This window comes from Nocardioides sp. NBC_00368 (assembly GCF_036090055.1).
Classification (GTDB): domain Bacteria; phylum Actinomycetota; class Actinomycetes; order Propionibacteriales; family Nocardioidaceae; genus Nocardioides.
In genome coordinates this window covers 5,447,801-5,562,151 of the sequence record NZ_CP107970.1, presented here as the reverse complement: position 1 = coordinate 5,562,151, position 114,351 = coordinate 5,447,801, and the positions used below count along the sequence as shown (strand labels likewise).

The 114,351-nt window shown below is 69.1% G+C and carries 109 protein-coding genes (2 of these 109 only partly in view); 28 read left to right on the top strand and 81 right to left on the bottom strand.

What is annotated here, in order from left to right:
* The 5 genes from OG984_RS26620 to OG984_RS26600 form a co-directional block, all read right to left on the bottom strand.
* Positions 1 to 842: the beginning of a UPF0182 family membrane protein gene (locus tag OG984_RS26620; protein ID WP_328529103.1), read on the bottom strand. Its footprint begins 2,056 nt before the window's first position; 842 of the gene's 2,898 nt are visible here — the first part of the coding sequence; its start codon is at positions 840 to 842; its stop codon lies beyond the left edge, outside the window.
* Positions 839 to 1,447 (bottom strand): PPA1309 family protein, encoded by a 609-nt coding sequence (locus tag OG984_RS26615; RefSeq protein ID WP_328529102.1) that lies wholly within the window; start codon positions 1,445 to 1,447, stop codon positions 839 to 841. Before OG984_RS26615 ends, OG984_RS26620 begins: the two co-directional genes overlap by 4 nt.
* Complete coding sequence (locus tag OG984_RS26610; RefSeq protein ID WP_328529101.1) at positions 1,444 to 2,490, bottom strand: YlbL family protein; 1,047 nt, start codon at positions 2,488 to 2,490, stop codon at positions 1,444 to 1,446. Before OG984_RS26610 ends, OG984_RS26615 begins: the two co-directional genes overlap by 4 nt.
* Before the next feature lie 33 nt (positions 2,491 to 2,523).
* Positions 2,524 to 2,760 carry a hypothetical protein gene (locus OG984_RS26605; RefSeq protein WP_160027430.1) on the bottom strand — a complete coding sequence of 79 codons (237 nt, stop codon included), beginning with the start codon at positions 2,758 to 2,760 and terminating at the stop codon, positions 2,524 to 2,526.
* Positions 2,761 to 3,265: 505 nt separating this feature from the next.
* Positions 3,266 to 3,703 carry a molybdenum cofactor biosynthesis protein MoaE gene (locus OG984_RS26600; protein WP_165113993.1) on the bottom strand — a complete coding sequence of 146 codons (438 nt, stop codon included), beginning with the start codon at positions 3,701 to 3,703 and terminating at the stop codon, positions 3,266 to 3,268.
* Positions 3,704 to 3,759: 56 nt separating this feature from the next.
* Here OG984_RS26600 and OG984_RS26595 point away from each other — a divergent pair, with 56 nt between their 5' ends.
* Both OG984_RS26595 and OG984_RS26590 read left to right on the top strand, forming a co-directional pair.
* The gene (locus OG984_RS26595; protein WP_328529100.1) at positions 3,760 to 5,109 is read left to right on the top strand and encodes a zinc-dependent metalloprotease; all 1,350 of its coding nucleotides are present in this window, start codon (positions 3,760 to 3,762) and stop codon (positions 5,107 to 5,109) included.
* Complete coding sequence (locus OG984_RS26590) at positions 5,106 to 5,645, top strand: NUDIX hydrolase (protein ID WP_328529099.1); 540 nt, start codon at positions 5,106 to 5,108, stop codon at positions 5,643 to 5,645. Before OG984_RS26595 ends, OG984_RS26590 begins: the two co-directional genes overlap by 4 nt.
* Here the strand turns inward: OG984_RS26590 and OG984_RS26585 are convergent.
* Both OG984_RS26585 and OG984_RS26580 read right to left on the bottom strand, forming a co-directional pair.
* Positions 5,642 to 6,193, bottom strand: a complete 552-nt coding sequence (locus OG984_RS26585; protein ID WP_328529098.1) for a M48 metallopeptidase family protein — start codon at positions 6,191 to 6,193, stop codon at positions 5,642 to 5,644. The genes OG984_RS26590 and OG984_RS26585 overlap by 4 nt on opposite strands.
* 11 nt (positions 6,194 to 6,204) lie before the next feature.
* Positions 6,205 to 7,230 (bottom strand): PHP domain-containing protein, encoded by a 1,026-nt coding sequence (locus OG984_RS26580; RefSeq protein WP_328529097.1) that lies wholly within the window; start codon positions 7,228 to 7,230, stop codon positions 6,205 to 6,207.
* A 556-nt stretch (positions 7,231 to 7,786) separates the two neighbouring features.
* Between OG984_RS26580 and OG984_RS26575 the strand changes: the two genes are divergently transcribed.
* The 3 genes from OG984_RS26575 to argS all read left to right on the top strand — a co-directional run bounded on the left by OG984_RS26575 (position 7,787) and on the right by argS (position 10,914).
* Positions 7,787 to 7,945, top strand: a complete 159-nt coding sequence (locus OG984_RS26575) for a DUF5679 domain-containing protein (protein WP_091051197.1) — start codon at positions 7,787 to 7,789, stop codon at positions 7,943 to 7,945.
* A 339-nt stretch (positions 7,946 to 8,284) separates the two neighbouring features.
* A complete protein-coding gene (locus OG984_RS26570) occupies positions 8,285 to 9,058 on the top strand; it encodes a hypothetical protein (RefSeq protein ID WP_328529096.1) in 774 nt (257 codons plus the stop codon).
* Between the two features lie 146 nt (positions 9,059 to 9,204).
* Complete coding sequence (gene argS / locus OG984_RS26565) at positions 9,205 to 10,914, top strand: arginine--tRNA ligase (protein ID WP_328532394.1); 1,710 nt, start codon at positions 9,205 to 9,207, stop codon at positions 10,912 to 10,914.
* A gap of 170 nt (positions 10,915 to 11,084) precedes the next feature.
* Here argS and OG984_RS26560 read toward each other — a convergent pair whose 3' ends face one another.
* From OG984_RS26560 to OG984_RS26550, 3 genes are all read right to left on the bottom strand, one after another.
* Positions 11,085 to 11,249 (bottom strand): hypothetical protein, encoded by a 165-nt coding sequence (locus tag OG984_RS26560; protein ID WP_179659503.1) that lies wholly within the window; start codon positions 11,247 to 11,249, stop codon positions 11,085 to 11,087.
* Positions 11,250 to 11,328: 79 nt separating this feature from the next.
* Positions 11,329 to 11,811 carry a carboxymuconolactone decarboxylase family protein gene (locus OG984_RS26555; protein WP_328529095.1) on the bottom strand — a complete coding sequence of 161 codons (483 nt, stop codon included), beginning with the start codon at positions 11,809 to 11,811 and terminating at the stop codon, positions 11,329 to 11,331.
* A complete protein-coding gene (locus tag OG984_RS26550; RefSeq protein WP_328529094.1) occupies positions 11,808 to 12,908 on the bottom strand; it encodes an NAD(P)H-dependent amine dehydrogenase family protein in 1,101 nt (366 codons plus the stop codon). The genes OG984_RS26555 and OG984_RS26550 overlap by 4 nt, the downstream gene beginning before the upstream one ends.
* Before the next feature lie 102 nt (positions 12,909 to 13,010).
* On the opposite strand from OG984_RS26550, the gene OG984_RS26545 reads away from it, so the two are divergent.
* The gene (locus OG984_RS26545; protein WP_328529093.1) at positions 13,011 to 14,657 is read left to right on the top strand and encodes a GMC oxidoreductase; all 1,647 of its coding nucleotides are present in this window, start codon (positions 13,011 to 13,013) and stop codon (positions 14,655 to 14,657) included.
* Positions 14,658 to 14,775: 118 nt separating this feature from the next.
* On the opposite strand, the gene OG984_RS26540 is transcribed toward OG984_RS26545, so the two are convergent.
* From OG984_RS26540 to OG984_RS26525, 4 genes are all read right to left on the bottom strand, one after another.
* Positions 14,776 to 14,940, bottom strand: coding sequence for a hypothetical protein (locus OG984_RS26540; protein ID WP_229788002.1), 165 nt, complete (start codon positions 14,938 to 14,940; stop codon positions 14,776 to 14,778).
* A 165-nt stretch (positions 14,941 to 15,105) separates the two neighbouring features.
* Positions 15,106 to 15,405, bottom strand: coding sequence for a WhiB family transcriptional regulator (locus OG984_RS26535; protein ID WP_008364199.1), 300 nt, complete (start codon positions 15,403 to 15,405; stop codon positions 15,106 to 15,108).
* Positions 15,406 to 15,509: 104 nt separating this feature from the next.
* Positions 15,510 to 15,725: a hypothetical protein gene (locus tag OG984_RS26530; protein ID WP_328529092.1), complete on the bottom strand. Its 216-nt coding sequence runs from the start codon at positions 15,723 to 15,725 to the stop codon at positions 15,510 to 15,512.
* Positions 15,726 to 15,863: 138 nt separating this feature from the next.
* Positions 15,864 to 17,915 carry an ATP-dependent DNA helicase UvrD2 gene (locus OG984_RS26525; RefSeq protein WP_328529091.1) on the bottom strand — a complete coding sequence of 684 codons (2,052 nt, stop codon included), beginning with the start codon at positions 17,913 to 17,915 and terminating at the stop codon, positions 15,864 to 15,866.
* Between the two features lie 90 nt (positions 17,916 to 18,005).
* On the opposite strand from OG984_RS26525, the gene OG984_RS26520 reads away from it, so the two are divergent.
* Entirely contained in the window at positions 18,006 to 18,251 is a 246-nt protein-coding gene (locus OG984_RS26520; RefSeq protein WP_045551315.1) for a mycoredoxin, read from the top strand.
* Between the two features lie 6 nt (positions 18,252 to 18,257).
* On the opposite strand, the gene nudC is transcribed toward OG984_RS26520, so the two are convergent.
* Positions 18,258 to 19,169 carry an NAD(+) diphosphatase gene (gene nudC / locus OG984_RS26515; RefSeq protein ID WP_328529090.1) on the bottom strand — a complete coding sequence of 304 codons (912 nt, stop codon included), beginning with the start codon at positions 19,167 to 19,169 and terminating at the stop codon, positions 18,258 to 18,260.
* Between the two features lie 37 nt (positions 19,170 to 19,206).
* Between nudC and OG984_RS26510 the strand changes: the two genes are divergently transcribed.
* Complete coding sequence (locus tag OG984_RS26510) at positions 19,207 to 21,024, top strand: hypothetical protein (RefSeq protein ID WP_328529089.1); 1,818 nt, start codon at positions 19,207 to 19,209, stop codon at positions 21,022 to 21,024.
* Positions 21,025 to 21,696: 672 nt separating this feature from the next.
* On the opposite strand, the gene OG984_RS26505 is transcribed toward OG984_RS26510, so the two are convergent.
* From OG984_RS26505 to moeZ, 11 genes are all read right to left on the bottom strand, one after another.
* Complete coding sequence (locus OG984_RS26505) at positions 21,697 to 24,921, bottom strand: ATP-dependent DNA helicase (RefSeq protein ID WP_328529088.1); 3,225 nt, start codon at positions 24,919 to 24,921, stop codon at positions 21,697 to 21,699.
* Entirely contained in the window at positions 24,918 to 28,136 is a 3,219-nt protein-coding gene (locus OG984_RS26500; RefSeq protein WP_328529087.1) for an ATP-dependent helicase, read from the bottom strand. The genes OG984_RS26505 and OG984_RS26500 overlap by 4 nt, the downstream gene beginning before the upstream one ends.
* Positions 28,137 to 28,288: 152 nt before the next feature.
* Positions 28,289 to 28,594 (bottom strand): DUF1905 domain-containing protein, encoded by a 306-nt coding sequence (locus OG984_RS26495; RefSeq protein ID WP_328529086.1) that lies wholly within the window; start codon positions 28,592 to 28,594, stop codon positions 28,289 to 28,291.
* 5 nt (positions 28,595 to 28,599) lie between these two features.
* Positions 28,600 to 29,034, bottom strand: coding sequence for a cupin domain-containing protein (locus OG984_RS26490; protein WP_328529085.1), 435 nt, complete (start codon positions 29,032 to 29,034; stop codon positions 28,600 to 28,602).
* Positions 29,015 to 29,713, bottom strand: a complete 699-nt coding sequence (locus OG984_RS26485) for a hypothetical protein (RefSeq protein ID WP_328529084.1) — start codon at positions 29,711 to 29,713, stop codon at positions 29,015 to 29,017. Before OG984_RS26485 ends, OG984_RS26490 begins: the two co-directional genes overlap by 20 nt.
* An 89-nt stretch (positions 29,714 to 29,802) precedes the next feature.
* Entirely contained in the window at positions 29,803 to 30,468 is a 666-nt protein-coding gene (locus tag OG984_RS26480) for a lysophospholipid acyltransferase family protein (protein ID WP_328532393.1), read from the bottom strand.
* 40 nt (positions 30,469 to 30,508) lie between these two features.
* Positions 30,509 to 30,829: an MGMT family protein gene (locus OG984_RS26475; protein WP_328529083.1), complete on the bottom strand. Its 321-nt coding sequence runs from the start codon at positions 30,827 to 30,829 to the stop codon at positions 30,509 to 30,511.
* Positions 30,830 to 30,863: 34 nt separating this feature from the next.
* Entirely contained in the window at positions 30,864 to 31,733 is an 870-nt protein-coding gene (locus OG984_RS26470) for a hypothetical protein (RefSeq protein WP_328529082.1), read from the bottom strand.
* 112 nt (positions 31,734 to 31,845) lie between these two features.
* The gene (locus OG984_RS26465) at positions 31,846 to 32,478 is read right to left on the bottom strand and encodes a class F sortase (protein ID WP_328529081.1); all 633 of its coding nucleotides are present in this window, start codon (positions 32,476 to 32,478) and stop codon (positions 31,846 to 31,848) included.
* Positions 32,475 to 32,765 (bottom strand): hypothetical protein, encoded by a 291-nt coding sequence (locus tag OG984_RS26460; protein WP_328529080.1) that lies wholly within the window; start codon positions 32,763 to 32,765, stop codon positions 32,475 to 32,477. Before OG984_RS26460 ends, OG984_RS26465 begins: the two co-directional genes overlap by 4 nt.
* A gap of 161 nt (positions 32,766 to 32,926) precedes the next feature.
* Positions 32,927 to 34,141: an adenylyltransferase/sulfurtransferase MoeZ gene (gene moeZ / locus OG984_RS26455; RefSeq protein ID WP_328529079.1), complete on the bottom strand. Its 1,215-nt coding sequence runs from the start codon at positions 34,139 to 34,141 to the stop codon at positions 32,927 to 32,929.
* 127 nt (positions 34,142 to 34,268) lie between these two features.
* Between moeZ and OG984_RS26450 the strand changes: the two genes are divergently transcribed.
* The 3 genes from OG984_RS26450 (at position 34,269) to OG984_RS26440 (ending at position 35,742) form a co-directional block, all read left to right on the top strand.
* A complete protein-coding gene (locus OG984_RS26450) occupies positions 34,269 to 34,901 on the top strand; it encodes a TetR/AcrR family transcriptional regulator (RefSeq protein WP_328529078.1) in 633 nt (210 codons plus the stop codon).
* A gap of 162 nt (positions 34,902 to 35,063) precedes the next feature.
* Entirely contained in the window at positions 35,064 to 35,285 is a 222-nt protein-coding gene (locus OG984_RS26445) for a DUF3107 domain-containing protein (RefSeq protein WP_008364177.1), read from the top strand.
* Between the two features lie 139 nt (positions 35,286 to 35,424).
* Positions 35,425 to 35,742: a hypothetical protein gene (locus OG984_RS26440; RefSeq protein ID WP_328529077.1), complete on the top strand. Its 318-nt coding sequence runs from the start codon at positions 35,425 to 35,427 to the stop codon at positions 35,740 to 35,742.
* A 102-nt stretch (positions 35,743 to 35,844) separates the two neighbouring features.
* Here OG984_RS26440 and OG984_RS26435 read toward each other — a convergent pair whose 3' ends face one another.
* Positions 35,845 to 36,906: a C39 family peptidase gene (locus tag OG984_RS26435; RefSeq protein WP_328529076.1), complete on the bottom strand. Its 1,062-nt coding sequence runs from the start codon at positions 36,904 to 36,906 to the stop codon at positions 35,845 to 35,847.
* A 6-nt stretch (positions 36,907 to 36,912) separates the two neighbouring features.
* Positions 36,913 to 37,614, bottom strand: a complete 702-nt coding sequence (locus OG984_RS26430) for a ferritin-like fold-containing protein (RefSeq protein WP_328529075.1) — start codon at positions 37,612 to 37,614, stop codon at positions 36,913 to 36,915.
* 84 nt (positions 37,615 to 37,698) lie between these two features.
* Here OG984_RS26430 and OG984_RS26425 point away from each other — a divergent pair, with 84 nt between their 5' ends.
* Positions 37,699 to 39,261: a DEAD/DEAH box helicase gene (locus OG984_RS26425; RefSeq protein WP_328529074.1), complete on the top strand. Its 1,563-nt coding sequence runs from the start codon at positions 37,699 to 37,701 to the stop codon at positions 39,259 to 39,261.
* Positions 39,262 to 39,271: 10 nt separating this feature from the next.
* Here the strand turns inward: OG984_RS26425 and OG984_RS26420 are convergent, their stop codons facing one another.
* On the bottom strand, positions 39,272 to 39,922 hold the full coding sequence (locus OG984_RS26420) for a L,D-transpeptidase (RefSeq protein ID WP_328529073.1): 651 nt from the start codon (positions 39,920 to 39,922) through the stop codon (positions 39,272 to 39,274).
* A 192-nt stretch (positions 39,923 to 40,114) separates the two neighbouring features.
* Here OG984_RS26420 and OG984_RS26415 point away from each other — a divergent pair, with 192 nt between their 5' ends.
* Positions 40,115 to 40,879: an SDR family NAD(P)-dependent oxidoreductase gene (locus OG984_RS26415; RefSeq protein WP_328529072.1), complete on the top strand. Its 765-nt coding sequence runs from the start codon at positions 40,115 to 40,117 to the stop codon at positions 40,877 to 40,879.
* A 68-nt stretch (positions 40,880 to 40,947) separates the two neighbouring features.
* On the opposite strand, the gene OG984_RS26410 is transcribed toward OG984_RS26415, so the two are convergent.
* The 12 genes from OG984_RS26410 to OG984_RS26355 all read right to left on the bottom strand — a co-directional run bounded on the left by OG984_RS26410 (position 40,948) and on the right by OG984_RS26355 (position 52,054).
* Complete coding sequence (locus tag OG984_RS26410) at positions 40,948 to 41,850, bottom strand: hypothetical protein (RefSeq protein WP_328529071.1); 903 nt, start codon at positions 41,848 to 41,850, stop codon at positions 40,948 to 40,950.
* A gap of 263 nt (positions 41,851 to 42,113) precedes the next feature.
* Positions 42,114 to 42,713 (bottom strand): MarC family protein, encoded by a 600-nt coding sequence (locus tag OG984_RS26405; RefSeq protein ID WP_328529070.1) that lies wholly within the window; start codon positions 42,711 to 42,713, stop codon positions 42,114 to 42,116.
* Positions 42,710 to 43,585 carry a PHP domain-containing protein gene (locus tag OG984_RS26400; RefSeq protein WP_328529069.1) on the bottom strand — a complete coding sequence of 292 codons (876 nt, stop codon included), beginning with the start codon at positions 43,583 to 43,585 and terminating at the stop codon, positions 42,710 to 42,712. Before OG984_RS26400 ends, OG984_RS26405 begins: the two co-directional genes overlap by 4 nt.
* 9 nt (positions 43,586 to 43,594) lie before the next feature.
* A complete protein-coding gene (locus OG984_RS26395) occupies positions 43,595 to 44,248 on the bottom strand; it encodes a DUF6758 family protein (protein WP_328529068.1) in 654 nt (217 codons plus the stop codon).
* A gap of 87 nt (positions 44,249 to 44,335) precedes the next feature.
* On the bottom strand, positions 44,336 to 44,890 hold the full coding sequence (locus tag OG984_RS26390) for a histidine phosphatase family protein (protein WP_328529067.1): 555 nt from the start codon (positions 44,888 to 44,890) through the stop codon (positions 44,336 to 44,338).
* Between the two features lie 130 nt (positions 44,891 to 45,020).
* A complete protein-coding gene (locus OG984_RS26385; RefSeq protein ID WP_328529066.1) occupies positions 45,021 to 45,812 on the bottom strand; it encodes an SDR family oxidoreductase in 792 nt (263 codons plus the stop codon).
* Positions 45,813 to 45,822: 10 nt separating this feature from the next.
* Complete coding sequence (locus OG984_RS26380) at positions 45,823 to 46,857, bottom strand: MaoC family dehydratase (protein ID WP_328529065.1); 1,035 nt, start codon at positions 46,855 to 46,857, stop codon at positions 45,823 to 45,825.
* 57 nt (positions 46,858 to 46,914) lie between these two features.
* A complete protein-coding gene (locus OG984_RS26375; protein WP_328529064.1) occupies positions 46,915 to 47,844 on the bottom strand; it encodes a glycosyltransferase family 2 protein in 930 nt (309 codons plus the stop codon).
* 25 nt (positions 47,845 to 47,869) lie between these two features.
* Complete coding sequence (locus OG984_RS26370) at positions 47,870 to 48,988, bottom strand: hypothetical protein (protein WP_328529063.1); 1,119 nt, start codon at positions 48,986 to 48,988, stop codon at positions 47,870 to 47,872.
* Between the two features lie 89 nt (positions 48,989 to 49,077).
* Entirely contained in the window at positions 49,078 to 49,248 is a 171-nt protein-coding gene (locus OG984_RS26365; protein ID WP_008364156.1) for a DUF5302 domain-containing protein, read from the bottom strand.
* A 118-nt stretch (positions 49,249 to 49,366) separates the two neighbouring features.
* Positions 49,367 to 50,560, bottom strand: coding sequence for an acyl-CoA dehydrogenase family protein (locus OG984_RS26360; protein WP_328529062.1), 1,194 nt, complete (start codon positions 50,558 to 50,560; stop codon positions 49,367 to 49,369).
* 135 nt (positions 50,561 to 50,695) lie between these two features.
* Positions 50,696 to 52,054: an endonuclease/exonuclease/phosphatase family protein gene (locus OG984_RS26355; RefSeq protein WP_328529061.1), complete on the bottom strand. Its 1,359-nt coding sequence runs from the start codon at positions 52,052 to 52,054 to the stop codon at positions 50,696 to 50,698.
* Positions 52,055 to 52,282: 228 nt separating this feature from the next.
* On the opposite strand from OG984_RS26355, the gene OG984_RS26350 reads away from it, so the two are divergent.
* From OG984_RS26350 to OG984_RS26330, 5 genes are all read left to right on the top strand, one after another.
* A complete protein-coding gene (locus tag OG984_RS26350) occupies positions 52,283 to 53,611 on the top strand; it encodes a magnesium transporter MgtE N-terminal domain-containing protein (protein WP_328529060.1) in 1,329 nt (442 codons plus the stop codon).
* Entirely contained in the window at positions 53,604 to 54,152 is a 549-nt protein-coding gene (locus OG984_RS26345) for a DUF1003 domain-containing protein (RefSeq protein ID WP_328529059.1), read from the top strand. The genes OG984_RS26350 and OG984_RS26345 overlap by 8 nt, the downstream gene beginning before the upstream one ends.
* An 11-nt stretch (positions 54,153 to 54,163) precedes the next feature.
* Complete coding sequence (locus tag OG984_RS26340) at positions 54,164 to 55,309, top strand: Mrp/NBP35 family ATP-binding protein (protein ID WP_328529058.1); 1,146 nt, start codon at positions 54,164 to 54,166, stop codon at positions 55,307 to 55,309.
* A gap of 17 nt (positions 55,310 to 55,326) precedes the next feature.
* Complete coding sequence (locus OG984_RS26335) at positions 55,327 to 55,656, top strand: sec-independent translocase (protein ID WP_008364136.1); 330 nt, start codon at positions 55,327 to 55,329, stop codon at positions 55,654 to 55,656.
* Between the two features lie 210 nt (positions 55,657 to 55,866).
* Positions 55,867 to 56,343 carry an Rv3235 family protein gene (locus OG984_RS26330; RefSeq protein WP_328529057.1) on the top strand — a complete coding sequence of 159 codons (477 nt, stop codon included), beginning with the start codon at positions 55,867 to 55,869 and terminating at the stop codon, positions 56,341 to 56,343.
* Between the two features lie 82 nt (positions 56,344 to 56,425).
* Here OG984_RS26330 and secA read toward each other — a convergent pair whose 3' ends face one another.
* The 19 genes from secA to OG984_RS26235 form a co-directional block, all read right to left on the bottom strand.
* The gene (secA, locus tag OG984_RS26325) at positions 56,426 to 59,323 is read right to left on the bottom strand and encodes a preprotein translocase subunit SecA (protein WP_328529056.1); all 2,898 of its coding nucleotides are present in this window, start codon (positions 59,321 to 59,323) and stop codon (positions 56,426 to 56,428) included.
* Positions 59,324 to 59,389: 66 nt separating this feature from the next.
* Entirely contained in the window at positions 59,390 to 60,601 is a 1,212-nt protein-coding gene (locus OG984_RS26320) for a winged helix-turn-helix domain-containing protein (protein WP_328529055.1), read from the bottom strand.
* A gap of 67 nt (positions 60,602 to 60,668) precedes the next feature.
* Positions 60,669 to 61,139, bottom strand: a complete 471-nt coding sequence (locus OG984_RS26315; RefSeq protein ID WP_328529054.1) for a hemerythrin domain-containing protein — start codon at positions 61,137 to 61,139, stop codon at positions 60,669 to 60,671.
* 107 nt (positions 61,140 to 61,246) lie between these two features.
* Entirely contained in the window at positions 61,247 to 61,927 is a 681-nt protein-coding gene (locus tag OG984_RS26310) for a response regulator (protein ID WP_045547972.1), read from the bottom strand.
* 101 nt (positions 61,928 to 62,028) lie between these two features.
* The gene (gene hpf / locus OG984_RS26305; RefSeq protein ID WP_008364127.1) at positions 62,029 to 62,670 is read right to left on the bottom strand and encodes a ribosome hibernation-promoting factor, HPF/YfiA family; all 642 of its coding nucleotides are present in this window, start codon (positions 62,668 to 62,670) and stop codon (positions 62,029 to 62,031) included.
* A 391-nt stretch (positions 62,671 to 63,061) separates the two neighbouring features.
* Positions 63,062 to 63,778, bottom strand: a complete 717-nt coding sequence (locus OG984_RS26300) for a ComF family protein (protein WP_328529053.1) — start codon at positions 63,776 to 63,778, stop codon at positions 63,062 to 63,064.
* A gap of 72 nt (positions 63,779 to 63,850) precedes the next feature.
* Positions 63,851 to 65,569 (bottom strand): LpqB family beta-propeller domain-containing protein, encoded by a 1,719-nt coding sequence (locus OG984_RS26295; RefSeq protein WP_328529052.1) that lies wholly within the window; start codon positions 65,567 to 65,569, stop codon positions 63,851 to 63,853.
* Positions 65,566 to 67,182, bottom strand: a complete 1,617-nt coding sequence (gene mtrB, locus OG984_RS26290; protein ID WP_328529051.1) for an MtrAB system histidine kinase MtrB — start codon at positions 67,180 to 67,182, stop codon at positions 65,566 to 65,568. Before mtrB ends, OG984_RS26295 begins: the two co-directional genes overlap by 4 nt.
* Complete coding sequence (gene mtrA / locus OG984_RS26285) at positions 67,179 to 67,886, bottom strand: MtrAB system response regulator MtrA (RefSeq protein WP_328529050.1); 708 nt, start codon at positions 67,884 to 67,886, stop codon at positions 67,179 to 67,181. Before mtrA ends, mtrB begins: the two co-directional genes overlap by 4 nt.
* Positions 67,887 to 68,056: 170 nt before the next feature.
* Positions 68,057 to 69,496 carry an adenosylhomocysteinase gene (gene ahcY / locus OG984_RS26280; protein WP_328529049.1) on the bottom strand — a complete coding sequence of 480 codons (1,440 nt, stop codon included), beginning with the start codon at positions 69,494 to 69,496 and terminating at the stop codon, positions 68,057 to 68,059.
* A 9-nt stretch (positions 69,497 to 69,505) separates the two neighbouring features.
* Positions 69,506 to 70,810 carry an MFS transporter gene (locus OG984_RS26275; protein ID WP_328529048.1) on the bottom strand — a complete coding sequence of 435 codons (1,305 nt, stop codon included), beginning with the start codon at positions 70,808 to 70,810 and terminating at the stop codon, positions 69,506 to 69,508.
* Between the two features lie 90 nt (positions 70,811 to 70,900).
* Entirely contained in the window at positions 70,901 to 71,860 is a 960-nt protein-coding gene (locus tag OG984_RS26270) for a DUF808 domain-containing protein (RefSeq protein ID WP_328529047.1), read from the bottom strand.
* A gap of 107 nt (positions 71,861 to 71,967) precedes the next feature.
* Complete coding sequence (locus OG984_RS26265; RefSeq protein ID WP_328529046.1) at positions 71,968 to 72,786, bottom strand: substrate-binding periplasmic protein; 819 nt, start codon at positions 72,784 to 72,786, stop codon at positions 71,968 to 71,970.
* 120 nt (positions 72,787 to 72,906) lie between these two features.
* A complete protein-coding gene (locus OG984_RS26260; protein ID WP_328529045.1) occupies positions 72,907 to 73,719 on the bottom strand; it encodes a substrate-binding periplasmic protein in 813 nt (270 codons plus the stop codon).
* A 254-nt stretch (positions 73,720 to 73,973) separates the two neighbouring features.
* A complete protein-coding gene (locus tag OG984_RS26255; protein WP_328529044.1) occupies positions 73,974 to 74,786 on the bottom strand; it encodes a substrate-binding periplasmic protein in 813 nt (270 codons plus the stop codon).
* A 177-nt stretch (positions 74,787 to 74,963) separates the two neighbouring features.
* Positions 74,964 to 75,995, bottom strand: coding sequence for an SIS domain-containing protein (locus OG984_RS26250; protein ID WP_328529043.1), 1,032 nt, complete (start codon positions 75,993 to 75,995; stop codon positions 74,964 to 74,966).
* 7 nt (positions 75,996 to 76,002) lie between these two features.
* Positions 76,003 to 76,191: a Trm112 family protein gene (locus OG984_RS26245; RefSeq protein ID WP_141795265.1), complete on the bottom strand. Its 189-nt coding sequence runs from the start codon at positions 76,189 to 76,191 to the stop codon at positions 76,003 to 76,005.
* Positions 76,191 to 77,576: a phosphomannomutase/phosphoglucomutase gene (locus OG984_RS26240; RefSeq protein ID WP_328529042.1), complete on the bottom strand. Its 1,386-nt coding sequence runs from the start codon at positions 77,574 to 77,576 to the stop codon at positions 76,191 to 76,193. Before OG984_RS26240 ends, OG984_RS26245 begins: the two co-directional genes overlap by 1 nt.
* Positions 77,577 to 77,595: 19 nt before the next feature.
* Positions 77,596 to 78,048, bottom strand: a complete 453-nt coding sequence (locus OG984_RS26235) for a DUF3499 domain-containing protein (protein ID WP_442940928.1) — start codon at positions 78,046 to 78,048, stop codon at positions 77,596 to 77,598.
* Here OG984_RS26235 and OG984_RS26230 point away from each other — a divergent pair.
* Entirely contained in the window at positions 78,047 to 78,463 is a 417-nt protein-coding gene (locus OG984_RS26230) for a metallopeptidase family protein (protein ID WP_328529040.1), read from the top strand. The genes OG984_RS26235 and OG984_RS26230 overlap by 2 nt on opposite strands.
* Before the next feature lie 617 nt (positions 78,464 to 79,080).
* Here OG984_RS26230 and OG984_RS26225 read toward each other — a convergent pair.
* The 3 genes from OG984_RS26225 to OG984_RS26215 form a co-directional block, all read right to left on the bottom strand.
* A complete protein-coding gene (locus OG984_RS26225; RefSeq protein WP_328529039.1) occupies positions 79,081 to 80,937 on the bottom strand; it encodes a DUF5719 family protein in 1,857 nt (618 codons plus the stop codon).
* Positions 80,934 to 83,840 (bottom strand): glycosyltransferase family 2 protein, encoded by a 2,907-nt coding sequence (locus tag OG984_RS26220; RefSeq protein ID WP_328529038.1) that lies wholly within the window; start codon positions 83,838 to 83,840, stop codon positions 80,934 to 80,936. The genes OG984_RS26225 and OG984_RS26220 overlap by 4 nt, the downstream gene beginning before the upstream one ends.
* A gap of 216 nt (positions 83,841 to 84,056) precedes the next feature.
* Positions 84,057 to 84,311, bottom strand: a complete 255-nt coding sequence (locus OG984_RS26215; protein WP_008361238.1) for a WhiB family transcriptional regulator — start codon at positions 84,309 to 84,311, stop codon at positions 84,057 to 84,059.
* Positions 84,312 to 84,687: 376 nt separating this feature from the next.
* Between OG984_RS26215 and cofD the strand changes: the two genes are divergently transcribed.
* Genes cofD through OG984_RS26200 form a run of 3 tightly spaced genes read left to right on the top strand, consistent with a single transcriptional unit; the run spans position 84,688 to position 87,499 of the window.
* Positions 84,688 to 85,701, top strand: coding sequence for a 2-phospho-L-lactate transferase (gene cofD / locus OG984_RS26210; RefSeq protein WP_328529037.1), 1,014 nt, complete (start codon positions 84,688 to 84,690; stop codon positions 85,699 to 85,701).
* Positions 85,698 to 86,675 carry a coenzyme F420-0:L-glutamate ligase gene (locus OG984_RS26205; RefSeq protein ID WP_328529036.1) on the top strand — a complete coding sequence of 326 codons (978 nt, stop codon included), beginning with the start codon at positions 85,698 to 85,700 and terminating at the stop codon, positions 86,673 to 86,675. Before cofD ends, OG984_RS26205 begins: the two co-directional genes overlap by 4 nt.
* 41 nt (positions 86,676 to 86,716) lie before the next feature.
* A complete protein-coding gene (locus OG984_RS26200; RefSeq protein ID WP_328529035.1) occupies positions 86,717 to 87,499 on the top strand; it encodes a DUF3105 domain-containing protein in 783 nt (260 codons plus the stop codon).
* Between the two features lie 119 nt (positions 87,500 to 87,618).
* On the opposite strand, the gene OG984_RS26195 is transcribed toward OG984_RS26200, so the two are convergent.
* On the bottom strand, positions 87,619 to 88,695 hold the full coding sequence (locus tag OG984_RS26195) for a mannose-1-phosphate guanylyltransferase (protein WP_328529034.1): 1,077 nt from the start codon (positions 88,693 to 88,695) through the stop codon (positions 87,619 to 87,621).
* 23 nt (positions 88,696 to 88,718) lie between these two features.
* Between OG984_RS26195 and OG984_RS26190 the strand changes: the two genes are divergently transcribed.
* Complete coding sequence (locus OG984_RS26190) at positions 88,719 to 89,423, top strand: TIGR03089 family protein (protein WP_328529033.1); 705 nt, start codon at positions 88,719 to 88,721, stop codon at positions 89,421 to 89,423.
* A 500-nt stretch (positions 89,424 to 89,923) separates the two neighbouring features.
* Here the strand turns inward: OG984_RS26190 and OG984_RS26185 are convergent, their stop codons facing one another.
* The 8 genes from OG984_RS26185 to OG984_RS26150 form a co-directional block, all read right to left on the bottom strand.
* Positions 89,924 to 92,059: an N-acetylmuramoyl-L-alanine amidase gene (locus OG984_RS26185; RefSeq protein WP_328529032.1), complete on the bottom strand. Its 2,136-nt coding sequence runs from the start codon at positions 92,057 to 92,059 to the stop codon at positions 89,924 to 89,926.
* Positions 92,060 to 92,277: 218 nt separating this feature from the next.
* A complete protein-coding gene (locus tag OG984_RS26180; protein WP_328529031.1) occupies positions 92,278 to 93,075 on the bottom strand; it encodes an ABC transporter ATP-binding protein in 798 nt (265 codons plus the stop codon).
* The gene (locus OG984_RS26175; protein WP_328529030.1) at positions 93,072 to 93,971 is read right to left on the bottom strand and encodes an ABC transporter permease; all 900 of its coding nucleotides are present in this window, start codon (positions 93,969 to 93,971) and stop codon (positions 93,072 to 93,074) included. The genes OG984_RS26180 and OG984_RS26175 overlap by 4 nt, the downstream gene beginning before the upstream one ends.
* On the bottom strand, positions 93,955 to 95,970 hold the full coding sequence (locus OG984_RS26170) for a glycosyltransferase (protein WP_328529029.1): 2,016 nt from the start codon (positions 95,968 to 95,970) through the stop codon (positions 93,955 to 93,957). Before OG984_RS26170 ends, OG984_RS26175 begins: the two co-directional genes overlap by 17 nt.
* Positions 95,967 to 97,160: a UDP-galactopyranose mutase gene (gene glf, locus OG984_RS26165; RefSeq protein ID WP_328529028.1), complete on the bottom strand. Its 1,194-nt coding sequence runs from the start codon at positions 97,158 to 97,160 to the stop codon at positions 95,967 to 95,969. Before glf ends, OG984_RS26170 begins: the two co-directional genes overlap by 4 nt.
* A gap of 37 nt (positions 97,161 to 97,197) precedes the next feature.
* A complete protein-coding gene (locus OG984_RS26160; protein WP_328529027.1) occupies positions 97,198 to 98,103 on the bottom strand; it encodes a glycosyltransferase in 906 nt (301 codons plus the stop codon).
* Positions 98,100 to 99,035, bottom strand: a complete 936-nt coding sequence (locus OG984_RS26155) for a glycosyltransferase family 2 protein (protein WP_328529026.1) — start codon at positions 99,033 to 99,035, stop codon at positions 98,100 to 98,102. Before OG984_RS26155 ends, OG984_RS26160 begins: the two co-directional genes overlap by 4 nt.
* Positions 99,036 to 99,127: 92 nt before the next feature.
* On the bottom strand, positions 99,128 to 100,630 hold the full coding sequence (locus OG984_RS26150; protein WP_328529025.1) for an LCP family glycopolymer transferase: 1,503 nt from the start codon (positions 100,628 to 100,630) through the stop codon (positions 99,128 to 99,130).
* Between the two features lie 111 nt (positions 100,631 to 100,741).
* Here OG984_RS26150 and OG984_RS26145 point away from each other — a divergent pair, with 111 nt between their 5' ends.
* The 3 genes from OG984_RS26145 (at position 100,742) to OG984_RS26135 (ending at position 103,678) form a co-directional block, all read left to right on the top strand.
* Entirely contained in the window at positions 100,742 to 102,079 is a 1,338-nt protein-coding gene (locus OG984_RS26145) for an LCP family protein (protein WP_328529024.1), read from the top strand.
* Between the two features lie 97 nt (positions 102,080 to 102,176).
* Positions 102,177 to 102,902: an ABC transporter ATP-binding protein gene (locus OG984_RS26140; protein WP_328529023.1), complete on the top strand. Its 726-nt coding sequence runs from the start codon at positions 102,177 to 102,179 to the stop codon at positions 102,900 to 102,902.
* On the top strand, positions 102,902 to 103,678 hold the full coding sequence (locus tag OG984_RS26135) for an ABC transporter permease subunit (RefSeq protein ID WP_328529022.1): 777 nt from the start codon (positions 102,902 to 102,904) through the stop codon (positions 103,676 to 103,678). Before OG984_RS26140 ends, OG984_RS26135 begins: the two co-directional genes overlap by 1 nt.
* Here OG984_RS26135 and OG984_RS26130 read toward each other — a convergent pair.
* Both OG984_RS26130 and OG984_RS26125 read right to left on the bottom strand, forming a co-directional pair.
* The gene (locus OG984_RS26130) at positions 103,648 to 104,394 is read right to left on the bottom strand and encodes a response regulator transcription factor (RefSeq protein WP_328529021.1); all 747 of its coding nucleotides are present in this window, start codon (positions 104,392 to 104,394) and stop codon (positions 103,648 to 103,650) included. The genes OG984_RS26135 and OG984_RS26130 overlap by 31 nt on opposite strands.
* Entirely contained in the window at positions 104,391 to 105,515 is a 1,125-nt protein-coding gene (locus OG984_RS26125; protein ID WP_328529020.1) for a sensor histidine kinase, read from the bottom strand. Before OG984_RS26125 ends, OG984_RS26130 begins: the two co-directional genes overlap by 4 nt.
* A 139-nt stretch (positions 105,516 to 105,654) precedes the next feature.
* On the opposite strand from OG984_RS26125, the gene OG984_RS26120 reads away from it, so the two are divergent.
* The gene (locus OG984_RS26120; protein WP_328529019.1) at positions 105,655 to 106,554 is read left to right on the top strand and encodes a crotonase/enoyl-CoA hydratase family protein; all 900 of its coding nucleotides are present in this window, start codon (positions 105,655 to 105,657) and stop codon (positions 106,552 to 106,554) included.
* A 139-nt stretch (positions 106,555 to 106,693) separates the two neighbouring features.
* On the opposite strand, the gene OG984_RS26115 is transcribed toward OG984_RS26120, so the two are convergent.
* Both OG984_RS26115 and OG984_RS26110 read right to left on the bottom strand, forming a co-directional pair.
* Positions 106,694 to 107,191, bottom strand: a complete 498-nt coding sequence (locus OG984_RS26115) for a gluconokinase (protein WP_328529018.1) — start codon at positions 107,189 to 107,191, stop codon at positions 106,694 to 106,696.
* Entirely contained in the window at positions 107,191 to 107,931 is a 741-nt protein-coding gene (locus tag OG984_RS26110; RefSeq protein WP_328529017.1) for a dienelactone hydrolase family protein, read from the bottom strand. Before OG984_RS26110 ends, OG984_RS26115 begins: the two co-directional genes overlap by 1 nt.
* Before the next feature lie 30 nt (positions 107,932 to 107,961).
* Here OG984_RS26110 and OG984_RS26105 point away from each other — a divergent pair, with 30 nt between their 5' ends.
* A complete protein-coding gene (locus OG984_RS26105) occupies positions 107,962 to 108,447 on the top strand; it encodes an SRPBCC family protein (protein ID WP_328529016.1) in 486 nt (161 codons plus the stop codon).
* Between the two features lie 609 nt (positions 108,448 to 109,056).
* On the opposite strand, the gene OG984_RS26100 is transcribed toward OG984_RS26105, so the two are convergent.
* From OG984_RS26100 to OG984_RS26080, 5 genes are all read right to left on the bottom strand, one after another.
* Positions 109,057 to 109,857 (bottom strand): 3'(2'),5'-bisphosphate nucleotidase CysQ, encoded by an 801-nt coding sequence (locus OG984_RS26100; protein WP_328529015.1) that lies wholly within the window; start codon positions 109,855 to 109,857, stop codon positions 109,057 to 109,059.
* A gap of 10 nt (positions 109,858 to 109,867) precedes the next feature.
* Entirely contained in the window at positions 109,868 to 111,940 is a 2,073-nt protein-coding gene (locus OG984_RS26095) for a protein kinase domain-containing protein (protein ID WP_328529014.1), read from the bottom strand.
* Positions 111,941 to 112,022: 82 nt separating this feature from the next.
* Positions 112,023 to 113,369, bottom strand: coding sequence for an exopolysaccharide biosynthesis polyprenyl glycosylphosphotransferase (locus tag OG984_RS26090; RefSeq protein ID WP_328529013.1), 1,347 nt, complete (start codon positions 113,367 to 113,369; stop codon positions 112,023 to 112,025).
* 139 nt (positions 113,370 to 113,508) lie between these two features.
* Positions 113,509 to 114,201 (bottom strand): response regulator, encoded by a 693-nt coding sequence (locus OG984_RS26085; RefSeq protein WP_008361195.1) that lies wholly within the window; start codon positions 114,199 to 114,201, stop codon positions 113,509 to 113,511.
* A protein-coding gene (locus OG984_RS26080; protein ID WP_328529012.1) for a sensor histidine kinase crosses the window boundary here: on the bottom strand, positions 114,182 to 114,351 show its 3' portion. Its footprint extends 823 nt past the window's final position; the window shows 170 of its 993 coding nt (coding positions 824-993); the start codon falls outside the window, past its right edge; it ends in the stop codon at positions 114,182 to 114,184. The genes OG984_RS26085 and OG984_RS26080 overlap by 20 nt, the downstream gene beginning before the upstream one ends.

Sequence of the window (114,351 nt, the reverse complement as noted above, 5' to 3'; positions counted from 1 at the left end):
ATGTTCAGCAGGAACAGAATCCCGCAGATCACGGCGATCGCGAGCAGGATCTGGTTGGCCGGGAGCACCGCGTGCTCGTCGGTGTAGGTCATCCCGTCCAGTCGCGGGCCGGAGCCGTTGACGAGGTCGTAGCGGTCGACCCAGTAGTCGAGCCCCTTGACCAGCAGGATCAGCCCGAGCATGGCGCTGAGCTGGACCTGTGCCGAGCGGGTGAACCGGTCACGCTGCGCGGTCAGCCGGATCCCGCCGTAGACGTAGTGCACGATCATCGCGCCGATGGTGCCGAGGATCAGCCCGGTCAGCGCGAAGTTGACCAGGTAGTGCCACCACGGCAGGTCGAAGACGTAGAAGCCGATGTCCTTCTTGAAGAACTCGTCGACCTTGTCGAAGTCGCGCCCGTGGCGCCACATCAGGTACGTACGCCAGTGGCCCGCGCCGGAGAAGCCGGCGAAGATCCCCGACACCCCCGCGATGCCGACCAGCAGCCACGTACGGATCGGAGCGATCGCGTCGCGGTAGCGGTCCAGGCCGCCGATGTCGTCGGCCGGGTGGAAGTAGGGACGGGTGCGGTAGGCGAGCGCGGCCGGCAGCCCGATCATGATCGCCATCAGCACGCCGAAGATCACGAACAGCGCCGTGCGCGTCCAGAAGACTGTGCCGAAGACGCTGCTGAAGTCGATCGCGTCGTACCACAGCGCGTCGGTGTAGACCGCCGCGAAGGCGCTGATGCCGAAGAAGAGCACGATGACCGAGACGGCCGCGATCGCCAGCCATCGGTTGCGGCCGGTGCTCTGGTTGCGGGCCGGCGCCTGCGCCGGGTCGTCGTCGTCAAAGAGACTCATTCGTCGCCCTCGCTGTCTGGGTTCTCCTCAAGAGTGACACGCAGCAGCTCGAGGAGCTCGGGGACCAGGTCGACGCCGCCGATGACCGACTGGTCGTCGTCGTGCGCCTTCAACCGCAGAGCACAGTACGTGGCACCAGCACGTGTCGCGCCGGCCACGATGCGTACCTCCTGCCGGTCGGGGTGCGCCTTGGCGAACTCCGCGGCCGCCTCGGCGTCCTCGGGGATCTTGCCGTCGGCGTCGGGCGGCAGCACCAGACGCTCGACGACCGCGGCGCAGCCGGTGACGCCTGCGGGCCAGGCCGTCGTCTGGAGGACCTCCTCCAGCTGGGTCGTCACGGGCACCTGGTCCTGCTCGATCGGGGTCAGCGACCCCTCCTGGTCCGGGTTGTCCAGGCCCATCATCGTGGCGAGCGCCGGCTCGGCCTTGACCAGCGCGGCCGTGTCGACCAGCGCGAACAACCTCGCCGGACCGTCCCAGCCCTCGCTCGCGACGTGGGCCTCGATCTCGAGGACGGCCGCGGCCAGAGCGGGATCGGTCTCCAGGTCGAGGCCGCGGCTGAGCTCGGGGGTGGGCCCGGGCGTGGGCTCAGGGGTGTCGTTCACTTCGTGCTCCCACAGGTCGGCAGCTTGGCATTCGGGTCCTCGGTCCAGGTCTCGATCGCCTTGATGGCGTCGTCGAGGTTCTCCACACGGGTCAGGCGCATGTCACCGTTCTCGGCGCCCTCGACGTCTTGGCAGTTGCCGGCGGGCACCAGGAAGAGCTCGGCCCCGTCCGAGGCCGCACCCGGGATCTTCTGCTGGATCCCGCCGATCGGGCCGACGTTGCCGGAGCCGTCGATGGTGCCGGTGCCGGCGATCTTCTTCTCGCCGGTCAGCGGGCCCTTGGTCAGGGTGTCGTAGACCGAGAGCGCCATCATCAGCCCGGCGCTCGGTCCGCCGATGGCCGGGTCGAGCGTGATCTTGACGTCGTAGGGGAAGTCGTAGGTCGCTCCCAGCGAGACGCCGATGAAGGCCTTGCCCTCCTTCTCACCGGTCTTGATCGACTCGGTCAGCGTCTTGCCCTTGCGCTCGACGGTCAGCTCGATCGTGTCGCCGGGCTCGACCTTCTGCACCTCGGTGACGACCTCTTCGGGGGTGTCGACGGCCGTGTCGCCGACCTTGGTGACCACGTCCTCGGCCTTCAGCTTGCCCGCGGCGGGAGCGTCCTCGCTGACCTCGGCGACCGAGACCTCGTCGACGTCCTCACCGAGCTTGGTCAGCGCCGCCGCGATCGCCGCGTCCTGAGCGCTGGCCATCTGCACCTGCCCGGCCTCACGGTCGTCCTCGACGGTGCCCTGATCGGGGTAGGCGACCTCGCGCGGGTAGACCGCCTCGGTATCGCTCATCCATGCGCCCAGCAGGGTCCACAGGCCGAGCCGCGCCTCGCGGGTGGTCTCGGAGACCGTGGTCATCCGCAGCTGCCCCTCGTCGCGGTAGCTCTCGTGGCCCTCGACCTGGACGATGTCCTTGCCGTCGAACTCGCCCAGGACGTTCACCGTCGGCCCGGGGCTGTAGATCGTGTAAGGCAGCGGAACGACCCAGGCGATCACGATCAGGGCAACCACGAGCGGCAGGGCGACAAGACCGGCCAGGGTGCGCTGTGTCATAGCGTCACCTTCTCATTCAAGACCAAGTGCACCCTAAGAGGCGTCGCGGTTGACACGGACCGCGACTCCGGTCGACCTGTCGGGCGGCGGTTGAGGCGCTGCGTACCTTCTCGAGCGCTCGCGCGTCTTCTCCTTCTCGAGCGCGATCCCGAGGCGGCGTACGACCTCTTCGCGGTCCTGCTCGCGCCCCTCACGTCCGAGGAACGCGACCCAGGCCATCGCCAGCACGGTGATGACCGCGGACGGCACGAGCCACAGCAGGATGTCCACGTACGCAGCCTATTTGGTCACCCCAACGCCGCGCATCATGGCGCGCCGACCCCGAGCCGCCTCAGCCGCCCGAGCACACCACGAATCACGAAGCAATCGCCGACAACCCAGCGCCGGAGCGCTCCTCGTCTGGACGCAGCGGAGCGAGGGAGCGAAGCGACTGAGCGCAGCGGAGGAAGACGAGGATCAAGCGCAGGCGCTGCGCGAATTGCGAAGCAATCGCCACAAGTACAGCGCCGGAGCGCTCCTCGTCTGGACGCAGCGCAGTGAGGAGCGCAGCGACGAACGAAGCGGAGGAAGACGAGGATCAAGCGCAGGCGCTCGCGATTGCGAAGCAATCGCCATAAGTACAGCGCTGCGCGAATTGCGAAGCAATCGCCACAAGTACAGCGCCGGAGCGCTCCTCGTCTGGACGCAGCGGAGCGAGGGAGCGAAGCGACTGAGCGCAGCGGAGGAAGACGAGGATCAAGCGCAGGCGCTCGCGAATTGCGAAGCAATCGCAAAATTACGGCGCGCCGACCCACTCGTCCGTGCCGTCGGTGAAGACCTGGTGCTTCCAGATGGGCACCTCGGCCTTGAGGGTGTCGATGAGGTCGCGGGAGGCGGCGAAGGCCTCGCCGCGGTGGCCGGAGGCGGTGGCGACGATGACCGCGATGTCGCCGATGTCGAGGTGGCCGGTGCGGTGGACGGCGGCGACGCCCGCGACGCCGTGGTCGGCGGCGACCTTCTCGGCGACCTCGGTCAGGCGCGCGAGGGCGGTGGGATGGGCCTGGTAGTCGAGGCCGGTCACGCCCTTGCCCCCGTCGTGGTCACGTACGCGGCCGACGAAGAGAGTCACCCCGCCGGATGCGTCGTCGTCGAGCGCGTCCATCACCTCGGTGACATCGAGAGGGGTCTCCCGGATGTCCAGAAGCTTGACAGCGCCTTTCTTCGGTTCAGCCATGGGACCAGCGTAGTGCTTGCTGACAGCGGGCTTCCGTAACCGCGTAGGCTGGACACATGAGTCAGACCCCAGGTGGCCCCGACGAGCCGGAGGAGCCGGAGAACCCCTTCAAGGGCACGCCCTTTGAAGCGTTCTTCGGTGGTTTCCCCATCGGCGGCGTCGGCGGCGGCCCCGGCGGCATGCCTGACCTGAGCCAGATCTTCGGTCAGATCCAGTCGCTGCTACAGCCCTATGACGGCCCGCTGAACTGGGACGTCGCGATGGACCTCGCCCGAAAGGTCGCCGCGTCCACGCCCGACCCGACGCCTTCTCAGAAGCAGAAGGACGCGGTCGCCGACGCGATCCAGCTGGCCGACCACTGGTTGGAGGAAACCACCTCGTTCCCGTCCGGCGTGAAGTCCGCCACCGCTTGGTCCAAGGCCGAGTGGCTGGTCAACACGCTGGACGCGTGGAAGCCGCTGATCGAGCCGGTCGCCGCCTCGACGGCGGCCGCGATGAGCGGTCAGCTGCCCGAGGAGATGAAGGCGCAGATGGGCCCGATGATCGGGTTCGTCGGCAAGGCGATGGGCGCGTTGTACGCGAACCAGGCCGGCACCGGCCTCGGCCACCTCGCCGGCGAGGTCATCTCGGTCTCCGACATCGGCATCCCGCTGGCCGAGACCGGCCAAGCGGCGCTGCTCCCGGTCAACGTCGCGCCCTTCGCCGAAGGACTGGGGGTCAGCACCGACGACGTGCTGCTCTTCCTGGCCCTGCGCGAGGCGGCCCACCAGCGGCTCTTCGCCGGCGTGCCGTGGCTGCGTGACCACGTCGTCACCGCCGTCACCGACTACGCGCAGGGCGTCGAGCTCAACATGGAGGCCATGCAGCAGCGGATCGAGGAGCAGATGCGCGGCCTCGACCTCTCCGCGATGCAGGACCCCTCGCAGCTGCAGAACATGTTCGAGGAAGGCATGTTCGAGGTGCCCGACTCGCCGGTGCAGAAGGCCGCGCTGGAGCGGCTCGAGATCGTGCTGGCGCTCGTGGAGGGCTGGGTCGACGAGGTCGTCGCCCTGGCCACCGCCGAGCGGATGCCGGTCGCGGCGCAGTTGCAGGAGGCCGTACGCCGCCGCCGCGCTGCCGGCGGTCCGGCCGAGCAGACCTTCGCGACCCTGGTCGGCCTCGAGCTTCGTCCGCGACGCCTGCGGGACGCGGCCGCGCTGTGGGGATCGCTGCGCACCCGGCAGGGCATCGAGGCCCGCGACGGCGTCTGGATGTCGCCGGCGCTGCTGCCCACCTCGGCAGATCTCGACGACCCGCTCGGCTTCCGCGAGGGCGCCGAGGCCCCCGACGTCGAGTCGATCGACTTCGACGAGGAGCTCAAGAAGCTGCTCGGCGGGACCGACTCCGACAGCCCGGGCGAGGAGTGAGCCTGAACGCTGACGCGCTCGCGACCCTGCGGGCGTGGGGTGCTCCGTCGGCTCTGCAGGAGACCTTGCGGCAGCGGTACGTCGCCCACCTCGAGGCCGAGCCCACCGGGGTCTTCAAGTCGTGCGTCCCCGACCACCTGACCGCCTCGTGCGTGGTGCTCTCCGACGACGGCTCCTCGGTGCTGCTGACCCATCACCGCAAGGCGCGGCGCTGGTTCCAGTTCGGTGGACATCTCGAGCAGGACGACCCGACCCTGTGGGCGGCCGCGGCCCGCGAGCTGCGTGAGGAGTCGGGCGTGTCGGACCTGGTGCCGTTGCCCGGGCTGGTGCAGCTCTCCGAGCACCCGGTGCCCTTCTGCGCTCCGTCCGGCGACGTCCACCACCTCGACGTGCGCTTCATGGCCGTCGCCCCCTCCGGTGCGGTTCCGGAGGTGAGCGAGGAGTCCCTCGACGTACGTTGGTGGCCGGTCGACGGTGTCCCCGATCCCGAGGACGACCTGATCGAGCTCATCAAGCTCGCGCAGGCGCGGCTCTAGTCGACCTGGTCGTCCGCGTCGACGTCGTCCTCCTCGCCCGGAGGGGCGGGGAGCTTGGCGGCGGCAGACCAGCCGGCCAGATAGCCCTTGGCGCGCTCGGCCTGGGGGTAGCGATCGACCCAGGCCCAGAAGGCCTCGTTGTGCTTGGCCTCGAAGAGGTGGGCCAGCTCGTGGACGAGCACGTAGTCGACGACCCAGCCCGGCATGCCCCGCAGCCGGTCGCTCAGCCGGATCGAGCGGTCACCGGGAGTGCAGGAACCCCAGCGACTGTTCTGGTTGTCGACCCAGCGGACCGAGTCCGGCTTGGCCAGACCGCCGAAGTACTGGTCGCTCAGGGCGGCCGATCGTCGCATCAGGTCATCGTCGCTGGGTTTGCGGCGCCGTTCGGCCTTCTCCAGCCGAGCGACCATCTGCTCGACCCATTCGGCCTCCTCGCGCTGCGACATCGCGGCCGGGATCATCACGATGATCCGGTCGCCGTCACGGTAGGCAGAGACCGTACGCCGACGCCGCTTGCTGCGCCGTACCTCGATCTCCGGGCCGTCCATAGGTCAAAAAACTACCTGTTCGCCCAGGCCAGCAGGCGGTCCCGCGGCCAGGTGTTGATGATCCGTTCCTCTTCGATACCCGCCGCCTCGGCCCGTTCGCATCCCAGAACGAGGAAGTCGAGCTGCCCCGGAGCATGCGCGTCCGAGTCGATCGAGAAGAGGCAACCGACGTCGCGAGCGAGCTCGAGAAGCTTGGTCGGAGGGTCTCTCCGCTCGGGCCTGGAGTTGATCTCGACCGCGACGCCGTGCTCCGCGCACGCCTCGAACACCTTGCGCGCGTCGAACTGGCTTCCGGGCCGGGTGCCGCGATTGCCGGTGACCAGCCGGCCCGTGCAGTGGCCGAGCACGTTCATCCGCGTCGTGGAGACCGCGGTGACCATCCGTCTGGTCATCAGCTCCTTGTCCATCTTCAGCTTGGAGTGGACGCTGGCGACACGGAGCTCGAGCTTGGCGAGCATCTCGTCGGTCTGGTCGAGGCTGCCGTCGTCGAGGATATCGACCTCGATCCCCTTCAGCAGGGTGAACCCGTGTCCGGCGAGGTGGTCGTTGACCGCGTCGACGACACCGAGCTGGCGTTCCAGGCGGGCGGCACTGAGCCCGTTGGCGACCGTCAGACGCGGACTGTGGTCGGTGAGCACCAGGTATTCGTGACCCAGCTCGATCGCGGTGAAGGCCATCTCCTCGATCGGGGAGCCGCCGTCGGACCAGTCGGAGTGGCTGTGCAGATCGCCACGGAGCCTGCTCCGCAGCCCCTCCCCCGCCGCGCCCTCGGTCAGCGGACCGCCGTGGACCCGCTCGGTGTCCGCCAGCCGCTGCGGCACCTCGCCACGCGCGGCCTCGGAGATGACCTTGGCCGTGCTCGCTCCGACCCCGCTCAGCTCCGTCAGGGTGCCCTCGGTCGCACGGCGGCGTACCTCCTCCTCGGGGAGCGGAAGGATCGCGGCCGCCGCGGTGCGGAAGGCCTTCACCTTGTAGCTGTCCTCACGGCCGCGCTCGAGCAGGAACGCGATCCGTCGCAGGGCTGCGACGGGCGACAACGCCTCGCCTACCAAATCTTCCTCCAACTATTTTTCTCCTCCACAGCCGGTGGAGAATGATTTTCGCAGGTCACAGTCTGTATTCAACCGATCATTCTCCATCCGTTCACCCTGGTTACCCACAGGAACGGGCATGTCTTCCACCGGCTGTCCCCAAGCAAAGCGGGGTTGTCCACATCTTGTCCACAAGGCTCGCGGAGTCGGACGTTGACGGGCTCCCACATCCTCTTTAAGTTCGATGTCAGTGGGACCCCCGGCGCCGCCGGACGGCCTTCGCAAGGGGAAGGCGAAGGACGATCCAGGCACCGGGGGTCCCTCCAGTTTTCGGGTCGCCTCCCCGACGTCGCGGGAGCCTTCGACAGACCTTCGATGCGTCCTCGAAACCCCAGAATCCCCCGGTATGACGCCAACACGCCGACACTCGCTCGACAGCCCGTGTTGCCGCAGAAAGCGCCGCGTGTCGTAGGGTCGAGTCGGCTCGTCATGACGAGCTTCCGACGGGCTTCCCTGACAACCCCGTCGCGACGACCAGTTACACATAGGCAAGGAGGCCGTCATGGCGGAGACCTGGAGCGGCGAGTTCTACTGCGTGAAGTGCAAGGAGAAGCGCGAGGCGACCGGTGAGATCCGGGTGAACGACAAGGGCACCAAGATGGCCAAGGCCGTCTGCCCCGTCTGCAGCACCAACCTCAACCGCATCCTCGGTAAGGCCTGAGCCCGAGCCTGCGACCCCGCGACGAAGGAGCGGGGTCGCAACGCGAGGGGATCGAGCGAGCGCAGCGGGTGAGCCTGCGAACCCGCGAAGCGGGTCGAGATCCACGCTTCCCGGAGCGCTAGCCCAGCGCAGCTCGAGACCTACCAGTGCACGACTCGCGGCGGCGCCCCCGGCAAGTCCGGCGGCGCCGCTGCCACGTTTTGCCGAGGCGTCGGCCCCGTCGGCCGAAGCGTCACGCTGGTGCCGACTCGACCGACGCGAGCGACGTCTCGGCACGTTATCCACAGGGGCTGTGGATTGTTGATGCAGGGAATCTCGGGCGGTGTGAGACTCCCTGGCATGAGCACGCGCTACCGGATTCGGCCGGGGTATGTGGCCGTACGACGTGATGAGACCCGACTTCAGATCGGCATCGACCCGCCGCGGCGGGCGATCGTGCAGGACAGCGTGGAGGTACGCCGCCTGCTGACCGACCTCGCCGCCGGCCGAGCGACCGAGCCCGATCATCTGCCCGGGCGGCATGCGATGCAGCAGCTCGCCAACGCCGGACTGCTGATCGACGCCGAGCGCAGCGAGCCGCCACCACGGGTCGGCTTCGACGGACCGCCGGCGATGGTCTCGGCGGCACGGGCGCTGATCGGGGCGCCCGGGGCGACCTCCGGCGCCCCGGATCTCGTGATCCTCCTCTCGGAGGGACCGCTGCACCGCGAGCGAACCGACGAGATGGTGCGCGAGGGCCGGGCACACCTCGTCGTCGAGAGCGGCCCCGACACCTGGACCGTGGGCCCGTTGGTCGTTCCCGGCGTCACCGCCTGCCTGCGTTGCGTCGACGCGACTCTCGCCGAGGAGGACGACCGACGGGCGGTGGTCGTGAGCCAGCTCGTCGGCAACGAGGTGCCGAGCGATGCGCTGCTGCGGTCGCTGGCGCTCTCCTGGGCCGTACGCGACGCCCGCACCTACCTCGCCGGGCGCACCCCGGCATCGTGGTCGACCTCGGTGATCCTCACCCGCGACGACGAGCCCACCGTCCGAGCATGGCTGCGACATCCCTACTGCGGCTGCGCGTGGGACCTGATCGCCTCGGCGAGGGCGGAGACGGGCGAACCGGCTTGATTTTCGACTCGCAGCTCCGGCACCCTTGCGGACATGGTCACGAAGAGCGCGCTGCGACGACGAGGCATGGGTCTCTGACCCCGCCCTCGCGTCAGCCTGCCCTCTTCACCTCCTAGGACCCTCTCGTGCACGAGCACACCCTTGCCCTGTCCGCACACCTTCAGAACGCCGTCGTCACCTGCTTCGGCGACGCTTACGCCGGCATCGATCCCGAGCTGCGCCCGGCCACCCGGCCCGAGTTCGGGCACCTCCAGTCCAACCTCCCGCTGCGGCTGGCCGGTCCGCTCGGCCTGGCCCCGCGGGAGATCGGCGCCCGCCTCCTCGATGCCGTCCACCTCGGCGATCTCGCCACCGCCGAGCTGGCCGGCGCCGGGTTCCTCAACCTCACCTGGTCCCCCGCCGTCCTCGGCGAGGCCGTCGGCGACCTGCTGACCGACCCCCACCTGGGCGTCCCCACACCGGCGGCACCGCAACGGGTCGTCGTCGACTACTCCTCCCCCAACGTCGCCAAGCAGATGCACGTCGGCCACCTGCGTTCCACGGTCATCGGCGACGCCCTGGCCAGGGTGCTGGCCTACGCCGGCCACGAGGTGGTGCGGCAGAACCACCTCGGCGACTGGGGCACCCAGTTCGGGATGCTGGTCGAGGAGCTGCTCGGTGAGGATCTCCATGACCCCGCGGCCGTCGCCGACCTGGAGATGAGCGAGCTGCTCGCCCTCTACCAGCGGGCCAAGGCGCGTTTCGACGACGACCCGGGCTTCGCCGGCTCCGCCCGGCGCCGGGTGGTCGCGCTGCAGTCCGGCGACCCGACCACGCTCGCGCTCTGGCAGGCGCTCGTCGACGCCTCGATGGCCGAGTTCGACGCCACCTACAGCCGGCTCGGCGTACTGCTGACCAGGGACGACTTCGACGGCGAGAGCCGCTACAACCCGCAGCTTCCCGGCGTCGTCGACGACCTTCGGGCATCGGGTCTGCTGACCGAGTCGGCCGGTGCCCTCGTCGTCTACCCCGACGGCTTCACCGGTCGCGACGGCGCACCGCTGCCGTTGATCGTGCGGAAGGCCGACGGCGGGTTCGGGTACGCCGCCACCGACCTCGCCACGATCCGGCATCGGGTCGACGATCTGGCGGTCGACCGGGTCGTCTACGTGGTCGACCACCGGCAGAGCCACCACTTCGACATGGTCTTCGCCGTCGCTCGCGCCGCCGGCTGGCTGCCCGACTCGGTGGAGGTCCAGCACATCAGCTTCGGCACCGTGCTCGGTCCCGACGGCCGCCCCTTCAAGACCCGTTCGGGCGAGACGGTCACGCTCACCTCGCTCCTCGACGACGCCGAGGAGGCCGTCGCCGCGCGCTACGACAATCCCGAGGTCGTACGCGCCGTGGCCAACGCCGCCGTGAAGTACGCCGACCTCTCCAACCACCTGGCCCGGGACTATGTCTTCGACGTCGCCCGGATGTCGGCCACCACCGGCGAGACCGGCCCGTATCTGCAGTACGCCCACGCCCGGGTGTGCAGCATCCTCACGCGGGCACCGCAGCAGACGTACCCTTCGACGAGCTCAGGACATCGCGCCGTCGGCAGCCTGTCCCACGCGGCCGAGCAGCGGCTCGCGCTGGAGTTGGCCGGTTTCGCAGCCGTGGTCGCCAAGGTCGCGGACACCTTGGAGCCGCATCACCTCACGGCGTACCTCTACGGTCTGGCGACCGCGCTGACCACCTTCTACGAGAACTGTCCCGTGCTCAAGGCGGACGGTGAGGTCAGGCAGACCCGGCTCGCGTTGTGCGAGGTGACCCGGCGAGTGCTGTCAGAGGGACTCGGGCTCCTCGGCATCGAGGCGCCACAACGGATGTGAGGAGGTCACGCGCGCCGGCGACGGCGTCGCGAGCGCCGATCCAGTGCGTGCCCGGCAAGGCGGAGGAGGGAGGCGGCCCGGTGTTGGCCGTCGACCGACGACAACGCCGCCGGGTGCGTGCTGGGGTGGCGCGCAGCAGGCGTCGTCCGCGCGCGTGACCTCCTGGTGTCTCAGGCCCACCAGTCGGAGTCGAGCTTGGCTTCCATGGAGCGCACGTGACGTCGCGAGCAGGCCTCGCAGAACGACTTCGCACGCCCACGCTCAACCGCGGTGGTCCATGCGAGGAGGCGGTTGGGGTCGGCCTCGTAGCATCCGCAGAAATCGCAGGTCTTCATGCCTCAACGATAGGTCGAAATCCTGCGGTTCAGAGGGCGCAACACCGAAATTCTGCATCACCTGATTGTCAGGGCCGTGTTACCTCCGGACAGGCAGCATGCAGGCGGTGTCGAGACCCAGGACGTGGTTGAGCCGGCCGAAGGCCAGCCAGGACCCGAGGCACATGCTCAGCTCGACGATCTCGGCATCGGTGTAGTGGGCCGACATCCGGTCCCAGAAGGCCTGGTCGATCCCGTGGTGGTCGCTCGCGTAGCGCTCCGCGTACTCCGCGGCAAGCCGCGTGCGGTCGTCGAACGCGTCCGTCGTACGCCATTCCTCCACCGCCTCGGCGAACGACTCCTCGACCTTCTGGCCGTCACGTTCGGTGCGCCAGTCGAGGCAGAACACGCAGCCGTTGATCTGCGCGATCCGCAGCCGGGCGGCCTCGAACTCGCGGAGCCCGAGCGTGGTGTGCTCGTAGACCGCGAGCGAGAGACCGGCCGCGGCCGGGCCGATCCCGGGCACCATCTGGCCCCAGACGTACGCGATCGGGTCCTGCCCTTCGGGGACGTCGATGATCATGCGTTCACACCTTCCTGGACGGCCTTGGCCGCACCGAGCCTGCCGGTCGCCGGGCGCAGCGGAACATCCAGCGCGTCGTAGAGTCCAGGGCCTGCGTCGATGAGCCATTCGATCGCGCCGACCAGCCGTCCGACCGCGGTCGCGTTTCCGCCCGCTGCTCGGTTGCCGCCCTTGTCGGTCGCCTCGACCGTCACCTCGATCCGCGGGTCGCCCTCGATGATCACCCGGTGGGCGCCGTCGCCGTCGGGCGGCGTCGGCCAGTGCGGGGCACACGAGGGATGGATGCGGGTGACGTGCTCGACGACGATGAGCGGCTCGCCGCCGACGATCCCCTGGACCTCGAAGCGCACCGCACCTTGGGTGCCCTTCTCGAACTCCCCCATCGACGCGGTCGTCACGGTCTCGTCAAGTGGCAGCCGCTCGACCGTCTCCCGGATCTCGTCGAGCTCGACCTCGAGCCCGCGGGCGATCAGCCTGACCTGGCCGCCCCACACCATGGTCGGCACGGTCTCGGCGAGCATCGGGGCGTCGTAGTCCATCGGCTGGCCCATTCCGACGAGATAGCGGACGGAGTCGGGCTGGTCGTAGGTGGAGTAGTCGAAGATCTCCTGGCACCGGACAACGTCGACGGTGCTGCCCAGACCGCTGACCAGCAGCGGCAGCACGTCGTTCGCCCAGCCCGGGTCGACCCCCGAGACCAGGAGTGACCCGCCGCCCTCGGCGATCGCGGCCAGCACCGGCTCACGCATCTCCGCCGGAGCGTTGCGCTGGTCGTACAGCGCGTAGAGCGCGGGCGTGACGACCACGGCGCCGGACCGGAGCGCTCGCACGATGTCAGCGAGGGCCTCGTCCGGACGGATGTCGCCGGACGCGGCGTACACGATGGCCTCCGGGCGCGTCGCGAGCACCGCGTCGATGTCGTCGGTGGCGGCGACGCCGAGGTCACGGCCGACCTCTCCGAGATCACCCGCGTCGCGACCGACCTTCGCCGGGTCGTGGACGAGCACATCGGTGAGCTCGAGTCGTGGATGTGCGTCGACGGCCCGGATGGCGAGTCGACCGATGTTTCCCGTGCCCCATACGCATGCGGTGACCATGCGACCTCCCTGTCGCTCTGCGTGAATGTTGCGAAACCCCTGACACCCCCACCGGCATACTAGAACATGTTCTAGCAATCAGTGATGAAAAGGGAGGTCATCTTGAGCAACACACCACGACACGACCGGTCGCGCGGGCTCTCGCGCCGGGGATTCGTGCTCGGCGCGGGCTCGCTGGCTGGGGTCGGGATGCTGGGAGGAGCATTCGGAACCAGCCCGACGTGGGCGTCAGCAGCCGCATCGTCGATCGGCAACGGCGCGCAGGTGCCGGTGCTGGTCATCGGCACCGGCTACGGCGGCTCGGTCGCGGCCCTGCGTCTGGCCCAGGCCGGCATCAACGTCCACATGGTCGAGATGGGCCAGGACTGGGCCACGGTCGCGCCCGGCCCGGACGGCAAGATCCATCCGAAGGTGAGCGCTCCGGACTATCGGTCCTTCTGGATGCGGACCCGGACCAAACAGCCGCTCAGCAACTTCCTGGGGTTCCCCATCGACAAGGACGTCCCGAAGTACGCCGGCATCCTGGACGCCGAGGACTTCGCCGGCATCTCCGTCTACCAGGGACGAGGAGTCGGTGGCGGCTCGCTCGTCAACGGAGGCATGGCCGTCACCCCGAAGCGGGAGAACTTCGGAACCATCCTGCCCTCGGTGGATGCCGCGGAGATGTACTCGACCTACTACCCGCGCGCCAATGCCGCCCTCGGCGTCGGATCGGTCGACCCCGACTGGTTCGAACGGACCTCGTACTACCAGTACTCCCGCGTGGGCCGGAAGCACGCTCAGCGCTCGGGTTTCGCGTGGACGTTCGTCCCGGACGTCTACGACTGGAACTACATGGTGGCCGAGGACAACGGCAGCGTCCCGAAGTCGGCCCTGGCCCAGGAGGTCATCTACGGCAACAACCACGGCAAGAGGACGCTGCCGAAGACCTACCTCGCTCAGGCAGCCGCCACCGGGAAGGTCACGATCTCCTCGCTGCACCGAGCCACGTCGGTCCGGCCCGCCGCGTCCGGTGGGTACGACGTCGTCCTGGAACAGATCAACACCACCGGCGACGTGGTGGCGACGAAGACGGTCAACGCGGGCAAGGTGTTCTTCGCGGCCGGCAGCGTCGGCACGAGCAAGCTGCTGGTGAAGCTGAAGGCGACCGGCGCGCTGCCCGCGCTGAACGGCGAGATCGGCCAGGGCTGGGGCGACAACGGCAACGTGATGGTCGGACGCGCCAACCACATGTGGGACCCGACCGGTGACGTGCAGTCGACGATCCCGTGCTCCGGCATCGACAACTGGGACGCCGGCGGCGCCTTCGCCGAGGTCGCGCCGTTGCCCACCGGTATCGAGACGTTCGCATCCTTCTATCTCGCGATCACCAAGACCCAGCGTCGGGCGGCGTTCAGCTACAACCCGACCAGCGGCAAGGTCGACCTGTCCTGGCAGACCGCGTGGAAGCAGGACTCGATCACGATGGCGAAGACGATCTTCGACAAGATCAACAAGACCGAAGGGACGATCTACCGCACGGATCTGTTCGGCACGAACAAGATCTGGGGCGACCACCTGACCTACCACCCGCTGGGCGGTGCGGTCCTGAACAAGGCGACGGACAACTACGGCCGGCTGCACGGCTATGACGGTCTCTACGTCATCGACGGCGCGCTCATCCCCGGCAACACGAGCGTCAACCCGTTCGTCACGATCACCGCCCTCGCGGAGCGGAACATCGAGAGGATCATCGCCACCGACCTCTGACCGGCCGGAGGTAGGTGCCGGAAAAGGTAGGACCGGCCGGTCCGAGGGTTTCTCGGACCGGCCGGTCATCTTCCACACCCGCGATCAGAGGGGTGGGGTCTGGTGTCCCATGGGGGACTTACAGCGCGCGGGCAAGAGCCAGCTTCGCCTGGACGGCGGCTCGCTCGGCCTTGCGGCCCAGGCGAGCGGCCTTGACGAGGGCGTGGCCTCGCCGCAGTTCACGCGCCTCTCCCAGGCGCGCGGACATTTGCGCGCGCGCCAGGTCTTCGTAAAGCAAGTTCATCTGAGTGCTCCGTACTCGGTTGGTGTTCATGTCTGTTGTTGTCCCTCTTCGAAAGCCGACCTGGTGGTCAGCGGGCTCCTGCGCCCATGGTCATCACGATCGTGTTCATAGCTGTTGCCTTTCGTCGTTGAAACGGCGGTCTGTGCTTCGATGTTGTTCGGTCGATCAGGCGGCGTCCTTGCGGGGCCGGCCACGGGGCCGCTTGCGGGGGATCACCTTCCCCTGCAGGAGCAGCTGGCCGCCCCAGACGCCCCAGGGCTCACGCCGGTCGAGGGCGCCGGCGAGGCAGAGCGGCTGCACGGGGCAGGTCGCGCAGAGCGCCTTGGCGAACTCGACGTCGGCAGGAGACTCGGCGAACCACAGCTCGGGGTTGTTGGCCCGGCAGGGCAGCAGGTCCTCGTCGTAGCGGTTGGCACGGTCGTGGAGAACGCCGAGCTTGACCTCGGGCTCGAGAATGCTGGTCATATGTACACCTCCTTTGTGACTGATCGCGGGTTTTGAGAAACAGAAAGGCCGCGGATCCCGGGTTTCGGGTTCCGCGGCCTGGAGGCTGCTGTGACTACGTGGTTCTACGTAGTCGGACAGCTCCAGGCTCGAATCCCGTGGGACTTGACCTTGATGGCATCCGCCTGCGGGGACACGAGTCCCTCGACGCGCATGCCGTAACCGGCGCCCGCAAAGGCACCGGCAGCCGGGGTGGCCCAGGTCGGGCTGGACAGCTCGGGGTGGCCGCACGCGGACATGGCGATGCCATTGATCGGCGTCTTGATCTGGTTGATCTTCACTGGGGCCACCTCCTTCGGGGCTGTCGGGCGCGCTTCAGCAGCACGCGGCTTTACTTGATGGAAGAACACTAACCGGCGGGGCAGGTAGGCCGCAAACGATTAAACCCGTTGATTTCGAGGAATTTCCGTGAAGGACTTTTACGCCTCGGCCGAGATCACCTGAAGGACTTCCGAGCCGTACGCCTCCACCTTGCCGCGGCCGATGCCGGCGATGCGCTGCAGATCCTGGAGGGTGCCCGGCTTCTGCTCGGCGATCTGCTCCAGGGTCGCGTCGGTGAAGACCACGAAGGCGGGCTTGCGGATGGCCTCGGCGGTGTCCTTGCGCCACTGCTTCAGCCGGCCGTAGAGCTCCTCGTCGTAGGGCGCGTCACAGCCCTCGTGTCGGCCCAGCCGCTTCTCGGCCGCCGAACCGAGCGGCCCTCCGCAGGCCTTGCACATCCGGGCCTTGCCGGAGCCGGGGCGCCGTGCCGGCGTCGTGGAACGCGCCGGGCGCAGCGGGTCGAGGAAGCGCGAGGGTCGGCGCCGGGCGGCCTGGCCCGGTTGGCGTGCCAGCGCCCACGACAGGGTCAGGTCGACCCGCGCCCGGGTGAGGCCGACGTAGAGCAGACGTCGCTCCTCCTCGATCTCGGCCGGGGTCGGCTCCTCACCTCGGAGGATGAACGGCATCGTGCCGTCCTGGAGCCCGACCAGGAAGACCGAGTCCCACTCGAGTCCCTTGGCGGCATGGAAGGTCGCCAAGGTCACTCCCGACGGCACCGGGGCATGCTGCTCGGCCGCGCGGCGGTCGAGCTCGGCGACGAGGCCGGCCAGGTCGCCGCCGGCGGCGGCAAAGGCACGCGCCTGGTCGATCAGTGCCTGCCACGACTCCCAGCGGTCGCGGGTCTGGCCGCGGCCGTCCGGCGGCTCCGAGGTCCAGCCCATCCCGGCCAGGATCCCGTGGACCGACTCCAGCAGCTCGTCGCCGATCACGGCTCCCTGGCCACCTCGCGCCGCGCCCCGGATCCGGGTCACCGCCTCGCGGACCTCGGGCCGGTCGAAGAACCTGGCGGCGCCGCGTACGACATAGGGGATCCGGCGTGCGGTCAGGGCGTCCTCGTAAGCCTCCGACTGGGCGTTGATCCGGAACAGGATCGCCATCTCGTTGTAGGGCTTGCCGGACTGGTGCAGGCGCAGGATCTCGGCGGCGACGCCCTCGGCCTCGGCGACCTCGTCGGGCTGCTCGACGTGCTCGACGGCCGGCCCGGCGTCGCGCTGCGCCTGCAGCTGGACACCCGCGCTGGGCGTGCCTTCCAGGATCTTGTTGGCCGCCCGCACCACCTGGGGCGAGGAGCGGTAGTTGCGGACCAGCTCGACCGAGGTGGCGCCGGGGTGCTTCTTCGGAAAGTCACGGAGGTAGGCCGCGTCGGCGCCGGCGAAGGTGTAGATCGTCTGGGCCGGGTCGCCGACGACGCAGATCTCGTTGCGTCCGCCCAGCCACAGGTCCAGCAGGGCCGACTGCAGCGGCGAGACGTCCTGGAACTCGTCGACGGTGAACCACTTGTATTGCCGCCTGACCTGCGCCGCGACCCGCTCGTCGTGCTCCAGGAGCCCGGCGGTCAGCAGCAGCACGTCCTCCATGTCCATGCGTGCCTGGGTGCGCTTGACGTCCTCGTAGGCCGCGTAGATGTGTCCCACCATCGACGGAGTCAGCCCGCCGACCTCCCGGCCCCGCGCCTCGGCCGACTTCGGGTAGTCGTCGGGGTGGACGTTGGAGACCTTCGACCACTCGATCTCCGAGGCGAGGTCGCGCGCCTGGGCCTGGTCGACGTTGATCCGCTGGCGCTGCGCGGCCGCGCGGATGAGCGGGATCTTCGACTCGGTCAGGTTGGGCAGCTCGGTGCCGTAGACCTTCGGCCAGAAGAACCGCAGCTGGCGAAGGGCGGCGGAGTGGAAGGTGCGCGCCTGGACCGCACCGGCGCCCATGGCGCGCAGCCGCTGCCGCATCTCCCCCGCGGCCCGGGTGGTGAAGGTGACCGCGAGGACCTCCTGCGGCGCGTAGACCCCGCTGGCGACGCCGTAGGCGATCCGGTGGGTGATCGCCCGGGTCTTGCCCGTCCCCGCACCCGCCAGCACCCGGACCGGGCCGCGCAGAGCCTCCGCCACCCGGCGTTGCTCGGGATCGAGGGCGGCGAGGAGGGACTCGGGGGTCATGGGCGGGAAGAACTCCTCGGGGTGGGAACGTTGTGCCTTGCGAGTCAACAGTATTGGCTCGTACCGACAGTTCTGATGAGGAGAGTCCCGATGAGTAGCTTCACCATGTACACCACGCCCTGGTGTGGATACTGCCAGCGACTCAAGGGACAGCTCGGCCGCGAGGACATCACCTTCGACGAGGTCGACATCGAGCAGGTGCCCGAGGCCGCGCAGATCGTCGAGCAGGTCAACGGCGGCAACCAGACCGTCCCCACCCTCGTCTACTCCGACGGCACCGCGATGACAAACCCGTCGATCGCCCAGGTCAAGGCGAAGCTCGCCGAGTTGGTCTGACGCCCGTCACCACGACCCGGGCAGCTCGCCGCCGTACCAGGCCTCGACCAGCGATCGGCTGATCGAGATTCCGCTGGGCAGCTTGATCTCGCCGCTCTCCGCGACCGCGGCGAGCTCGGCACGGGTGAACCAGCGCGCCTCGCGGATCTCGTCCTCGTCGACGGTGATCTCGGTCGACGCCGCACGCCCGAAGAAGCCGAGCATCAGGCTGGCCGGCAGCGGCCACGGCTGATTGCCGAAGTAGTCGACCTGCCCGACTCGTACGCCGACCTCCTCGGCGACCTCGCGACGGACCGCGTCCTCGAGCGACTCCCCCGGCTCGACGAAGCCGGCGAGGGTGGAGAAGTTGGGTGCGGGCCAGCGGGTGTGGTTGCCGAGCAGGCAACGCTCCTCGTCGCTCCCCGGCTCCCCCGCCGTCACCAGCATGATCACCGCCGGGTCGGTACGCGGGAAGCTCACGTGTCCCTCTGCGCAGGCCAGCTCGTGCCCGGCCGCGCGTGGCTCGAGGGCGCCGCCGCAGCGGGAGCAGAACCGGGTCGCCCGGTGCCACTCGGCCAGTCCGATCGCGTGCATCAGGAAGCTCGCCTCGGTGGTGTCGGCGAGCAGTGCGGGGAAGAGCCCGCGCAGGTCACGCCAGGTCTCGCCGGCCTCCTCGCGGCCGGTGAGCACCGCGAACCTGGCCCCGTCGGCGGTGTCGCCGAGGAGCAGCCGGATCCCCTCCGGCGAATCCGCCGGCGTACGCCATCTCACCCCGGTCCTGCCTGACGGCTCGACCCTGTTGCCGGCGACCACGAGGACCCTCGTGGTCTCGTCAGACCAAGCCTTGTCGACCCAGCCGTCGTCGGCGCGCAGGTGGCCGGAGCGGTCGTGGGGATCCTGAATGATTCGTAGATGGATGGGCAGCTTCGGGGAGTCCACCCGTCAGAGCCTATGAGGTGGGTATAAGTTCCGCGGCGTGGATCGGTTCTGGCGTATCGCCGCTGTCGTCTCCGTCGTGGTCGCTCTGGCGATCAACGTCTACATCGCCTGGGGTTCCAACCTCTCGTTCATGTACGACGAGATCGGCACCGTCATCCATGGGCGGACCGTTCTGGGCCTCGACTCACCCCAGCTCAACACCCCCGGCTACTACCCCGGCTGGGGTGTGCTGCTGGCACCGTTGTGGCTGGTCACGTCCAACGTCTTCGTCTTCTACCAGATGGCGATCGTCGTCGGTCTGGTGATCAGCATGCTCACGATCTGGCCATTGGCGCGGGTCGCGGTGCGGCTCAGCGGAGTCACTCCGGCGCAGGGTGTTGTCGCCGGTGCCGTCGTGGTGGCCCTGCCGCCACGTGCCATCCAGGCCGACTACATCCTCTCCGAGCGACTGATCACACTGCTCGTCGTCGTGGCGACGCTGGTCGCGTTCCGGGTCTGGGAGAAGCCGACCTACCGCGGCGTACTCCTGCTCAGCCTGGTCACCGCGCTGGCCCTCTTCTCCCACGCCCGGATGCAGGTCTTCGTCGCCGCGGTCGCGCTCTGGCTGATCTGCCTCCTCGTGCACGGCCTCCTCGTACGCAAGCGGCAGGTCGCCCTCGTCGCCCTCCTCGGACTGGTCGCCACCGGTGGACTCGCCGTGGTCGCCAACAAGGCCGCGCTCTGGTTCCACGCGCAGCTGGTGCCATGGAAGTTCATCCAGGCGCAGGGCTTCTTCGAGAAGGTCACGCAGGCCAACCCTCGGTACTGGGTCGACACCTTCGCCGGTGAGGCCTGGACGCAGATGATCGGCAGCTTCGGTGTCGTGGTCGTCGGCCTGGTCGTGGTGACCGCGATGTTCTGGAAGGAGCTCCGCTCTCGGCAGGTGGGGCCGGCCGGGTTCGTGCTGATCGCTGCCGGCTCGATGTACGTCCTGAGCTGCCTGAACTGGGGCAACGAGTACTCGCTGTTCACCATGGAGTGGCGGCGCTTCGACTACTGGATCTACGGGCGCTACATCGACCCCGTCTTCGCGGTCCTGGTGCTGGCCGGGGTGTGCGCGGCGATCCAGGCCGTACGCTCCCGCGCGGTCTTCGTCTGGACATGGGTGATCGTCGCCGGGATCTCGCTGGTGACCATCCTCGTCGTCGCCCCCGACGCACCCACCTGGGCCTACACCACCCCCGCGCACATCCCGGGCGCGATCCCGTGGTGGTGGGCGCTTCCCGACGGGCAGTTCCCGCAACCCGGGCCGATCCCGTCCTTCACCAACGACAACCGCTTCTGGCTGATCGCGACCCTCTGCTCGCTGGTGCCGTTGGCGATCTGGACGCTCCTCGCGGCCCTGTCCCGGCGCAGCCCGCGGCTCTCCGACCGGGTGCGCTCGGTGGTCGTCACCGCGCTCGTCCTGGTCGTGGGCACCGCCGGCTCTGCCGTCGCCGACGTGGCCTCCGACAAGTTCCACGACCGCTTCGACCACGCCACCCCGGTCGTCGACGACCTTCGCTCGATCCTCGCCGAGCACCCCGACGCGGTCGTCGCCTACGACGACAACTGCCCCCGCCGCCGCTCCGCGATGAACTCCGAGCGCAACTGGCTGATGTGGTGGATGCTTCCCGCCATCGTCGAGCGCGAGTGGGAGTGGGGCGATGACATCGTCTTCTCGTGCCCTGAGGGTGAGCCCGCCTTCGTCACCGGCGCGGTGATGCTGCGTGAGCGGCCGTTCCCGCTTGCGACCGTCTGGATCCTTCCTGGGGATCTGCTCGACTCGTTGCGGGAGTCTGGGGAGCTTCCTGAGGTTGCTCGGACGGTGAAGTAGCTTCTCGCTGATCGCGTCGTCTTCGAGTTTGCGTCGTGGTCTGGCGTTGGTATGGGGCTGAATTTTGGGGCTGGTCTGGGCCGCCGACCCTGTCCTCGAGTATTTCTCGACCTGCCACGGAGTCAAGGACGGCCTACGGCCGCCGGCTACGCCGGCCGCTTGCGCGGTCCTTGACACCGGACCATGTCGAGAAAGACTTGGCTGGCTATCAGGGACGGCGGCCCCAGTGTGGCCGGGAGACGGTCGCTCCTCGGGAGGTAGACGCTCCACGGTGAACGAAAATTCATTCACCCCTGCGGAACAAGAGGCGCTCTCCTGGGTGAACGAAAAATTCTTCACCCCGTCCTAGCGAACGAATTTTCGTTCACCCCAGCTAGCCACCGACCCACGGGCGGTCTACGCGTGAACGAAAATTCGTTCACCCCAGAACCCAAGCCCCTACCCAACCCACATCACCGCGCCACACCCCTGCCGCCGGCCCGATAGCCAGCCAAAATTCTCAGCGACGGCCGGTGTCAAGGACCGCGAAGCGGCCGGCGAAGCCGGCGGCCGCAGGCCGTCCTTGACTCCGGACGCCGCTGAGAACACCCTCCCGTAACGGGTCGGCGGCAAACACCCACCACAAGTACACACCATCCAAAGCGCGCCGAAAGCCGCTGCCAAATGAAGGCGCTAGCGACCCCCACCCAAGAGACTCTCCAACTCCTCCCTCCCAGGAAGCGAAGAAGGCTCGACCAACCTCCCCGACCGCACGTAGTAGAAAGCCGCCCGCACCCGGGACAACGGCACGCCCATGAGCTCAGCCCACCCGAGCCGGTAGAGAGCCAGTTGGAGCGGGTCGGCGTTCTGCGCCTGGTTGGTCTTCCAGTCGACGATCAGGAAGCTCCCGTCGGGCTCCTGGTAGACCGCGTCGATCCGGCCGCGTACGACCTGACCGGCCAGGACGATCGCGAAGGCGGCCTCGACCCGGAACGGTGGCCGGTCGGCGAACGGGCCCTGCTCGAAGCCGGCGATCACCTCTTCGAGCCCGGACTCGTCCTCGATGCCGTGGTCGGCGCGGCCGGGCAGGTCGTCGGGGTCGAAGAGATCCTGCTGACCGAAGCGGGCCTCGACCCAGGCGTGGAACCGGGTGCCGAAGCGGGCCTGCGAGGACGGCTTGCGCGGCATCGGGCGGACCAGGTCGGCGGCGAAGCCGAGCGGGTCGTCGCGGAGCTTCGACATGGCGGTGGCAGACAGCGAGGAGGGCAGCGGTACGACCACCTCCGGGGCACGCTCGCGCTCCGCCTCGGTGAGCAGCCGCTCGATCTCCTCGTCCCACTGGTTCACCGTCTCGAGCAGGGTGAGGTCGTCGAGGTCGTCGGGTCCCGGACCCACCTCCCGGACGAGCCTGGCCGCCTCCAGGCGGCGCTCCACCTCAGGGGTGTGGTGGTTGATCGGCCAGGGCAGGTCGACCTCCTGGGCGGCGTACGGGCTCTCCTCCTCGCCCTTGACCACGACGTCGGCCCAGCGGTCGGGCTTGGCACCCCACTGCAGCAGCGCCTCGCGGGTTTTCTCCACGTAGACCGACGGCCCGCGGCCCTCCTTCAGCGAAGGTGACCAGCGCCAGCACGAGACGAACTGGATGTGGCGGGCGCGGGTCCAGGCGACGTACGCCAGCCGGAGCTCCTCGACCCGTTCGTGCTCCTTGCGCTCGGCGAGGAGCTCGTCGATCGAGTCGGCGTCGTGGCCATGGAGCTGCGGCAGGTCGTCGCGGTCGCCGCGGAGCGCGGCGGGCATGACCGAGGGGACGGTCAGCCACGAGGAGCGCGTCTGGCCGGTGGGGAACTTCTTGTGGGTGACGCCCACCAGGAAGACGACGTCCCACTCCAGCCCCTTGGCACGGTGAACGGTCAGCAGCTTGACCGAGTCGGCCTCGGACGGGGTGGCGACGTCGAGGCCCTGTCCGTATTCGTCCTCCGCCTCCAGGTAGGCCAGCAGCGCGGCGAGGGTGACCTGGCCGTCGAGCCCCTCGAAATCGGCGACCGCCTGCACGAAGAGATCGAGGTTGTCGCGGCGGGCAGACGCCGCCGGGGAGACCGAGGCGGCCAGCTCGACGTCGATGCCGGTGACGTCGATGATCCGCCGGACCAGGTCGAGGAGCGGCTCGTTGACCGCTCGCCGGAGCCCGCGGAGCTCGTCGGCGAGGAGCTTGAACCGCTCCCGTGCCTGCGGGGAGTAGTCGTAGTCGGCGGCGTCGCCCGGGTCCTCCAGCGCGTCGTTGAGCGAGGGGATCTCGGTGGGGTCGGTGCCCTCGACCGCCGCCTCCAGCTGCCGCTCGATGTCGGCGAACTCCTCCGCACCGCCGACGACCCCGGCCAGGTCACGTGACCTGCGGCCGAGAATGGCCAGGTCCCGCGGCCCGATCGCCCAGCGCGGACCGGCGAGCAGGGTGAGCAGCGCGGCGTTGGCGGTGACGTCGTGGAGCAGCTCCATGGTGGCGACGACCTCGGCCACCTCGGGCAGCCGGAGCAGCCCCTTCAGACCGACGATCTCGACCGGGATCTCGCGAGCGGTGAGCGCGTCGAAGACCGCTGCGGCCTGCGAGTTGTCCCTGGTCAGGACGCCGATCTCCTTCCACTCCCCGACCGCCTCATGAGCCTCGATCACCTTGTCCGCGAGCCAGACCAGCTCGTCGTCGTACGTCTCGTGGACATGCACCCGCACCTCGCCGTCGCGCGCCCCCTCGGCGGCGACCAGGCGCTCCTTCTCGCGGCCCTCGTAGAGCTGGGCGGCCAGATGGTTGGCGGTGTCGAGGATGCGCGCGTCGGAGCGGCGGTTGACGGTCAGGGAGTAGGACGGACGACGCCCGTCCCGGGTCGGGAAGTCGCGGCCGAACTCGAGGATGTTGCTCACCGAGGCACCGCGCCAGCCGTAGATCGCCTGGTTGGGGTCGCCGACGGCGGTCACCGGGTGTCCGTCGCCGAAGAGTCGGGCGAGCATCTGGGCCTGGGCCACCGAGGTGTCCTGGTATTCGTCGAGGAGCACGACCTTGAACTTCCCGCGCTCGATCTCGCCGACCTCGGGCGTCTCCACGGCCAGCCGCGCGGCCAGGGCGATCTGGTCGGAGAAGTCCATCAGCCCGAGCCGGTCCTTGAGGCGCCGGTAGCCGTCGACCAGGTCGAGCAGCTCATAGCGCTTGTCGATCGCGTCGATCGCCTTCTCGACCTTGCTCAGCTTGGTCTTGACCCGCTTGCCGTCGGCGAGCTGGGCGTTGAGATCTGCCACCTCGAGCGCGAACAGCGACCGCTCGTTGCGGTCGTAGGCGCGCAGGGTGGCGGGGTCGACGAGATGCTCGGAGAGCTCGGAGTCGAGCGCGAGCAGCTGCTGCACGGCCAGCTTCGGGTAGTCGGTCAGCTTCTCCACCGGGTGGGTGTGCCGGGCCACCGCCCGCGCGGCGAGCTGGTAGCGGGTCGCGTCGGCGATCAGCCGGGTGTCGGGCTCGTGCCCGATCCGCAGGCCGTGCTCGGAGAGCAGGCCGGAGGCGTAGGAGTGGTAGGTCGCGACCGTCGGCTCGGTCGGCTCCTCCTCCGCGTCCTCGCCGGGCCGCGGCGGGCCCTCGCGACGCTCCGGCCACAGGCCGGCCTTCTGCAGCGACTCCCGGATCCTGGTGGCCAGCTCGGCGGTCGCCTTCGTGGTGAAGGTCAGACCGAGCACCTCCCCGGGAAGCACCCGGCCGGTGGCGACCAGCCACACGACGCGGGCGGCCATGACCGCGGTCTTGCCGGACCCGGCACCGGCGATCACCACCGCCGGCTCCAGCGGAGCGGTGATCGCGCGGAACTGCTCCTCGCTGTAGAGCCAGTCGTGACCCATCAGCTTGGCGAGCTCCTCGGGGGTCTCGACCTTCATCGGGTTCATGACAGCACCGATCCCGAGGTCTGCGCCGGGCAGAGCGCGACGAACTGACACCGGTCGCACTGCTTGCCGGGCCTGGCCACGAACTCCTCGGCGCGCACCGTCGCCACCGCCTTCTCCAGCTGATTGATGATCTCGGGCGGCTCCGGTGCCTGCACCTGCACCTTCGGCAGCTCGCTCCCCGAACCCGCGGCGTGACGCAGCTGGATCAGCTCCGCTCCGCCGGAGGTCGCGCCCTGCGCCAGCGACGCGGCCGCTCCGTGCTCCACCGCCAGCTGGTAGAGGCCGAGCTGGCCGTGTTCCTTCACCTCTTGCGCGGTCGGTGGATACTTCCCGGTCTTCAGGTCGACGACGACGATCCGGCCGCTCTCGTCGAGCTCCAGCCGGTCGGCATAGCCGTTGAGCCGCACCGTCTCCCCGCTGGGGAGCGAGACCTTCGCGGTCAGCTGCTCCTCGAACCCGATCACGGTCCGCGCGCCGGGGCGGCGGTGCCAGGTCAGGAACCGTGCCAGCACCTCCCGGACCGCCTCCCGCTCGCGTGCGGCAGACCAGGGCGTACGGAACTCCAGGCGGCCCCACACCTCGTCCACGAACGGCATCAGGTCCTCGACGGTGGCTGCGTCCAGATCGCCACGGGCGAGCTGCTCGGCGATGGCGTGCACCACCTTGCCGAACCCCTGGCTCGAGGAGTCCGTGACCGCGCCACCGGCCTCGCGGGCGAGGAACCACTGCGCGGGACAGGTCAGGATCGCCTCCAGCGCCGATGCGCTCAGCGTGATCGGACGGTCCTCGGGACGGACCGGAGCCGAGGCGTACGTCGGTGCCCGCAGCCCCCACCAGGTCGCCGGATCCGCGGCGAGCGCGATCCGCTTGCCGCGCACCTCGACGGCGGCCAGCTTCTGCAGCCTCCTCGCGGCGGCCTCGCGCAACGCCAGGGGTTGAGCCGGATCGGCGGCGGTGCGGCGCAGCTCGGCGATCAGACCGGCGAGCGAGAGCGGGCGCGTCGGGCGGCCGACCCGGTGACGGATCTGGTCCTCGCGCAGGCCGAGCTCGTTGATGAACCGCGAGGGCTGGTCGCCGTCCTCGTCGGGCGACTTCACCGCGGTCACGACCAGCCGGGACCGGGCCCGGGTGGCGGCGACGTAGAAGAGCCGACGCTCCTCGGCGAGCATGGCCGATCGGGTCAGCGGCGGCAGCAGCCCGCCGTGGTGTCCGTCCGGCAGGGCGGGCGCGATCCGGTCGGGGCCGAGAAGCGAGTCGCGCCGGCGCAGGTCGGGCCAGGCGCCCTCCTGCACGTGGGCGACGACGACGAGGCCCCATTCGAGGCCTTTGGAGCGGTGGGCGGTGAGCAGCCGCACCGACGAGCCACGCACACCCTTGTCGGCCAGGGTGTCGGCCGGGATCTCCTGCGCGCGGAGCGTGGCCAGGAAGGTCTCGACCGAGGTGAACTCCTGGCGGCCCTCGACCTTGGCGGCGGTGTCGAAGAGCGCGACGACGGCGTCCAGGTCACGGTGAGCCAGCCGCGCGGCGGGACCACCCGACTCGACCTGCGCCCGCAGCCGCTGCCCCCACTCGGCACCGTCCCACAGCGTCCACAGCACCTGCTCGGCCCCGGCGCCGTCCTTCAGCGCCGCCCGGGCCTCGGCGAGAAGAGCCGCGAGCCTGCGTACGCGCCCCAGCACCCGCTCCTCACCCTCGCCGTCCTCGTCCGAGACGAGCAGCGACGGATCGAGCACGGCGCGGCGTACGAGATCATGCGCGGCGACTTCCGGGAAGCGAGCCCGCAGCGTGCGGATGAGCGCGCGGACGTCGGTGGCGTCGAGCCCGCCGAGCGGGCCGGTGAGCAGCTCCTCGCAGCGCTCGGGGCGCACGTAACGCTCGTCGAGCTCCGACTCGACGTCGGCGTCGACGACGACCCCGAGCGCATCGAGAAGGACGGCGGCGGCCGGCTCACGCACCAGCGGGGTCTCGTCGGAGGCGACCTCGACCGGGACGCCGGCGGCGGTCAGCGACCGGCGCAGCTGCGGGATCGAGCTGCGGCCCGAGCGCACCAGGACCGCCATGTCCGACCAGTCGATGCCGTCCTCGAGATGGGCCCGGCGGAGCAGGTCGGCGATGTGCTCGGTCTCGGCGCGGTCGGTGTCGAAGGTGAGCACCTCGGCGCGGCCCGGGTCGGACGCCAGCGGATGCGGGTTGCGGAAGGTGTCGTAGGCCGAGGCCGGGATCGAGCCGCGCACCGAGATGCCCGCCGCGATCGACCGCGACGCCCGCAGCAGCCGAGAACCGAACCGGCGGGTGGTGCCCAGGGCCACCACCGGCGCGTGCCGGCGCTCCCGGGTCAGGAACTGCGACGGGAAGTCGAGGATCCCGTTGACGTCCGCACCCCGGAACCCGTAGATCGACTGGTCCGGGTCGCCGACGACGATCAGGTCGCGGCCGTCGCCCGCCAGTGCCTGCAGCAAGGCGACCTGGCTCGGGTCGGTGTCCTGGTATTCGTCCACGAAGACGCACGCGAACTCGGCCCGCAGCTCGGCCGCGTGCCGCTCGGCCTCGATCACTCCGCGCATGATCAGGTCGGGGTAGTCGATGGCCGACTGGGCGCCGAGCACGTCCAGATACTGCTCCAGGAACCAGCCGGCGGCGACGAACTCCTCGATCCCCTCCTCGCGCCCGAGCGCGACCAGCTGGTCGGGATCGAGCCCGCGCTCGCGTGCCCGGGCGATCACGGTCTGCACCTCGCGCGCGAACCCGCGGGTGCCGACCGCCATCCGGAACCGCTCCGGCCACCGCACCGACTCCGGGCTGTCGGCCAGCAGCTCCTGCAGCACCACGTCGGCCTCAGGCGCGGAGAGCAGGGTCAGCGGGGCCGCGTAGAGCTCGGCCGGCGCGTACCTCCGCACCAGCCCGTAGGCGAAGGAATGGAACGTCGAGGAGACCGCTCCGGACAGCGTCCGCCCCAGCCGCGCCGTCACCCGGTCACGCAGCTGTTCGGCGGCCTTGCGGGAGAAGGTCAGCGCCAGCAGCTGGTCGGGACGTACGCCGCGGTTCTCGATCCGGTCGACCACCGCCTCCACCAGCGTGGTGGTCTTGCCCGTCCCAGGCCCGGCCAGCACCAGCAGCGGCCCGCCGGGATGCTCCACGACCGACCGCTGGTGCTCGTCGAGCACCGGCACGGCGGCGGCACTCGGAGGCGGGGCAAGGCGGTACGCGACACTCACAGGACTACCCAAGCAGACACCACCGACAGTGTTGACTGCGATTGCTTCGCAATTCGCGCAGCGCCTCCGCTTGATCCTCGTCTTCCTCCGCTCCGTTCGTCGCTGCGCTCCTCACTGCGCTGCGTCCAGACGAGGAGCGCTCCAGCGCTGGATCAGATCCCTGCTTCTCCGACGTCGTGCCCCAGGCGCATCCGCACGGCGACGACATCATCGAGGTCGATCCCTTCCGCCTTCCGCACGACGACCTTCAGGGGCAGCAGATAGGTGCCGTCCTTGGGGAAGAGCGCGGTGGTGAAGGTGGTCGCGCCGATGGTGGCCGTGACGGCGACCTGGCCCCAGTACTCGAGACCGCGGGCGTCCTCCTTGACGTCCGCCGCGTCCTCGACGGGCATGGGGACGTAGTAGAACGGCGCGGGCCCGCGCCACTCGATCACGGCTCCTTCGAAGGCGTACTCCATCGGTCCTACTCCGCGACGAGCTCGAAGTCGTCGAAGTCGAACCCGGGCGAGACCACGCAGGAGACGAGCGCATCCTCGTCCGAGGGCACCGTACGCTGCCACACCCCCGCCGGCACGACCGCCTGCGGCACCTGGCCGGCGGCGACGTCCACCCCGACGAGCACGGTCTCGCCGTCGACGGGCGCCGCGCCGGCGCCGCCGTACTGCAGGGCCACCACGCCGGTGTGTGCCAGCCAGATCTCGTCGGAGGTGACGCGGTGCCACGCGGACGACTCCCCGGCGAGGAGGCGGAAGTAGATCAGGGTCGCGGTCGGGCGCACGCGTCCGTCGGACAGGGTCACGGTCTCGGCAGCGGCCCAGGTCTGCCGGAACGCCCCGCCCTCGGGGTGCGGCGTCAGCTCGAGCTCGGAGGTGATGGGATCAGCGGTCACCCGGTTCATTGTGCCGGGTGTCGTCGACCGGCTCCTCGGGGAAGCGCGGATCGCCGAGCAGATACTGCCCGAACAGCCCCGGTGCCCTGTGCGGCGGCGGCTTCGGTCCACCGATCGAACGGCCCTCGACCTTGTCCCAGATCGCGTCGACGGGACGCGCCAGCCGGCGGACGACCTTTCCGGGCAGACCGGTGTGCGGGAGGTAGGGATGCGGGCGCGAGGGCGCCTTCTGCTCGGCTGCCGTGATGCGCTCGGCGACGAGCAGGAGCACGTCGTCGGAGGCCTCCTCGGCGAGGTGCGAGACCAGTTCCTCCTCCTTCTCCTCCTGGGCGTCGAGCGCCTCCTCGACCTCGCCCCACAGCGTCGGCCACCCGTGGGTGGTCTCCCAGGTGGAGCCGTACTCGTGCGCCTTCACGTGGAAGAGCAGCACCTCCAGGTGCTTCGCCGCGGGGAGGTAGTCATGGACCAGCCGTGCCCCGCCCTCGCAATGGGCCGAGACCGCCGGCAGCAGCGCCTCGCCCACCGCGTGCAGGTGTCGAGACGTACCGGCGTTGAACTGGTCGATCGGTGCGCAGCCCCTTCGGGTCTGCTCCGGCCTGGCGATGATGCTGCGAGCGTGGGCCAGGCGCCCAGCGAGCTCGTCGTGCTTGTGTCGCAGCTCGTCCTGCAACACGGTCGTGGTGGCCATCTGCCTCACCTCGGCTGCTAGGGGTCCACCCTCCAGAGTGCGCCCCTTCTCGCCGCGGCGCAACAGGCAAGGAACAGCAGATCAGCCGATCAGACGTCGGCCGGCCGCTCGTTGTAGGCCCCGGCCACCTCCTGGCCGCTCAGCGCGGCGATCGCCTCCATCACCTCGTCGGTGATGACCCGGCGGGCCTTGCCCAGGGGTACGCCGTCGAAGCGGCCGGCCACCTGGATCGGCTGTCCGAACTCGACCGTGACCTTCGCCAGCCGAGGCAGGCTCGAACCCACCGGCTGGAGCTGCGCGGTCCCGCGCAGTCCGACCGGCACCACGGGAACGCCGGCGGTCAGCGCCAGGTGCGCCACCCCCGTACGCCCCCGATACAGCCGCCCGTCGCGCGAGCGGGTGCCCTCCGGGTAGATCCCGAACGCCTCGCCCTTGCCGAGGACCTCCAGCGCCACCTCCAGCGAGCCGAGCGCGGCCTGCGGGTCGTCACGGTCCACCGGCAGCATCCCCATGCCCTCGAACCAGGCCCGCTGGGCGGCGCCCTTGATCCCGGTGCCGGTGAAGTAGTCGGACTTGGCCAGGAAGTGCACCGGCCGGGGAGAGACCGACGGGATCACGATGGAGTCGGCGAAGCTGAGGTGGTTGCTGGCCAGGATCACCCCGCCGGTTCGGGGGACGTTCTCACCCCCGGTCACCGTGGGGCGCCAGACCGCGCGAAGGAGGGGTGGCACGACGGCGTGGAGGACGCGATACATCACGCCGCCATCCTAGGTTCGCGCAGGCGCGAGCGCCCGCTCAGCCCGGACTCTGAGGCGGAAGCCACAGCGCCTCGCGCAGGTCCACCGCGCCCGACGTACGTCGCGGGGTGCTCTCCTCGAGATAGGCCTGCCGAGCCTCCTCACCGTGGGAGGCGGGGAGCGAGCCATCGGCCCGCACCACCCGCCACCACGGCATTCCCGCGCCTTCGCGCGCCATCACCGAGCCGACCTGTCGCGGACCGCCCCCGAACTCGTCGAAGAGCGCGTCCGCGATCGCGCCGTACGTGGTCACCTTCCCGCGCGGGATCTGCTCGACAAGACGCAGAACGGCCTCCACGTAAGCCTCCCGGTCCGTCATGACCGGGAGACTAGCGCGGCGTCCGAGGCCCTGCTCAGAGGATGGGGCTGAACGGCTCGGTGCCGTTGACCAGACGCAGACCGGAGATGCCCGAGTTCGCCTGGGCGAACTCCAGCTCGAGGTCCATGTCACCGATGTTGTTGGAGCCCGCGAGCGGAGCCAGGCCCAGCGTCGACAGCGTTCCGACCGCCTGACCGTCGGCGTTCAGGAAGCCCGAGCCGGAGTCACCGGGGATGCCGGGGGTGAGGTTGTAGAGCGGGTGCGACCAGCGGGTGCCGTTGACGTTGTCACCGAGCGAGAGGCCGACCTTCGGCGAGAGCAGGTCGACATCGGCGCGCAGCGAGGAGTTGCCGTAGGAGTAGACCTTGTCGCCGGCCACGGTGCCGTCGGTGTCGATGCCGGTCGGACCGCCCCAGATCGGGACGCTCGGGTTGACCTTGCCGGCATCGGCGGCGTCCACCTTGACCAGGGCGAAGTCGTTGTAGGCGCAGGCGTCCTCGTCCTTGGTGCCCTGCTTCTGCATCGTCAGCCAGGAGGAGTACGCCAGCTTCCCCTTGCCCAGGACGGTGCCCTCGCTCAGCAGCGAGCCGCCCTCGTTGAAGGTCACCGTGGTGCCCAGCGGGAGCGACTTGGCGGCGCAGCCGTTGGTGTCGGTGGCCTCGCCGAGACCGGCGCAGTGAGCGGCGTAGCCGACGTAGACGTTGGACGCGGAGTCGGTGAAGACGAAGTTGGCGGTGCACTGGGCGCCATCGGTGTACATCATCACGCCCGGGGTGATCGTGGCCGAGTCGGCCGGAGCCCAGGCGTGGGCCGGGCTCGGGATCAGGGCCGGGGCGAGCGCGGCGGTCAGAGTGCCGGCGGCGATTGCTGCGGCGCGGCGTACGGAGCTACGGGTGCGGAGCATGTGGGGGCCTCTGTTCGTAGGTGATGTGACTCACAGAACAACGAGGTGTGGTGGCCTGAGGTTACGACACGTTTACACCACCCGGGGTTTCCGGGGCGTCCGAACCGCCGGCTCACCCTTCCGGAACCGCGACCACCACGGTGTTGCCCTGGAACGAGGTGCCGTCCCAGTCGTCGCAGGTCACCACGACCAATCTCGCCTCGCCATCGGGGTCGAAGAGCTTCGAGCTGCGCTTGGCGACCTGCTCCTTGGAGAGGTCGCGCACCGACCGGACGGTGTAGCTGAACTCGTCGTTCTTGGTCCGCACGACGATCTCGTCGCCCTCGTTCACCTCGCCCAGCCGGTCGAGGATGCCGCCACCGTTGTGCAGGGTGTGGCCGACGATCAGCACGGAGCCCTCGTCCGCCCCCGGCTTGGCGCCGCCCTTCCACCAGCCCATGAGCGAGGCGTCGGCGGGCGGCGTGAGCGTGCCGCCGTCCATCGCCAGCGGCACCACGTCGGCATGCACGTTGAGCGAAGGGATCGAGACGCCGCGTACCTTGCCCTTCTTCTTCGGCACCTCGGCGAGCGCCTCGGCCGGGATCGAGGACGTCGTCGCCGGTGGCGTCGCGTTGCTCTTCTGCGCCTCGTCGATCTTGGTGTAGTAGTCGTACGCGGCGTAGCCGAGCACGCCGACCGCGACCACGAGGACGACGACGAAGATCTCGCCGATGAAGGTCCTCAGGCTGGGTTGACCGTTGCTCACTCGGCCGAGGGTGCCACAGCCTCAGCTCGTTTGCGACGTACGGCCATTCCGGCCCCCGCCCCCATCAACAGCGCACCGACCCCGGCGAAGACATAGGACGGCGGTACGCCGCGGGTCGGGTCCGCGACGTTCGACTCCAGCCTCTCCGGGTCGATCGCAGAGCCGACCGCCGCGCCGGAGGCCGGCTCCGGGGTCTGGTCGCTCGCGTGGGCAGGGGCACCGAGAAACAGTCCGCCGGCCAGGGTGGCACCGGCGAGCGTCGCGCTGAGACGAGCGCGTGTGGACAACGTCGAATCCTCCGAGGTTCGGGCATTGATGCAACTCCGCCCCCCGCAGCTGCGATCGCAAAACTATCGGTTTCGCCACGCTCAAAGAAAGCCAGCGGCGACCCCAGAGGGGCCACCGCTGGCCAACAGTTCAGTAAGCGACTTCGTTGATGAGTGACTGGTCAGTAGGACGGCTGCGACGGGTCGATCTGGTTGACCCACGCCACCACGCCACCGCCGACGTGGACGGCGTCCGCGTAGCCGGCACCCTTGGCGATCGCGAGCACCTCGGCGCTGCGTACGCCGCTCTTGCAGTGGAACACGAGCGGCTTGGCACCGTCACCGGTGAGCTCGGCGACCTGCGGGATCGCGTTGCCGTTGAGGAACTCGCCCTTGGGGATCAGGACCGCGCCCGGGATCTTGTTGATCTCGTACTCGTTCGGCTCACGCACGTCGACGAGCACGAAGTCGCGGCTGCCCTCCTCACGCTCCTTGATCATCTCGGAGAGCTGGGTGACCGAGATGGTCGAGCCGGCCGCGGCGTCGGCCGCCTCGGTCGAGAGCGCACCGCAGAAGGCGTCGTAGTCGATCAGGTCGGTGACCGTCGGGTTCTCACCGCACAGCGCGCAGTTGGGGTCCTTGCGGACCTTCAGCTTGCGGTACTCCATCTCGAGTGCGTCGTAGATCATCAGCTTGCCGACGAGCGGCTCACCGATGCCGGTCAGCATCTTGATGGCCTCGTTGACCTGGATCGAACCGATCGAGGCGCAGAGCACACCCAGCACGCCACCCTCGGCGCAGGAGGGGACCATGCCCGGGGGCGGGGGCTCCGGGTAGAGGCAGCGGTAGCAGGGCGCGTCGTCGGTCAGCGTCGGCGCGAACACCGAAGCCTGGCCGTCGAAGCGGTAGATCGAGCCCCAGACGTAGGGAATGCCCAGGAAGTAGGCCGCGTCGTTGACCATGTAGCGGGTCGCGAAGTTGTCGGTGCCGTCGACGATCAGGTCGTAGCCGGTGAAGATCTCGCGGACGTTGTCGTTGTCGAGCCGCACGTCGTGCAGCACGATGTCGACGTACGGGTTGACCTCGCGGATCGCCGCCGCGGCCGAGTCGGCCTTCGGCTGACCCACGGTCGACTGCTTGTGGATGATCTGGCGCTGCAGGTTGGACTCGTCGACCTCGTCGAACTCGACGATGCCGAGGGTGCCGACGCCGGCCGCGGCCAGGTAGAGCAGGGCGGGCGAGCCGAGACCGCCGGCGCCGATGACCAGCACCTTGGCGTTCTTCAGGCGCTTCTGCCCGTCCATGCCGACGTCGGGGATGATGAGGTGGCGGCTGTAACGGCGCACCTCGTCGATCGTCAGCTCGTCAGCGGGCTCCACGAGCGGGGCTAGGGACACAACGGCTCCTCAGTTAGGACGTACGTATGCCTGCTTGAACACCGCAGGCACTTCTCCATGTTCCCTCATCCGCGGCCGAGGCAACGACGCGTCCCGCGATCCGAGTACCAGCGGGTAGGCTGCTGGGGTGACCACGCACCAATCCGAGCTCGACCCCACTCGACCGCGAGGGGCGCGACTGCCCCGGACGGAACGACGAGCCCAGCTTCTCGATTCCGCTCTCGAGGTCTTCGTCGCCTACGGCTTCCACGCTGCTGCGATGGACGACATCGCGGAGAGAGCCGGAGTCTCGAAGCCCGTTCTCTACCAGCACTTCCCCGGCAAGCTCGACCTCTACCTGGCGCTGCTGGAGAAGTCCGCGAACGAGATCATCGATCGCTGCCGGGAGGCCCTGGCGTCGACCGACGAGAACAAGGAGCGCGTGGCCCGCACCGTCGAGGTCTTCTACGACTACGTGGCCTCCGAGTCCGGTGCCTTCCGGCTCGTCTTCGAGTCCGACCTGACCAACGACCCCGCCGTACGCGAGCAGGTCGACCGGGTCACCAACGAGTGCGCCGAGGTGATCGCGGAGGTCATCGCGGAGGACACCGGCTTCGCCCCGACCGCCTCGCACCTGCTCGCGGTGGGCCTCGTCGGCCAGATCCAGGTCAGCGCCCGCTACTGGCTCCACAACAACGGCGAGCTCTCCCAGGCCGACGCTGCGCGCCTCGTCGCCGGCCTCGCCTGGCGCGGCATCGGCGGGTACCCGAAGACGGATTAGTTGGCGATTGCTTCGCAGTTCGCGGAGCGCTGAAGCGCTCATCGGGTGCGAGTGAGTGCGGGCGGGAGATTCCTTGTTCCGCTGAGAGCGCAACGACGGGGCCCTTCAGGCGTGCTGTGAGAGGATTCCTGAGCATCGTTCAATTCATCGCAAGGAGGACCCGTGGAGGTCAAGATCGGCGTCCAGCAGGCCGCCCGTGAGCTCGTCGTAGAGACCGAGGAGTCCAGCGAGTCGGTGGAGAAGCTCATCGCCGACGCCCTCGGCGGCGGCGCTGTGCTCGCTTTGACCGACAGCAAGGGCCGCAAGGTCATCGTCCCGACCGAGAAGCTCGCCTACGTCGAGATCGGCCCGGCCAAGGTCGGCAAGGTCGGTTTCGCCGGCTGAATCACTCCGGGATGACCCTGATTCCGGCGGAGAACTTCCTGGTTTGGGCCATGTTGCCCGTGCAAAGCCGTCCCAACAGGTGCACTATCGAGGGATCGGCGCTGTTCAGCGCCCTCTCACAACCTGAAAGGGACATGACATGGACGTCATCGGGTTTATCCTCGTCACCCTCATTGGTGGCGTGATCGTCGGTCTGCTCGGCAAGTGGCTGGCGCCGGGAGACAAGGACAACATCCCGTTCTGGCTCACGATCGTCTGCGGCATCGGCGGCATGCTGATCGGCAGCTTCATCTACTGGTTCATCTTCGGCCAGAACAACCCGCCGTTCGACGGTCACGAGGCCACCTGGGACAACGCGACCAACGGCGTTGACTGGTGGCGTCACATCTGGCAGGTCGTAACCGCCGCCGTACTGGTGGTCATCGCCTCCGGAGTCACCGGAAAGTCCAAGGCCTGAGCCTCGCCCAGGTCACCTGAAGCGGTCCCGCCCCCATGGGGTGGGGCCGCTTCTGCTTGTGCGCGCCGGCCTTCCGCGGCGGCAACACGTCGTGTTACACGATCACCAGTTGGGCTGAGCCGGCGGTTCTGGCGCGGCGACGCCGGCGGGCCGGATGACGTAGACGATCCGCCCGGAGCGGGCCCAGGCGCGGTCGAGCTCACCGAGGTCGTACGTCGTCCGCACCGCTTCATCGCTGGCGATCCTGTGGGAGGCAGGGTCGTGGACGACGGGATCGCCGTCGTCCCCGAAACCGGTCAGCACGAGCAGATGGCCGTTGGTGACGTACCCGGCGCCGGTCAGCTCGCCCTCCTGGTGCGAGACGGCCAGCACCAGCGGGATCCCGGCCTCGACGAACCGGGCGGCCTCGGCGAAGGAACGGAGCCTGGTGACGTACGCGACCAGGCCGCGCGCGCCCGCATAGGCGGTGTTGAAGGCCCAGTTGCCGGCGCCGCCGAAGGACTCGTCGTAGACCTCCCGCACGGTGAACGGCACCTGCGGGTCGGGGGTCTCGTAGTCGACCCAGGCGGTCTCGGCGGGCGTGGGACCGGCGCCCCAGAAGTCGGCGATCATCGCCGTCGACGCAGCGCTGCACCAGGACTGGCCGCCACCGTCCCAGCGCGGGTAGCGGTCGCGGTGGAGCTGCTGCGAGTAGGCCGGTACGCCACCCACGAGCGCCCCGCGAGCCACCGCACCCGGCGCCGGCCGCGAGCCCCTGGCATCCGCCGAGACCATCGCCCCGAGCAGGCTGGCCCGCGGCAGGCTCCCGGCGGGACCGTGCAGGCTCAGCCGCAACGAGAACGCGGTGAAGCGGCGCCCCTCCCGGCCCAGGACGGTGTCGTCGGCCGCGACCGCGACCGGGTCCTCCTGACCCGCGACCGAGGTGGACGTGAACGCGGTGTCCGAGGACCAGCGGGCCAGCACCAGCCAGCCGCTGCGCTCCCCCGACTCGGCGACCACCCGAGCGGCGACCTCCACCCAGCTCCCGGGTGGCGTCACCACGTTCCAGGAGGCGACCAGCTCGTCGAACGAGAACCCGGGGCTGACCTCGGGAGACACCCAGACACCGGCTTCGGGCGCGATCTGCGCCTCCGACCAGCCGGTCCAGAGGATCTCAGGGCTCAAGGAACCTCAGTGCTCGAGCCCGAGCTTGCCCATGCGCTCGACGTGGCGCTGGGTCAGGCGGGTGAGCATCTCACCGATGGTGCCGAGGTCGAGGCCCGGAAGGTGACCGCCGGTGATCAGCTCGCTGAGCCCCTCACGGGTGGCCGCGACCTGCTGCGCCTGGATGATCGCCTCGCCCATCAGGCGACGGCCCCACAGCGCCAGCCGGCCACCGATGAGGTGGTCGGCCTCGATGCCGGCCCTCACCCGGTCCACCACGAAGTCGGCCCGGCCGGCGTCCTCGAGGGTGGTGACCACCAGCTTGTGGGTCTCCTCGTCCAGATAGCCGGCGACCTCACGGTAGAAGTCGTTGGCGAGCCCGTCACCGACGTAGGCCTTGACCAGCGACTCCCACCAGTCGGCGGGCTTGGTGTGGCGGTGGAACTCGTCGAATCCCTCGCGCAGCGGCTCCATGGCGACGTACGGGTCGACCCCGAGCTCCTCGAGCCGGTCCAGGACCGGCTGGATCTTGGCGTGCTGGGCGGCAGCCATCGCGAGCAGGGCCGTCTTGTCCTCCAGAGACGGAGCCATCTTCGCGTCGTCGGTCAGCCGCTCGACCGCCGACACCTCGCCGTATGCGACCGCACCCAACAGGTCGATGACAGCAGCCTTGTAAACAGGATCACCGAAGGGATTCTGAGGACCCGTGAACTCTGACGATGCAACCACGGGAGAACCCTACCGATAGAATGCCTTTTGACCGACCCAGCACCGCAGATATCCAACTCGATATCGCAGTGGCCTGGTTCCCGTATGTGCGCGGCGTGGCACTCGCTTGGCAAGCTCGAGACACCCGTGAGTCGCTCGCCGCATTCGATGAGACAAGCGAGTAGCGACGAAATCATGACAACGTTCAAGGACCTCGGGGTTCATCCCGAGATCTGCGCTCCGCTCGAGCGCAAAGGCATCACCACCCCGTTCGCCATCCAGGAGATGACGCTCTCGGTCGCCCTTCAGGGCACCGACCTGATCGGGCAGGCCCGCACGGGCTCCGGCAAGACGCTGGCCTTCGGCATCCCGGTCGTCCAGCGCAGCGTGTCCCCCAAGGACCGCGACTACATCGACCTTCCGCAGGGCAAGCCGCAGGCGCTGATCGTGGCGCCGACCCGCGAGCTCGCCATGCAGGTCTCGGCCGAGATCTCGATGATCTCCGAGGACCGCGGCCTCCGCGTGCTGACCGTCTACGGCGGCGCCGGCTACGAGCCCCAGATCGAGGCCCTGGAGAAGGGCGTCGACATCGTCGTCGGCACCCCGGGGCGTCTGATCGACCTGGCCAACCGGAAGGTCCTCGACCTCTCCCACGTGCACGCCCTCGTCCTCGACGAGGCCGACGAGATGCTCGACCTCGGGTTCCTGCCCGACGTGGAGAAGCTGGTCACGCTCACCCCGGAGACCCGCCAGACGCTGCTCTTCTCGGCCACCATGCCGGGTGCGATCGTGGCGCTGGCGCGCTCCTATATGCGCCACCCGATGAACATCCGGGCCGAGTCCGCCAGCGAGCGGGAGACGGTGCCTGCCACCGCGCAGTTCGTCTACCAGGCCCACGACCTCGACAAGCCCGAGATGATCGGCCGTCTGCTGCAGTGCGAGGACCACGACAAGGTCGTCGTCTTCGCCCGCACCAAGCGGCAGGCCCAGCGCGTCGCCGACGACCTCGCCGAGCGCGGCTTCCCGGCCTCTCCCCTGCACGGTGACATGCAGCAGGCCGCCCGCGAGCGGGTGATGCAGAAGTTCCGTGACGGCAAGGTCGAGGTCCTGGTGGCCACCGACGTCGCCGCGCGCGGCATCGACGTCACCGGCGTCTCCCACGTGGTCAACTACACGACCCCCGACGACGAGAAGACCTACGTCCACCGCATCGGCCGCACCGGCCGCGCCGGGGCCTCCGGTGTCGCGGTCACGTTCGTCGACTGGGCCGACCTCCACAAGTGGAAGATGATCAACAAGGCGCTCGACCTTCCCTTCGACGAGCCCCAGGAGACCTACTCCTCCTCGGAGCACTTCCTCCACGACATGGGCATCCCGAAGGGCACCAAGGGCCGGATCAAGAAGGCCGCGCCCGAGAAGCCGAAGGACAAGGACGCCGGCGCGGACGGCGAGAAGCGCGAGCGCGCTCCCCGCAACCGCAACCGCCAGCGCACCCGCTCCCGCGGTGGCCAGGTCGTCGAGAAGACCGCCGCTCCGGCCGCCGAGGCCACCGGCTCCGCGAAGCCCGCCGAGGGCGAGGCCGGCGCCGAGGGCTCCGCTCCCCGTCGCCGTCGTCGCCGCCGCTCTTCGGGCTCGGGCGGCAGCTCCGCGCCGAAGGCCGACGCCTGAGCCGTCGCGCCTACGGCGTCACGATCACCTTGGTGCCGAGCCGCGCGAAGCGCCACATCGCCTTCGCGTCCGGCTCGGCCTGGCGGATGCACCCGTGCGACAGGGGTGTGCCGAGCTGGGCGCGGGTCTGCACGCGCTTGCCCTTGTCCACCGGGATGTTGTGGAAGCCGATCGCGGCCCTGGGGCCTTTGGCGAAGCGTACGAACCACTGCATCGTGCCCGAGTCGTCGATCCCCCTCGCGTGCTTGGAGCGGGAGAAGACCTTGTAGGCGCCGGGCTCGAGGTTGTCGTAGACACTGCCCGATACCGGATAGGTACGCCGCACCTTGCCCGCCGCGGACACGATCCAGACCCGCTGGCGGCTGATCGAGAAGACCGCCCGGCGGCCCCGGCCGGAGTCGGCCGGAAGCACCTTCTCCTGGGCTGCCATCCGCGCGTCGACGTCGCGGTTGATCCCGTTCTCACGCTCCGCCTCCTGTGGCCAGACCGGAGTGTAGGCCTCGTCGTCCACGCCCATCTTCATGCCGTCGTCGGCCACACTGGTCCGCCCGTCGGCCTCAGCCTCGGGCTCGGCGACGATCTCGATACCGCCGTACAGGCCGGCCGAGGTCAGCAGGGACGCCGCGAAGAGCATCTTGATGCGCCGGAGGGGCCGGGACATCATCCGATGTCGCCCACCGCCGCTCACTGCTCCATCACGCGCCCGAGTCCGCATGCCAAGTCCACGTCGAACATCATCCAAACACGTACGACCGCAAGTCAACTGTCACACGACAGGCAGAAACCGCGATTCCTCCGTGAACCGGCCGCCCGACCCCGTCTTCCCGGCCCCCTGTGGTGGCAGGATTGCCCCATGTCGAACCCCACCGCCCTGATCACCGGCGCGACCGCCGGCATCGGACTCGCCTTCGCCCAGCAGCTCGCCGCGCGGGGCCACCACCTCGTGCTCGTCGCCCGTGACGAGGAGCGTCTCAACGGCGTGGCCAAGGACCTCGCCGAAGCCCACGGCGTCGACGTCGAGGTGCTCCGCGCCGACCTGACCGACAGCGCCGACCTGGCCACGGTCGAGGCCCGGCTGGCCGACCTCGACCATCCCGTCGACCTCCTGGTCAACAACGCCGGTCACGGCCTCAAGCACCGGTTCCTCGACAACAGCGCCGACGAGGAGACCGCGATGGCCGAGGTGCTCGTCATCGCCCCGCTGCGCCTGTCCCACGCCGCGCTCGGTGCCCAGGTGGTCCGCGGCCACGGCGGCATCATCAACGTCGGCTCCGTCGCCTCCTACCTCCCCCGCGGCACCTACTCCGCCGCCAAGGCGTGGATCAACTCGTTCACCGAGTGGGCCCACAACGAGTACGCCGGCAAGGGCATCAAGGTGATGGCCCTGCTGCCCGGGTTCACCAAGACCGAGTTCCACGAGCGTCTCGGCTCCGGCTACGACTCCGCCCCGGCATGGATGTGGCTCGACGTGGACGACCTGGTCCGCGAGGCCCTCGACGACTACGAGGACGACAAGACCTTCTCGATCCCGAGCAAGCGCTACAAGGCGCTGGCCACCCTCGCACGGGCGGTTCCCTCGGGCGTACTCCAGAAGTTCCAGTCGCTCGGCCGGAAGTAGCCGGCTCGCAGGTAGTCCGAGACGTTCGAGCCCATTACCGGCCGGTAGATGGGCCGGATCGTCTCGGCCTACCCGGCGTGCTGCCGCAGATAGCGCTCGCGCTGCCAGTCCGCCAGTGAGCGGCGCAGCTCGACGGTGTGCGTGGGCGTCCACCAGCGTGGCGGAACGATCGTCCACTGTCGATCGGCCGCTGGTGTGCGACGGGCTCGTGCCCGGGCCTCGTGGGCCCTTCGTATGAAATCGGCGGGATCCCGGCGGTCGGCGGCCACCATGGTGACGTATTCGAGGCCGACCCGTCGGAACGCGCCCTCGCGCCGCAGGTCCTTGGCGCGCTGCTTGCCCGCCAGATGCAGCGCACCGTCATACTCCGCAACCACCCCTCGCTCCAGATCGAGAACGTCCGGAGTGCCGATGTGCCGGCCGTCGAGGTCGAAGACCGGGCGGTTGCTGACCACGCCGGCGATCCCCATCCGAACCCTGAAGGTGAGCCGCAGGTCGGTCTCCGGCGGCGACCACACGTTCTCGTCGGCCAGCGCGATCGCATAGCGAAGATGGTCGATACCCGTCCAGCCGCTGAGCGTCTCGGCGTAGGCCGTCATCTCCGCCAGTGAGATCAGGTCGCTCGCGGCGGCGAGGTCGAGCCAGCGTACGGCAGCCAGAGGCGTCGCGGCCCGCCGAACCTCGAATGCCACCGAGCGACACGGATCCGTGAGAACCATCCCATCCACGACCTGACGCGTTCTCGGCACGAGGCGCTCCTTGCTCACCTCGATCCCGGCTTGCGCCCGTGCCTGCGAGCCCGGGGTGAGGATGGTCACCGGCAGCTCGGCCCCGTCCGCATCACACCCATCCATCCACTGCACGTTCTGCCACGCCAGAGCTCCCCAGCCCGTCACCGCTCCGTCTGCTGGCACCACCGCCGAGGCCTCGAGCACCCGCTGCTGCGGCGATGTCGGGACGTGCGCAGGCACGTAGAGCCCCCGCGACGAACGCCGCCAAGCGCGCCCCCGCGCCTGCTTGGGTGTCGGCCCACGCACACCCGACGGATCTGTCCGCACCGGACGCACCAGCCCAGGCCGCCCGAGAACCTCGGGCGGCCTGAAGTGAGAGGCACGAGAAGCCACGCCTCCATGATGGCGTCGACCACCGACATGTCCGCGGCCCGCAGGTAGTCCGAGACGTTCGAGCCCATTACCGGCTGGTAGACGGACCGGATCGTCTCGGACTACCCGTCTCAGGCGTTCGCGATGAACGTCGTGACCGCGTCGGCGACCATCTGGACGGCGATCGCGGAGAGGAGCAGACCGGCGATCCTGGTGATGAGCAGGACGCCGGACTCCTTGAGGACCTTCAGGATCGGGATGGAGAAGATCATCGCGACCAGGAGGGCGATGTGGACGACGACGAGACCGAGACCGAGCCCGACGGCGCTCCCGACGGAGTCGACCTCCTGGGTGAAGACCATGGTGGCGACGATCGCGCCCGGCCCGGCCAGGAGCGGGGTGCCGAGCGGCACCATGGCCACGTTGGCTCCGGCGGCGGCGACGGGGTCGTCGAAGTTGTCGGTGAGCAGCTCGAGGGCGACCAGCAGCAGGAGCAGGCCGCCGGCGCACTGCAGCGCCTCGAGGGAGATGTGCAGGAAGTGCAGGATCGCCTGCCCGAAGAGCGCGAAGATCGTGATCACCAGGAACGAGACCGCGACCGCGAGGAGCGCCGCGCGGCGCTGCTTGCCCGGTGACTGTCCCGCGGTCAGTGACAGGAAGATCGGGATCGTCCCGACCGGGTCCATGATCACGAAGAGCGTCACGAACGTGGAGACGAAGATCTCGGTCACCGCACGACCTCAGGGGTGGTGCGTCCGGAGGCTGCCGAGGCTGCGGCGGCCCGCTCCAGGAGCCGCTCGTACTCGGCCGGTGCAGTGGTGTTCACTCCCAGATGGTGACCCACCTTCCCGGTGCCGTGGTAATCGCTGGATCCGGTCACCACGAGGTCGAGGTTGCGGGCGATCACGCGCAGCTTCTCGCGGGTCTCCGGGCTGTGATCCTGGTGGTCGACCTCGAGCCCGGACAGGCCCGCGTCGACCAGTGCGGACAGGGCCGCCTCGTCGGGCTGCTCGCGTCCGGACCGACCCCACGGGTGGGCGATCACGGTGACCCCGCCGGCGGCGGCGACGATGCGGATCATCGGTTCGAGCGGGGCCGCATAGCGATTGACGTACGCAGGTTTGCCGGCCCCGAGATAGCGGTTGAAGGCCTCGTCGCGGCTGAGCACGTAGCCCTTGGCGACGAGCGCGTCGGCGAGGTGCGGGCGCCCCGAGGCGGCGGCATCGCCGGAGACCGCCGCGACGTCCTCGAGGGACACCTCGATACCGAGGCGGGCCAGTCGGTCCAGCATCAGCGGCAGCCGCCCGTCGCGCCCCGCGAGCACGCGGGCGAGCTCCTCGACCAGCGGCGGGTAGGTCCGGTCGGGGAGATAGGCCAGCAGGTGGACACCGTGCCCGGCGTGGTTGGCGCTGATCTCCATGCCACGTACGAGCTCGATCCCGGCCTCGGCGGCCGCAGCGGCCGCCTCGTCCCAGCTGGCGGCGGTGTCGTGGTCGGTGATCGCGACGACATCGAGCCCCGCGGCCTTCGCCGCCTGGATCAGCTCGGTGGGCGAATCGGTCCCGTCACTCACCCGCGAGTGAGTATGGAGGTCGATGCGCACCTGCACATCCTAGGGGGAGTTCCACCAAGATCCACCGGGCCCACCGAAGGGCAGCTCGACCATCTGTACGCCGAGGTCGCCGACCTGGCGCAGGTGCCAGCCGTCCTGAAGCGTCAGCATCGCGGTGGCCGGCCGGAAGACCAGCCACAGCCAGCGGCCGGCGGCCTCGCCGACCATCACGGACCGCTCCCACTCCTCGGCGCCGTTGGTCCACTGGGTGATCGGCCACAGCGGCACCAGCTGCCCGCCGACGCGGACCCGCGTCGTGGGCGGCCCGGTGCAGGCGTCGATACCGGGATCCGGTCCCACGGTGCGCGCACACCGCGCGCCCAGCCCGACACCGGCCTCCTCGGTGACCACGGTCATCTCCACCTGGCCGTCGTCGGGGGTCACGCCGGTCACCGTGACCAGCGTCGCCGCCCCCTTGCCCTCGTCACCGACCACGGCGAGGTCCGCGATCGACCAGCCGGACTCGATCGGCCAGGGCACGTAGGTGGGTACGTCGCCGGCCAGCGCGAGGACCTGCACCAGATCCTCGTAGGAGGCCACGTCCGTACGCCACAGCGGCGTCACCACGCCGTGCTCGGGGCAGGACCGGGTGCCGCCGGCGCCGATGCTCGCCACCGGCGTCGCGCAGCGTGGACAGCCAACCGCAAGTGCCACCCCACAACGGTGACCCGTGCCTTCCGTCTGGTCAAGCGTCAGGGTCGAGCGTCGGGCGCTCGCCTTCTGGCGAACCCGTGGGTCCGACTAGGTGTTCCACAGCTTGACGACGGGTTGTCCGTGGTGAGCGTCCAGCATCGACACGGTCGCGGTGTCGAGCCGGAAGAGTCGCCCCTCGTGGACGGGGAACCCCAGCCACACCGCCGCGAGCGCGCACAGCGCGTGCCCGTGGGAGAAGACCAGGGTGTCGCCGTCGCGCTCGCGGGCGGCCGTCACGACCCGGCCCAGCCGCTCCTGGACGGAGGCTGCGGCCTCTCCCCCGGGCGTCGTCCCGGTCCACAGGCTCCAGCCGGGGTCGGTCCGGTGGATCTCGTCGGTGGTGATGCCCTCGTAGTCGCCGTAGTCCCACTCGACCAGGTCGTCGGTGACCTCGGCGTCGGGGTAGCCCGCGAGCTCAGCCGTACGCAGCGCCCGCTGTCGTGGGGAGGTCAGCACCGCGGCGTACTTCTGGTCCTGGAGCCGTGAGGCGAGCAGCTTGGCGGCCTCCTCCCCCTCGGGCAGGAGGGGAAGGTCGGTGCGGGAGGTGTGCCGGCCGTTGAGGGACCACTCGGTGGTGCCGTGCCTGACGAGGTAGAGGGCCATGGCAGCATTATTGGCGATTGCTTCGCAATTCGCGCATCGCCTCCGCTTGACCCTCGTCTTCCTTCCCGACGCTCGGTCGCTTCGCTCCCTCGCTCTGGTCAGTCCAGACGAGGGGCGCTCCGGCGATGGGTCAGGCTCGGGTGATGAGCCGGTTGACCTCGCGGACGAACACGTTGGGGGCGAGGTCGGCGGCGGTCGAGAGCGCCCTGGCCGGGAGGCCGACGGTGGTGTGCACCTTGGGCAGCCGGAACAGGCCCTTGCGCGGCTGGGCCATCTCCCAGACTTGGTCGGCGACGTCCTCGACGGTGAGCCGGATGCCCAGGGTCTCGTGGGAGGAGGCGACGTTGCCCTCGAGCAGCGCGGTCCTCACCCACAGCGGCCAGACCGCCTGGACCCGGATGCCCTCCTTGCGCCACTCGAGCTCCAGCGCCTCGGTGAGCCCCCGCACGGCGTACTTCGACGCGCTGTAGGAGGCGATCTCCGGCTGGCCGTAGATCGCGCTCGCGCTGCACACGTTGATGACGCCCGAGCCGGGAGTGGCCCGGAGGTAGGGGTAGGCCGTGTGGCAGCCGTTGATCACGCCGTTGACGTTGATCTCGATGGTCTGGTGGTGCTGGGCCAGGTCGACGTCGGCCAGGCGACCGGCGCGCAGGATGCCGGCGTTGTTGACCAGCAGGTCGAGACGTCCGCCGGCGGCGGTGGCGAACTCCTCGAGCGCCGCCTTCCAGGACGCCGGGTCGGTGACGTCGAGCGCGCCGCCGATGGCGTTGTCGGACCCGAGGATCGCGGCGACGTCGCGGGCCAGGTCGACGTCGATGTCGTAGACGCCGACGAACCAGCCCTCGGTCGCGAACTTCTCCACGATCGCCTTGCCGATCCCCTGGGCGGAGCCGGAGACGAAGAGTGCTTTCTTAGCTGCCATGACGTGCTCCTTACACAGGAATGAGCGCCCAGTAGTCGAGGTCGAGCAGCACGCCGGGGGCGTACTTCCCGTCCTCGCCGCGCAGGGTCATCGACTCGTCGCGCCCCTTGGTGGCGACCAGCCGAAGCCGCAGCGCGCCGACGCCCGGGGCGTCGGTCTCCACGCGGTCGAGCACCTCCGACCAGGCGTAGACGGTGTCGCCCGCGAAGGCCGGGGAGGTGTGCGCGCCGGCGTTGATCGCGGCGATGAGCTGGGCGTTGGCGAGGCCGTTGAACGACAGCGCCCGGGCCAGCGAGATGATGTGGCCGCCGTAGACGAGGTTGCGACCGTCGGGCCGGGCCTCGACGTTGAAGTGCACCTTCGCGGTGTTCTGCCACAGCCGCGTCGCCTGCTGGTGCTCGGAGGCGGTCAGCGTGACCCCGTCGACGTGGTCGATCTTCTCCCCGGCCTCGTAGTCGCCGAGCCGATGGGGCTCACCGGCCGCGGTGAAGTCGTAGGAGGAGAAGTCGAGACCCTTCGGCACGATCAGGTTCTTCGCGTCGACCGCCGCGGCCAGCTCCGGGATCACGGTCTCCGGCGCCTCGACGGACTGGTCGCGCTTGTGCACCATCACCCAGCGTGCCCAGTCGATGGCGACCTCACCGCGCTGGTTGGTGGCGGTGGAGCGCACGTAGACCACGCCGGACTTGCCGTTGGAGTTCTGCTTGAGGCCGATGACCTCGGACTTCGTCGAGAGCGTGTCGCCCGGCACCACCGGCTGGTGGAAGCGGCACTCGGCGTAGCCGAGGTTGGCGACCGCGTTGAGCGAGACGTCCGGGACGGTCTTGCCGAAGGCGATGTGGAAGCCGATCAGCTCCTCCACCGGGTGCACGCCCAGGCCGACGGAGGCCGCGAAGGCAGCGCTCGACGGCACCGCGAAGCGGGTCGGGTAGAGCGACCCGTACGCAGCCCGGTCGCCCTCGGTCACCGTGCGCGGCGTCGCGTGCTCGATGACCTGGCCGACCTGGAAGTCCTCGAAGAAGTTGCCGGGGTTCGTCTTGCTCATCTGCGGCCTCTCGTCGGTGAGTCTGGCGAAGCGTTGATTACCGGAGGGTAACCTAGCTCAGACGATCCCGTGGAGGCGTTCCGGGATGCGTAGCAGCGGCTGGTTGCGGAGGTTGTCGATGTGACCCGGGCCGACGGCACGGTGCACCCCGTCCTCCTCGCGGACGAGCCTGGCCGGCAGCACCGAGGTGGGGTCGAACTCCTCGACGTCGGCTCCGACCGACGCGGTCGCCGCGGTCAGCAGATCGGCCAGGTCGTCGCCGGAGCGTCCCCACGAGCTGCCCTTGCCGCGGCCCACCGACTTGGCGAGCTCGTTGCGACGGTCAGCCTGTCGCCGGAGCAGATCCACGTCGGCGAACTTCATGTGGACCATGAACAGGCCCGGGTCGGGCACGAACGGCGCCTTGATCCCGTGCGAGGCGGACGTCCAGGCAGCCGGCACCCGCTTGACCGAGGGCTTGCACATCAACGGCGCGAACTGGGCGTACGCCCGCTGGCCGAGGATCGGCTTGCCGCTGATCAGCGGTCCCTCGACCGCGGTGTGGTGGACGACGTTGAGGGCGAACGGGGCGATCACCCGCTCGGGCCGCCTGGAGAGGTAGTCCGAGAGGTCGGCATACCTGGCCGGGTCGGGGACCAGGAACTCGTCGACGTCGGTGAAGATGACCACGTCGTAGACACCCAGGAGGCCCTGGGCCACCCCGCTGGCCAGGCCCATCCGGCCGGCCTCGAAGTTGCCCTTCCGGAAGCCGGGCAGGTGCTGGACGGTGCACGCCAGGTCGTCGGTGGAGCCGTCGGTCGAGCCGTCGTCGAAGACGATCAGATTCTCGTGGCCCGCCGCACGGCCGTAGTGGTCGACCCAGCGGGCGAGCATCTCGCCCTCGTCGCGGGCGATCGTGAGCACCGCGATCCGCGGCGCCGCGACCGTGGTGTCGCCCGCCTCCTCGGCGAGCCTGCGCCGACGGCGCAGGCTCCAGCTGCTTGACAAAGAATTCCCCCGATGTGTTGAGGCCCTACGTACGGACCAGCTCCTCTCGCCGGACGGACCACTCGACGAGGTCGGCCAGGGCGGAGACGGCGCGCGCCGGAGCCTTGCGGCCCTCCCCCGGGTCGATGGCCTCACCAGGAATGGTCGGGTCGGCGAGCTTCTTGTCGAGATCCGTACGCAGCGCCGCGTACGAAGCCACGGCGGCGTCTCGGACCTGCGTGTCGGTGACCTTGCGCGGGTCGATCCCGCGTACGTCCACGGGGGCCAGGTCGTCGAGATCCCCGTGGATGGTGGCGTCCAGACCGCGGAGCTCCGCGGCCAGGTCGCGGGTGAACGCCTGCGTCCAGCGCGGCGGCTCGAGCCCGATGCGCGGGTCGTCGACCGTGAGCGCCGGCATCAGGCGCTTGCCGAGGACGTGCTTGCGCAGGCCCATCGCAGCCGGGTAGGCCAGGCCGCGCCGGTCCAGCTCGGCGTTGAGGCACCGCAGGACCTCGACGGTCGCGGCACCGAGGGAGGTGTTCTTCGGTGGCGGGCTCTTCATTCCCGCGGGGTCGAAGCCCATCGCCGCCCCGAAACGCTCCAGCAGCAGCGTCGCCGGGCTGCCCGGAGGCGGCACGGTGACCAGGTGAAGCGGGCCCGCCTGGCCCCAGCGCCGGGCGATGGCGACCATGTCCTGCTCGGACCAGAACCGTTTGCCGGGCTTGGAGTGGCGGCGCTCGGAGGAGCCCGGCCGGCTCCTGTTGACCGCGGTGAGGAACTCTGCCCAGGTCCAGTCCATGCCGTTCTGGATGAGCTCCTGCCACATCGACGGGATCTGCCGGTTGATGTCGCGCAGGGAGAGGACCAGCTCGGGCGTCACGCCCTTGAAGCTCGTCGCCACCCGCTCGACCGTCTCCGGGGTCGCCGGGGCGAGCAGCTCGACCGAGATCAGTGCGGTGCCGTCCCACGCGTCGACCTCGGCGACCAGGTGGTCCCAGGCACCGGCGACCGAGTCGCCCTCCGGGTGGGTGCGGCGGCCCTTCACGTCGAGGACGGCCTCGATCTGGTTGCGCCAGCGCGCACCGGGGACCAAGAAGCCGCGCTCGGCCAGGAGCGCCTTGTTCTTGTACAGGGCACCCTGCAGATACGTCGTCCCAGACTTCATCGCCCCGACATGGAGCACTACCCGGCGCGCCAACTTCTCGTTACCTCTCGACCAGCCCGACCTGACACCCCCGAGGGGGCATCGTAGCGTCAGGACCCGCCGCCACCCGCCTTGCGGCGGTGCATCTTCGGCGCACCGCCGACAACCTCGGACCCGTGCGCCTTCTCCTTGGCCCCGGCGCTCTCGGCATGTGCGTGGTCCTGGTTGTTCTTCTTCTCCAGCGCCTCGCGCATCTTGGCCTTGAGATCGTCGTTGGTCATCGCTCGCCCTCCATCGGCGTTGCCGAGTCGTTGCTCGGGTAAAGACCAACCTACGACAACGACCCCACCGAGACCATGGGTTTCGGCAGGGTCGTCGCGGCGACGTCGAGCTCGCGGGTCAGGACTTGTAGTCCTTGAGGAGGCTGCGGCCGATGATCATCTTCTGGATGTCGCTGGTGCCCTCACCGATGAGCATGAACTTGACCTCGCGCATGAGCCGCTCGATCTCGTACTCCTTGGAGTAGCCGTAGCCGCCGTGGATGCGGAAGGAGTCCTCGACGACCTCGTTGGCGTACTCGGAGGCGACCATCTTGGCCATCCCGGCCTCGACGTCCATGCGCTTGCCGGTGTCCTTCAACCGGGCGGCGCGGACCATCATGTTGTGGGAGACCTCGACCTTGGTGCCCATCTCCGCGAGGCGGAACAGGATGGCCTGGTGCTCGGCGATCTTCTTGCCGAAGGTCTGGCGCTGCTGGGAGTAGGCGATGCCGAGCTCGAAGCCACGGATCGCCAGGCCACAGGCGCGGGCGGCGACGTTGACGCGGCCGACCTCGACGCCGTCCATCATCTGGAAGAAGCCCTTGCCGGGCACCCCACCGAGGATCTGGTCGGCCGAGATCTTGTGACCCTCGAAGATCATCTCGGTCGTGTCGATGCCCTTGTAGCCCATCTTGTCGATCTTGCCGGGCACCGTGACGCCCTGGGCGGTCTCGCCGAAGCCCGGGGTCTTCTCCACCAGGAAGGTGGTCATGTTCTTGTAGACGCTCTCGGCGCCCTCGTCGGTCTTGGTCAGCACCGCGACCAGGGTGGAGGAGCCACCGTTGGTCAGCCACATCTTCTGGCCGGTGATCTCGTAGGACCCGTCGGCCTGCTTGGTCGCCTTGGTCGACACCGCGGACACGTCGGAGCCGAGGCCGGGCTCGGACATCGAGAACGCGCCGCGTACCTCGCCGGTCGCCATGCGCGGCAGGTACTTCTGCTTCTGCTCCTCGGTGCCGTGCTGCATCAGCATGTAGGCCACGATGAAGTGCGTGTTGATCACACCCGAGACCGACATCCAGCCGCGCGCGATCTCCTCGACACACAGCGCGTACGTCAGCAGCGACTCGCCCAGACCGCCGTACTCCTCCGGGATCATCAGACCGAAGATGCCCAGCTCCTTGAGCCCCTCCACGATCTCGGTCGGATACTCATCGGCGTGCTCCAGCTCCTGGGCCACCGGGATGACCTTCTCGTCCACGAACTGACGAACGGTCTTCAGGATCTCTTCCTGAATGTCGGTGAGACCCTCGGTCTCGGCAAGGCGACCCATGCTCTACTCCTAATCTCGGTGGTCGGGGACGCGTCGTTCAGACCCGTCGGGACCACGCTGACGTCACTGCGGCAGGTTACCAATCGGTAACCACCAGCGACAGGTGACACCCGCCACACCGCGATCCTACGATGCTCAGACCCGCCGTCCGACTGACGAGAAGAACGGCTTGAAGAGCTTGTCGTACGACGCCTTGCTGACGCTCACGTAGCCCGTCCTCTTCCCGGCTCCGGCCAGGGCGGACATCTGGGTGCTGGAGCTGAAGGCGAACGCCGGGGTGACACCCGTCCGGCTGATCAGCAGCACGGTCGCACGCAGGCCCGCACGGTCGTAGCCGCGCGGGCGCGGGACGGCCCAGCTGCCCTCGTCCACGTCCTTGCCGAGGACGCGCTGCAGCGAACGCATCTCGTCGGTCGTGGTCCGCTCCGCGGTGACGACCTGGACCCGCACCCCGCGGGACTTGGCCCGCTTCAGCGCCCGGACCACCCTGCCGTTGGTAAGGGCACGGGTGGCCAGGTGGACGACCTGGCCCCGCCGGGCACTGTTGACCGACTTCAGCACCGTACGCAGCACGCTCTGCTCCTCGGCGACACTCAGTCCGGGGTCGGTGACCACGACGCCCGGCCCGAAGCCGACCCGGGCGGACCCCTCCGTCGAGGTGACCGGAAGCGGCGAGAAGTCGACCCGGACCGCGTTGTGGTCCGACTCGAGACCGAATGCCCGCTGGTTGCCGGTGGCGAACCGCGCGATCCCACGGGCCAGCACGTAGTCGATGGTCGATGTCCGGCGGTGCGTGACCGGCGCCTGCTCGGTGACGTCGTAGGTCGGGACCAGGTGCTGCTCGGCGAAGATGTCGCGCGGGTAGCGCGAGCCGTCGTACTGCACGTTCAGATCGCCACCGACGACCACCGGGCCGCGTCGGGCGAGGGCCTTGACGAGCACGTTCAGCGCACGGGCAGAAGGACGGACCAGATCGCCGTAGTACTTCGACTTGGGCGCGAAGTGCACCGCGACCACCGACACGTTGCGGCCGGTCGCCCGGTTCTCGAGGGTGACCCAGTTGGCGTACCTGATCCCCCAGTGCAGCCGCTGGTCGGCAGGCTTGCCGCGCTTGTTGCTGATCTGGTGGATGCCCTTCGAGGCCGCAGACCACTTGTCGTTGTCCCAGGCGACCGCCGTCGCCGACCTGTAGGAGTCGCCGCCCTTGCGCCACACGCGGTAGCGCCCCGGCTCGAGATCCGCGGTCCGGCGGCCGTTCACCTCGTTGTAGGTGATGAAGTCGGGAGCGGTGCCGACGACCTTGCGTACGTCCCGCTTGAACCTCGCCGTGCCCATGCTGGCCTTGATGTTCGCCTGCACCATCCGATAGCGCGTCGGCGAGTAGGCGACAGACTCCAGCTCTGTCGGGGCCGGAGCGGTCGAGTCACGCACGGCGACGAGCGCGCCGCCGAGGATGGCGACGACGAGGCCCGACGAGAGCAGGGCCCTGGTCACCCGGGCCCCGCCAGACGCGGGATGAGGTTGTGTACGCATCCGTCAGGGCCCCTCTCAGCGGTGGCGACCGGTCACGCTGGCCACATAGACAACTTTTGTAACACAGGCCTCAGCCAGATCTGCGGTTCCGCTCCGGCGCGAGTTCGGATAGATCATCGAATTCAGGTTCCACGCCACCGCGTGAGCGCCGAAACGATCTACTGGGGAACATGTCATAACGTTGGCGGCGTGAGTAGCTCGCCCAACCGCGTCTACGCGGCACGCCTGGTCGGCCTTCCGATCTTCGACCCGCTCGGTGAGCAGGTCGGCAAGGTGCGAGATCTCGTGGTCACGGTCAGGTCGGACGCCCGGCAGCCTCGCGTCCTGGGTCTGGTCGTCGAGGTGTTCGGGCGGCGGCGCATCTTCGTGCCGATGACCCGGGTGACCAGCATCGACGCCGGCCAGATCTACACCACGGGCCTGCTCAACATGCGTCGCTTCCAGCAACGTTCCACCGAGACCCTGGTCATCGGCCAGATGTTCGACCGCCAGGTCACGATCCGCACCAGCGGCGTGTCCGGGACGGTCTACGACGTCGGCATGGAGCAGGCCCGCAACCGCGACTGGCTGCTCTCCCGGGTCGCCGTGCAGGAGCCGTCCAAGGGGCTGCGCCGCCGCGGCCAGACCCATGTGGTCGAGTGGGACGACGTGGAGGGCCTCGCCCGCCGCTCACCCACACAGGCAGCGACCCACCTGGTCCAGGCGATCCACGAGATGCGCCCGGCCGACGCGGCGACGATGATCCACGAGCTGCCACCGGAGCGTCAGCGCCAGGTCATCGCCGCTCTCGACGACGAGCGCCTCGCCGAGGTCCTCGAGGAGCTTCCCGAGGACGACCAGGTGGCGATCGTGCGGGCCCTGGACTCCGAGCGTGCCGCCGACGTCCTCGAGGAGATGTCGCCCGACGACGCCGCCGACCTCATCGCCGAACTGCCCGAGGAGACCGCCACCCTGCTGCTCGAGCTGATGCAGCCCGAGGACGCCAAGGACGTCCTGCGGCTGATGTCCTACGAGGAGGACACCGCCGGCTCGATGATGACCCCCGAGCCGGTCATCGTCGGCCCGGACGCCACGATCGCCGACGCCCTCGCGCTCATCCGCAACCCCGACCTCACCCCCGCCGAGGCTTCCGTCGTCTACGTCTGCCGCCCGCCGCTGGAGACGCCGACCGGCAAGTTCCTCGGCATCGCCCACATCCAGAGGCTGCTGCGCGAGCCACCCTCGACGCTGGTCGCGGGTGCTCTCGACGAGTCGCTGGAGCCGCTGCGACCCGAGGACAGCACCGAGCAGGTCGCGGCCCACCTGGCGACGTACAACCTGGTCGCCGCTCCCGTCGTCGACGAGAACGGCCATCTGGCCGGCGCGGTCACGGTCGACGACCTGCTCGACCACCTGCTCCCGGAGAACTGGCGTGAGAACCTCGCCCGCCAGGAGTCGGCGACCGAGCCGCGTCCCGACACCAGGCCCGATACCCGTCCCAACAAGGTGATCACCCCGGAGATGGTGCGCCGTGGCTGACACCCGCGCCGCCCGCGGCCGCCTCGACACCCCGCGCGAGCTGCGCCGCCCCCTGGTTCGGCGGCCCACCTTCCGCGCCGACGCCTTCGGCTCCTTCGCCGAGGCCTTCGCCCGCTACATGGGCACCGCCCGATTCATCGCCTGGATGACGATGGTCGTGGTCATCTGGGTCAGCTGGAACATCCTGGCTCCCCGCGAGTGGCGCTTCGACGAGTTCCCCTTCATCTTCCTGACGCTGGCGCTCAGCCTGCAGGCCTCCTACGCCGCGCCCCTGATCCTGCTCGCGCAGAACCGCCAGGAGGACCGCGACCGCGCCATCGCCGAGCAGGACCGTCGCATCGCCTCGCAGTCGAAGGCCGACATGGAGTTCCTCGCCCGCGAGACCGCGTCGCTGCGGATGGCGCTCGGCGAGGTGGCCACCCGCGACTACCTCCGCTCGGAGCTCCGCCTGCTCCTCGAGGAGCTCGACGAGCGCGACCGACACCGCGATCTGATCGACCAGACTTCGGGCGATGCGGGAGAGTCCCCACGCACGACGTAGGCTTGCATACCGTGAGTAGCCCGCTTCTCGACCGTGTCAACGCAGCTCTGGCGACCGTTCAGGACCCGGAGATCAAACGTCCTATCACCGAGCTGGGGATGGTCGACTCCGTCTCGATCGACGACGCAGGTGTCGTCAGCGTCAAGGTGCTGCTGACCGTCGCGGGCTGTCCGCTCAAGGACACGATCAACCGTGACACCACTGCGGCGCTCGAGAAGGTCGACGGCGTCACCGGCGTCGCGCTCGAGCTGGGCGTGATGACCAACGAGCAGCGCACCGAGATGCGCAACGGGCTCACCGGCGGCCAGGCGCAGCGAGAGATCCCCTTCGCCCAGCCGGGCTCGCTGACCAAGGTCTTCGCGATCGCGTCGGGCAAGGGCGGTGTCGGCAAGTCGTCGGTCACGGTCAACCTGGCCGTCGCGCTCGCCCAGCAGGGCCTCAAGGTCGGCATCGTCGACGCCGACATCTACGGCCACTCGGTGCCGGCGATGCTCGGCGTGGCCGACTCCCGGCCGACCCAGGTCGACGACCTGATCATGCCGGTCCCGACCGCCTCGGGCGTCTCGGTGATCTCCATCGGGATGCTCAAGCCGCGCCGCGACCAGGTCGTCGCCTGGCGCGGACCGATGCTCGACCGGGCCCTGGTGCAGATGCTCTCCGACGTCTACTGGGGCGACCTCGACGCGCTGCTGCTCGACCTCCCCCCGGGCACCGGCGACGTGGCGATCTCGCTCGGTCAGCACCTGCCCAACGCCGAGATCGTCGTGGTCACCACTCCGCAGGAGGCCGCCGCCGAGGTGGCCGAGCGGGCGGGCACGATGGCCGAGATGATGCACCAGCGCGTCGTCGGCGTCGTGGAGAACATGTCCTGGCTCGTCCTGCCCGACGGCTCCAAGATGGAGGTCTTCGGCTCCGGGGGCGGCCAGCGGGTCGCCGACACCCTCTCCCAGCGCTTCGGCTCGAAGGTGCCGCTGCTCGGCCAGGTGCCGCTGGAGCAGACGCTGCGCGAGGCGGGCGACGCGGGCAAGCCGATCGTCGAGGCCGACCCGACGGCGGAGTCCGCCAAGGTGCTGGCCGAGGTGGCGCGTACGATCTCGGGCCGCGGACGCGGGCTGGCGGGCATGCAGCTGGGCCTCACTCCCACCTCCAAGCTCTGACCCTGTAGGTTCGGCGCGTGTTCGGCATCGGCTTCGCGGAGCTCGCCGTCATCGTCGTGATCGCGATCCTGGTCTTCGGACCGGACAAGATCCCCGACATGGCACGGCAGATCGCCCGCCTCCTCCACCAGGTGCGCAACCTGGCCAACAACGCGCGAGACGACCTGCGCGGAGAGCTCGGGCCCGCCTATCAGGACCTGGAGCTGCGCGACCTCGACCCACGTCGCATCGTCAGCAGGCAGATCCAGGAAGCCCTCGCCGACATCGAGGAGGAAGAGGCCCGCGCCAAGGCGCCCAAGCCCCTCCTGGCCGGCGAGAAGCCGCCCTACGACGACCAGGCGACCTAGGCTTCCGCCGATCTCGTCACTTCTGTCTCCTTTCGTCACAGCAGAACCATTCCGTTACCGTCGGTTTAGAGCCGACCGATTCGGGTAAGAGGTGGTTGACTGCGAAGAAAGGAGTTTGCTCCTATGAGCGCTCTACCGTCTCGGGAACCAGATCCCGGAGAAGAGCCGAGACCGCCTCGGCCTCCGCATGAAGCAGTGCCCCTGGCCGACGTGCAAGGAACGTTGGGCTTCGAGCTCCAGCCACGCCTGGACCCGCCTCGTCCACGCGGCGACGATCCGGCGGACGACGCCGAGGACGGCGACCTCTCGCCCCCGATCCCGATCGTCCCGGCCAACGGCCATCTGCGCGGCTGGGTTCCGCAGTTCGCCCAGAAGGCCGCCGAGGTCGTCGGCGGCGACCGTCCCGCGAGCCAGCTGGTCCGCTGGACGACCAAGGAGGTCTACGCGGAGCTGAGATACCGCGCCAGCCTCACGGCGCGCTCAGGGGCGTACGACCCCGGCACCGGCCGCAACCAGCCGGTCCGCCCCCGCGTCCACCGCTGCCACGTCTACGAGGTCTCCGACGACATCGTCGAGGCCACCGTCACGATCCGCTTCGGCGCCGGTCTGCGGGCGCTCGCGGTCCGCTTCGAGCGCAACGGCGAGAACTGGATCTGCACGGTGCTCAACTTCGGGGGCTACGACTAGTCCGGAGCCGGTCCGGAAACGCGCGGAGCGCTGTACGTACCAGGTACGTACAGCGCTCCACGGGATCTCGACCGAGGCGACCTCAGCCGTTGACGCGGGTGGTGAGGCCGGTCGGACCGCCGGGGCGGCCGTGGCACTGCTTGAACTTCTTGCCCGAGCCGCAGGGGCACTGCTCGTTGCGGCCGACCTTGGCGTAGGGGTCGTCGGAGTTGGTGACGGTGCCACCCTGCGCCTCGGCCTGACCCTGCTCGTCCGGGCCGGAGAAGGCCAGGTGCTTGGGCGCGGACGGCTTCTGCAGGCCCTTCGCCGTGATCTGCGGGGCGCTGGCCGAAGCCTTGGCCGCCTCTGCCCTCAGAGCCGCGGAGATGTCCTGGAGGCCACCGGCCTGCCCGACGCCGACCGGCGGCTCGGCGAGCGCGCCCTCGTGCATCGGACCGGCGTGCCGGGTGCCGTCGGCGTGGTAGTGGAACTCCGGCTCCGCCTGCTCGACCTGGACCTCCAGGTTGAACAGGTAGCCCACCGCGGCCTCCTTGATGCCGTCCATCATCGCGGTGAACATGTCGAAGCCCTCGCGCTGGTATTCCACCAGCGGGTCACGCTGCGAGTAGGCCCGCAGCCCGATGCCCTCGCGCAGGTAGTCCATCTCGTAGAGGTGCTCGCGCCACTTGCGGTCCAGCACCGAGAGCACGACCTGGCGCTCGACCTCGCGCATGCCCTCGGAGCCGATCTCCTCCTCGCGGCGGTCGTAGGCCTCCTGGGCGTCCTTCTTGAGGAACTCGATGAGATCCTGGCGGTCGAGGTCGTCCTTGCTGCCGCCGGCCTTCGTGATCAGGTACTTCGGCTCGACCGAGACCGGCCAGATCTGCTTGAGGTCGGTCCACAGCTGGTCGAGGTCCCACTCCTCGGCGTACTCCTGGGTGGCTCCGGTGACCATGCCTTCGACGACGTCGTCGATGAAGCCCCGGATCTGCTCCTCGAGGTCGGCGCCCTCGAGCACCTCCCGGCGCTCGGCGTAGATCACCTTGCGCTGGCGGTCCATGACGTCGTCGTACTTGAGGACGTTCTTGCGGGACTCGAAGTTCTGGCCCTCGACCTGGGTCTGCGCGTTGGCGATCGACTTGGTCACCGACTTGGCCTCGATCGGCACGTCGTCGGGGATCTTCAGGGTGGTCAGGATGCGGTCGACCCACTCGCCCTTGAACAGGCGCATCAGGTCGTCCTCCAGCGACAGGTAGAAGCGGGACTCGCCCGGGTCACCCTGACGGCCGGAACGACCGCGCAGCTGGTTGTCGATACGCCGGGACTCGTGACGCTCGGTGCCGAGGACGTAGAGACCACCCAGCTTGGTGACCTCCTCGTGCTCGGCGGCGACCTGCGCCTTGAGCCGCTCGACGGTCGGCGCCCAGGCCTTCTCGTACGCCTCGGCGGTCTCGCCTGTGGGCTCCAGACCCTGCTTGCGGAGCTCCTGGTCGGCGAGGAAGTCGACGGAGCCACCGAGCATGATGTCGGTGCCTCGACCGGCCATGTTGGTGGCCACGGTGACGGCGCCCTTGTGACCGGCCAGCGCGACGATCTTCGCCTCGTCGGCGTGGTACTTCGCGTTGAGGACGGTGTGCGGGACGCCGCGCTTCTTCAGGATGTTGCCGAGGTATTCGGACTTCTCGACGGAGACGGTGCCGACCAGCACCGGCTGACCCTTCTTGTGCCGCTCGACGAGGTCGTCGGCGACGGCCTCGTACTTCGCGACCTCGGTCCGGTAGACGAGGTCGGGCTGGTCCTTGCGGATCATCGGCTTGTTGGTCGGGATCGGGACCACGCCGAGCTTGTAGATCTTGTCGAACTCCGACTCCTCGGTCATCGCCGTACCGGTCATGCCGGAGAGCTTCTCGTAGAGGCGGAAGTAGTTCTGCAGGGTGATGCTCGCGAGGGTCTGGTACTCCTCGCGGACCTTCACACCCTCCTTGGCCTCGATCGCCTGGTGCAGACCGTCGTTGTAGCGGCGGCCGGCGAGCATGCGGCCGGTGTGCTCGTCGACGATCAGGACCTCGTCGTTGGCCACGACGTACTCCTTGTCGCGGCGGAAGAGCTCCTTGGCCTTGATCGAGTTGTTCATGAACGAGATCAGCGGGGTGTTGACCGCCTCGTAGAGGTTCTCGATGCCGAGGTGGTCCTCGACCTTGGTGATGCCGCGCTCGAGAACGGCGATGGTGCGCTTCTTCTCGTCGACCTCGTAGTCGACGTCGCGGACCATGCTCTTGGCGATCGTGGCGAACTCGTCGTACCACTTCACGTCGTCCTCGGTCGGACCCGAGATGATCAGCGGCGTACGCGCCTCGTCGATGAGGATCGAGTCGACCTCGTCGACGATCGCGAAGAAGTGGCCACGCTGGACCAGATCGGCCATCGAGGAGGCCATGTTGTCGCGCAGGTAGTCGAAGCCGAGCTCGTTGTTGGTGCCGTAGGTGATGTCGCAGTTGTAGGCCTCGCGGCGCTGGGCCGGGGTCATCTGCGGCAGGATCACGCCGACAGTGAGGCCGAGGAAGCCGTAGATGCGGCCCATGACCTCGGACTGGTACTTGGCCAGGTAGTCGTTGACCGTGACGACGTGGACGCCCTTGCCGGCCAGCGCGTTGAGATAGGCCGGGAGGACCGCGGTCTGGGTCTTGCCCTCACCGGTCTTCATCTCGGCGATGTTGCCGAGGTGGAGGGCCGCGCCGCCCTGGATCTGCACGTCGTAGTGACGCTGGCCGAGAACGCGCTTGGTGACCTCACGGACGGTGGCGAACGCCTCGGCCATGATGTCGTCGAGGTCCTCGCCGTTCTCCAGGCGTTGCTTGAACTCGTCGGTCATCCCGCGCAGCTCGTCATCGCTCATCGCGACGAACTCGTCCTCGATCGCGTTGACGGCCTTCGAGATGGCCTCGAGCTCGCGAAGGATCTTGCCTTCGCCGAGGCGAAGGATCTTGTCGAGAATTGCCACGGTGGCGGGCTCCTACTAGCGGCAGACAGATAGCACGCTCACTCTACCCACCTGCCGGTCGCCTGCTCACACCAACGGCGCAAGGAGCGGCGCCAGGTCGCCCTTGGGATCGACCGCGACGACGTCCAGGCCCAGCCAACCGGCCAGCCGCTCCAGCTCGGCGGCCAGCTCCACGGCCGTCTCCACGGGGGCGTGCGGCTCGGCGAAGGCGCCCTTGACCTGGAGGATTCCGTTCTTGCGGTCGGCCTTGAGGTCGACCCGGCCGACGATGTGCTCGCCGAGGAGGAACGGGAGCACGTAGTAGCCATGGACCCGCTTCGGGGCCGGCGTGTAGATCTCGATCCGGTAGAAGAAGTCGAAGAGCGCCTCGGTGCGCTCCCGCTCCCAGACCAGCGGGTCGAACGGGCTCAGCAACGCCCGGGCGTCGATGCGGCGCGGGAGGCGGGACCCTGAGAAGAGGTACGCCTGCTTGCGGATGCCCTCGACCACCACCGGCTCCACCTCGCCGGCGTCGATGAGCTCGTTCAGTGCGCGTGTCGTGTCGTCCACGCGCATCCGGAAGTAGTCGGCGATGTCCTTGGCGGTGCCGACTCCGTGGGACCTCGCGGCGCGGCGTACGAGCTCGCGGTGAGCCTCCTCCTTCGACGGCGTCGGCGCGTCCAGGTGGACCCGCGGGATGACGCGCTCGGGCAGGTCGTAGGCGACCTCGAACTGGTCGTTGCGATGCGAGATCGCCAGCTCGCCGAACATGTAGAGGATGTCGAGGGTCTTGCGCGAGTCGGACCAGTTCCAGCCCCAGTGGTCCTTGGTCTGCGGGCCGGCGTCGTCGAGCGCCTTGGCCGCCTCGCGAGCGGTGAGCGCCCCCTGCTCGGCCACCAGCGCGAGCACCTTCTCCTTCATCCCGTCCGGCACGCTCCCCCACCACTTGGAGCCCTTCTGGGCGCGGTAGTGGTCCATCCGCCACTGCATGTGCGGCCACAGCTCGACCGGCATGAACGCCTGCACGTGGGCCCAGTACTCGACCATCCGCCGGTCGCGACGGCCCCTGCTGGCGCGGTGCAGCAGCCCGGTGTCGTACGCCCCCATCCGGCTGTAGAGCGGCATGTAGTGCGCGCGCTGCAGGACGTTGACCGAGTCGACCTGGAGGACCCCGGTGCGCTCCAGCGTGCGCTGGAACGTACGCATCGTGGGCGTGCTGTGGGGCTTGTCGGCGAAGCCCTGCGCCGCCAGCGCGATCCGGCGGGCCTGGGAGCGGCTGAGTGTCTGTGAGCGGGGCACGAGTCCGACTCTAGAGCCGGTTCCGGACAACTCCCGTCCGGAACCGGCTCCATCGCCCGACCGCGGGTCACAGCGGGCCGAAGACCTCGCCCACGTCCGCGTCCAGCTCGACGGCCTCGAGCACGCTCAACAGCTTGCGCTCCTCGAAGCGGAAGTGGGACTCCATGATCGCCGAGATGCCGTCGAGGTGCTTGCCGAGGTCCTCGGGGGTGGCGGCCCTATCGACGGCGGCCTGGAGGCCGCCGAGGAGATGGCCGATCATGGAGTGGTCCTGCTCGAGCTGGCGGATGGTCTCGCGCAGCTCGGGATGGGCTCGGGCGATCGCCGGGAACAGCGAGCGGTCCTCACCCTCGTGGTGGCCGGTCAGGGCCGTACAGAACCCGTGGCAGAACAGCAGCAGGTCGCGAGCCGCGGGTTCGGCGGGATCTCCCGCGGCGATGGCCTCCTGCGTCACTCGCAGTGCCGTGCGCAGCCGGTCGTGGACCCGCCGCATCTCATCTGCCCAGGCGATCAGCCTGGTCTTCTCGCCCTCAGTCACGTGAGGGCGAAGGGGACGACAACATCAGTCGTGCTCCTTCGTGTCCGGCGCCTCCATGCCTGACACGGTCTGTCACCGGCACGCGACGCTGGCGTCAACCTAGCAGCTCAGTCGACGTTGAGGAGCTTCTGGCGCACGGCGTACATGACCGCCTCCATGCGCGAGTGGGCCTGCAGCTTCTCCAGGATGTTGCGTACGTGGTTCTTGACGGTGTTCTCGGAGATGAACAGCCGCTTGGCGATCTCGCGGTTGTTGAGGCCCTTGGCGACCAGGCCGAGGACCTCCAGCTCGCGATCGGTGAGCTTGGGGCCGGGGACCGGGGAGCGGTCCGGCCGGGACATCTGCTTGAACTCCTCCATCAGCTTGACCGCCATGGAGGGGCTGATCAGGGACTGGCCGTCGGCGACCACGCGGATCGCCTGGGCGACCTGGTCGATCGAGGAGTCCTTGAGGAGGTAGCCCATCGCGCCGGCCTTGACCGCGTCGTAGAGGTCGGCCTCCTCGTCGGAGACGGTCAGCATGATGATGTTGGCCGAGGGGACGGCCTCCTTGATGGCGACGCAGGCCTCCAGCCCGGTCTGCTTGGGCATCCGTACGTCGAGCAGCACGACGTCGGGCGCCGAAGCCGCAGCTCGCTCGGTGCCCTCGATGCCGTTGGTCGCCTCACCGATGACCTCGATCCCGGGCTCGCTCGCCAGCAGCGCGACCAGTCCTCTTCGGAAGAGCTCCTGGTCGTCGACAACCAAGACGCGGACCGGCTCACGATCGGCACCAGATGTAGATGACACGAATGCATCATGGCACGTATCCCATGACACATGAGGGAATGGCCGGGACTCATCCATCTGAGGGATGGAAAAGTCCCGGCCGACGTGCTTGTGGGCAGCGTTCAGACGAGGTCTGCGCGGTTGAGCGCGATCACCCCGTAGTCGTATCCCCTCCGGCGGTAGACGACCGAGGGCCTCGTCGAGTCCTTGTCGATGTAGAGGTAGAAGTCGTGGCCGACCAGCTCCATCTCGTAGAGGGCCTGGTCGAGCGTCATCGGCTCCGCGGTGTGCGTCTTCTCCCGGACCACCAAGGGCCCCTCCCCCGTCACGGTGATCGGTCCGACCTGGTGCTCCCGGATCTCCTCCTCCTCGAACTGCTCCGACTCGGACGTCGTGGCCAGGCCGTCGGGCTCGATGCCCGCCAGTGCCTGTCCCACGGAAACCGGCGTACGACGGCCGCGGTGGACCCTGCGGCGGTCAGCGGCGCGGCGCATCTGGGAAGCCATCTTGTCGACAGCCAGGTCCAGCGCCCCCATCTTGTCCTCGGCACACGCCTCGGCCCGGATGACCGGACCCTTCGAGTACGCAGTGAGCTCGACGTGTACGGCGCCCTTGTGCTGGCGCGGGTTGGGCTCGTTGTCGACCTCCACGTTGATTCTGATGATCCGGTGGTCGTGCTTCTCGAGCTTCGCGAGCTTCTCTGCTACGTGAGCGCGATAGCGGTCTGAGACCTCGGCGTTGCGGGCCGTGACGACAACTTCCATGGGTACCTCCCGGTGTTTCGGGGTTGGCGGGATCCCGGATGGTCAGCGCATGTGACCTCCGGGGTACGGAGTCCGCCCGGCCGACCTGGTCTTCGACCCCACAACCGCCTGCAGAGGCTTAGCAGCTTGATGCCACTCCACCTTCTCCCTGCTGGTTCCCGTATCTGACGGGAGGGCAGGGGCAGGACTTATCTCTAAGCCGCACCGTGATCCCCTGTCTCCAGGGTTACGTGGACCGTTTCGCCTGCGACTGGCATCGGCTTGCCGCTCGGATGCCCGCAATGCGGACCTCCCTGCGACGCAACCACGGACCCAGGCGGACTCCATGTAGTGACGGTAGTTCGCCGATGTTCCCCATGAAAGGCCTTCAACAGAATTACATGGTGGTTTCCTACATTTGAACGCGAGACCGACGCTGGGTGGCCGCCACGGTCGCGATCGCCGTCACCTCCAGACCGACCGATTCCAGCGCTCGTTGAGCCTCCCGCGCGGTCGCGCCGGTGGTGATCACGTCGTCGCAGACGATGAACCTCGCCCGCGGGATCGTTCTGGCAAGTGTCCGGATGCCGGACGCCGGGCAGGTGATCGACCCGGCCAGGTTGGCCTGCCGCTGCCGTGAGTCGAGGCCGGCCTGGTCCGCGACGCCCGGTCTGGTGCGCAGCAGCCGGTGGTGGCGTACGCCGACGCCGTGCCGCCTCAGCATCGCGGCTGCCCGGCCGGTGATCGCCGAGGTGCTGTCCAGGCCGCGCTCCCGCACCGAGGCCGGCCGCGACGGCACCGGCACCAGGATCGTGGGACCCGCACCGGTCTGCGCCATCGCCTCGAGGACGGAGAGCGCGAGCAGCCCGGCCAGCGGTCGGCGCAGACCGAGGAGCTGGTGCTCCTTGAGCCCGATGACGAGCTGCTTGAGGGTGCCCTCGTAGGGCCCTGCCGCGAAAGCCGGCACGATGCCCGGCGGCGCCGGGCTCGGTGGGCTCGACCGGGCGCGGTCGGGGAGCGCGGTGCGGCAGTCGTGGCAGAGCAGGCGGCCCGGTCGTTCGCAGCCGATGCAGCGGCCGCCGACGACCAGGTCGTGCCAGGCGTCGGCGAGGTCGGCTCGAAGGCTCATGGGGCGAGTCGACCAGGGAGGCCGCCGTAGGGCAACCGGGTGCTGCGTACCTGTGGAGAAGTCTGTGGAGAATCAGCCCTGGTAGGTGACGTCGGAGATGTTCGACGGCATGCCGAGGTCGAACCGGTCGAGCGGGTCCAGCAGGGTGGTACCGGAGACGGCGTAGAGGCGGGCCGAGGCGACCGGGGAGCCGACGACGCCGGTGACCCGGTCGCTGAGCGTGTAGCGCTCACCGCTGGGCGCGCCGTCGAGCGAGACCGACTGGAAGAGCGCGGTCGAGCTGATCTGCTGCACCGCGACGATCGTGGTCGGCGAGGTCCAGGCGATGTCGGTGACCCGCATGGTCGCGGAATCCGGGTGCGGCAGCAGGACCGCCGACGTCCCGGACGTGATCTGGCCCTTGGAGGTCGCCTGCAGCCGGCTGACGACGATCCGGTCCGAGGACAGGCCGTCGATCACCGCGACGAACCGGGTGCCGTCGCGCGAGACCAGGAACCGGGTCACGTTCTCGCCGGTGACCCCAGGGATGGCGACGCGGACGCGGCGGTCGCCGTCGACGTACATCACCCGGGCGCCGGTCGAGTCCTTGTCGACCAGCCACAGCCTGCCGGCGAGGTCCCAGGAGGGCCTGAGCAGCCGAGTGCCGCGCACCGGCGCCTCGGTGATCTCGCCGTCGCTGGCCAGCTTTCCGACGAGGACGCCGGTGCGGTCGGCGGTGATCGCGGCAGCGCTCGAGTTGGAGGCGTCGACGGCGACGTCGGTCACGCCGTGCGAGTCCGCCCAGCCGCCGAGGACCGGCACCCACGGGTCGCCGTTCTCGCCGGTGCTGGTCACCAGGGCACCGTCGCGCAGCGCGTAGAGATCGACCCTGGCCGAAGTGCCGTTGGGGTCGTAGCCTCCGCCGCTGTCGACGTTGAACGTGTCCCCGTAGCCCGGCAGCACCACCGGCTCGCCGTCGATCGTGAGCCGGATGCGTTCCACGCTCGCGTCCTGGCGCAGGGTCCAGGCCAGCTGGGCGCCCATGAGCTGGAGGTCCTCGGAGCTGAAGTCGCTCAGGTCACCGGCCAGGTCGACCTCGGCGACCCCGTCGCGTACGTCCACCGAGCGCGGCTCGTCGGCCGCGGCCGGGAGCGCGCTGCGGATCACGCCTTGCTCCTCCTCCCCCGGGCCGCTCAGCAGGCTGGAGACGAGGGTCGTGGCGTACGACGCACCGCGGGGGGCGAAGATCGGCTCCGGCACCAAGGTGCGGCCGGTCGGCTCGACGTAGTAGAGACTGCTGCGGGCGAAATGGCTCAGGAACCAGTCCTCGTCGACCACCAGGGTGTTCGGGGCCGAGCTGATCCGCCATTCCCCCCTGGTCCGGGTCAGCTCGAAGTCGAGGATCGCCTGTGAGGCGCCCAGCGCACCCCTCCAAACGCCGCGCTCGTCGATCCAGCCGGCGTCCTCCAGCTCAACCGAGACCTGAGGCGAGGAGACGGCGTGGGTGCTGCGTTCGCCGTAGACCAGGGTGCGGCCGGCCGGCGCCCAGTTCATCGCTGCGTCCGTGGTGAGGTAACGGCGGGCATAAGCCGTGCTCATCGGGGTCGCCTTCATGGCGTCCAGGAACCCGTCGACGATCTCCCCCGGGGACGCTCCCTCACGTGGCGCGCCGGGGTTGTAAGGAATGAGTTCTCCCGGCGCAGCCGGCGCGGCCAGGTCGACGCGCTGCACCGGTCCGGAATCGGGCACGCTCGAGCACGCCGAGGCGAGGAGCACGACCGCGGCCAGGACGACGGCGAAGAAGGACCTCATGATGCCTCCAGGGTGTCTCGGACGTCCGCCGGGACCAGCGGGAGCGGGCTGTGTCGTAGCGCGGCCCCGGCGTAGCGCGGGAGGGTGAGCCGGAACTGTGCTCCCTGGTCCGGGCGACCCCAGGCCTGCAGCCAGCCGCCGTGGAGGTGGGCGTCCTCGAGCGAGATCGACAGGCCGAGGCCGGTGCCGCCGCTGGAGCGGTCACGGGCGGGATCGGCCCGCCAGAACCGGTTGAAGACCAGAGCGGTCTCCCCCGGGGCGAGCCCGACACCGTGGTCGCGGACGGTCAGCGCGGCCGCGTGCTCATCGCTGTCGACCCGGATGGTGACGGTCTGCCCCACGAGCGCGTGGTCGGTGGCGTTGGCCACCAGGTTGCGGACGATCCGCTCGACCCGGCGATGGTCGACCTGAGCGATGCACGGATGGTCGGGGGCGACCACCTTCAGCTCGATGTCGCGCTTGGCGGCCAGCGGCTCGTATGCCTCCACGACGGCCTGGGCCAGCGCGGTCAGGTCGGTGTCGTAGAGGTCGAGCACCGCGGCTCCGGCGTCGAAGCGGCTGATCTCGAGCAGGTCGCCCAGAAGCGTCTCGAACCGGTCCAGCTCGGTCTGCAGCAGCTCGGCCGCCCGGGCCGTCGGCGCGTCGAACGTGTCCCTGGCCTCGTGGAGGACGTCGCTGGCCATGCGGACGGTGGTCAGCGGCGTACGCAGCTCGTGGGAGACGTCCGAGCTGAACCGTCGTTGCACCCGGGAGAGGTGCTCAAGCTGCCGGATCTGGTTCTGCAGACCGCTGGCCATCTGGTTGAACGAGATCGCCAGGCCGGTGAGGTCGTCCTCGCCGCGGACGACCATCCGCTCCTCGAGGCGGCCGGCGGCGAGCCGCTCCGCGGTCCGGCGGGCGATCCGGATGGGCGTGACGACATGACGGGTCACGATCCAGCTGCCGGCGCCGATCAGCAGGATCAGGATCGCACCGGCGGCCAGCAGCCCGCGGGTGATCACGCCGAGCGTCTCCTGCTCCTGGTCCATCGGGAACAGGAAGTAGAGGTTGTAGGTGTCGTCGTGGAGCTCCAGCTGCGACCCGATCACGATGCCGGGGGTCGAGGAACGCTCGCCGTCGTCGTAGGAGATCCGGGTGTAGGTCCAGGCCGGCTCGGCGCGGATCGCCTGGAACCGGTCCTCCAGGACCCGCGGGACGCTGCGTACGTCCACACCGGGTGTCCACTCGACACCGTCGTCGCTGATCCGGCCGGAGGTCGACGTCACCGGTCCGGCCATGACCACGCCGTAGCCCCGGGAGAGGCTGCGCTGGATGATCGGGTCGCCCAGGTCGTTGCGCTGCAGCGGGGTGCCCCCGTTGGCGCCGGAGGTCTCCACGATGCTGGAGCGGGCCGCGGAGAGCTCCTCGGATGCCTCCGCCTTCGCCGCCGCGACCCGGTCCTGGACCAGCTCGTCGCCGATCTGGTCGAGCAGGATCAGCCCGACCAGGCTGACCGCGGCCGCGGTGAGCAGCACGGTGTAGACCACGACGCGGGTCTGGATCGACCGGCGCCAGGTGGTCAGGAGCTTCTTGGGCGTCCGGGCGGCTGCGCGGAGGACCTGCTGGAGTGTCACACGGGCCCTGCCTTGTAGCCGACGCCACGGACGGTGACGACGATCTCCGGGTTCTCCGGGTCGTGCTCGACCTTGGAGCGAAGTCGCTGGACGTGCACGTTGACCAGCCGGGTGTCGGCGGCGTGGCGGTAGCCCCACACCTGCTCCAGCAGCACCTCGCGGGAGAAGACCTGGTGGGGCTTGCGGGCCAGGCACTCGAGCAGGTCGAACTCCAGCGGGGTGAGCTGGATCTGCTCGCCCTCGCGGGTCACCTGGTGGCCGGCGACGTCGATGGTGAGGTCGCCGATCTCCAGGACCTCGGGCAGCGACTCGCCGTGCCTGCGCACCCGGGCCCGGATCCTGGCGATCAGCTCCTTGGGCTTGAACGGCTTCACCACGTAGTCGTCGGCCCCGGACTCCAGCCCGACGACCACGTCGACCGTGTCGCCCTTGGCGGTGAGCATGACGATCGGCACGCCCGACTCCTTGCGGATCTGCTTGCACACCTCGATGCCGTCCATGCCGGGAAGCATGAGGTCCAGCAGCACCACGTCGGGCTTGTAGTCGTGGAACGCGGGCAGCGCCAGGTCACCGCGGGCGACCAGCTGCGAGTCGAAGCCCTCCTGTCTCAGCACGATCGCCAGCATCTCGCTCAGCGAGGCATCATCATCGACGACGAGGACCTTTCCCTTGGCGGGCTGGTCGGGAGCGCTGCGATCGGCCATGTGTCCGATTCTGTCACCCAGTGCGTGCGACGCATCACATGAGCCACCCCCACAACGCGCGAGTCGGCTCGTTCTGACCCGATTCCCTGCCGAGTCGGCTCGTCATGACGAGCCGACTCGGCAGAGTTTTCGGTCAGAACGAGCCGACTCGGCCAGGGTTCAGATGGTGATCAGTAGCGGTAGTGGTCCGCCTTGTAGGGGCCCTCGACCGGGACGCCGAGGTAGTCGGCCTGAGCCTGGTTGAGCTCGGTCAGCTCGACGCCGAGGGCGTCGAGGTGCAGGCGGGCGACCTCCTCGTCGAGCGCCTTGGGCAGGACGTAGACGCCGATCGGGTAGTCGTCGGTCTTCGTGAAGAGCTCGATCTGGGCCAGCGTCTGGTTGGTGAAGGAGTTCGACATCACGAAGCTCGGGTGGCCGGTGGCGTTGCCCAGGTTGAGCAGTCGGCCCTCGGAGAGCACGATGATCTTCTTGCCGTCGGGGAAGATCCACTGGTGGACCTGCGGCTTGATCTCGTCCTTGACGATGCCCGGGATCTTCGCGAGGCCGGCCATGTCGATCTCGTTGTCGAAGTGGCCGATGTTGCCGACGATGGCCTGGTTCTTCATCTTCTCGAAGTGCTCGACGCGGATGATGTCGAAGTTGCCGGTCGTGGTGATGAAGATGTCGGCGGTCTCGATGACCGACTCGAGGCGGCGGACCTCGTAGCCGTCCATCGCAGCCTGCAGCGCGCAGATCGGGTCGATCTCGGTGACGATGACGCGAGCGCCCTGGCCGCGCAGCGACTCCGCGGAGCCCTTGCCGACGTCGCCGTAGCCACACACGACCGCGACCTTGCCGCCGATCATCACGTCGGTGGCGCGGTTGATGCCGTCGATGAGCGAGTGGCGGCAGCCGTACTTGTTGTCGAACTTCGACTTGGTGACCGAGTCGTTGACGTTGATCGCCGGGAAGAGGAGCGAGCCCTCCTTGAACCGGTCGTAGAGGCGCAGGACACCAGTGGTGGTCTCCTCGGTGACGCCCTTGATGCCGTTGGCGATGTTGGTCCAGCGCTGCGGGTCGTTCTTCAGCGACCGGTCGAGGACCCGGAGGACCTCCTTGAACTCCTCGTTGTCCGTGGGGTCCTGGCCCGGCACGGCGCCGGCCTTCTCGAACTCGACGCCCTTGTGGACGAGCAGGGTGATGTCACCGCCGTCGTCGAGGAGCATGTTGGGGCCGATCTTGTTGCCGGCCTCGTCGGTGAAGTCGAAGACCTTCTCGGCCTCGTCCCAGTACTCCGCCAGGGTCTCGCCCTTCCAGGCGAAGACCGGGGTGCCCTGGGGGTCCTCGGGGGTGCCGTCACCGACGACGACGGCCGCGGCGGCGTGGTCCTGGGTGGAGAAGATGTTGCAGGTGGCCCAGCGCACGTCGGCGCCGAGCGCGGTCAGCGTCTCGATCAGCACCCCGGTCTGGATGGTCATGTGCAGCGAGCCGGCGATGCGGGCGCCCTTGAGCGGCTGGTCCTTGCCGTAGCGCTCGCGCATGGCCATCAGGCCCGGCATCTCGTGCTCGGCGAGGGAGAGCTCCTTGCGGCCGAACTCGGCCAGGCTCAGGTCGGCAACCTTGTAGTCCATGGTTATTCCTTACCGAATGTCATGCGGGCCTGCGTCGCGCATCTGCGCACCAGCGGGATCTCCCACGCAGGGTCTTCCCAGACTACAAGCGGCCCTCTGCGTCCGCGGTAATCCTGGACAGCAAACGCCAGGCCAACATCTATGGACCAGCATCAAGTGACTCGTCACGGCACCGGCGACCAACGGCAGCCCCACCAGCGCGACGGCCACCGGGACCCCGATGACACCGGACCCGAGACCGACGAAGGCGTACGTGACCAGAGCGACGGTCTCCTCCCCCACCCCGAGCACGCTGGTGACGGTGGCCCGGGCAGGTCCCTGGATGCTGTCCTGGAGCCGGGTCTCGGCCACGATCATGGCGTTGTTGAGCAAGCCGTAGCCGAGCGCGATACCGAGGAACCCCACGTACGGGTGCATGAGCGCACCGCCGGAGATCAGCGCGGCGCCTCCCGCGACGACCGCCGCGAGCGTACGCGGCGACATCCGCGCGGTCCGTCCGGCCAGCGCCGTGCCCACCGCCTGGGCGAGCGTGGCGAGCGCGACCAGGACCGGCACGGTGGTCGCCTCTACCCCATGGGCATCGGCGACCAGCGGGAAGAACTCGTCGTACGCCGTCATCCCGACCAGCACCGACGCCACCAGCAGCGCGCGGCGTACCGAGGGTGTCCGGGAGGCCTCGGACAATCCGGCGCGGAGCATCACCAGGTACCCGACGTCCCCGCCCGAGTCGCCGCCCGAGTCGCCCTCCTGTTCGCCGACCGGGTCACGGCCACCGTGGCGCGCCGAACGGGACACCGGCAGGGTAGCGGCCAGGAGGCCCTGGAGGAGCGCCATCCCCATCGACGCCACCCCGACCAACTGGTAGCCGCCGGCGTGCAGCAGCGGCACCGCCGCCAGCTCGGCGAGCAGTGTGAACACCAGCGCCGAGGAACGCGCGTAGCCGATCAGTCGCGGATACCGGGGGCTCTCGCCACGCACCACCAGGTCGTCGTAGAGCAGCGCCTCGAAGGTCCCCGACATCAGCGCGCCGGACACACCCCACAGCACGAAGCCGAGCAGGAACCCGGCGTAGGACGGCCACCACGTCCAGGCCGCGAAGGCGGCGGCATGGATCAGCGCCGAGACCACCAGCAGCAGGCGTCGGTCGACCGTGTCGGCCCAGGCACCGGACGGCACCTCGGCGACGAAGGCCGTCACGGACCAGATCACGAAGAGCGAGGAGATCTGCCCGGCGGAGAGACCGTGCTCGGCGAAGAGCAGAGCGTAGACCGCATAGAGCGGGATCGCGTCACGCGATGCGTGGTAGGCGAGCACACGCAGCGTACGGCTGCGCTCGGAGTGGCCGTTCCCGGAGAGTTAGATCGGGTGCATGCTCCGAGGCTAACCCCCGGAGCCCCGGGAGGGTCAGTGCTTTTTCTTGAACGGCAGCAGGTGGACCACGCCGACCACGATGGCACCCACGATGAGGCCGACGACCGCGGAGAAGAAGGTGTTCACCAGCCAGCCGGCGGCCGCACCGACGGCACCGAGGGCATGGTGGACCTCTTCCTCGAGGTGGTGGACGCTGTCGTAGGGCCACGACCAGCCGGGGTGGCCGGCGGCGAGGCCGTTGACGTCGTGGAGACCGACCAGGATCAGGTGGCCACCGACCCAGAGCATCGCGACGGTGCCGACGATAGAGATCACGGTGAGCACCTTCGGCATGGCCGAGACCATGCCCAGGCCGAACCGCTGGGCGAAGGCGCCCGAGCGCTGGGAGAGCGAGAGCCCGACATCGTCCATCTTCACGATGAGGGCGACCACGCCGTAGACCACGATCGTGATCAGGAAGGCGACCGCGACCAGCGCGCCGAGGCGCATCCAGAAGCCTTGCTCGATGACCTCGTTGAGCGCGATCACCATGATCTCGGTGGAGAGGATCAGGTCGGTACGCACGGCACCGGCGATCATCGACTTCTCGGCCTCGGGGCCTTCCAGGACGACCGGCGTCTCGTGGGTCTCCGCGTGCGGCCGGACCCACTCCAGCACCTTCTCGACCCCCTCGAAGGCGAGGAAGGCGCCACCGACCATCAGGATCGGGGTGATCGCCCACGGCGCCCACTGGGCCAGGATCAGCGCGACCGGAAGAATGATCAGCAGCTTGTTGCGCAGCGAGCCGAGGGCGATCTTCTTGATGATCGGCACCTCGCGCTCGGCGGCGATGCCGTGCACGTACTGCGGCGTCACCGCGGTGTCGTCGATGACGACACCGGCGGCCTTGGCCGAGGCCTTGCCGGCCGCGGCGCCGACGTCGTCGACGGACGCAGCCGCCAGCTTGGCGATGGCGGCGACGTCGTCAAGAAGTGCGAAGAGTCCGGCGCTCATGCCGTCGCCTCCGTCGCGAAGGGCGAATAATACGGAGGCGACGGCCTGAGGCTTACTGTCGCTCGCTGACGCTCGCTCATGCTCGGAACCTTAGCGGGTGGGTCGAGCTACTCGACGCCCTGCTCCCGGAACAGCTCCGAGAGCGGGTACTCCCGGAAGTAGTCCGTCTTGATCCGCAGCCAGGTGCCGTCGACGATCATCTCGTCGATCGCGTCGTCGGCCTGGTCCTTGAGTCCGTCGCCGTTGCGGAAGACGAAGGCGATCGGGGCCTTGTCGGAGGGGTAGACGATCCGCTCCTCCATCGGGATCGGGGCGTTCTTGATCAGTCCGTCGGTGAACGGCGCGTCGTAGAAGAACGAGTCCGCCTTGCCCGAGGCGACGGCCTCGAGCGCGGCCGCCTCGTTCTTCCGCTTCACGATCTCGGCCTTGGGGAACCGCGCCTTGAGGATGCTCTCCTGCGCGGTGCCGTCCACGATGGCGACCCGGGTGCCGTTGACGTCCTTGAGCTTCTTGATCGGGGAGTTCTTCGGGGTGGTGAAGGACAGGTAGGTGACGAAGTAGGGGTGCGAGAAGTCGTAGGCCTCCTCGCGCTCCTCGGTCACGCTCACCTGGGACGCGATCATGTCGATCTCGCCCGCGTCCAGCGCGGTGAACAGGTCGGCGAAGTCCATCGCGATGAACTCGGGCTTGATGCCGAGGGACTTCGTGACGCCGAGGGCCATCTCGTAGTCGAAGCCCTTGGCCGCGGAACCTTCGTGGTAGTACACCGGCGCGCTGTCGAGCACACCGATCTTGAGGGCTCCGTCGTCGGCAGCGCTGCTGCGCCTGGCGGAGGACGGGCCGGTCGTCTCCACCGTGTTGGAGACCACGATCAGGATCACCAGAAGGGTGACCGCGCCCGCAAGGATGAACTTCAGGGATTTCATACGACGTCCTGGTTTGGGGGAGGGGTGCGCCGAGACACGCGGTCCGGGGCGAGCCGGGCCAGCGGGCATCGTAGGCTACTGGACTTCAGGCGCCCCAAAGCGGGGCGAGCGGCGTCAGGCTCAGGCGCCCTTGTCCTTGAAGACCTCCGAGAGCGGGTACTCCTTGAAGTACTCCTTCTTGATCTTCAGCCACTCCCCGTCGAGGATCATCTGCTCGAGGACCTCGTCGATCTGGTCCTTGCGCTTGTCACCCTTCTGCATGACGAAGCCGATCGGAGCGTCGTCCGCCGGGTAGACGATCGCCTCCTTCAACGGGATCGGCGCGCGGTTGATGATCGGCGCGGTGTAGGGAGCGTCGTAGAAGAACGCGTCCGCCTTGCCGTCCTGGATCGCCTTGACCGCGGAGTCCTCGTCCTTGGCCTTGACGACATTGACGTTCTCGTACTGCTCGTCGAGGTAGCGCTCGTGGATGGTGCCCTCGACGACCGCGATGTTCTTGCCGTTGATGTCGTCGCGCGTCTTGATCGTCGAGCCCTCCGGGGTGAGGAAGGACAGGTAGGTCACGAAGTACGGTGCCGTGAAGTCGAAGTCCTGCTTCCGCTCCGCGGTCTCGGTGACCTGGGCGCCGATCATGTCGATGTCACCGGCCTCGAGCGCGGTGAAGAGGTCACTGAAATCCATGACGACGAACTCCGGCTTGGCGCCCATGCCTTCGGCGACACCGAGCGCCATCTCGTAGTCGAAGCCCTTGGTCACGCCGTCGACCTTGTAGTACGCCGGTTCGGTGCCGTCGACGCCGATCCGCAGGGTGCCACCAGCCGCGGCGCTCTCCTGCTCGGTGGCCTTCGGGGCCGGGTCGGCGAAATAGCCACCGATGACCAGGACCCCCAAGAGGGCCAGGGCGCCGGCGACGACAAGCTTGATGTGATTCATGCGAAAGTCCTGTTTTTTCCGGGATGGTGGGGCATGCCCGTCACGTCGGCGCCGAGAATCAAGACGTGCTGGCCACGAGTGGCCGGACGATGTTGCATCAAACACCTGTCCAGTCCCCCACGTCCAGGTTTTCGATGATCATCGTTACGTTCCGTGTCTGAACCTTCACCGTAGCCCGTGACACAGATCACGCGCATCGTTCACCAAATCGGTCGTTCTGTGATCTAACGGAATCAAACGCAGGATCGTGCGCCTCAGACGCCCTTCTCCCGGAAGAGCTCGGAGAGCGGATCCTCCTCGAAGTAGTCCGTCTTGATCTTCATCCACTCCCCGCTGAGGACCATGTCCTCGATGACCCCGTCGATCTGTTCCTTGCGCTCGTCGCCCTCCCGGACGACGAACCCGATCGGAGCATCCTCGGCCTGGTAGACGATCGGCTCGGTCAACGGGATGGGCGCTCCCTTGATGATCGACTCGGCGTACGGAGCGCCGTAGAAGAACGCATCGGCCTCACCACTCCGCATCGACGTGACCGCGGCCGCCGCGTCCGGGGTTCTGACGATGTCGACGTTCTCGTACTGCTCCCGGAGGTAACGCTCGTGGACGGTGCCATCGACGACCGCGATGCTCTTGCCGTCGACGTCGTCGCGGCTCCGGATGGCCGAGCCCTTCGGCGCGAGGAAGGACACGTACGTCACGAAGTAAGGAGCACTGAAGTCGAACTCCCGCTCCCCCTCCTCGGTCTTGGTGACCTGGGCGCCGATCATGTCGATCTTGCCCGCCCGAAGGGCCGGGTGGAGCTCGTTGAACTCCATCTCCACGAACTCCGCCTCGGCACCCATGCCGTCCGCAACACTGCGCGCCATCTGGTAGTCGAAGCCCTTGGTCACGCCGTCGACCTTGTAGTAGGCGGGCTCGGCACTGTCGACGCCGATCCGGAGGGTGCCGCCGACCGTGGCGCTCGCCTTGTCACTCGCGGTCGGGGCGGGATCGGAGAGCCGGCCGCTGACGACGATGGCGCCCAGGAGCGCCAGGGCACCGGCAACGACGAACTTGGTCTGGTTCATGGGAGGGGGATCCTGTTCCAGGGAGGGGGATGCGGCCTTGATGTGACCGATTTGTTGCCAAATAAAACAACGGCCCACTCTCCCGCGTCCAGGGATCTCACATGATGACGACGCTCCGCCAACCGACCTGACCGCAAGACATGACGCAGATCACAGGGATCTGTCCGTCATGCGGAATTAAACATCGTTAACCAAACCCAAACGAAGATACTCCGCGGAGTATGTTCCCTGGAGCAGCAGGGACGCGTATCGGGCGACCTCTGTGCTCGCGTTCGCCTCGACGACCTCCACCCGTACGCCACGCGCGTCTGCAGCCTCTGTGAGGGAGCGTCGCTGCTCGACCATGATCGGATCGGTCGCTCCGTCGTCGAGGATGACCAGGACGGGACGTGCGGACGGCTGCTCCTCGGCGAAGGGGTCGTCGAAGACGTTGCGCGGCCGGGCCGCCTCGAGGACCGGGAGCAGGTCATCGGCGTCGCCGGCGATCGCACCACGACCACTGGCGCGGCGCAGGCCCTCCGCGACCCGGCGGGCGGCACGGGCGGCCAGGACGGAACCGCCCCACACGACCGGAAGCGAGTCGGCCAGCGAGATCGCCAGGATCTTGCCCGGATTGACGGAGATGTCGCGATGCGGTGAGCAGGCGGTGGCGACGTCGTCGAGCGCATCGGCCACCTTGTCCGCGTCGGCCTCCGGTCCGAGACCGACCGAGTTGAGATAGGTGAGCATCAGGATCGCCATCGCGAGCGTGTCGCCGCCCTCGACCGGGAGCAGGGTGCTGTCCCGACCCTCGGCGTGCTGGGCGACCAGCGACTTCTCCGGCGCGGCCACCACCAGCTGGGCTCCACGGCGGACCGCCTCGGCGGCGGCCGAGGCCTCCCCCGGGTCGGCCCCGGTCGGCGCCAGCACGACCACGAGGTCGAGACTCCCGGCCCAGCCCGGCAGGCCCGGAGCCGGCCAGGCGACGAAGGGCACCGGGCAGTACGGCTCGAGGACGGCGCGCAGGAGGCGCGAGTCGGGACCCGCGGCGACGACGGCCCGGGGTCGGCCGGACTCTGCCGCGCGGCGCACGGCCTCCTGCAACGGCTCTGCGGCCCCCGCAGCCTCGCGGCGGACCCGGGCTCCGGACTCGGCCAGCGAACGCAGCAGCAGGTCGATCCCGGCCAGCGCCCGCTCGTCGTCCAGCCTCGACTCGTCGAACCAGGTCATCGTTGCCTCACTCGCTCTTGGTCGGTCGGGCCTCGTCGATGAGCAGGACGGGGATGCCGTCGCGTACGGGATAGGCCAGGCCGCACTCCCCCTGGCAGACCAGCTCGCTGTCAGCCTCGACGGGCAGCAGGTCGCCGTGGCACTGCGGGCAGACGATGATCTCGAGCAGCTTCTCGCTCAGGCCTAGGGCGCTCATCAGTCGGATTCCTTTCGAATGATCGCGAGCGCCTCGTCGCGCACGCGCTCCATGGTGAGTGTGTCCTTGCCCTCCGCGTTGAGCCGCAGCAGCGGCTCGGTGTTGGAGGCGCGGACGTTGAAGGACCAGTCGGCGTGGGAGAGGGTCAGACCGTCGAGCTTGTCGACGGTGACACCGTCACGCCCGGCGTACGCCCTCTCGATCTCGGCCACGGTGGCGGCCTGGTCGGGGACGGTGGAGTTGATCTCCCCGCTCATCGGGTAGCGGGCGTACGCAGCCAGCAGCTCGCTCAGCGGCTGATCGGTCTCGGCGAGGGCGCCGAGGACGTGCAGCGCGGCGAGCATGCCGGAGTCGGCGCGCCAGAAGTCGCGGAAGTAGAAGTGACCGCTGTGCTCGCCACCGAAGGCGGCGCCGGACTCGGCCATCACGGCCTTGATGTAGGAGTGGCCGACCCGGGTGCGCACCGGCGTGCCGCCGAGCTCGGTGACGATCTCGGGGACGGCGCGGGAGGTGATCAGGTTGTGGATGATCGTCGCGCCCGGCTCCTGGGCGAGGGCACGCTCGGCGATCAGAGCGGTGATCGCGCTCGGGCTGACCACCTCGCCCCGCTCGTCGACCAGGAAGCAGCGGTCGGCGTCTCCGTCGAAGGCCAGGCCGGCGTCGGCACCGGTCTCGCGCACCTTGGCCTGCAGGTCGACCAACGTGGTCGAGTCGAGCGGGTTGGCCTCGTGGTTGGGGAAGGTGCCGTCGAGCTCGAAGTACATCGGGATCAGCTCGACCGCCTCCTCACCCAGGCGGCCGAAGACCGCGGGCGCGGTGTGGCCCGCCATGCCGTTGCCGGCGTCGGCGACGATCGTGAGCCGGCGACCCTTGACCGGGGCCAGGGAGAGCAGATGGGCGGCGTACGCCTCGAGCACGTCGGTCTCGCTGATGCTGCCGGCGACCTCGGCGACCGGGGCCGCTCCGGAGATGACCAGGTCGCGGATCTCGTCGAGCCCGCTCTCGGCGCCGACCGGGACCGCGTTGGCCCGGCACAGCTTGATGCCGTTGTACTGCGCCGGGTTGTGGCTGGCGGTGAACATCGCGCCCGGCAGGCCGAGGTGGCCGGAGGCGAAGTAGAGCTCATCGGTCGAGGCCAGCCCGATCATCGTGACGTCGGCACCGGCCTCGGTCGCACCCTCGGCGAAGGCTCCGGAGAGCGCCGGCGAGCTGGGGCGCATGTCGTGGCCGACGACGATCTCGCCGCCGCGGGCGCCGACGACGTGCACGAAGGCCCGCCCGGCGAGTCGGGCGAGATTCTCGTCGATCTGGTCAGGGACGGTGCCACGGACGTCGTACGCCTTGAACACGGCGTTGGCGACGTCGGGGTCGACTCTCTCCGGCATGTCCGGAACTCTAGTCGTCCTACTCGGACGTCAGCACGCGGAGGTGGCCGCGACGGGTGCCCCCGGAGCGGGGCTGGCCGTCGTCCGGTCCGGACCCGTTGGTCTCGTCCTGTCCGGTGGTGCCGGCCGGTCCTCGCGGGGCGGGAGCCGGCGGCCGGGCGGCCTCACGGACGGCGTCGGCCAGCGCGAGCAGGTCATCGCCCTTGGGCTGCGGGTCGACGGGCTCACGGGCCAGCCGGACGACCTCCCAGCCCCTGGGCGCGGAGAGGCGCTCGGCATGCTCCTCGCACAGGTCGTAGGCGTGCGGCTCGGCATAGGTGGCCAGCGGGCCGAGAACGGCCGTCTGGTCGGCGTACACATAGGTGAGCGTGCAGACGGCTTGGCGCTGGCAGGCGGTACGCGAACAACGACGAGCAGTCACGAGTGAACCGTACTCCCCTGACGCCAGCCGCGCAGTTAGGCTCGCGTACATGACCAGGCACAGGGATCGACACGGCCGTGGACGACGCGGGCCGATCGCCGTCCCGCCGGACCCGAAGGTGCCGGTCCTGCGCACCCGGCGCGAGCGCTTCGACGACATCGCGCTCGCGATCGTCACCGAGATCGACGGTCGCTGGCAGTCACGGCTCGGCCTGATCGAGTACGCCGTCGAGGAGTCGCCCGACATCCCCAAGGACTGGACCGTCGACGACCACATCCCGCTCGGGTCGCTGGAGCGCGGCGCCGGCGCAGACCCGGCGCGCCTGGTGATCTACCGGCGGCCGATCGAGCACCGCTGCCACACGCGCTCCGAGGTCGAGGCGATGGTGCTCATGGTCGTGGTGGAGCAGGTCGCCGACCTGCTCGGGATCGACGCCGAGGATGTCGATCCTCGCTATCAGCCCTGAGGGCGCGGGCGAGTCGGCGTCTCGCTACCGGCGCTTCGGTACTGAGATTTTGGGGCTGGTCTGGGCCGCCGACCCTGTCCTCGAGTATTTCTCGACCTGCCCCGGAGTCAAGGACGGCCTGCGGCCGCCGGCTGACGCCGGTCGCCTTCGGCGATCCTTGACACCGGACCACGTCGAGAAAGATTTGGCTGGCTATCAGGGGCGGCGGCCCCAGTGTGGCCGGGAGACAGTCGCCCTCGGGAGGTAGACGCCCCACGGTGAACGAAAATTCGTTCACCCCACCAACCCGCCCAACCTCCTCCAGGTGAAAGAAAGTCTTCTTTCACGGACTCAGCCACCCTGGGCGGCGTGGCAACAGCAGTGAACGAAAATTCGTTCACTCCAGATCCCAAGCCCCTGCCCAACCCACATCTCCGCGCCACACCCCTGCCGCCGGCCCGATAACCAGCCAAAATTCTCAGCGACGGCCGGTGTCAAGGACCGCGAAGCGGCCGGCGTCAGCCGGCGGCCGCAGGCCGTCCTTGACTCCGGACGCCGCTGAGAACACCCTCCGTAACGGGTCGGCGGCAAACACCAACCACAAAACGCAGAGGCCATTGCGCCCTGAAAAGAAGGACTCAGGGCTTCAACGGCAACGGCAACCCAGGCGCAACCCCGGCGGTGCGTACCTCCGAGCGCAGCGGACGGAACGGGACGACCGCATCGCCCTCCCCGCTCATCACCACGGCGGCATTGACCTCGACACCCTCGGGGACGAGCTGGATCAGCGCCGCCTCCGCGGGCACGTCGATCTCGGCACCCAGCCCGGAACCGACCTCGACGGACTTGGCCTTGAGCGCCTTGCCCTTCGCGGTCATCGGGACGATCTTGACGGTGCCGCTGCTCCCCGTCTTGGCGACCGGGCCGGCGATCACGACCCGCTTCTTGCCGACGCCGGGGCCGGCCGGGACGACCACCGCGGTCGCCTTCGAGATGGTCTCGGTGGCGGTGGTGATCGCGACGTCGCCGCGGTCGACCGAGCGCATCGCGGTGGTGACCGGTCCGGTGGCGACGATCTCGACGCCGTAGGCGTCGTCGGCGCTGTCCTTGCCGAGCAGCTTGGTCAGGTCGACCTGCGCCTGTCCGTTGGGCGGCACGCTGATCTCCGGAGCGCCCTCCGGGGTGAGCACGTTCTTCGGCGTGAGCAGGCGCAGCTCGGCGCTGACCTGGGCGTCACCCGGGTTGACGACGGTGAGCGTGCGGCTCGCGGAGTTGTTGGGGTAGCCGACCAGCAGGTTGGTCTCGGCCGGTGTCGACTGCCCCGGGAAGTAGTCCTCCTTCGTGGCCCCTGTCTCGAGCGCGACGGCGCGGTCACGCACCATCACGCCGGCCTGGCCGCGTACGACCGTGGTCTTCAGGGACAGCTCGCCCTTGCGCGGGATGACGTGCAGCAGGTCGAAGGTGCGGGTGGTGTTGCCGGGGATCGCGACGCCGCGCAGGTCCTCGGGGACCGCCACCACGCCCTTCTCGTCGTAGAGCGAGATGTCGACGGTGGCCGCGCCGCTGTTGGGGTTGGTGAGCTCGAGGACCGAGTTGTGGGTGGCGCCGGCGCCGACGCCGGGGAACCATGCCTCGGCCTGCGGGGCGACGCAGCCGGTCGCCGCGAGCGGCTTGGCCGTCGAGCGTCCGGCGACCAGGCCAGGGGCGACCTCCTTGCCCGCCTTGACCACGACCGAGCCGGGCTTGACGGATGCGGTGGTCACCTTGCCCGATGCCGCGACGGTCTGGGCACCCTTGCCCGCGCCCGGGCCGCCGAGCGAGACCTCTCCGGAGCCGTCGGCCGCGTTGGTGACCGAGAGCTGGTCCTGACCCGACTTCGGCTTGCCGGGACACACCACGGTGGCGGCCTTGGGCGCGCTGCTGTCGGCGGCGAGCGTCGGCTGCTCCCACTGGTGGGGCCGGTTGAGCAGCAGCGCCACGGCCATCGCGCCGATCAGGCCAAGTGCCACCAGAGCGGTGTTGTCGAGGCGGCGACCACGCTGCCTGCGTACGCGACGCAGCCGGGGTCGCGCAGCGGCCGCTGCCGCAGCGGCAGCCGCCATCCGACCGCCCTTGGCGCGCTCCGGCTCAGGCTCCGGCTCCCCCGTCCGCATCTCGTCGGCGGTCGGCCAGTCCTCGAACTCCGGCTCGAAGGCACCCTGGAACTCACCCGTCTGATAGGCGCCGGTCTGATAAGAGCCGGTCTGATAGTCACCGGTCTGATATTCGCCCTCGTACGCCGGCGGGTAGCCCGTCTGGGCGAGCATCTGTCCCGTCTCCGGGCCGGGCACGTAGGGCTCCTGGGCGTAGAGCTGCTCCGGGGTGTAGCCCTCCGGAGCCGGCTGACCCGCAGCGTAGGGATCGGCGTAGGGGTCCAGCATCCACGGCTCCTGGCCGTAGACGTCGTCGGCCTGCGGCTCGTTCGAGCGGTCGTAGGGGTCACGTGAATGGCTCATGCCGACTCCCTCCTCTGGATCAGCGTCGGCAGGCACAGGACCAGGACCACGAACAGCCCGATCCCGGCCAGGACCAACAGGATCGTACGGATGATGGACTGCGACTCGGTCACGCCCGGGTCGCTCGGCTCGGAGTCGAGCAGCCAGGCACGCGTCGAGCGCTCGACGGTGCTCGCCTGGGTCACCGAGCCGGAGGCGTCGATCCCCTCGGCGACCGAGGAGTCGGCCGGACCGGGCATCACGATGTAGGCCACACCCTGGGCGGCCAGGTCACCGATCACCGCGTCGTCGGGGTCGGCGGCGAGACGGCGTACGACCCCGGTGAGCTCGTCGGCGCCACCGGCGACCTGCGCGATCTCGTCCTCACCGAGGGTGATCCCGTCGTTGCGCAGGACGGCGTAGCGGATGCCCTCGTCGACCGAGCCGCGCAGCACGAGGACGCCGTCCTCGGGTCCGAGCGTGGTCGAGGTCGGGTCGAGCATGTAGGACGGCACGCCCGTGTGGCCGAGCGCACGGGTGTTGTCGGTGAGGTCGCCGGAACCGGCGTAGACGAACCAGCCGAGGCTGCCGACGACGGCCACCCCGGCGACCGCGGCCGCCGCGCCGACCATGACCTTCCGCAGTCCGCTCAGGCCGTCGAGGATGGCGCCCTGGGCCCCGAGCACGGCAGCCACCACGGCGAAGCCCTGGATCGCGACCAGCGGGAAACCCCAGCCGACCCGGGCGATGCCGGCGTCGAGCTGGACCGGGATCCAGGACAGCAGCATCGTGACGACGGCCGTCGCGACCGCACCGATCCAGCAGACCAGGACCGGGATGCGGGTGCGGCTGGGGATCAGTGCGAGCACCGCCAGCAGCGGCAGCGCCAGGCCCAGCCACCACGGAGCGCCGAGGTCGGCGCCGTCGAGCCCGGTCAGACGGCCCACGAGCAGGTCGAAGCCGCCGGCGGCAGGGGCCGGCAGCCGGCCCGGGTCGAGCAGCAGCCCGGCCCAGCCGCCGGAGAAGATCAACGGCAGCCACCACGGGATCAGCAGGGCGACCGGCGTCGCGATGGCCGCGGTCGGCGGGCCCCACTGGTCGCGGTCGCGGAGCACGGCGGGCATCAGCCGGCGTACGGCGATGAAGATGACGGCCGCGAAGACCGCCGCGACGAGGAAGGCCATCGGCGCGAACGCGGTGATGATGGTCAGCAGCAGACCGGTGCGCCAGCCGGCCCGCCAGCGGCGGTCGGCGACGGGGTCGCTGAACCCGAGCGCGGCGTGGGCCAGCCAGGGCAGCAGCGCGCCGACCACGACCGCACCGATCCGGCCGTCGCCGAAGGCACCGCTGACGTAGGGAACCAGCGCGTAGGCCGTCGCACCCCACAGCAGCAGCCAGCGCGGGGCGCCGAGGTGGCTGATCAGCCGGCCCGCGACCCGCAGCAGCCGCCAGGCGCCGCCGAGCGCGATCGGGAAGCTGAGCAGCATCACGGCGGCGACCGCCAGGCTCGGCTTGCCACCGAGGAACGTGGCGAGCACAGCCAGCGGGAAGACGTGCGGCGGAGCGGGCACACCGGTGCCCTGCGAGATCGCGTGCCAGGACTGGAACTGCAGCTGCCACCAGTCGCCCACGTTCTGGGGTGTGGGACCGAGGCCGCTGCCGGCCACGCCGCCGAGCGCCGCGCGAGCCCCGATCACGCCGAGGATGCCGACGAGGACCAGGAGCACCGCGACCGGGTTGGTGAACAGACGCACCAGCCAGCCGGTCTCGGCCGGGATCTCGTCCTCCTCCAGCTGGGCCCGCTCGGCCTGCCGCTTGGCGGCGAACGAAGCGGGATCGGCCTCGGCCTGCGCCATCTGGCGTCGCTCGGCGATGTCGGAGGCCTGCAGGGTGACCGCGGTGGCGACGTCGGAGACGAAGTCGAGGCCGTGCCGGTAGGGCAGCCACGGCGGAGGCAGCAGGGCCTTGACGGTGTCCTTGTCGGCGTGCGCCTGCTTCCGGCGGCGCCGCTTGGCAAGCATGATCTGGCCGGTGTGGCCATAGATCCAGCCCAGCGCGGCCAGGTCGTCGAGGGCCGCCCCGGGGTCACGGACGAGGACGAAGCCGAGCATCCGCCACAAGGTCTGGAAGAAGAACCTGACCATCCACAGCGCCAGGGTGCCCGGGCGGCCGTTGACGAGCAGGGTGTAGAGCGCGGCTCGTCGCTCCTGGTAGTGGATCCGTCGTCCGGTCAGCTGCGTCTTGCGTACGCCGCGGTGGGCCGCCTCTACGTGGAAGACGACCGCGTCCGGCACGGCGATGGTCGTGAAGCCGGCGTTGGCGGCCCGCCAGCCGAGGTCCATGTCGGTGCCGAGGACCGGGAGGTGCTTGTCGAAGCCGCCGAGATATTCGAGGACCTCGCGGCGGATCAGCATGCCGGCGGTGTTGACGGCCAGGACGCGGCGCACCTCGTCGTGCTGGCCCTGGTCGTACTCGCCGCGCTCCAGGCCGGTCTCGCGGTTTCCGGTGACGGAGATCGAGACGCCGAGCTCGAGCATCCGGCGCAGCGAGGGCCACTCCCGGATCTTGGGGCCGAGGATGTCGGCCTCCGGGTATTCCTCGGCGGCGTTGAGCAGCGTGGCCAGCGCGTGCGGATCGGGGGTGGAGTCGTCGTGGAGGAACCAGATCCACTCCGGCGGCTGCGCCGCCTGGTGCAGGATCGCCAGCGCCTCGTTCGCCGCGTCGGCGAAGGTCGTCGACGCGGGCATCTGGACGACCTGGGCGAAGGTCTCCTCGAGAATCTCGACCGACCTGTCGGTCGAGCCGGTGTCGATCGTGACGGCAAAGCTCACCGGAGCCTGCTGGTTCCGGATCCCGTCGATGACGGTGGGAAGCCAGCCGGCGCCGTTATGAGAGACGAGGACGAGGGCGACCGACGCTTGCACGATCGGCAACCCTAGTGCCCATCTGGTGATAGACCGAATGGACCTGTCGGGCGATCGGCGATATCCCCCTGGGCATGATCGGCGTCCCATGGGCTCTGCGACGTGGATTGCGGAGCCCTCGACAAAGGACGTGGATTGCGGAGCAATCGGCAAAACAAGACAGCAGGCCCGGACCTTGACGGTCCGGGCCTTGCTGGCTCGTGCTTGGTTATTGCCTCAGACTGCGCGCTTCTTCAGCTTGCGGCGCTCCCGCTCGGAGAGTCCACCCCAGATTCCGAAGCGCTCGTCGTTGCCCAGAGCAGACTCAAGGCAGTCCTGGCGCACCTCGCAGGTCTGGCAGACCTTCTTGGCCTCCCGAGTCGATCCACCCTTCTCAGGGAAGAACGCCTCCGGATCCGTCTGCGCGCACAGGGCGCGCTCCTGCCAGCCCCCTTCGTCGGTGTCCGGCTCGAGGAGAAACAGCTCTCTCATCGTCTTTCCGACCTTTCGACCCTATTCAGCTTGTTTTCGGGACCGTGACCCCAATTCGGGCCAGTCACCTCATGCCATCGGCAGGTAACCGATCCCCCCGTTTTTTGCGGGAACTGCCTCTGTTACGACCGAGGTCGAGGTTTTGATGCAGTTCCTGTTCGAAATTTTCCCGAGATTTCCTGGCGCTGTCTCCAGCGCTGACGGTCCCCGGTTCAGTTTCGAATCACACTGATGAAATTACATGCCTGTCGGTGCCACAAGTCAACCCTCAAATCTGCTAGGCGGTGTCCCGAGCTTGTCGAGGGGGCTGCACTAACACAGGCTTTCCGCACCGGCTGGAGCAGGGGCGCTGGCCCTCGTCTGAGAGGCTAGGACCATGCGTGACATCACCGTTCTCTCCGGCGGCCATGGTGGCTCGAAGTTCATCTCCGGGCTCCTCCACGGCATCTCTGCCGGCCGCGTCCCAGGCATTAGGGAAGATGCCCGGGTCACCGTGATCGCCAATACCGCCGACGATCTCTGGATGCACGGTGTCAAGGTCTGCCCCGACCTCGACACGGTGATGTACACCCTTGGCAACGGATTCGACCACGAGCGCGGCTGGGGCCGCAAGGCCGAGACCTGGTCGATCAAGGAGGAGCTCGAGGCCTACGGCGTGCCCGGCACCTGGTTCGGCCTCGGCGATCGTGACATCGCCACCCACCTCGTGCGCACCCAGATGCTCGAGGCCGGGTTTCCGTTGTCGCAGGTCACCGCCGCGTTGTGCGAACGCTGGCTGAAGCCTGTATGGGACGAGCGGGTGCAGCTGCTGCCGATGACCGACGACCGTGTCGAGACCCATGTGGCGGTCAAGGACGAGAATTCACCCAGCGGTCTCTCGGTCGTTCACTTCCAGGAATACTGGGTACGCCTCCGGGCCGGCGTGCCCGTCGAGAAGCTGATCTTCGTGGGGCAGGACGAGTCGAAGCCGGGCCCCGGGGTGATGGACGCGCTGCTGAAGTCCGACCTGGTGATCCTGCCCCCGTCCAACCCGGTCGTCTCGATCGGGACGATCCTCGGAGTGCCCGGGATCCGGGAGGGGCTGGTGGCCACCTCGGCCCCGGTCGTCGGGATCTCGCCGATCATCAGCGGTCATCACGTACGCGGCATGGCGGAGCAGATGCTGGCCGCCATCGGAGTCGACGCGACCGCCGCCGGAGTCGGTCTGCATTATGGGACGCGGGGCGCTGGCGGAGTCCTCGACGGCTGGTTGGTCGACACCGCCGACGCCGGCGCCGTCGCCTCTCTCACCGAATCCGGGCTGAAGGCGGCCGCCGTGCCGCTGTGGATGTCCTCCGAGGACGCGACCGCCGACATCGCCGCCGCCGCGGTCGAGCTGGTGACCCGATGACGGGGTCCATGGACGGGCGGGGCATCACCGTCACCGCCCCCGACGGCGTACCCGAGGTGCGGAAGGGCGACGACCTCGCCGCTCTGCTCCTCGACGCCCTCGACTCCGGCCTGGTCGACGGCGACATCGTGGTGGTCACCTCGAAGGTGGTCTCCAAGGCCGAGGGCCAGGTGCGGGAGGGGATCCGCGACGACGCGCTCCCCGGCGAGACGACCCGGGTGGTGGCCCGGCGCGGGCCGACCCAGATCGTACGCAGCCGGCTCGGGCTGACGATGGCCGCTGCCGGGATCGACGCCTCCAACGTCGAGGCCGGCCACATCGTGCTGCTGCCGCTGGACCCCGACGCCTCCGCTCGCGCCCTGCGCGCCACGCTCCGCGACCGCACCGGCGCGAACGTCGGCGTGATCATCACCGACACCGCCGGGCGGGCCTGGCGCGACGGCCAGACCGACATCGCGATCGGCGCCGCCGGGCTCGAGGTGCTGGAGAGCTTCGCCGGCCAGGTCGACGCCTACGGCAACGACCTCGTCGTCACCGCGCCGGCCGTCGTCGACGAGATCGCCTCGGCGGCCGAGATCTCCCAGGGCAAGCTGGGCGCGCGGCCGTTCGCGGTCCTGCGCGGCCGCCCGGACCTGGTCCGCGAGCCCGGTGACGACGGACCCGGGGCGAGCGCGCTCATCCGCCCGGAGGGATCGGACTTCTTCGGCTTCGGGGCCCGGGAGGCCGTTGTACGCGCACTGAAGGGTGCCACCGAGGACCAGGCTCCGTTCGGTGCTCCGGCGAGCGTCGAGGAGCTCTCCGCGGCCGTCGCCGAGGTCACCGGGACCGCCCCTGTGGCGCACGGGGACGGGCTCCGCGTGGACGGAGCCGACCCTGCGGTGGTCGCCACGCTGGCCTTCGCGCACGGCTGGCGATGCGAGCGCGCGAAGATTAATCACGGGGCAACTTCCCTTCTGCTACCACTGACCACCTAGAATCTGCGCGTCCCGACAAAAGACCCGAGGTACGCCGAACAGTGGCCAACAAGTCGCTCAACAAAGACCGCCGTGCGGTCATCAACGACATCCGCAAGAAGCAGGGCCGCGCCGAGCGCGTCCGTGGTGCGGCGATCGTCGGTGTCTGCGTCGTCATCGCCCTCGTGATCGTGGGTGCCGCCGCGTGGGGTCCGATCACGGACTTCTTCAAGACCAGCAAGTACGACGACGTCGCACTGCAGGACATCGGCAAGAGCACCAAGGCCGCTGGCTGCCAGAAGATCACCGAGATGGCCGCCGACGGCAACCAGAACCACATCGCCACCGGCACCGAGCAGACCTACACCACTGCTCCCCCGGCGTTCGGCCCGCACTGGAACGAGGCCAACGTCGCGCCGGCCGACATGTCGCGCAAGTTCTACAGCGCGGCCGACCGTCCCGACCTCGAGGCGCTGGTGCACAACCTCGAGCACGGCTACACGATCGTGTGGTACGACGACACCGTCTCCGAGGACGAGCTGAACACGCTCCGCGCGATCGGTGACAAGTTCGCCGGCACCTCCAACTTCCGCTACAAGTTCATCGCGGCCCCGTGGACCGCTGCGGACGCCAAGGAGACCGCGGTCGCCGGCGACAAGAAGACCGAGTTCCCCGCGGGCACCCACATCGCGATGACGCACTGGTCCGCCGACCCGGCCAACCCGACCGAGGCCTCCACCCAGAAGGGCGTCTTCCAGTACTGCGAGAGCGTCTCCGGCGAGGCGATCAAGGACTTCATGCAGAAGTACCCCTACACCTCCAGCCCTGAGGCCCAGGCCATGTGATCCTGGCCCCCAGGACGTACGAAACGGCCGTCTCCCTTCGGGGAGGCGGCCGTCTCTCATATCCGCTGGTCGAGCCGCCGGAGCCCCTAGGCGAAGGCGGCTCGACCGACGGAGGCGCGTCAGGTGAGGTCGGTGCGGTCGGAGTCCTTCAGGGCGGCGACGATCTTCTTGACCTGCTGGGCGTGGGCGCGGGTGGTGACCAGGACGGCGTCGTCGGTGTCGACGACGACGATGTCCTCGAGGCCGATGAGGGCGATCGTGCGGCCGGAGTGGGGCACGACCAGGCCCGTGGAGTCGAGGGCGTGGACGAGGGTGTCGTCACCGAGGATCGTGGGGCCCTCCGGCGAGGCCGTGGTGGCAGCCTGGAGCAGCGTCGCGAGCGAGTCGAAGTCGCCGATGTCGTCCCAGCCGAGGTCGGCGGGCACCGTCGCGACCTTCCCCGCAGCCGCGGCCGGCTCCGCGACCGCGTGGTCGACCGCGATCTTCGGCAGCGTCTCCCACAGCTCCTCGAGTCGCGACGGCTCGGCGGCGATGGCCCGCAGCCGGTCGGTGAAGCCGGGGTCCGACTCCGCGAGCAGGTCGAGGAGGACAGTGGGGCGGACCACGAACATCCCGGCGTTCCACCGGTAGCGACCGGTCGCGAGATAGCCGGCAGCGACCTCTGCCGACGGCTTCTCGACGAACTCATCGACCAGGAAGGCACCCGGGTGGCCGTCCAGCTGCTTGCCCTCGGCGATGTAGCCGAACGCGGTCGAGGCGAACGTCGGCGAGATCCCGATCGTCACCAGCCAGCCGTCCGCGGCGACGGCCGCGGCGCTGCGTACGGTCTCGTGGAAGTTGTCGACGTTGCGGATCACGTGGTCGGCGGCGAAGGAACCCATGACCGCATCCGGGTCGCGGCGCTCCAGGAAAGCAGCAGCCAGGCCGATCGCGGCCATCGAGTCGCGCCCGCTCGGCTCGGCCAGGATCGCGTCGTGCGGCACCTCCGGCAGCTGCTCGCACACCGCCCGCTCATGGACCGCGCCGGTCACCACCATGATGCCGTCGCAGACGGGCTCGAGACGGTCGTAGGTCTCCTGCAGGAGCGTCCGTCCGTGGCCGGTCAGGTCGCGCAGGAACTTCGGCTCCGAGGACCGCGAGAGCGGCCACAGCCGGGTGCCGGCACCACCAGCGGGGATCACTGCCCAGAACGTCATGCCGCACACCTTAGGGTTTCATCGTGACCAGCTTTCCCGAGACCCTCGCCCGAGCCCTGCGGACCAACCCCGGCGGTCCACTGGTGACCTTCTACGACGAGGCCAGCGGCGAGCGCCAGGAGCTGTCGACGGCGACGTACGCCAACTGGGTGGCCAAGGCCTCCGGCCTGCTCCTCGACGAGCACGGCCTCGAGCGTGGCGACAGCATCCGCATCGACCTGCCCACACACTGGCTGGCCGCGGTGTTCCTCGGTGCCGCCTGGAACACCGGGCTCGTCGTCACCGACTCCGACAGTCCCGATGCCGTCGTCTGCGGCCCCGACACCGTGGCGGCATGGGCCGACAGCGCCGGGAAGCGGCCGACGCTGGCCTGCTCCCTGCTGCCGTTCGGCGTACGTTTCGCCGACCCGCTCCCCCAGGGCGTGCACGACGTCGGCATCGAGGTCTGGGGACAGCCGGACGCCTTCACTCCCTGGGACCCGCCGGCCGCGGACGATGCCGCCACCTCGTGGGCCGGCGTCGAGACGAGCCACGCGGACCTGCTCGGCGGCGACGGGAGCGGTGCGCGACTGCTCTCGACCGTCCCACCGGCCTCACCGTCAGGCACCGAGCTCCTGGCCGGCCTGATCGCCGGAGGCGGGTCGCTGGTACTGGTCGTCAACGCGACCCAGGACCGGCTCGATGTCCTCGCCTCGAACGAGCGCGCAACGCATTTCCCGGACGCGTGAGATGTCTCGATACCGCATGGATATCGGCACCCGATAACACCTTTTCTCACGCGGATATCTTCCGCAGAATTCCGGTTGTCCCGGCAACGATGAATCGGCGCCAGCCCTGGATTCGTAATCCGGGCCGGCGCCGACAGGATGCCTCGGCGAGTGCGGTGGTGCGGCGCCCTACGGATTCGAGGAAGGGGTGTGCTGTCCTGGGAGTCCGTAGTCGATCGAAGGCGCCGACCGCCGCGCCGCGAGGCGCCATGGGCGGGTCACAGGCTGTTCAGCAAGTCGATCACCGCCTGGATGATCGCCTGAATGATGCCGGGATCAGACATGTGCAGACTCCTTTCCAAGTTCCCGAGAAACCCTAGAAATGCGAGCCGGCGACCGGCAGAGAAGCGTGTTGCGTCCTCCCTGTCGCAAACTCGCTGAAAAACACGTTAGACACATCTAACGGACGCTGTCCATGAAATGCTCGGAATTTCCGCGATAACGAAAATTCGTGACGCGCGCTATCCGAACTGGTCGTAGCCCCGCATGACACCCATCTGCGACTTCCGGTCCCAGCCACCGCTCTGGTTGTGCTCGTAGGCGAACCACATCCCGTCGGACTTGCGACGCAGCAGCAGGTCGCCGCCCGTGGAGGCACCGCGCAGGTCCTTGGTCGCGAGGATGAAGTCGAAGACGCTGGTGTCGATGCCGGGGTCGGAGTAGGTGGTCAGGCCACCGGGACCGTTGGTGCGGAAGATCAGCAGCTTGTTCGAGAGCCTGAAGATCGCCTCAGGGGAGCCGTCGTCTGCGTAGAAGCGACCCGCTCCGATGACCTGGGTCGAACCGCTCACCGCGCTGCGCATCCGGTAGGAGCCACCCAGTGCGCGGGTGCCGTGCCCGGGCCAGACCCGGATCTCACCGGTGGGGTGCTTGCCCAGGAGATCGGGCCAGCCGTCGCCGGTGATGTCACCGACGACGTCGAGGACCGCGAGCGACTCGAAGTTGCGCCCGATGATGACGCCCGTGGCGAAGCTCTCGGTGCCGTTGCCCCGGTTGACCCGGATCGTCCCGTCGGTGTGCCGGATCAGGATGTCGCCGTCGCCGTCGCGGTCCCAGTCACCGGCATTCATCAGCGTGGCCGAGCTGCCGCCGATCAGATTGGTCGCCCGCGGCGTACCGAAGCGGGCGTTGCCGTCGGTGCGGATCACGACGATCCGCTTGTCGGTGGCCCGCCGCGCGACCAGGTCGGGGTAGCCGCGGCCGCTGATCTGCGACTGCAGCTCCCGTGCGGCCCAGCTCGCCTGCTTCGAGCCCGCCTGCGAGCGGATCGTGCTCAGCTGGGCGTAGAGGTAGCGCCCCGGGCATGCGGTGGACCCGGCGTCGCGATGGCCCATGATCGCGTGCGCGAAGGTGCGGTCGCCGATCCTGGTGGAGCCCTTGTTGCCGCGTACGCCGTGCAGCGACAGCTTCCACGCGAAGAGCGTACCGAAGGCGTTCACCAGCGCGCTCGGGGGCGCGACGTTGTCGAAGTTGCCGATCGCGGAGGCCCCGAAGCTGTAGCTGTTGTAGCCCGACGTGTGGGCGCCGACGACGGGTCGGTCGACGCCGCCGTAGCGGCCCTCCCAGATCCGGCCGAACTTGTCGACCAGGAAGTTGTAGCCGATGTCGCGCCAGCCGCGGCTCTGCACGTGGAAGGTGTAGATGCTCCGGATGATCCCCGGCACCTGGTCCCTGGTGTAGGAGTTGGTGTTGACGGTGTGATGCACGAACCCACCGCGCACCTCGTGATAGTCGGGCGGGCCGGCCTCACGCACGCTCTCGTCGGCGCCCCACTGGCGACGGCTGTAGATGCTGGGCTTGGGCGTGTACGCAGCCGCCGACAGCGTCGCGTCGCCCTCTTGAGCGCCCTCGGCGCCGCCCCTGGCGTCCTCCGCCGCCTCCGGGGCGTCCTCGGCCCCGGTCTCGATCTCGGGCGACTCACTGCGCGTCGAGCTCGCCTCGCCAGGAGTGATCACCGCCAGCCGGAGGTCGGCGGGCACCTCCGCACCGGTCAGCCGCAGCCGCGCCTGCACCTGCTCGACCTCGCCGACGATCGCCTCCATGGTGCCCGGTCGCGACCCGGCAGCCTCCGAGGACGCGGGGTCAGGAGCGTGGTCGTCGACGTGGACGTCCAACGCCTGCCAGGGGCTCCACGTCCCGTCCACCGACGTGCGTACGTCCGCCCCGACCGCCTCCTCCGGGACGACCGCGCCGGGCGCCCAGGTGAGCCCGACCGTGCCGAAGCCGTTCACGGGCTGCGGAAGGCTGGTGACGGTCACCGCATCGGCGGCGGAAGCGGCCCTTCTGGCCTGCGCGGTGATCCGGCCGGTCGCACCACGGCCGGACTCACGAGGGCTGGCCGGCGGCGCGGTCAGCGAGATCTCCTCCAGGTGGGCATCGACCGGGTCCGCGGGCACCTCGGCCGCGGCCGGCATGGCCGTGCTGTTCGAGACCGGGGCCTCGCCAGGACGGACCACCTTCAGGTCGACGACGGTGCTCGCCGGTACCAGGGCGGCCAGGACGACCCCGAGCACGAGCAGCTGCTGGGTCGAGGCCACGTAGCGGGACCGAGCACGCTGAGCGTCGTTCGACTCGTCCTGTTCAGCCTGCGAAATCATGCGTGGATCCCCCTGGTTCCGTAACACCAGGGAACATCTTTCACATCAGCAACAGAGGACGGAAGAGCCCACGGGGAACTACATGTCTGTAATTCCCCGCAGGCTCACGTGCCGGCAATGGAATCTCGACGCGCTTCGCGGGTTCGCAAGCTCACCCGGCTGCGCTCGCTCGATCTCTTCGCGTTGCGACCCTGCGACTTCGTCGCAGGGTCGCAGGCTCAGACCTCCGCGCCGAGGGCACTGTCGGCGGCCTCGAGCTGCTTCAGCTTGGCCGACCCTTTGGCGTCGTCCTCACCGTAGTGGAGGTATTCGATGCCCTCGTCGACGTCGCCGTCGAAGACCAGGCGGCCCTTCTCCAGGCAGATGACGCGGTCACACATCCGCTTGACGGAGCCGGCGGCGTGGCTGACGTAGACCACGGTGCGGCCGCTGTCGCGGATCTCCTCCATCTTCTCCATGCACTTCTTCTTGAAGGGCTTGTCACCGACGGCGAGGACCTCGTCGGCGAGGAAGATGTCGGAGTCGATGTGGACGGCGACGGAGAACCCCAGGCGGGAGTACTGCCCCGAGGAGTAGTTGCCGACCGGCGAGTTGAGGTGGTCGCCGAGCTCGGCGAACCTCACCACATCGTCGTAGATCTCGGCGGTCTCCTCGGCGGAGAGCCCGTAGATCGCGGCGTTGAGGAAGATGTTCTCCCGACCCGACAGTTGCGGGTGGAAGCCCGCACCCGTCGCGATCAGGCCGGCGATCTGACCACGCGTCTTCACGACACCCCGGTCGGGGCGCATCACGCCGCTGATCAGCTTGAGCAGCGTCGACTTGCCGGAGCCGTTGAGGCCCATGAGGCCGACCGACTCGCCCTGCTTGATCGTGAAGGTGACGTCGTCCAGCGCCTTGAAGGTGTTGGAGACCGCCTGCCCCTTGATCTTGGCGACGGTGATGTCCTTGATGCTGCGGTGGTAGCGGAGCGTGAAGTTCTTGGTGACCCCGTCCACCACGATCGAGTCGGCGGTCATGTCAGACGCTCCGGAATCTTGTTCTCGTACTTGCTGAAGATCAGCTGCGCGATCACCAGCAGAACCAACGAGCCCCCGAACGCCCCCAAGCCCCACATCCACAGGTTCTCGGGCAGATGCTCGGCGGCCGTCGACTCGGGGTTGTCCGTCACCCCGATCCAGAATGCCTGCTGGAAGAGCAGGACGGCCTCCGAGATCGGGTTGAGCAGGTAGATCCAGGACTTCTCACCGAGGAACTCCTCGATCATGGAGAACGGGTACATCATCGGTACGCCGAACCGGATGTAGTTGGTGAGGATGTTGACCGCGCTGCCGAAGTCGCGGAAGAAGACGTTGGCCAGGCTGAAGACCAGTGCGAGCGCCGTGCCGAGCGCCATCACGATGCCGAGCGCGAGCAGGAACGACGGAACCATCTCCCACGTCGGGGTCCACCCGCTCAGCAGGCAGACGACCACCAGGATCAGGGTCGCCGGCACCAGGTGGTAGAGCGAGACCAGCATCGAGGCGACCGGGAACATCTCCTTCGGCATCGCCATCTTCTTCAGCAGACCCTTGTTGCCCAGCAGAGACCTGGTGCCGGCACCAAAGGTCTCGGTGAAGAAGTGGACGATGACGAGCCCGGCGAACAGGTGGATCGGGTAGTACTCCATCCCCTTGTCCGCGCCCATGATCTTGCCCATGAACAGCCAGTAGACGCAGAACTGCGTCAACGGGTTGATGTAGGACCAGAAGACGCCGAGGATCGAGTTGGAGTAGCGACCGCTGATCTCCCGCTGCACCAGCAGCTTGAGCAGGTAGCGGCGCTTGAAGACCGAGAGCAGCCCGAGGTTCTCCGCCGGCGGTGCCAGCGGCGCGTCGACGATCCGTACGGGACGATCATCAACTCCGGTTGCCATCGGTCCCCTTCTCCTCAGCGACCTTCCACGGTTCGAAGGTCTTCTCCCAGGCCTCCGGCGAGGTGAACTCGCTCAGCTTGGAGCGGTACTCCTCGGCCAGCTTGGGCCAGCGACGCTTGAGCTGGCGGTGCACCTTGATGGTGTCCCTCAGCATCTGGTTGAAGAGCTTCTTGTCGCGGCGGTAGAAGGCAGCACCCTGCTGGTCGTTCATCGACACGATGGCGCTGTCGTACTTGGTGATCCGGTACCACTGGTTGTCCATCGCGGCGAGCTCCGCCTCGGGGAACTCCGTGGAGAGCTTGCGCGGCTTCATGAGCTGCCGGATCGGCGCCTTGAGCGCGGCCAGCTTGACCTCGCGGTTGGTCGGGACCTCGGTGTCCTCCTTGCCCTTGCGCGGCGGCTTGTGGCGGCGCACGGGCGGGAACTCGTCACGGTCGGCCTTGAGCTGCGCGTCCGGGAAGTCCTTGACCATCTCGCGTACGGCGGGAAGCTGGGTCGCGAGGGTCTCGTGGAGCTTGTCGGGGCCGGCCAGCACGTCGAGCAGCGCCTGGTGGCGCAGCAGGACGGTCGAGTACTGCATCGAGACCAGGTGCTTGATCTGGTGGGAGAACGACTCGGTGACCATCCGGCCGCCGTCGTCGTAGATCGAGTGCAGCAGCGCGGCGACGAAGCGGTTGCGCTGGTGGAAGTAGGACTGCCAGTCGAGCGCGTCGTTCTTGTCGGTCCACGGGACGTGCCACACGGCCGCTCCCGGGAACGACACGGTCGGGAAGCCGGCCTCCTTGGCGCGCAGGCCGTACTCGGAGTCGTCCCACTTGATGAAGACCGGCAGCGAGAGCCCGATCTCCTCGATCACCTTTCGCGGGATCAGACACATGAACCAGCCGTTGAAGTCCACGTCGACGCGCTTGTGCAGCCAGCGGGTCGAGCGCAGGTTGCGGGCGCCGAAGTCCCAGTCGCCGAAGACGCCGGGAGCCGACTGCCACCAGAACCGCCACGGCTGGACGATCTCGCCGTAGGAGTGCAGGCGGGACTTGGCGTAGAGCGAGAACATGTGGCCGCCGACGATGGTCGGCCGCTTGGCGAGGTCACCGAAGGTGACCGCGCGGATGATGCCCTCGGGCTCGCAGACGACGTCGTCGTCCATCATCAGGGCGTACGTCGCGGTGCCCTTGCGCAGCGACTCGAGCTGACCGCGCGCGTAGCCGCCGGAGCCGCCCAGGTTGCCCTGCTCGATGATGTGCAGCAGGTCGCCCAGAGCCTTCTCCGCCGCCGGGAACTCGACGTCGTCGACGACCTTCTTGGTGCCCTGCTCCATCACGAAGACGGTGTCGAGGTAGGGACGCAGCGCCTCGTCCTCACCCATCTGGGCGAGCAGCTTGGCGCAGAAGTCGGGCTTGTTCATCGTGGTGACGCAGATGTCGACGGTGCCGTGCTCGGCACGGTCGTCGGGGACCTCCGCGGTCCACTCGGCCGAGGTGATGACGGCGTCCTCGTCGGAGGCGACCACGTCGTACCAGTACCAGCCGCCGTCGACGAACGGCTTCAGCGGCAGGTCGAAGGTGAAGGTGCCCTCGGGGTTGGTGCCGGTGTCGGCGGCGTCGACGCGCTGGGAGCGGCCGTTGGCCATCGACTTGTAGACGATGACGCTCGCGCCGCGGCCCTGCAGCGCGACGGTCAGCTTCACGTCGTCGACCACGGTGTGCCGGCGCCAGTAGCTGGCCGGGAAGGCGTTGAAGTAGGTGCCGAGCGAGAGCCGCTCGCTCTTCAGGATCCGCAGCGCCGTACGCGACTCGATCTGGTCGGGGTGGATCTGGGTCCCGTCGTTGATCGACTGGCGGATCTGGGCGTTGTTCAGCGCCTGGGCCGTCTTGTCGGAGCCGACCTCGTACTTGTCGGCGTCGAGGATGGCAGCCTGGTTGTCGACGTAGAGCGGGAGTACGTCGGAGTCACGGTCCAGGGGCAGGATCTGCCGCTGGAGCAGTCGGGTCACGCTCATTCGTCAACGCCTCCGGAGGTGAGCGGGGTGCCGTCCTCGAAGTGGGGACGGAGCTTGTTCTCGAACATGGTGAGCGCGGACGCGATCGCCATGTGCATGTCCAGGTACTTGTAGGTGCCGAGGCGGCCACCGAAGAGCACCATCGGCTCCTTCTTGGCCAGGTCGCGGTAGACCAGGATCTTCTCGCGGTTGTCGGCGGTGTTGATCGGGTAGTACGGCTCGTCGCCCTCCTGGGCGAAGCGGCTGTACTCCTTCACGACGACGGTCTTGCCGGGCTTGTAGCGGTCGGCACGCTCGGGGTGGAGGTGCTTGAACTCGAGCTCGCGGGTGAACGGGACCTCGGGGTCGTTGGCGTTGACCACGCCGGTGCCCTGGTAGTCGTCGACGTCGAGGATCTCGGACTCGAGGTCCACGGTGCGCCACGACAGCTTGCCGGCGGAGAAGTCGAAGTACTCGTCGACCGGGCCGGTGTAGACGATCGGGACCTTGCCCTTGTAGTCGTCGACGACCGTGAAGAAGTCGGTGTCGAGCAGGACCGTGATGTTCGGGTGGTCGGCCATCCGCTCCAGCCACGCGGTGTAGCCGTCGACCGGCAGACCCTCGTACTTGTCGTTGAAGTAGCGGTTGTCGAAGGTGTAGCGGACCGGGAGGCGCGTGATGATGTCCGGCGACAGCTCCTTGGGGTCCTTCTCCCACTGCTTGGCGGTGTAGCCCTTGATGAACGCCTCGTAGAGCGGGCGGCCGATCAGCGAGATCGCCTTCTCCTCGAGGTTCTGGGCCTCCTCGGTCTTGAACTCGCTGGCCTGCTCGGCGATCAGCGCGCGCGCCTCGTCGGGAGTGTGCGACTTCCCGAAGAACTGGTTGATCAGCGCGAGGTTCATCGGCAGGGAGTAGACCTGTCCCTTGTACTTGCCGAAGACCTTGTGCTTGTAGTCGGTGAAGTCGGTGAACTTCCGCACGTAGTCCCACACCTTCTCGTTGGAGGTGTGGAAGAGGTGGGTGCCGTACTTGTGCACCTCGATGCCGGTCTCCTCGTCGAACTCGGAGTAGGCGTTGCCCCCGATGTGGGGGCGGCGCTCGATGATGAGCACCTTCTTGTCCAGCTCGGAGGCGGCGCGCTCGGCGATGGTCAGGCCGAAGAGGCCGGAGCCGACGACGACGAGGTCAGGAGTGGTTTCAGGGGAGGACACGATCGCTCAGTCTAGGTCTCTGTGGGTAAGGGGTCGGTCAGGAGGAGGTGGTGGGGATGGTTCGCATGCCCCGCGCGGCGCGCAGGGCCTTGATCACGTTGACGGCTTCGTGCTTGCCGCCTCGCAGGGGGCTGAGGATGACCACAGCCGCCGCGATGAGCCAGGGCTTGAGACGTACGAGGACGTTCTCGCCGTAGCGGAAGTGGACGACGAAGAGGTTGCGGTACATGTAGAAGCCCTTCCAGCCGGCCAGGTCGTGCTGCTGGCTGAAGTCGAGCTGCCGCACGAGCACCGCGTCGCGTACGGCCCAGATGGTGCGGCCGGCGCGGCGGGCGCGGATCGCGAGGTCCACGTCGTCGTAGAAGATGAAGTAGGTCGGGTCGGGAAGACCGATCTCCTCCAGGACGGTGCGGCGGATCATGAAGCCCTCGAAGGCGACGTTCTCCACCGGGACACGCTCGGGCATGGCGTCGCGGGTCGGGTAGGTGTCCATCACCGCGGCGGTCTTGGGCTTGATCGCGAGGGGGTTGCGCAGGTCGAACTTCAGCGCGGCCAGCTCGATCAGGTTGCCGTTGCGGTCCTCGCGCACCGAGAAGAGGCAGTCCTCGTCCTGGGCGAGCAGCACCTCGAGGCAGTCGTGGGCCGGGACGACGTCGTCGTCGATCAGGTAGAGCCGGTCCCAGCCCTGCTCGACCGCGGCCTTGGTGCCGAGGTGGAAGCCACCGGCACCACCGAGGTTCTCCGGGCTGTCGATGACCTGGAGGTTGGGCGTGACCGCCTCGGCGAGGACCTGCGCGGTGTGGTCCGTGGAAGCGTTGTTGACGACGATCACGGCGTCGGCGGGCTGGTCGAGCTTGGTGAGCCCGTCGAGCAGCCCACGCAGCATGTCGGCGCGGTTGTAGGTGACGACGACGATCGCGACCGTCTCACGGGTGGTGCTCAACGAAGGAACCTCTCGTGTCCACTGAAGTCCCCCCGGACAGCCGCCCACCACGCCTGCGCAGAGAGCCGGATCCGCTTCGGCTGCGGCTTGGTGAGCAGGTAGAACCATAGGGTCTTGGCCACGAAAGCCAAAGCGAAGGGCCACCCTCTGTAGTCGCGCAGGTTGAGGAGGTTGTTGCGCGCCATGCAGTAGTGCTTCAGGTCGCTGGGCGTGTGGTTGTACGTCGCCCTCCCCCACGCCATCGGGGTGCCGAGATCGCCGACGGCCGGATGGCGCACCTGGGCCCCGACGACGGTCGCGATCCGGGCGCCGGCCTGCTCGGCCCGGAGACGGTATTCGTGGTCGTCGCCCCAGATGAAGTACTCCGCCCGGGGGTAGCCGATCCGTTCCACCAGGTCGCGGGTGACCAGCACCCCGTTGAACGGGATCACGATGTCCTTGATCAGGCCGTCGGTGGCCGCCGCCTCGACGTCGGCGAGCTGGTGCACGACCTTGGAGCGGCCCGGGAGCCGGATCGGGAAGACCAGGCGGCCGGGATCGCCCTCGTCGACGACGAGCGGCCCCCAGAAGTCGAGGTCGGTCTGCTTGAGGAGAAGCGCCAGGCAGTCGGGGTCGGGCAGGCCGTCGTCGTCCATCAGCCAGACCAGGTCAGCGCCGCGCTCGATCGCCAGCTCCAGACCGTCGTGGAAGCCGCCGGCCCCGCCGCTGTTGCTCTGCAGGGTGCGCGCGACCACCGGAACCTGGCGCTGGCCGGGCTCCTCGGCGCCGTCGAGCTGGGCGAGCCACTGCGACGTACCGTCCGTGGAGGCGTTGTCGATGACGATCACCTCGTCGAGCCCGCCGACCACGTCGAGCCGCTCCAGCAGTCGCTGCAGCAGCTCGAGACGGTTGAAGGTCACCACGACGGCGGCGACGCGATTGCTCCCTGGCACGGTTCCAGACTAGCCGCGACCGCGGGGTATCCCGGGAATCAGCGAGTCGTCGTGACGCCCCGTTAACGCGTTGTTCAACACGCGTGGCACGCTCAGCACGCCGAGGCGAGGTCGTCGGTCTCGTTGGCCTGGTAACCCTTGTTGCGCGAGCCCAGCGAACCGCCGGTGACGGGTCCGCCCTTGTCGGAGTCGCCGGAGGCCTTGGGCTTGCTCTTCGAGGCGGGCGCCTTGGTCTCGCCGTCCTCGCCGGTGCTGGGGGAGGCGAAGACTTCCTCCTTCTTCGGAGTGGCCTTCTTCACCGCCTTGCGCACCTCGGCGTGGATGTCGGACATGTCCGGGTCGGCGGTGTTCACCAGCGGCGGCACCAGCGAGAGCGTCGAGATCTTCTGCGACTTCGCCTTGAGCGCCAGCGCGGAGAACCGCTCGATCTCGCTCGGCGGGACGGAGGTGGTGATCGTGGAGCCGGTCGCCTTCGCGACGTCCTGGTAGTGGCGTACGACGTCGGCCGGGCTGGTCTGCTGCAGGATCGCGTTCAGGACGCACTTCTGGCGGGCCATCCGGGAGTAGTCGTCGGAGTCGTGGCGTGCCCGGGCGTACCAGAGGGTCTCCCAGCCGTCGAGCTTCCTGGTGCCGGGCTGGATGTGGGTGTAGAAGCTGTCGGAGGGGATGCCGACCGGGATCGGCTGGCGGACCTTCAGGGTGACGCCCCCGATGGCGTCGACGATCTCCTGGAAGCCGTTGAGGTCGACGATCGCGTAATAGCTGATCTGCAGGTCGGTGATGCCCTCGACCGCGTCGACGGTGGCGGCCATGCCAGGGTCCTTCTCGCCCTTGTAGAGCTCCTTGTGCTCCCCGGCCCAGGTGCTCACGCCGTTGAGGTAGCAGCCGTCGCAGTCGAAGCCGCGCGGGAACTCCTTGTCCATCGGAGAGCCGTCGTCGAAGGTGAAGTTCTGCATGTTTCGGGGCAGGCCGATGAGGACGGTGCGACCCGTGACCGCGTCGATCGAGGCGACCGTCAGCGAGTCGGGCCGCAGACCCCAGCGGGTCTTCCCGCCGTCGGAGTCGGCTCCGGCGAGCAGGACGTTGAAACGGCCGTTGTGGGCCTCGGCGGCCTCCGCGCCGGCGAAGATCGCCTCCACCATGCCCTTGTGGACCCCGACCAGGTGGGCGCCGAAGATCAGGGTCGCGCCCACGGAGAAGGCCAGTGCGCCGCCGATCGCGACCACGACCCGGCGCTGCTTGAGGTCGAGCTCGAGCGGGCGGCCCAGCCGCCAGGCGTCGATGAACAGTGCGGCCCAGGCGATCGCACCGGCGATGAGCGCGATCCGGAAGAGGCCGAGCAGCCAGGGCCTGGTGCCGAGCTGGAAGATCAGGCCGTGCCAGAGCAGGGAGATCGCGAAGACCAGCCCGGCGGTGACCGCGAGACCGATGACGGTCCAGATCGCGATCCGGCCGACGCGGCGGTTGCCGGCGACGAGCTGGGCCGACCCCGGCAGGAGCAGCGTGATCAGCAGCAGCGCCATGGCGCGGCGGAACCGCACGCGGGAGGCGCGCTCGGCGGCCGTACGCTGCGGCCGGTAGTTCTGGTCAGCCATCTCGGTCCCTCGGATAAGAGTTTGCATCGCCAGTATCACTAGTCACACACGTAACAGAGTGACGCGACGCGCCGACCAACTCTAGTCGCCGGGCACGGTACGTTTGAGCGCATGCCAAACCCCCGCAACCCTGGCAACCCGAACGATCCCCGGTCGCAGCAGTACGGCTGGGCGTACGGCGGTGGCCAGCCTGCTCAGAACTCGGGTCCGGAGCCGACCAACGTCATGCCCACCGTCCGTCGGCCTCCCGCCGGCTCGCCGCCCCAGGCGCCGCCGCGTGGCGGCTATGACCGGCCGCTGCCCCAGCCGGGCGAGATCGCGCCGACACCCGGGCAGGGTAATTATGGCAACCAGGGCTATGACCAGGGTTACAACCAGGGCTACAACCAGGGCTGGAGCCAGCCGAGCGAGTACGGCGGCAACGGCGGTGGTGGCTACGGCGGGCCGGGCGATGGTTACGGCGGTCGCGGGGGCCGCCAGCCCCGGCCCAAGAAGCGCCACCCGTTCCGCAAGTTCGTCATCATCGTGATGATCCCGATCCTGATCCTGGTCGGCTCGGTGGCCTGGATCGGCATCTCGGCCTGGAACAAGGTCGACAAGGTGGCCTACGAGCCGACCGCGGGCGAGCGGCCGGCGGACCAGCCGGGCACCACGTACCTCATCGTCGCCAGCGACTCCCGCGAGGGCCTGACCGCCGAGGAGAAGAAGAAGCTCTCCACCGGCGACGCCGCGGGCAGCCGCACCGACACCATCAAGCTGCTGCACACCGGCGCGGGCAAGACGATCGTGGTGACCCTTCCCCGCGACTCGCTGGTCCCGATCCCGGGCCACGGCACGACCAAGATCAACGCGGCCTTCGCCTACGGCGGGCCCGAGCTGCTGGTGCAGACGATCGAGCAGAACACCGGCGTGCGCATCGACGGCTACGTCGAGATCGGCATGGGCGGCCTGGCCCGCCTCGTCGACGGCGTCGGCGGCATCGAGATTTGCCCCAAGAAGGACATGAAGGACCCCAAGGCGGGCCTGGACATCAAGAAGGGCTGCCAGGAGGTAGATGGCGTCACCGCGCTCGCCTACTCCCGCTCCCGCTACGCGGCCGAGAACGGCGACCTCGGTCGTGGCGCCAACCAGACCGAGGTCATCTCGGCGATCGGCAAGAAGGCCACCAGCGCGGGCACCCTGCTGAACCCGGCCAAGCTGGCCGAGATGGGCAGCGGCGCCGAGGGGCTCAAGGTCGGCAAGGGCATGAGCGTCATCGGCGGCGCGAAGTTCCTGTGGGCGTTCAAGGCGCTCGCGGGTGGCTCGGCGATGACCTGCGGCGTGCCGATCAAGGACTTCGCGGTCAACTGGCGCAAGGAGGACGCGCTGACGATGTTCGGCCACATCAAGGCGGACACCGTCGACCAGATCCCGGCGGACATCTGCACGGCGACCGGTCTGCCCGAGTAGCTCGTTTCGTCCGCAGCCGTCCCTACTGACTTTCGTCGGTAGGGACGGCTGCTTTTCGTCCACTGTCATGGGGCGCGTACGTCCCTAGGTTCGACGCATGATCACACTGGACCACCTGACCAAGAGATACGGCGCGACCACCGCGGTCGACGATCTCACCTTGCAGATACAGCCCGGCCGGGTCACCGGCTTCCTCGGCCCCAACGGCGCCGGCAAGTCGACCACGATGCGGATGATCCTCGGCCTGGACCGGCCGACGTCGGGGACCGCCACGATCGACGGGCGCCCGTACGCCTCGCTGCGGCGTCCGCTGCGCGAGGTCGGTGCGCTGCTGGACGCCAAGGCGGTGCATCCCGGCCGCCGGGTGCGTACGCACCTGGTGGCGATGGCGCGGAGCAACTCGATCCCGGTGGCCCGGGTCGACGAGGTGCTCGAGCGGGTCGGCCTGGCCGGGGTCGGCCGGCGGCGGGCGGGAAGCCTCTCGCTCGGGATGAGCCAGCGGCTCGGGATCGCGGGCGTGCTGCTCGGCGACCCGCGGGTGATGCTCTTCGACGAGCCCGTCAACGGGCTCGATCCCGACGGCGTGCTGTGGATCCGGAACCTGCTGAGGTCGCTCGCCGCGGAGGGACGTACGGTCCTGGTCTCCAGCCACCTGATGAGCGAGATGCAGCAGACCGCCGACCACCTGGTCGTGCTGGGCCGGGGGCGGCTGCTCGCGGACTCCTCGCTGGAGTCGTTCGTCGCCGGGCACGGGTCGCTCGAGGAGGCGTACTTCCGGCTGACCGCCGGCAGCGTCGAGTACACGGGAAGCGAGGTGGCCTGATGCTTGCCACGATCGCATCGGAATGGACCAAGCTCTGGTCGGTCCGCTCGACCTGGTGGTGCCTGATCGGCGCGGCCGCGCTGATGGCGCTCTACTCGGTCCCGCTGGGCTTCGACGCGGCCGAACCCAACCCGGACCTGTCCCGCGCGGACCAGCTGCTCCACGTCGAGGACGTCGCCACCGCGGGCCTGCTGTTCACCCAGTTCGCGCTGATCGCGCTGGCCCTGCTGACGGTGACCTCGGAGTATGCCTCCGGCAGCATGCGTACGACACTCCAGTGCGAGCCCCGGCGCGGCCGGGTGCTGGTCGCGAAGCTCGTCGTGGTCGAGGCGGTCGCCCTGGTCGCAGGCGCGCTCCTCGCGCTCCTGGGAGCCGGTCTCGGCTACCTGACCGCGGGTGACTACGGCGTCTTCGACGTCTCCGCGGTGGCCACGGTGGCCGGCAAGGTCAGTGTCTACATGGGCGCTGTCGTCGCGCTGGCGATCGGGCTCGCGGTCGCGCTTCGGAGCACGGCGGGCGCGCTGGTCGTGGCCTTCCTGGCACTCTTCCTGCTGCCGATGGTGCTGATGATGAGCGGGATGGACCTGATGACCGAGGTGTCCTACTACCTGCCGGGGACCGCCGGCACGGAGTATCTCGGCGTCGGCATCGCGACCCTCTTCGGGCTCGACGACGGCCTTCCCTACGACGTCAACGGCGGCCTCGGTCTCCTCGCCGCGTGGTCGGTGGTCACGCTGCTGGCCGGCTACCTGGTGTTCCGCAGGCGCGACGCCTGATCCTTGTCGGTGGTCGAGCTCTCGGTCCTGGAGGTCTCGACAAGCTCGACCACCGATGGCGCCACGAGCCCTGCCTCGTGCGCGAGGACCGCCGCCTGCACCCGATTGCGTACGCCGAGACGGCCGAAGGCGCTGCTCAGATAGGCCTTCACGGTGCCCTCCACGAGATGGAGCCGGCGGCCGATCTCGGCGTTGGAGAGCCCCGCGCCGACCAGCGCCATCACGTCGCGCTCGCGGTCGGTCAGGGTGGCGACCTTGGCCCGTGCCTCGGCGGCCCGCGACATCCGGTCGCCCGCCCCGGCGCCGAGCTCGGCGATGACCCGCTGGGCCACCCGCGGGGAGAGGTAGGCGGCGCCGTCGGCGACCGCGTGCACGCCCGCGAGCAGCTCGCGCGGGTCGCCCGACTTGAGCAGGAACCCGCTGGCACCGTCTCCGAGCGCCCGGGCGATGTAGGCGTCCTCGGAGAACGTGGTCAGGATGACCCGCGCGGTCTCCGGGGCGGTCCGGGCGATCTCTGCCGCGGCCGCCAGGCCGTCCATCCGCGGCATCCTGACGTCGAGCAGCGCCACGTCGGGTCGGTGGCGCTGGGCGGCGTCGACCGCCTCGCGCCCGTCGGCGGCCTCCGCGACCACCTCGATCGCCTGGTCGGTCTCCAGGATCGCGCGTACGCCGGCCCGGACCATCGCCTCGTCGTCCACCAGCAGCACCCGGATCACAGCACAGCCTCTCGCCGCTGGAGGGCGGGCAGGTCGGCGACCACCTCGAAGCCTCCGCCTGGGACAGGGCCGTGGCGCAGCGTGCCGCCGGCGGCACGGGCCGCCTCCTCCAGCCCGGCCAGGCCCAGCCCGGTCGTCGCTCCGGCACGCGGCGGCAGGGTCGCTCGGCCGTTGCTCACCGAGAGGCGTACGCCAACGGGTTCGCGCTCCTCCACCGAGACCGTCACCGACGACCCCGGCGCGTGCCGAGCGGCGTTGGTGAGCGCCTCCTGCACGATCCGGTGCGCAGCGGCGTCCCGGACCGGTGCGGTGCCCTCGGTGAGCGAGCCGACCAGACGTACGTCCATCCCCGACTCACGCGCGCGCTCGACCAGGCCGCCGATCCCGGCCGCGGCGGGGGTCAGCGGCGCCTCCTCGTCAGCGGGACGGAGCACACCGACGATCTCGCCGAGCCGCTCGGTGGCCCCGGCGGCGGCCGCGCGGATGTCGCCGGCCGCCTTCTGGTGGGTCGCGGTGAGCCCCGGTGCCACCTCGAGCGCCCCGGCGCGCAGCGCGATCAGGCTCAGCTCGTGGCCCAGGGAGTCGTGCATCTCCTGCGCGATCCGGGCCCGCTCGGCCAGCTGGGCCTGCTCGATCGCCGTCGAGTGGTGACGGGCGACCTGGCGCAGGTAGCGGCCGCTGAGCCAGGGAAGCGCCATGAAGATGATCATGTTGCCCGCCATCGCGACCCGCACACCGCCGCCGTTGACGGCGGCGTCGAGCGCGGTCAAAGCCACCACGGCCACGCCCACAACCGCCACCGACGGCCACACCTGATCGGCCCACCTGCCGACGAGGAAGCTCACCAGGGCCGCGAACGCGACGTAGCTGATCAGGATCCAGCCGTCGTTCGCCACCACCGTGCCGCCGACCAGCAGGCACACCAGCGCCACCGCGACCGCCGGGTGCCGATGCCGCAGCCACATCGCGAGCGCGACGCCGACGACGCCTGCCACCGCCGACCAGCCCGACCACTGCGGGTGGCCGGCGCCACTCATGTAGAGGTGCTCGGCCGCGACCGCGGCGATCAGCAGTGCCGAGAGGATCGGCTCCCAGACCCGGGGCACACGCAGCAGACTCACGCTCGACACGGTAGTTGCCGCCCTGCTCGGGCTGTACCGACTTTCGACAGTAGGTGAACCCGACCCGTCCGCGGCCGAAAGAACCAATCCACGGGCAGGGGGTCTCGACAAGCTCGACCACCGGTGCAGACTGTGACCCATGGCTTACGAGACCCTGACTTTCGACGTGGACGCCGACGGCATCGCGCTCCTGACCCTCAACCGACCGGACGCACTCAACTCGTTCACGGTGACGATGGCGCGCGAGCTGGAGGAGGTGTTCACCACCGACGCGATGGCCGACGAGGTGCGCGCGGTGATCGTGACCGGTGCGGGGCGGGCCTTCTGCGCGGGCATGGACCTCTCGGCCGAGGGCAACGTCTTCGGCCTCGACGAGTCGCTGCACCCGACGCCCGAGAAGCTCGCCGAGCACCTGGCCGACCCGGCCAAGCACCCCGAGTACGCCGAGGGCGTACGCGACACCGGCGGCAAGGTCACCCTCGCCATCCACGCGCTCCCCAAGCCGGTGATCGCCGCGGTCAACGGCCCGGCGGTCGGGATCGGAGCCACCATGCTGTGCGCGATGGACGCGCGGCTGGCCTCCTCCAAGGCGAAGATCGGCTTCGTCTTCGGCAAGCTCGGCATCGTGCCCGAGGCCTGCTCGTCCTACTTCCTGCCGCGCGTGGTGGGCGTGCCGCGGGCCCTGGAGTGGCTCTACACCGCAGAGATCCTCGACCCCGACCAGGCGCTCGACGGCGGCCTGGTCCGCAGCATCCACCTACCCGACGAGCTCCTGCCCGCCGCCTTCGAACTGGCCCGGCGGTTCACCCAGAACCGGTCGCCGGTCGGCACCGCGCTCGTACGCCAGCTGATCACCCGCAACGCCTCCGCCCGGCACCCGCTCGAGGCGCACCTGAGCGACTCGCTGGCGATGTTCTACGCCTCGGTCGGCGACGGCAAGGAGGGAGTCGCTGCGTTCCTGGAGAAGCGGGCCCCGGAGTTCACCTCGAAAGCGTCCGAGGTGCCGGACGTCTTTTTACGCTCTGACCTGCAGCGATAGCCGCGAACCCCCTGTTGTGCCGGGGGATCGTGAGTTACCGTCGAAAGTGGGCCCGCCCGCTGGTCCCTCACCCGGGTGTGGCCGCGGCCGGCACGCAACGCCTAACCCGAGATGGGCGCGTGTCGGCCGCCTCTCGGCGCTAGGCACCGATGCGGCGTGCGTACTCCTCGACGATCGCGTCGACCGGCTGATCGACGTCGATGACGAACCCGGCCTCGTCCGGCTCGAGCGGCTCGAGCGTGCGGAACTGGCTGTCCAGGAGCGAGGCCGGCATGAAGTGGCCGGGCCGGCTCGCCTGGCGCCTCGCGATCACCTCGCGGGTGCCCTCCAGGTGGAGGAAGGTCACTCCGGCGCTGTGGCGGCGGAGCTGATCCCGGTACTTCCGCTTCAGCGCCGAGCAGCTCATCACGCCGCCGCGCTCCTCATGGGCGGCGAGCCACTCCCCCACGGCCTCCAGCCAGGGGAAGCGGTCATCGTCGTCGAGCGCGATCCCGGCGGTCATCTTCTCGATGTTCGCCGGCGGATGCAGGTCGTCGGCATCCTCGAACGGCACCCGCAGCCTGCCCGCGATCGCCGCGCCGATGGTCGACTTCCCCGAACCCGAGACACCCATCACGACCAGCACCGGTTTCGCCATCAGGCCATCGTACGGGCGTAGAGGAGCTCGAGGTCGGTGAAGTGCCGATGCGTCCCCGCCTCCTGGTAGGACGAGGTGTCCGCCATCGTGTAGCCGTGCGGGGCGTCGGGGTAGATGAGGTTGGTGTAGGTCACCCCGGCGTCGTCGAGCGCCCGGCCGAGGTCGGCGACGTTCTCCGGCGTCATCGAGCGGTCGTGGTCGGCATGCCCGAAGTAGTACTCCGCCCTCGTCCCGGCGATGCAGGTGTGCGGCGAGGCCTCGTCCGCGGTCACCAGCCCGCCGCCGTGGAACCCGCCGACCGCGACGAACTCATCGGGGAACCGCCCCGCGGTCCGCACCGCGATCCGCGCTCCCATGCAGTAGCCGTGCGTCCCCAGCGGGCCGGTGACGTACGTCTGGAGCTTCTGGACGTACGCCGGGATGTCGCCCGCCAGCCGAGCCACGGTGAGCCCCCGCACCCGGGCCATCGCACCGTTCGCGAAGAACGCGTCCCGCGCCGCCGGGTCGCGGAGGTCGGCGGTCGGCGCCAGCTCGGCCACGCTGCCGTCGCGGTAGAACACGTTGGGTGCGAGCACGACATAGCCCCAGGACGCGACCCGCTCGATCATCTCGGCCAGCCGCGGCCGCAGGCCGATGGCGTCCATGTAGACGAGCACGCCACCCTTCGGTGCGCTCTCGGGCCGGGCGAGGTAGGCCTCGGCGGTGCCGTCGGGGGTCTGGATCTCGATCTGCTCAACCACGCCGCTCACGCTACTGCCATGCTCGTAGTCATGACCCAGCACCTTGAAGCGCTGCACCTCGAGTCCTCCCGAGCGATCCCGGTCGCCTACGAGACCGCCCTCGCCCGCGTCCTCCCGGCTCCGCTGCCGCAGATCTTCGGCCGCCGGTACGCCGCGATCGGCCCGATCGCCGAGGTCCGCGACCAGGCCGGCGGCTGGGACTCCGTCGGCGAGACCCGCACGATCGTCCTCTCCGACGGCGCCACGATGCGCGAGACCCTGACCGCCGTCGACGCCCCCACGTCGTTCTCCTACGAGATCACGCCCCTCTCGGGCCCCCTCAAGCTCCTGGTCGGCCACGTCGCCGGCCGCTGGTCCTTCGCCCCCGCCGGCACCGGCACCCGGGTCACCTGGTCCTGGGACGTCACTCCCACCTCGTCTGCCGCCTCGTTCGCGATGCCTGTGTTCGGGTGGATGTGGAACGGGTACGCGCGGCAGAGTCTGGAGGCGCTCGAGGAGCTGCTGCTCGGCGGCTGAGCTTCTTGTGCGGCGCTGACTTTGTTCTTGCGCGTCGGCGGGTTGGTGTGTTTTGGGGTTGGTGTCTGCCGCCGACCCGTTACGGAGGGTGTTCTCGCCGCCGTCCGGAGTAAAGGACGGCCTTCGGCCGCCGGCTTCGCCGGCCGCTTCGCGGTCCTTGACACCGGCCGTCGGCGAGAATTTTGGCTGGCTATCGGGTCGGCGGCAGGGGTTTGGCGCGGCTATCTGGGTTGGGGAGGGGCTTGGGGTCTGAGGGGTGAATGAATGTTCGTTCACTCCGAGATCGCCGTGGGGCGGTCGGTGGCGGGGGGCGAATGAAAATTCGTTCGGCATACCGGGGTGAATGAATTTTCGTTCACCGTGGAGCGCCCACCTCCCGAGGAGCGATGACCCCTCGGCCACACCCGGGCCGCCGCCCCGATAGCCAGCCAAATCTTTCTCGACATGGTCCGGTGTCAAGGATCGCCGAAGGCGACCGGCGTAGCCGGCGGCCGAAGGCCGTCCTTTACTCCGGGCCAGGTCGAGAAACACTCGAGAACGGGTCGGCGGCCCACAGCCGACGAAAACACAGTCGCGAACCGCGGCGAAACCAAGACGGCCGGAGCCGCGTCACTCCACCCCGTGCCGCTTGATGAACGAGAGAATCTGCTCGGAAAGCTCAGGCCGGCACACGATCACATCAGGCAGGTAGACGTCGTCCTGGTTGTAGCGCAGCGGCGACCCGTCGATGCGCGAGGTGAACAGCCCGGCCGCGGCGGCGACGGCCACGGGAGCGGCGGAGTCCCACTCGTACTGCCCACCCGCGTGGACGTACGCATCGGAGATGTCGCGCACGACCGACATCATCTTCACGCCGGCCGATCCCATCGGCACGAGCTCGGCGCCGAGCTCCTCCGCCAGCGCCTCGACGAACGCCGGCGGGCGGCTGCGGGAGACGGCGATCCGGGGACGGGGCGAGGTCGAGGGCGGCACGAGCGGGGCCGCGCCGGTGTGGAAGGTGCTCTGCACGGACGCGTCCGCGAGCGCCGGCTGAGCGACCGCACCGGCGATCAGCTCACCACCGTTGGAGGAGCCCCACAGGGCGACGTGCACGGCCCAGTCGTCGCGCGGCGGCTCGGAGAACTCCCGGGTGCCGTCGAGCGGGTCGATGATCCAGACGCGGTCCTTGGTGAGCCGCTCCTTGGAGTCCTTGCCCTCCTCGGACAGGACCCCGTCCTCGGGACGGTACTCGGCGACGAGCTTCATCAGCAGCTCGTGGGCGGCCAGGTCGCCGGCGTCCTTGAGCTCCTTGCCCTCGAGGCCGGAGGTGGCGCGCACCTCGAGCAGTCGGCGACCGGCGGTCTCGGCCAGCCAGGCGGCCAGCAGGTGGTCGGAGGCGAGGATCTCGGGCGTGGGCGCATCAAAGGTCACCCGCGGCACTCTAGCGAGACCTGCGACCGGACCGATACTGAGCCCGATACAGCCCCAAGCCGAGCCCGATCGCGGCGACCAGCGCCACTCCGGTGAGCACCGCACGCAGGATCAGCCCGGTCTTGGCGCGCTCGTGCTCGTCGGTGACCGCGTCGGCCATGGTCTCGGTCGACTTCAGGATGACCTCGCGAAGGCCCTGGATGTATTCCACGGCGCCGTCGGACCAGGTGCGTACGATCGGCTCCCCCTTCGACGCGGCCCGCATCTCCTTGGCGACCCCCTCGATGCTGCCCTTGGCGGCGACGTCGCGGACCGTACGCTGCACCATCATCGCGCCCGAGCCTTTGTCGAAGGTGCCGTCGGAGACCCGGTCGAGCTCGGCCTGCAGCTCGGGCGAGGCTCCCGAGTAGAACGCCGAGGACGCCTTCACCCACGCCGCCTCGGCGTCGGTGAGGTCCTTGACCGACTTGGTGTCGATCTCGTTCTCGGACAGCGCCACGACCATGAGCTCGCGCTCGATGCTGAAGGCCTCCGCCGCCGCGGTCAGGTTGCTGAGGTTGCGGATCTGGTCGGCGGTCTCGTCGTCCTCGAGCTCCGGCAGCTGCGCGGCGAGCATCAGCAGGTTGCTGGCCAGGCCCGTGTAGACCTCGCGGGCGGCGTCCTGGCTGGCCTTGTCACCCTCCTGCATCTCGGTCCGGTAGAGCTCGAAGTCGGCGAGCACCTCGGTGATGTCGTGATGGAGCGTGCGCAGCTCGGCGTCGCCGTCGACGTCGATCTCGGCCGACGCGGTCTGCCACTCCTCGACCGCGATGTCGGTGGTGTGCAGGTAGGTGGAGCGTACGTTGACCGGCGCCTGCGCGACCGGCTGCAGCGCGTCCCGCTCGAAGATCACGTCGACGGCGAGCTCGATGGTCTCCGGGAGCGACTCGCTGAGCGCGGCCGCCCGGCCCGTCTCCGAGGCGTTCTGGAAGGCGGCGAACGTCGCCCAGCCGCCGACGGCCACACCGAGCAGGGCGATCGCCAGCAGGATGCTCACCGCCCGGCGGCCAGCACCGGGCCGCTCTGCCGCCCGCGCCCCGCCGGTCGGGATCGGACCGCTCGCGCCGATCGTGGAGAACCCACCGGTCGACCCGGTGGCGGCCGCGGCCGGGAACGAGCCGCTGCCGGCGTACGCCTTGAAGGCACCGGATGTGCTGATCGGACCGGACGCGTGCGTCGCGCGCTGCCGGGGCACCTGCGCGTCGAAGACCGGCAACGGACCGGAGCCGGTGAGCACCGCGACGACGTCCTGCGCGCTCGGCCGCTGCTGGGGCTCCTTGGCCATCATCATCGCGACCAGGTCGTCGATGATCCCCGGCACCTGGACCATGCTGCTGACCCGCGGGATCGGCGCGGTGGCGTGCTGGTAGACCATCGTCGCCGGGGCACCGCCGGAGTAGGGGGTGCGGCCGGTGAGCATCTCGTAGAAGACACAGCCCAGCGAGTAGATGTCGCTCGCCGGCCCGACCTCACCACCTGAGCCGCGCTCGGGAGAGAGGTAGCCGAGGCTCCCGACGACGTCGTGGGTGGAGGTCAGCCGCTGGTCGCCCAGCCGGGCGAGCTGAGCGATCCCGAAGTCGACGATCCTGATCCGGCGGTCGCTGTCGTAGACGAGGTTGGAGGGCTTGATGTCGCGGTGGACGATCCCCTGGCCGTGGACGGCGGCGAGCGTCCGCGCGGCCTGGACGATGACCTCGCCGGCCTCCCGGGCGATCAGCGGGCCGTGCGAGCGCAGGCGTTCGCCGAGGTCGGGACCGGTCAGGAGCTCCATGACGAGGAAGGCCATCGGCCCGTTGCCGGTGCGCTCGATCCCGGCGTCGTGCACCTGCACGGTCCCGGGGTGGCTGGCGGCCGCGGTCGAGAGCGACTCGCGACGGAACCGCTCGATCATGGTCGGGTCGGCCGACGTCCTCACGACCTTGACCGCGACCCAGCGCTGCAGGGTGAGGTCCATGGCCTGCCATACCTCGCCCATACCGCCTCGCCCGATCAGGCGGTGCAGCTCATATCGGCCGGCAATCTTGGGGTGGGGGGAGGTTTGCATGGGGGACGTTCCCGTCGAGGATCCAGTTGTTCATTCGTGTTGGGTTGCTCACACAACGGCCAGGGAGTTTAGGGGACACTCACTAGTAGGCGCCAGAGCCACGCACAACGGCTTTTACCGTACGAACGACGATCCCGAAGTCCCGCAGAAGTGTCCAGTTGTCGACATAGTCCAGGTCGAGCCGGACCGTGTCCTCCCAGGAAAGATCCGAACGCCCCGAGACCTGCCACAGCCCGGTCAGACCGGGAGCAACTGCGAGTCGGCGATGAGAGTCCCGATCGTACATGGCCACCTCGCTCGGCAGTCCAGGCCTCGGCCCCACCAGCGACATCTGGCCCAGGACGATGTTGAACAGCTGGGGCAGCTCGTCGAGGGAGTACTTCCGCAGCACCCGCCCCACCCGGGTCACCCGCGGGTCGGCGCGAAGCTTGAAGAGCACGTGTCCAGGGCGGTGGTCGAGCGTGCGCAGCAGCGACTCCGCGTCGACGACCATGGTGCGGAACTTCCAGATCCGGAACTGCTTGCCGTTGCGGCCCACCCGCACCTGCCGGAAGAAGACCGGCCCCGGTGAGTCGAGCTTGATCACGACCGCCATGGTCAGGAAGACCGGGAGCAGCACGGTCGCGGCGGCCACCGCGGCCAGCCACTCCCACACGTACTTGGCGACCCGGGTCAGCCGGGCTCGCAGGGCCTCGTCGACGTAGAGAAGGGTCATCGAGCCGAGCCTCATCGAGGACGTACGCTGCGGGGTCACGTCCTGCATCCGGGTGCTGACCAGCAGCGGGAGCCCGAAGGACTCGCTCGTCCAGGCCAGCCGCTGGATCTCGCGGCCGGCGAGGTCGGGCCCGGGAACGACCAGCACGGCGTCGGGGGCGACCGAGGCGATCGCGCCGGAGAGCCCGTCGGCGCGGCAGACCGCCGCGGCCTCCATCAGGCCGCCGCTGAGCCGGTGGGTCCACTCCGGGATCGGGCCGTGGTCATGAGCCGCCTCCACCACGACGACCCGCAGCGGGTTGCGTGGCCGCGAGCTGAAGATGTAGCCCACCACCCGGAACGCGAGCGCGGTCACCAGACCCAGGATCGTCTGCACGACCAGCTGGGCCTGCGGCAGCTCGACCACCGCACCCAGCAGCCAGGTCGCCATGCTCATCGCCATGAACGCCTTGAAGACCCCCGAGACCGTCGCCCGCAGGCGCTCGGCACCGGGCAGGATCTTCGGCGCGGTGATCCTGGTGGCCAGACCCCAGACCAGCCCCCACACGAGCGCGTGGGCGATCTCCTGTCCCACGAGAAGCGGCGCCAGGACCATCAATGCGAGCCCGTCGAGCATCGAGGCCTGCAACCGAAGGGAGGGTGCCTTGGCGGACACCCTCCGGCGGTTGATGTCGAGCGGGACTACTGTCTCCACCGACGCCAGCTCTATCGTCATTCATCTCCCCCATGGTGCTGGGCGCCCGGACGCTACTTCATGCCAGAACAATGCGGGACGAAGGCGGTCGGTGGGGGCCGATGGGGGTCCGGTTAGACCAAATGAGGGAACCGGAACCCACTGGTCCAGACCAGTCGACTCACTCCAGCGACTGGGGCGAGCGCCAGCCGAGGCGGTGAGCGAGACCGACCGCCGCGATCTGGGAGGTGACCTGGAGCTTGGCGAGGATGGACTTCACCTGCGTACGCACGGTCGCCTCGGAGACGACACCGATGACGGCGATCTCGTGGACGGTGCGGCCGAGCATCAGGTGACCGAGCACCTGCGACTCACGCTTGGTGAGCAGCTCGATGCGGCGGCTCAGCTCGGCGACCTCGTGCTGGCGCTCGAACCAGATCCGGATCAGCCGCTCGCGGTCGCTGACCGCGAGCACGCAGGCGCCCTGGTAGAGCCGCCGTACGGTGCCCAGGATCTCTCCGAGCGGGCGCGACTTGGACAGCACCGTGCGGGCGCCGTTGCGCAGCGCCTGCCCCCAGCGCGCCTCCTCGATCGCCCCGGTCACCACGACCACGTCGACGCCGGCCTTGGCGAGCGGCTCGATGAGGCGCACCCCGTCGCCGTAGCGGCCCAGGTCGAGATCGAGGAGCACGACCTTCGGCTTGTTGCGGAGCACGACGGAGACCATCGTGGCGGTGGAGACGGGCTCGCTGGGCATCGGGATGCGGCGTACGTCGTATCCCTCCATCGAGACGGCGAGCTCGAGCGACTCGGCGAAGAGGACGTGGTCCTCGACGATGACGACTCGGTACTGGCTACGCGGCGACAACGCCATCGGAGGCGCCTTCCTGCTCAGCCCCGATCTCGGAGCGTTCGATCACTGCACTGGGAAGGGTGACCACGAAGGTCGTGCGTTCCCCGGCGGCGAGGCGGAGCGAGCCGCCCATCCGCTCGGCAACGGTGCGGGCTTCGTTGAGCCCGATTC

Bases quoted from the DNA above. Each gene is read 5' to 3' on its own strand.
- OG984_RS26205 (WP_328529036.1), top strand. From the start codon at position 85,698: ATGACGGGGTCCATGGACGGGCGGGGCATCACCGTCACCGCCCCCGAC.
- OG984_RS26255 (WP_328529044.1), bottom strand. From the start codon at position 74,786: ATGAACCAGACCAAGTTCGTCGTTGCCGGTGCCCTGGCGCTCCTGGGC.
- OG984_RS26555 (WP_328529095.1), bottom strand. From the start codon at position 11,811: ATGATCATCGACGTCCCCGAAGGGCAGGACCCGATCGCGTACGTCTGG.
- OG984_RS26265 (WP_328529046.1), bottom strand. From the start codon at position 72,786: ATGAAATCCCTGAAGTTCATCCTTGCGGGCGCGGTCACCCTTCTGGTG.
- OG984_RS26480 (WP_328532393.1), bottom strand. From the start codon at position 30,468: ATGTATCGCGTCCTCCACGCCGTCGTGCCACCCCTCCTTCGCGCGGTC.
- OG984_RS26240 (WP_328529042.1), bottom strand. From the start codon at position 77,576: ATGCCGGAGAGAGTCGACCCCGACGTCGCCAACGCCGTGTTCAAGGCG.
- OG984_RS26230 (WP_328529040.1), top strand. From the start codon at position 78,047: ATGACCAGGCACAGGGATCGACACGGCCGTGGACGACGCGGGCCGATC.
- OG984_RS26215 (WP_008361238.1), bottom strand. From the start codon at position 84,311: ATGAGAGAGCTGTTTCTCCTCGAGCCGGACACCGACGAAGGGGGCTGG.
- OG984_RS26380 (WP_328529065.1), bottom strand. From the start codon at position 46,857: ATGAGCAAGACGAACCCCGGCAACTTCTTCGAGGACTTCCAGGTCGGC.
- OG984_RS26270 (WP_328529047.1), bottom strand. From the start codon at position 71,860: ATGAGCGCCGGACTCTTCGCACTTCTTGACGACGTCGCCGCCATCGCC.
- OG984_RS26415 (WP_328529072.1), top strand. From the start codon at position 40,115: ATGTCGAACCCCACCGCCCTGATCACCGGCGCGACCGCCGGCATCGGA.
- OG984_RS26470 (WP_328529082.1), bottom strand. From the start codon at position 31,733: ATGCTCCGCACCCGTAGCTCCGTACGCCGCGCCGCAGCAATCGCCGCC.
- OG984_RS26535 (WP_008364199.1), bottom strand. From the start codon at position 15,405: ATGACCAGCATTCTCGAGCCCGAGGTCAAGCTCGGCGTTCTCCACGAC.
- OG984_RS26540 (WP_229788002.1), bottom strand. From the start codon at position 14,940: ATGAACTTGCTTTACGAAGACCTGGCGCGCGCGCAAATGTCCGCGCGC.
- OG984_RS26180 (WP_328529031.1), bottom strand. From the start codon at position 93,075: ATGACCGCCGACTCGATCGTGGTGGACGGGGTCACCAAGAACTTCACG.
- cofD (WP_328529037.1), top strand. From the start codon at position 84,688: ATGCGTGACATCACCGTTCTCTCCGGCGGCCATGGTGGCTCGAAGTTC.
- OG984_RS26120 (WP_328529019.1), top strand. From the start codon at position 105,655: ATGGCTTACGAGACCCTGACTTTCGACGTGGACGCCGACGGCATCGCG.
- mtrA (WP_328529050.1), bottom strand. From the start codon at position 67,886: ATGGCCGATCGCAGCGCTCCCGACCAGCCCGCCAAGGGAAAGGTCCTC.
- OG984_RS26495 (WP_328529086.1), bottom strand. From the start codon at position 28,594: ATGGAGTACGCCTTCGAAGGAGCCGTGATCGAGTGGCGCGGGCCCGCG.
- OG984_RS26560 (WP_179659503.1), bottom strand. From the start codon at position 11,249: ATGAAGACCTGCGATTTCTGCGGATGCTACGAGGCCGACCCCAACCGC.
- OG984_RS26595 (WP_328529100.1), top strand. From the start codon at position 3,760: ATGAGTCAGACCCCAGGTGGCCCCGACGAGCCGGAGGAGCCGGAGAAC.
- OG984_RS26195 (WP_328529034.1), bottom strand. From the start codon at position 88,695: ATGACGTTCTGGGCAGTGATCCCCGCTGGTGGTGCCGGCACCCGGCTG.
- OG984_RS26095 (WP_328529014.1), bottom strand. From the start codon at position 111,940: ATGCAAACCTCCCCCCACCCCAAGATTGCCGGCCGATATGAGCTGCAC.
- OG984_RS26235 (WP_442940928.1), bottom strand. From the start codon at position 78,048: ATGTACGCGAGCCTAACTGCGCGGCTGGCGTCAGGGGAGTACGGTTCA.
- OG984_RS26175 (WP_328529030.1), bottom strand. From the start codon at position 93,971: ATGGCAACCGGAGTTGATGATCGTCCCGTACGGATCGTCGACGCGCCG.
- OG984_RS26550 (WP_328529094.1), bottom strand. From the start codon at position 12,908: ATGGTCACCGCATGCGTATGGGGCACGGGAAACATCGGTCGACTCGCC.
- OG984_RS26145 (WP_328529024.1), top strand. From the start codon at position 100,742: ATGCCAAACCCCCGCAACCCTGGCAACCCGAACGATCCCCGGTCGCAG.
- OG984_RS26600 (WP_165113993.1), bottom strand. From the start codon at position 3,703: ATGGCTGAACCGAAGAAAGGCGCTGTCAAGCTTCTGGACATCCGGGAG.
- OG984_RS26135 (WP_328529022.1), top strand. From the start codon at position 102,902: ATGCTTGCCACGATCGCATCGGAATGGACCAAGCTCTGGTCGGTCCGC.
- OG984_RS26390 (WP_328529067.1), bottom strand. From the start codon at position 44,890: ATGGCCCTCTACCTCGTCAGGCACGGCACCACCGAGTGGTCCCTCAAC.
- OG984_RS26170 (WP_328529029.1), bottom strand. From the start codon at position 95,970: ATGAGCGTGACCCGACTGCTCCAGCGGCAGATCCTGCCCCTGGACCGT.
- OG984_RS26490 (WP_328529085.1), bottom strand. From the start codon at position 29,034: ATGAACCGGGTGACCGCTGATCCCATCACCTCCGAGCTCGAGCTGACG.
- ahcY (WP_328529049.1), bottom strand. From the start codon at position 69,496: ATGGACTACAAGGTTGCCGACCTGAGCCTGGCCGAGTTCGGCCGCAAG.
- OG984_RS26295 (WP_328529052.1), bottom strand. From the start codon at position 65,569: ATGAGGTCCTTCTTCGCCGTCGTCCTGGCCGCGGTCGTGCTCCTCGCC.
- OG984_RS26360 (WP_328529062.1), bottom strand. From the start codon at position 50,560: ATGGGTCGCCTTGCCGAGACCGAGGGTCTCACCGACATTCAGGAAGAG.
- OG984_RS26570 (WP_328529096.1), top strand. From the start codon at position 8,285: ATGAGCACGCGCTACCGGATTCGGCCGGGGTATGTGGCCGTACGACGT.
- OG984_RS26185 (WP_328529032.1), bottom strand. From the start codon at position 92,059: ATGATTTCGCAGGCTGAACAGGACGAGTCGAACGACGCTCAGCGTGCT.
- OG984_RS26475 (WP_328529083.1), bottom strand. From the start codon at position 30,829: ATGACGGACCGGGAGGCTTACGTGGAGGCCGTTCTGCGTCTTGTCGAG.
- OG984_RS26505 (WP_328529088.1), bottom strand. From the start codon at position 24,921: ATGAACCCGATGAAGGTCGAGACCCCCGAGGAGCTCGCCAAGCTGATG.
- OG984_RS26150 (WP_328529025.1), bottom strand. From the start codon at position 100,630: ATGGCTGACCAGAACTACCGGCCGCAGCGTACGGCCGCCGAGCGCGCC.
- OG984_RS26225 (WP_328529039.1), bottom strand. From the start codon at position 80,937: ATGAGCCATTCACGTGACCCCTACGACCGCTCGAACGAGCCGCAGGCC.
- OG984_RS26300 (WP_328529053.1), bottom strand. From the start codon at position 63,778: ATGAGCCTTCGAGCCGACCTCGCCGACGCCTGGCACGACCTGGTCGTC.
- OG984_RS26485 (WP_328529084.1), bottom strand. From the start codon at position 29,713: ATGGCCACCACGACCGTGTTGCAGGACGAGCTGCGACACAAGCACGAC.
- OG984_RS26425 (WP_328529074.1), top strand. From the start codon at position 37,699: ATGTGCGCGGCGTGGCACTCGCTTGGCAAGCTCGAGACACCCGTGAGT.
- OG984_RS26245 (WP_141795265.1), bottom strand. From the start codon at position 76,191: ATGAGCGCCCTAGGCCTGAGCGAGAAGCTGCTCGAGATCATCGTCTGC.
- OG984_RS26250 (WP_328529043.1), bottom strand. From the start codon at position 75,995: ATGACCTGGTTCGACGAGTCGAGGCTGGACGACGAGCGGGCGCTGGCC.
- OG984_RS26365 (WP_008364156.1), bottom strand. From the start codon at position 49,248: ATGACCAACGACGATCTCAAGGCCAAGATGCGCGAGGCGCTGGAGAAG.
- OG984_RS26585 (WP_328529098.1), bottom strand. From the start codon at position 6,193: ATGGACGGCCCGGAGATCGAGGTACGGCGCAGCAAGCGGCGTCGGCGT.
- OG984_RS26575 (WP_091051197.1), top strand. From the start codon at position 7,787: ATGGCGGAGACCTGGAGCGGCGAGTTCTACTGCGTGAAGTGCAAGGAG.
- OG984_RS26085 (WP_008361195.1), bottom strand. From the start codon at position 114,201: ATGGCGTTGTCGCCGCGTAGCCAGTACCGAGTCGTCATCGTCGAGGAC.
- OG984_RS26115 (WP_328529018.1), bottom strand. From the start codon at position 107,191: ATGGCGAAACCGGTGCTGGTCGTGATGGGTGTCTCGGGTTCGGGGAAG.
- OG984_RS26385 (WP_328529066.1), bottom strand. From the start codon at position 45,812: ATGGCAGCTAAGAAAGCACTCTTCGTCTCCGGCTCCGCCCAGGGGATC.
- OG984_RS26370 (WP_328529063.1), bottom strand. From the start codon at position 48,988: ATGAAGTCTGGGACGACGTATCTGCAGGGTGCCCTGTACAAGAACAAG.
- OG984_RS26140 (WP_328529023.1), top strand. From the start codon at position 102,177: ATGATCACACTGGACCACCTGACCAAGAGATACGGCGCGACCACCGCG.
- OG984_RS26420 (WP_328529073.1), bottom strand. From the start codon at position 39,922: ATGTCCCGGCCCCTCCGGCGCATCAAGATGCTCTTCGCGGCGTCCCTG.
- OG984_RS26260 (WP_328529045.1), bottom strand. From the start codon at position 73,719: ATGAATCACATCAAGCTTGTCGTCGCCGGCGCCCTGGCCCTCTTGGGG.
- OG984_RS26525 (WP_328529091.1), bottom strand. From the start codon at position 17,915: ATGACCCCCGAGTCCCTCCTCGCCGCCCTCGATCCCGAGCAACGCCGG.
- OG984_RS26520 (WP_045551315.1), top strand. From the start codon at position 18,006: ATGAGTAGCTTCACCATGTACACCACGCCCTGGTGTGGATACTGCCAG.
- OG984_RS26440 (WP_328529077.1), top strand. From the start codon at position 35,425: ATGGACGTCATCGGGTTTATCCTCGTCACCCTCATTGGTGGCGTGATC.
- OG984_RS26105 (WP_328529016.1), top strand. From the start codon at position 107,962: ATGACCCAGCACCTTGAAGCGCTGCACCTCGAGTCCTCCCGAGCGATC.
- OG984_RS26090 (WP_328529013.1), bottom strand. From the start codon at position 113,369: ATGACGATAGAGCTGGCGTCGGTGGAGACAGTAGTCCCGCTCGACATC.
- hpf (WP_008364127.1), bottom strand. From the start codon at position 62,670: ATGGAAGTTGTCGTCACGGCCCGCAACGCCGAGGTCTCAGACCGCTAT.
- OG984_RS26610 (WP_328529101.1), bottom strand. From the start codon at position 2,490: ATGACACAGCGCACCCTGGCCGGTCTTGTCGCCCTGCCGCTCGTGGTT.